Annotated in this window: 82 protein-coding genes, 1 other RNA gene and 12 pseudogenes (2 of these 95 running past the window's edge); 71 read left to right on the top strand and 24 right to left on the bottom strand. The window is 28.0% G+C overall.

What is annotated here, in order from left to right; all coding sequences use genetic code 11:
- The 12 genes and pseudogenes from cme to JJC02_15645 all read right to left on the bottom strand — a co-directional run.
- Positions 1 to 565, bottom strand: partial view of a multidrug efflux MFS transporter Cme gene (gene cme, locus JJC02_15700; GenBank protein UDN56442.1) — the 5' end (the start) only. It extends 686 nt beyond the left edge of the window; only the first 565 of its 1251 coding nucleotides appear in the window; its start codon is at positions 563 to 565; its stop codon lies off the left edge, out of view.
- Between the two features lie 85 nt (positions 566 to 650).
- Entirely contained in the window at positions 651 to 1397 is a 747-nt protein-coding gene (locus JJC02_15695) for a MerR family transcriptional regulator (protein UDN54300.1), read from the bottom strand.
- Positions 1398 to 1491: 94 nt separating this feature from the next.
- Positions 1492 to 2319, bottom strand: a pseudogene (locus JJC02_15690) (serine hydrolase).
- The gene (locus JJC02_15685; protein UDN54299.1) at positions 2319 to 4742 is read right to left on the bottom strand and encodes an excinuclease ABC subunit UvrA; all 2424 of its coding nucleotides are present in this window, start codon (positions 4740 to 4742) and stop codon (positions 2319 to 2321) included. The pseudogene JJC02_15690 and the gene JJC02_15685 overlap by 1 nt, the downstream one beginning before the upstream one ends.
- A gap of 85 nt (positions 4743 to 4827) precedes the next feature.
- Positions 4828 to 5748: an AraC family transcriptional regulator gene (locus JJC02_15680; protein UDN54298.1), complete on the bottom strand. Its 921-nt coding sequence runs from the start codon at positions 5746 to 5748 to the stop codon at positions 4828 to 4830.
- Between the two features lie 59 nt (positions 5749 to 5807).
- A complete protein-coding gene (locus tag JJC02_15675) occupies positions 5808 to 6428 on the bottom strand; it encodes a response regulator transcription factor (protein UDN54297.1) in 621 nt (206 codons plus the stop codon).
- Positions 6400 to 7983, bottom strand: coding sequence for an ATP-binding protein (locus tag JJC02_15670; GenBank protein ID UDN54296.1), 1584 nt, complete (start codon positions 7981 to 7983; stop codon positions 6400 to 6402). Before JJC02_15670 ends, JJC02_15675 begins: the two co-directional genes overlap by 29 nt.
- 387 nt (positions 7984 to 8370) lie before the next feature.
- Positions 8371 to 8841 (bottom strand): hypothetical protein, encoded by a 471-nt coding sequence (locus JJC02_15665; GenBank protein UDN54295.1) that lies wholly within the window; start codon positions 8839 to 8841, stop codon positions 8371 to 8373.
- A gap of 384 nt (positions 8842 to 9225) precedes the next feature.
- Positions 9226 to 9432, bottom strand: coding sequence for a hypothetical protein (locus JJC02_15660; protein UDN54294.1), 207 nt, complete (start codon positions 9430 to 9432; stop codon positions 9226 to 9228).
- A gap of 408 nt (positions 9433 to 9840) precedes the next feature.
- A complete protein-coding gene (locus JJC02_15655; GenBank protein UDN54293.1) occupies positions 9841 to 11871 on the bottom strand; it encodes an ABC transporter permease in 2031 nt (676 codons plus the stop codon).
- A 12-nt stretch (positions 11872 to 11883) separates the two neighbouring features.
- Complete coding sequence (locus JJC02_15650) at positions 11884 to 12633, bottom strand: ABC transporter ATP-binding protein (protein ID UDN54292.1); 750 nt, start codon at positions 12631 to 12633, stop codon at positions 11884 to 11886.
- 209 nt (positions 12634 to 12842) lie between these two features.
- Positions 12843 to 14504, bottom strand: coding sequence for a cell wall-binding protein Cwp21 (locus JJC02_15645; GenBank protein ID UDN54291.1), 1662 nt, complete (start codon positions 14502 to 14504; stop codon positions 12843 to 12845).
- A gap of 683 nt (positions 14505 to 15187) precedes the next feature.
- Here JJC02_15645 and JJC02_15640 point away from each other — a divergent pair.
- The 5 genes from JJC02_15640 to JJC02_15620 all read left to right on the top strand — a co-directional run bounded on the left by JJC02_15640 (position 15188) and on the right by JJC02_15620 (position 21199).
- Positions 15188 to 17743 (top strand): ABC transporter permease, encoded by a 2556-nt coding sequence (locus JJC02_15640; protein UDN54290.1) that lies wholly within the window; start codon positions 15188 to 15190, stop codon positions 17741 to 17743.
- A 17-nt stretch (positions 17744 to 17760) separates the two neighbouring features.
- Positions 17761 to 18429 carry an ABC transporter ATP-binding protein gene (locus JJC02_15635; protein UDN54289.1) on the top strand — a complete coding sequence of 223 codons (669 nt, stop codon included), beginning with the start codon at positions 17761 to 17763 and terminating at the stop codon, positions 18427 to 18429.
- A 482-nt stretch (positions 18430 to 18911) separates the two neighbouring features.
- Positions 18912 to 20033 (top strand): aldo/keto reductase, encoded by a 1122-nt coding sequence (locus JJC02_15630; GenBank protein ID UDN54288.1) that lies wholly within the window; start codon positions 18912 to 18914, stop codon positions 20031 to 20033.
- A gap of 220 nt (positions 20034 to 20253) precedes the next feature.
- Positions 20254 to 20667, top strand: a complete 414-nt coding sequence (locus JJC02_15625; protein UDN54287.1) for a MerR family transcriptional regulator — start codon at positions 20254 to 20256, stop codon at positions 20665 to 20667.
- Positions 20660 to 21199: a flavodoxin family protein gene (locus JJC02_15620; GenBank protein ID UDN54286.1), complete on the top strand. Its 540-nt coding sequence runs from the start codon at positions 20660 to 20662 to the stop codon at positions 21197 to 21199. Before JJC02_15625 ends, JJC02_15620 begins: the two co-directional genes overlap by 8 nt.
- A 200-nt stretch (positions 21200 to 21399) precedes the next feature.
- On the opposite strand, the gene JJC02_15615 is transcribed toward JJC02_15620, so the two are convergent.
- Positions 21400 to 21885 carry a hypothetical protein gene (locus JJC02_15615; protein UDN54285.1) on the bottom strand — a complete coding sequence of 162 codons (486 nt, stop codon included), beginning with the start codon at positions 21883 to 21885 and terminating at the stop codon, positions 21400 to 21402.
- 835 nt (positions 21886 to 22720) lie between these two features.
- On the opposite strand from JJC02_15615, the gene JJC02_15610 reads away from it, so the two are divergent.
- From JJC02_15610 to secG, 23 genes and pseudogenes are all read left to right on the top strand, one after another.
- Positions 22721 to 23098 (top strand): RidA family protein, encoded by a 378-nt coding sequence (locus JJC02_15610; GenBank protein UDN54284.1) that lies wholly within the window; start codon positions 22721 to 22723, stop codon positions 23096 to 23098.
- Between the two features lie 402 nt (positions 23099 to 23500).
- Positions 23501 to 25303, top strand: coding sequence for a sigma 54-interacting transcriptional regulator (locus tag JJC02_15605; protein ID UDN54283.1), 1803 nt, complete (start codon positions 23501 to 23503; stop codon positions 25301 to 25303).
- A gap of 487 nt (positions 25304 to 25790) precedes the next feature.
- Positions 25791 to 26450 carry a hypothetical protein gene (locus JJC02_15600; protein ID UDN54282.1) on the top strand — a complete coding sequence of 220 codons (660 nt, stop codon included), beginning with the start codon at positions 25791 to 25793 and terminating at the stop codon, positions 26448 to 26450.
- A gap of 83 nt (positions 26451 to 26533) precedes the next feature.
- Positions 26534 to 26914: a DUF3139 domain-containing protein gene (locus JJC02_15595; GenBank protein ID UDN54281.1), complete on the top strand. Its 381-nt coding sequence runs from the start codon at positions 26534 to 26536 to the stop codon at positions 26912 to 26914.
- Positions 26915 to 27662: 748 nt separating this feature from the next.
- A complete protein-coding gene (gene dpaL, locus JJC02_15590; protein ID UDN54280.1) occupies positions 27663 to 28877 on the top strand; it encodes a diaminopropionate ammonia-lyase in 1215 nt (404 codons plus the stop codon).
- A gap of 203 nt (positions 28878 to 29080) precedes the next feature.
- Positions 29081 to 30268 carry a YgeY family selenium metabolism-linked hydrolase gene (locus JJC02_15585; protein UDN54279.1) on the top strand — a complete coding sequence of 396 codons (1188 nt, stop codon included), beginning with the start codon at positions 29081 to 29083 and terminating at the stop codon, positions 30266 to 30268.
- Positions 30269 to 30283: 15 nt separating this feature from the next.
- A complete protein-coding gene (locus tag JJC02_15580) occupies positions 30284 to 31867 on the top strand; it encodes a D-aminoacylase (protein UDN54278.1) in 1584 nt (527 codons plus the stop codon).
- A 27-nt stretch (positions 31868 to 31894) separates the two neighbouring features.
- A complete protein-coding gene (gene ssnA / locus JJC02_15575; protein ID UDN54277.1) occupies positions 31895 to 33223 on the top strand; it encodes a putative aminohydrolase SsnA in 1329 nt (442 codons plus the stop codon).
- A 649-nt stretch (positions 33224 to 33872) separates the two neighbouring features.
- Positions 33873 to 33962: pseudogene (locus JJC02_15570) on the top strand (transposase).
- A gap of 10 nt (positions 33963 to 33972) precedes the next feature.
- Positions 33973 to 35091, top strand: coding sequence for a transposase (locus JJC02_15565; GenBank protein ID UDN54276.1), 1119 nt, complete (start codon positions 33973 to 33975; stop codon positions 35089 to 35091).
- A gap of 252 nt (positions 35092 to 35343) precedes the next feature.
- Entirely contained in the window at positions 35344 to 36696 is a 1353-nt protein-coding gene (locus tag JJC02_15560) for a purine permease (GenBank protein UDN54275.1), read from the top strand.
- A 191-nt stretch (positions 36697 to 36887) separates the two neighbouring features.
- Positions 36888 to 37997: a 4Fe-4S binding protein gene (locus tag JJC02_15555; protein UDN54274.1), complete on the top strand. Its 1110-nt coding sequence runs from the start codon at positions 36888 to 36890 to the stop codon at positions 37995 to 37997.
- A gap of 232 nt (positions 37998 to 38229) precedes the next feature.
- Positions 38230 to 39621, top strand: coding sequence for a dihydropyrimidinase (gene hydA, locus JJC02_15550; GenBank protein UDN54273.1), 1392 nt, complete (start codon positions 38230 to 38232; stop codon positions 39619 to 39621).
- The gene (xdh, locus tag JJC02_15545) at positions 39615 to 42176 is read left to right on the top strand and encodes a selenium-dependent xanthine dehydrogenase (protein UDN54272.1); all 2562 of its coding nucleotides are present in this window, start codon (positions 39615 to 39617) and stop codon (positions 42174 to 42176) included. Before hydA ends, xdh begins: the two co-directional genes overlap by 7 nt.
- A gap of 151 nt (positions 42177 to 42327) precedes the next feature.
- Entirely contained in the window at positions 42328 to 43674 is a 1347-nt protein-coding gene (gene rpoN, locus JJC02_15540) for an RNA polymerase factor sigma-54 (protein ID UDN54271.1), read from the top strand.
- Between the two features lie 725 nt (positions 43675 to 44399).
- Positions 44400 to 45422: a transcriptional regulator gene (locus JJC02_15535; protein ID UDN54270.1), complete on the top strand. Its 1023-nt coding sequence runs from the start codon at positions 44400 to 44402 to the stop codon at positions 45420 to 45422.
- A gap of 59 nt (positions 45423 to 45481) precedes the next feature.
- Positions 45482 to 46489, top strand: a complete 1008-nt coding sequence (gene gap, locus JJC02_15530) for a type I glyceraldehyde-3-phosphate dehydrogenase (GenBank protein ID UDN54269.1) — start codon at positions 45482 to 45484, stop codon at positions 46487 to 46489.
- Positions 46490 to 46710: 221 nt separating this feature from the next.
- On the top strand, positions 46711 to 47913 hold the full coding sequence (locus tag JJC02_15525; protein UDN54268.1) for a phosphoglycerate kinase: 1203 nt from the start codon (positions 46711 to 46713) through the stop codon (positions 47911 to 47913).
- Positions 47914 to 47938: 25 nt separating this feature from the next.
- A complete protein-coding gene (locus JJC02_15520; protein ID UDN54267.1) occupies positions 47939 to 48682 on the top strand; it encodes a triose-phosphate isomerase in 744 nt (247 codons plus the stop codon).
- Positions 48683 to 48690: 8 nt separating this feature from the next.
- The gene (locus tag JJC02_15515) at positions 48691 to 50223 is read left to right on the top strand and encodes a 2,3-bisphosphoglycerate-independent phosphoglycerate mutase (protein UDN54266.1); all 1533 of its coding nucleotides are present in this window, start codon (positions 48691 to 48693) and stop codon (positions 50221 to 50223) included.
- Positions 50224 to 50780: 557 nt separating this feature from the next.
- Positions 50781 to 52073 carry a phosphopyruvate hydratase gene (eno, locus tag JJC02_15510; protein UDN54265.1) on the top strand — a complete coding sequence of 431 codons (1293 nt, stop codon included), beginning with the start codon at positions 50781 to 50783 and terminating at the stop codon, positions 52071 to 52073.
- A 175-nt stretch (positions 52074 to 52248) separates the two neighbouring features.
- A complete protein-coding gene (locus JJC02_15505; protein ID UDN54264.1) occupies positions 52249 to 53211 on the top strand; it encodes a hypothetical protein in 963 nt (320 codons plus the stop codon).
- A gap of 130 nt (positions 53212 to 53341) precedes the next feature.
- Positions 53342 to 53566, top strand: coding sequence for a preprotein translocase subunit SecG (gene secG, locus JJC02_15500; protein UDN54263.1), 225 nt, complete (start codon positions 53342 to 53344; stop codon positions 53564 to 53566).
- A 423-nt stretch (positions 53567 to 53989) separates the two neighbouring features.
- Here secG and JJC02_15495 read toward each other — a convergent pair whose 3' ends face one another.
- From JJC02_15495 to JJC02_15480, 4 genes and pseudogenes are all read right to left on the bottom strand, one after another.
- Positions 53990 to 54928 (bottom strand): AEC family transporter, encoded by a 939-nt coding sequence (locus JJC02_15495; GenBank protein UDN54262.1) that lies wholly within the window; start codon positions 54926 to 54928, stop codon positions 53990 to 53992.
- A pseudogene (locus tag JJC02_15490) lies at positions 54916 to 55306 on the bottom strand (VOC family protein). The gene JJC02_15495 and the pseudogene JJC02_15490 overlap by 13 nt, the downstream one beginning before the upstream one ends.
- 385 nt (positions 55307 to 55691) lie before the next feature.
- Positions 55692 to 56189, bottom strand: coding sequence for a YbhB/YbcL family Raf kinase inhibitor-like protein (locus JJC02_15485; GenBank protein UDN54261.1), 498 nt, complete (start codon positions 56187 to 56189; stop codon positions 55692 to 55694).
- Between the two features lie 204 nt (positions 56190 to 56393).
- On the bottom strand, positions 56394 to 57008 hold the full coding sequence (locus tag JJC02_15480) for a DNA alkylation repair protein (GenBank protein ID UDN54260.1): 615 nt from the start codon (positions 57006 to 57008) through the stop codon (positions 56394 to 56396).
- A gap of 595 nt (positions 57009 to 57603) precedes the next feature.
- On the opposite strand from JJC02_15480, the gene rnr reads away from it, so the two are divergent.
- From rnr to JJC02_15465, 3 genes and pseudogenes are all read left to right on the top strand, one after another.
- Positions 57604 to 59739 carry a ribonuclease R gene (gene rnr / locus JJC02_15475; GenBank protein UDN54259.1) on the top strand — a complete coding sequence of 712 codons (2136 nt, stop codon included), beginning with the start codon at positions 57604 to 57606 and terminating at the stop codon, positions 59737 to 59739.
- Positions 59740 to 60374: 635 nt separating this feature from the next.
- Positions 60375 to 61018 (top strand): annotated as a pseudogene (locus JJC02_15470) (ABC transporter permease).
- 393 nt (positions 61019 to 61411) lie between these two features.
- Positions 61412 to 62644, top strand: coding sequence for an IS256 family transposase (locus JJC02_15465; protein ID UDN54258.1), 1233 nt, complete (start codon positions 61412 to 61414; stop codon positions 62642 to 62644).
- Positions 62645 to 62911: 267 nt separating this feature from the next.
- On the opposite strand, the gene JJC02_15460 is transcribed toward JJC02_15465, so the two are convergent.
- On the bottom strand, positions 62912 to 63739 hold the full coding sequence (locus JJC02_15460) for an AIM24 family protein (protein UDN54257.1): 828 nt from the start codon (positions 63737 to 63739) through the stop codon (positions 62912 to 62914).
- Positions 63740 to 64211: 472 nt separating this feature from the next.
- Here JJC02_15460 and smpB point away from each other — a divergent pair, with 472 nt between their 5' ends.
- The 4 genes from smpB to JJC02_15440 all read left to right on the top strand — a co-directional run bounded on the left by smpB (position 64212) and on the right by JJC02_15440 (position 69194).
- Positions 64212 to 64667: an SsrA-binding protein SmpB gene (gene smpB, locus JJC02_15455; protein UDN56441.1), complete on the top strand. Its 456-nt coding sequence runs from the start codon at positions 64212 to 64214 to the stop codon at positions 64665 to 64667.
- Positions 64668 to 64824: 157 nt separating this feature from the next.
- Positions 64825 to 65174, top strand: a transfer-messenger RNA (tmRNA) gene (ssrA, locus tag JJC02_15450).
- Positions 65175 to 65518: 344 nt separating this feature from the next.
- Complete coding sequence (locus tag JJC02_15445) at positions 65519 to 66427, top strand: hypothetical protein (GenBank protein ID UDN54256.1); 909 nt, start codon at positions 65519 to 65521, stop codon at positions 66425 to 66427.
- 187 nt (positions 66428 to 66614) lie between these two features.
- Positions 66615 to 69194 (top strand): hypothetical protein, encoded by a 2580-nt coding sequence (locus JJC02_15440; GenBank protein ID UDN54255.1) that lies wholly within the window; start codon positions 66615 to 66617, stop codon positions 69192 to 69194.
- A gap of 160 nt (positions 69195 to 69354) precedes the next feature.
- Here the strand turns inward: JJC02_15440 and JJC02_15435 are convergent, their stop codons facing one another.
- The 4 genes from JJC02_15435 to JJC02_15420 all read right to left on the bottom strand — a co-directional run bounded on the left by JJC02_15435 (position 69355) and on the right by JJC02_15420 (position 72859).
- Positions 69355 to 70521 (bottom strand): site-specific integrase, encoded by a 1167-nt coding sequence (locus tag JJC02_15435; GenBank protein UDN54254.1) that lies wholly within the window; start codon positions 70519 to 70521, stop codon positions 69355 to 69357.
- A complete protein-coding gene (locus JJC02_15430; GenBank protein ID UDN54253.1) occupies positions 70511 to 71263 on the bottom strand; it encodes a Fic family protein in 753 nt (250 codons plus the stop codon). The genes JJC02_15435 and JJC02_15430 overlap by 11 nt, the downstream gene beginning before the upstream one ends.
- Before the next feature lie 91 nt (positions 71264 to 71354).
- Positions 71355 to 71846: a helix-turn-helix domain-containing protein gene (locus JJC02_15425; GenBank protein ID UDN54252.1), complete on the bottom strand. Its 492-nt coding sequence runs from the start codon at positions 71844 to 71846 to the stop codon at positions 71355 to 71357.
- 248 nt (positions 71847 to 72094) lie between these two features.
- Complete coding sequence (locus JJC02_15420) at positions 72095 to 72859, bottom strand: helix-turn-helix transcriptional regulator (protein ID UDN54251.1); 765 nt, start codon at positions 72857 to 72859, stop codon at positions 72095 to 72097.
- Positions 72860 to 73005: 146 nt separating this feature from the next.
- On the opposite strand from JJC02_15420, the gene JJC02_15415 reads away from it, so the two are divergent.
- The 21 genes and pseudogenes from JJC02_15415 (at position 73006) to JJC02_15315 (ending at position 89885) form a co-directional block, all read left to right on the top strand.
- On the top strand, positions 73006 to 73206 hold the full coding sequence (locus JJC02_15415) for a helix-turn-helix transcriptional regulator (GenBank protein ID UDN54250.1): 201 nt from the start codon (positions 73006 to 73008) through the stop codon (positions 73204 to 73206).
- A 3-nt stretch (positions 73207 to 73209) separates the two neighbouring features.
- Complete coding sequence (locus JJC02_15410) at positions 73210 to 73524, top strand: hypothetical protein (protein UDN54249.1); 315 nt, start codon at positions 73210 to 73212, stop codon at positions 73522 to 73524.
- A 21-nt stretch (positions 73525 to 73545) separates the two neighbouring features.
- Complete coding sequence (locus JJC02_15405) at positions 73546 to 74289, top strand: hypothetical protein (GenBank protein UDN54248.1); 744 nt, start codon at positions 73546 to 73548, stop codon at positions 74287 to 74289.
- 12 nt (positions 74290 to 74301) lie between these two features.
- The gene (locus tag JJC02_15400; protein ID UDN56440.1) at positions 74302 to 75636 is read left to right on the top strand and encodes an AAA family ATPase; all 1335 of its coding nucleotides are present in this window, start codon (positions 74302 to 74304) and stop codon (positions 75634 to 75636) included.
- A 275-nt stretch (positions 75637 to 75911) separates the two neighbouring features.
- The gene (locus JJC02_15395) at positions 75912 to 76100 is read left to right on the top strand and encodes a hypothetical protein (protein UDN56459.1); all 189 of its coding nucleotides are present in this window, start codon (positions 75912 to 75914) and stop codon (positions 76098 to 76100) included.
- 297 nt (positions 76101 to 76397) lie between these two features.
- Positions 76398 to 77729, top strand: a complete 1332-nt coding sequence (locus JJC02_15390) for a hypothetical protein (protein ID UDN54247.1) — start codon at positions 76398 to 76400, stop codon at positions 77727 to 77729.
- Positions 77730 to 77749: 20 nt separating this feature from the next.
- Positions 77750 to 79534 carry an ATP-binding protein gene (locus JJC02_15385; GenBank protein UDN54246.1) on the top strand — a complete coding sequence of 595 codons (1785 nt, stop codon included), beginning with the start codon at positions 77750 to 77752 and terminating at the stop codon, positions 79532 to 79534.
- A gap of 338 nt (positions 79535 to 79872) precedes the next feature.
- Positions 79873 to 80154 (top strand): annotated as a pseudogene (locus tag JJC02_15380) (hypothetical protein).
- Between the two features lie 156 nt (positions 80155 to 80310).
- Positions 80311 to 80667, top strand: a pseudogene (locus tag JJC02_15375) (hypothetical protein).
- A gap of 157 nt (positions 80668 to 80824) precedes the next feature.
- A complete protein-coding gene (locus JJC02_15370; GenBank protein ID UDN54245.1) occupies positions 80825 to 81307 on the top strand; it encodes a hypothetical protein in 483 nt (160 codons plus the stop codon).
- An 8-nt stretch (positions 81308 to 81315) separates the two neighbouring features.
- Positions 81316 to 81468 (top strand): hypothetical protein, encoded by a 153-nt coding sequence (locus tag JJC02_15365; protein ID UDN54244.1) that lies wholly within the window; start codon positions 81316 to 81318, stop codon positions 81466 to 81468.
- A gap of 222 nt (positions 81469 to 81690) precedes the next feature.
- Positions 81691 to 82442, top strand: a pseudogene (locus JJC02_15360) (recombinase family protein).
- Between the two features lie 201 nt (positions 82443 to 82643).
- A complete protein-coding gene (locus tag JJC02_15355) occupies positions 82644 to 83573 on the top strand; it encodes a DUF1837 domain-containing protein (GenBank protein UDN54243.1) in 930 nt (309 codons plus the stop codon).
- A gap of 8 nt (positions 83574 to 83581) precedes the next feature.
- The gene (locus JJC02_15350) at positions 83582 to 86095 is read left to right on the top strand and encodes a DEAD/DEAH box helicase (GenBank protein UDN54242.1); all 2514 of its coding nucleotides are present in this window, start codon (positions 83582 to 83584) and stop codon (positions 86093 to 86095) included.
- 354 nt (positions 86096 to 86449) lie between these two features.
- Positions 86450 to 86665, top strand: a complete 216-nt coding sequence (locus JJC02_15345) for a DUF3791 domain-containing protein (protein UDN54241.1) — start codon at positions 86450 to 86452, stop codon at positions 86663 to 86665.
- The gene (locus JJC02_15340; protein ID UDN54240.1) at positions 86665 to 86787 is read left to right on the top strand and encodes a DUF3990 domain-containing protein; all 123 of its coding nucleotides are present in this window, start codon (positions 86665 to 86667) and stop codon (positions 86785 to 86787) included. Before JJC02_15345 ends, JJC02_15340 begins: the two co-directional genes overlap by 1 nt.
- A 66-nt stretch (positions 86788 to 86853) precedes the next feature.
- Positions 86854 to 87054 (top strand): DUF3990 domain-containing protein, encoded by a 201-nt coding sequence (locus JJC02_15335; protein ID UDN56439.1) that lies wholly within the window; start codon positions 86854 to 86856, stop codon positions 87052 to 87054.
- A 40-nt stretch (positions 87055 to 87094) separates the two neighbouring features.
- Positions 87095 to 87496 (top strand): annotated as a pseudogene (gene tnpA, locus JJC02_15330) (IS200/IS605 family transposase).
- A 17-nt stretch (positions 87497 to 87513) separates the two neighbouring features.
- Positions 87514 to 88949 (top strand): annotated as a pseudogene (locus tag JJC02_15325) (transposase).
- 344 nt (positions 88950 to 89293) lie between these two features.
- Positions 89294 to 89520, top strand: a pseudogene (locus JJC02_15320) (hypothetical protein).
- A gap of 95 nt (positions 89521 to 89615) precedes the next feature.
- Complete coding sequence (locus JJC02_15315; protein ID UDN56438.1) at positions 89616 to 89885, top strand: transposase; 270 nt, start codon at positions 89616 to 89618, stop codon at positions 89883 to 89885.
- A gap of 39 nt (positions 89886 to 89924) precedes the next feature.
- Here the strand turns inward: JJC02_15315 and JJC02_15310 are convergent.
- Both JJC02_15310 and srtB read right to left on the bottom strand, forming a co-directional pair.
- Positions 89925 to 90867, bottom strand: a pseudogene (locus JJC02_15310) (IS256 family transposase).
- Between the two features lie 166 nt (positions 90868 to 91033).
- Positions 91034 to 91741, bottom strand: a complete 708-nt coding sequence (gene srtB / locus JJC02_15305; protein ID UDN54239.1) for a class B sortase — start codon at positions 91739 to 91741, stop codon at positions 91034 to 91036.
- A gap of 179 nt (positions 91742 to 91920) precedes the next feature.
- Between srtB and JJC02_15300 the strand changes: the two genes are divergently transcribed.
- The 15 genes and pseudogenes from JJC02_15300 to JJC02_15230 all read left to right on the top strand — a co-directional run.
- The gene (locus JJC02_15300) at positions 91921 to 95460 is read left to right on the top strand and encodes a sortase B protein-sorting domain-containing protein (GenBank protein UDN54238.1); all 3540 of its coding nucleotides are present in this window, start codon (positions 91921 to 91923) and stop codon (positions 95458 to 95460) included.
- Positions 95461 to 95955: 495 nt separating this feature from the next.
- A pseudogene (locus JJC02_15295) lies at positions 95956 to 96306 on the top strand (hypothetical protein).
- Between the two features lie 869 nt (positions 96307 to 97175).
- Positions 97176 to 98138, top strand: a complete 963-nt coding sequence (locus JJC02_15290) for a YafY family transcriptional regulator (GenBank protein ID UDN54237.1) — start codon at positions 97176 to 97178, stop codon at positions 98136 to 98138.
- 78 nt (positions 98139 to 98216) lie between these two features.
- Positions 98217 to 98846, top strand: a complete 630-nt coding sequence (locus JJC02_15285) for a glutamine amidotransferase (protein ID UDN54236.1) — start codon at positions 98217 to 98219, stop codon at positions 98844 to 98846.
- An 832-nt stretch (positions 98847 to 99678) separates the two neighbouring features.
- The gene (locus JJC02_15280) at positions 99679 to 100095 is read left to right on the top strand and encodes a hypothetical protein (GenBank protein UDN54235.1); all 417 of its coding nucleotides are present in this window, start codon (positions 99679 to 99681) and stop codon (positions 100093 to 100095) included.
- Positions 100096 to 100308, top strand: coding sequence for a helix-turn-helix transcriptional regulator (locus tag JJC02_15275; protein ID UDN54234.1), 213 nt, complete (start codon positions 100096 to 100098; stop codon positions 100306 to 100308).
- A 694-nt stretch (positions 100309 to 101002) separates the two neighbouring features.
- A complete protein-coding gene (locus tag JJC02_15270; GenBank protein ID UDN54233.1) occupies positions 101003 to 101836 on the top strand; it encodes a PRD domain-containing protein in 834 nt (277 codons plus the stop codon).
- Between the two features lie 125 nt (positions 101837 to 101961).
- Positions 101962 to 103803 carry a PTS glucose transporter subunit IIA gene (locus JJC02_15265; protein ID UDN54232.1) on the top strand — a complete coding sequence of 614 codons (1842 nt, stop codon included), beginning with the start codon at positions 101962 to 101964 and terminating at the stop codon, positions 103801 to 103803.
- A gap of 22 nt (positions 103804 to 103825) precedes the next feature.
- Positions 103826 to 105259 carry a 6-phospho-beta-glucosidase gene (locus JJC02_15260; GenBank protein ID UDN54231.1) on the top strand — a complete coding sequence of 478 codons (1434 nt, stop codon included), beginning with the start codon at positions 103826 to 103828 and terminating at the stop codon, positions 105257 to 105259.
- Positions 105260 to 105821: 562 nt separating this feature from the next.
- The gene (locus JJC02_15255) at positions 105822 to 106865 is read left to right on the top strand and encodes an extracellular solute-binding protein (protein ID UDN54230.1); all 1044 of its coding nucleotides are present in this window, start codon (positions 105822 to 105824) and stop codon (positions 106863 to 106865) included.
- 475 nt (positions 106866 to 107340) lie between these two features.
- Positions 107341 to 108333 (top strand): ABC transporter ATP-binding protein, encoded by a 993-nt coding sequence (locus JJC02_15250; GenBank protein ID UDN54229.1) that lies wholly within the window; start codon positions 107341 to 107343, stop codon positions 108331 to 108333.
- 1 nt (position 108334) lies between these two features.
- A complete protein-coding gene (locus tag JJC02_15245) occupies positions 108335 to 110029 on the top strand; it encodes an iron ABC transporter permease (protein UDN54228.1) in 1695 nt (564 codons plus the stop codon).
- Between the two features lie 737 nt (positions 110030 to 110766).
- Entirely contained in the window at positions 110767 to 111657 is an 891-nt protein-coding gene (locus JJC02_15240; protein ID UDN54227.1) for a ketose-bisphosphate aldolase, read from the top strand.
- 24 nt (positions 111658 to 111681) lie between these two features.
- Positions 111682 to 113577 carry a PTS sugar transporter subunit IIA gene (locus tag JJC02_15235; GenBank protein UDN54226.1) on the top strand — a complete coding sequence of 632 codons (1896 nt, stop codon included), beginning with the start codon at positions 111682 to 111684 and terminating at the stop codon, positions 113575 to 113577.
- A gap of 221 nt (positions 113578 to 113798) precedes the next feature.
- Positions 113799 to 115343, top strand: partial view of a transcription antiterminator gene (locus JJC02_15230; protein UDN54225.1) — the 5' portion only. It continues 363 nt past the right edge of the window; the window shows 1545 of its 1908 coding nt (coding positions 1-1545); the start codon lies at positions 113799 to 113801; its stop codon lies off the right edge, out of view.

Here is a 115343-nt window from a genome sequence, read left to right as displayed (position 1 = left end):
TAGCAATAATTGCAGTAAATACATCGATTAAAAGAACTTGATTTATTTTATTACCAAAGCCAAGGATTGCCGCAGCCACAATAGGAACTATAAATTGTACTATAGACTGTAGGCTACCATTTATACCATTAAAACGCATTAAATGTTCTTCTGGTACAAGTTGAGGAATCATTGCATTTACAGCAGGTGTTTGTACACCACTTCCTAGTGAACGTATAACAGATATTACTGCTATGGCTATTAGTTCGCTTGTTGTTCCGTTTGATGACATCATAAATAGAATTAGAACTAATGTAGATATAGCAATTATTGCATCTGATATAATTATGAGTAATTTTCGATTGTAGTAATCTGCCCATACACCAGCAAAAAAAGAAATTATCATTTGAGGTATAAAGGAACATACAGTTAAAACTGTTACCCAGACACCTGATGATGTTTGAAGTGTGACATACCATATCATTGCCATCTGTACAAGTGATGAGCCAAATAAAGAAATATATTGGCTTGCTAAAAAAATAATGACTTTTTTCTTCCATGTAGAATGAGTATTTTTATTTTCCATCCTATTCCTCCTTTGATTTGTGTGTTGAATTTTTCTCGCTCTTAAGGATAACACACAAATCAAAGTCTGGAGTTAGGGTGGAGGGTTAGGAAAATTGTTTTTTCATAGTTTGAAGATGAGATTTCATGGTTTTTGCGTTATGTTCAGCTTCTTTCAATGAAGTTATCAATTTGTCACATACTGAGATAATTTCATCATCATCATTTGGAGTGTCAAGGACAGTTTTAATATTAGTATCAGGGTTAAAAGATAAAGCATTTAGCATTCGTAAAATCGCTGAAAGAGAATAGTTTGCTAAACGAAGTGAATTGATAATTTTAAGTCGTTTTATATCTTCGTCAGTATATACACGATAACCATTCTGTTTTCTTTTTACTTTTAGCAAACCATTCATTTCCCAGTTTCTTAAAGTATCTATTGTAACATTTAAGTGTTCAGCAGTTTCTTTTCTAGTTAAAAAGAGTTTATCTGTTTCCTGAGTATTTCCATTTAAAATCTGTGTAACAATGGCAAGTGCTTCTTCAGCATTAGATTTTTCTATTTCTAATTGTTGCAAGTAGTGATTTACAAGACAAATAGCCTTGTCAAAATCTTTATTTGCTGATGTTTTGATAATCTCAAGAGCATTTTTTCTCAACCCTCTTTGTAGAACCTCAATTTTTAAGGCTGTACGGGCAAATCTAAATTGTTCTATATGAAAATCATTAAAGATACGATAACCATTAGTATTACGCTTGGGCTTAGGTATTAAGTTGAGTTCCTCATATAAACGTACAGTATTAGGATGTACACCAATTAAATCTGCTACCTCTGATGTCGTGTAAGTTTCCATTAGTATTCAACTCCTTTTAGATATATAGTACTAGTCATAATAACACCAAACAAAAGTCTGGTGTTATAGTGGAGGGTTTGGTTATCTAAGAGTAATTACTATTCATTTTAACTGATTCTTCAATCCACGATTTAGATATAATATGTTTATTATTCCAAATACCATCATTTAAATACAGAAAACCAAATCGCAACATATCTCTAGCACTCAATGTAAGTCCCCAGCCACCTATAGAATAGCCCTGTCTATCTTTCGCCCAACCCTTAAGATTTTTTCCAAAGAAATCTTCAAAACCAAAATCTTTCATATCATAATCTAGTATAACTTTCATACCAATAGGTTTAAATAAGTACTCATTAGCAAATTCACGAGCAGATTTTCCAGTAGTTTTTGTTATAATAGCTGAAAGTAGGTGCGTTCCAGCTGAAGAATATTTGAAAGTACCAATTTCACCTTTTTGACCAAGCTGATTCAAGGTATATTTTATCCAATCTTTTTGTTTGCAAAGTCTCTCTAAAGACTCAGTCATATTTTTAAAAGGGTATGGTGCAGTCATTGTAAGTAGGTGACGTATAGTTACTGCTTTTTTACATATTTCAGAAGGACTACAAGTATATTCAGGGAAAAAATCAACAACCTTTTGGTCAACATCTTTTATATATCCTTTATCTATTACAATACCTATTAAGGCTGATATAATACTTTTTGTAACTGATGCAACATGGAAAGTATCATCGGCACTATATCCATTATAGTACTTTTCAAAGACAATTTTCCCATTTTTTGCGATAATTATTCCATTTATATTGCCATATTGTGAGATTATTAAAGGTTCGAGTTGTGAAAGCTTTTCTAAACTCATGCCAACACTTGAAGGGTCTACTTTTTCAAAAATTAAGTTTGAGCAGTTGTTTTTATTCATTATAGATACCTTCCTGTTATAGACTTTGGATTTTCTTTTAGAGCTTTTGGAGAGCCTTCTGCAATTATATAACCTCCTTTGTCACCACCTTCTGGACCAAGCTCAACAATCCAGTCGCAAACATTTAAAACATCTATATCATGTTCAACAACAATTACAGAGTTTCCATTTGCTACCAACTCATCCAACAGTTGAATTAGTTTGGCAGTATCATACAGACTTAGACCAGTAGTTGGCTCATCCAATACATAAAGGATATTACCATTTCGTTTTTTACCAATTTCCTTTGCAAGCTTGACCCTTTGAGATTCACCTCCACTTAAAGTCGGTGTAGGTTGACCCAATTTTATATATCCCATACCTATTTGTTCCAGTACATTTAAGTGTGAAACAATATTTGGCATATCTTCAAAGAAATTTACAGCTTCAGAGACACTCATATTTAAAACATCATGGATATTTTTATTTTTATATTTAATAGATAAAGATTCATCATTAAATCTTTTTCCATGACATTCACTGCATATATGGTCTATACTTAGGTTATTTCCCAACCAGACTTTTTCATATCCGCTACCACTACATTTAGGACAAGCACCTTTAGAGTTAAATGAAAAGTGACCAGATGTAAATCCTCGCTCTAATGATTTTAGCTGACCTGCAAATAGTGTACGTATCTTATCCCATATACCAATATAAGAAGCAGGAGTTGAGTTCATATTTTTGCCAATAGGAGACTGAGATATCTCTGAATATCCAGAAATATATTTAGTACCAATCAATCTATCTGCAATAGTATCAACAACTGCATAATCATCGTCTTCATCACCTATTTCACTCTCTGTAGAATTTGTTTGATTATTGCTAGTGTAGTTATTAAACTGACTTCTAAGAAGAGGAAGTAAAGTGTCTGATATAAGTGAACTCTTGCCACTACCTGATTTACCAGATATTCCAACCATAGCACCTAAAGGTAATGATACTGTTACATTTTTAAGGTTATTTGTATTTGCATTTTGAATAGTTATACAAGGTATTTTATCAGTATGTGTAATATTTTTAGTAGTTGTTCTATTAGGCATTGAATATTTTCCAGATAGATATTGTCCAGTAAGTGATTTTTCAGATTGAAGTAGACCTTCTAAATCTCCTTGATATACTAATTGACCACCTTCAATACCAGCCTTTGGACCAATATCAATAATATGTTCTGCCATCTCAATTGTGTTTTTATCATGTTCAACTACTATAACTGTATTGCCTAAGTCTTTAAGTTTCTTTATGGATTTTAAGATGTCTATTTTTTCTGATTCATGTAATCCAGCAGTTGGCTCATCAAGCACATAAATTAATGAATCCATCTCTGAATCCAGATGTGAATTTAAAAATAGTCTTTGCATTTCACCACCACTCAAAGTTGACATTTCTCTGTATAAGGATAGATGACCTAATCGTGATTCTATTAGATGTCTAGTTTTGGCTAAAATATCATTTACAAGGTTTGTACCAAATGTATTTAAATTACCTTGGTTTAATAAGATTTTAAGGAACTCATCAATTTCTAAAATCGTCATTTTCCCAAGTTCTCCAATATGTTTTCCGTTTAAGAGTACTCCACGTGCTTCTTCACCAATTTTGAAACCATTGCAATCAGAACAAGCAGTCATAGTATAAACTCCATTCAAATCTTCCCCTCTTTTGTAACAGTTGTGATATAGCTTTGATAAACAAGAACTTTTTTTGCCATTTTCATAATGACCATAGAGTACTTCATTTTTTACTTCTTCAGGTAATTGTAAGAATTGCATCTCTAAATAATCGTTGAATTTTTTAGAGAATACTCTCAAATATCCTGGTGTAATTTTTGCCCTATCTAAGACTTGTTTTAGAGTATCGCGTTTATCGAGAATTAACTTTTCAATATTAATCTCAAAATATGCCCCATGTCCAGAACATTTCATACACATTCCATCTGAAGAATTGTATGAGAAATAACTTGGTCTCAATCGCTCTTCTTCATTCCCACAATTATTGCAAATTAGATTATTCTCTACAGGTGTATTACACATTGTACACATTATTTGCCCTTCTACTGAGTACAGTAGTGTAAGCATATTGAGAATATTGGTTCTTGTGCCAACTGTCGAACGAGGATTACTCTGGCGAATAATATTTTGTTGAACAGCTATAGTAGGAGCTAAACCTTGAATATTATCGAACTTATCCTCATTATCAATACCTGCAAGTATGCCTAAAGATTGCAGGTATTGTTTACGTCCTTCCTCAAATACAATATCAAACATAAGGCTAGATTTACCTGAGCCACTGACACCTGTTGCAACAACAAGTTTATCTTTGGGAATAGAAACATCTATATTTTTAAGATTGTGTATCTTTGCTCCATTAATTTTTATTTCTTTCATTGGTTCACCTCATTTTATCAATTTTATCAAACCGTAAAATAGGAATATGTTAATCCTTAATACAAGAATAGCTTAGATGAGGTTGTTAAAAAGGTTCTATAGGTAAATATATATCGACCAAGTGTCTATTTTGATGGTGATTATGTGGGTTGTTAAGATATACTTCAAAAGGGAAGGAGGCACGTAACTTATAATTACCATTCGATAGCCATTCATTATACATAAAATCCCACGCATCACTATATTCAGATTTTGAAATATCAAAATGTCCCACAAGATATTTTCCAGAAGGTATTATCATATTGCCGAGGTTGTCATTCTCTTTGACAACAATGTTATCTGGAATGGTCATACAAATACTAGTCCTCAATTGATGCTCCTGTGTAAATTGTGGATTATCATGATAAATGGGTAATATTTTTGTGTTTTCAAGTCCAATTAGATTCTGTTCACTTGCATATTTGAATAACCGTTCTAAAAGTTTTGGGAAAGTACTAGTTAGATTACCATATGAACCAGTATATCTAGTGTAAATAGTATTCATATTATCAAGTTCTAGAATTTCAATTTCACCTTTAACCTCTCTAGTATTCTTACATTTAGGTTTTGATATGCTTCTATTGTACTGAGAAATTTTATATGGTTCTTTGCAATTCTTGCTATAATTATTTCTATATTTTATAGGGCTTATTTTATAATAATTTTTAAATGCTCTAGAAAAAACTGCAGAATCAGTAAAGCCAAAGTAATGTGCAATATCAGTAATTGTCATATCAGTACGATGAATAAGAAAAGAAGTTGCGTTCTCTAACTTTAGTCTATTTACATACTGAGACAAAGTTTCTTTTTCTATAGTTTTGAAAATTCTATGAAAATGAAACTTTGAAAAACCTGCTATATTGGAAAGCTCATCAAGGGAAAGAGGTTCATGTAAATGTTCTTCTATATAGTCTTGTACTTTGCAAATACGATTTATATATTCTTTTTTACTTTTAGAGTTTGTCATAACTATTCCTCCTCATTGTGTAAAATATGTATATTAACTAATTAAATGAACACTATTTTTTAATATACTGGAGAAATATAGCCCATTTGAATTGCTTTTGTAATAGCTTCAACTGATGAAGAGACATCGAGTTTGTCATATATGTGCTGTAAATGATTTGATAATGTTCTTTCACTTATGTACAATTCATCAGCAATCACTTTTCTTTTTTTTCCACTACAGACAAGCTGTAATATTTTTTTCTCCATACTTGTCAAATCTTCAATAATTAGTTCATTATTTTCAGATGGGAAACAAGTTCGACCTTGATAGACTTTCAATAATGAATCAATTAAATCATCTGGACTGATATTCTTATTAAGGAATCCACAGATACCTATTTTTTTAGCTTCATATTTATAAACTGGTAGGTCATATCCAGTTAACATTATTATTTTAATAGTAGGGTTAGTTTCTAATAGATTATAAGCTATCTCTAATCCATCATATTCACTTAAGTCTCTAAGATTTATATCCATCAATACAATATCTATTTTTTTATTTATAATTATTTCTGATAAATTATGAACATCTTGTGTAGAATAAAATTGTTCGATTTCTTCGTATTCTTCTAATGCAATGGACAAGCTCTTAGCAAAAAGCATGTGGTCATCAACTAACAAAATATTTATATGAACCATCTCCTTTCATAGGAACTGTAATTTGTACGCAAACTCCATGAGGTATATTATCAGAAATATTTATTGTTCCTTCTAGGTTTTCTACTTGTTCTTTAATTAAGATAACGCCTTTATGGCTTGTTGTATCTAAAGGCATTTTAGATATATCTAAATGAGCTTTAAAGGATGTATTTGCCACACCATTATCACTAACAGATAATTTTATTATATCTTTTTCTAGTGATAAAGTTATCCATGCGTGGCTACCATTTGAGTGCTTATATACATTTGTCAATAATTCTTTAATTAGACGGTATATCAATATATCATACGGCTCAACCAAGAATAGAGTATCAGAGCACTTAAATGCAACCAGAATATTTCTTTGTGGAAATGATAAAGAAACACTTTCAATTAAATTCTGATAATTTTCTTTTACTGTCAAATTTTTTAAGATTACGGGATGATAGTCTTGCATTTGCTTTCTTATACGTGTATTTAAGTTGTTAAGTGTTCCATATATAATATCTTGTACTTCTGGACGATATGACTTACTTGTCATATTTTTTATTGAAAGCAAATCCTGTAATACCTCGTCATGTAAAAAATTAGAAAAATCTGTTTTTAGTTGTTCCTCTTGTTGTAATCTTTCTAATGCAAAAGTATACTTACTATTTTTAGGTATTTGATTTTTTTCATGTTTTAAGTTAAATTCCAAAATAATATTACAAAGAAAAATAAGCATAAATAAAACATTTATAGCTATTAATATTATAGAAAAATTACTACTACTAAATAGTACTATCAAACTAACTACTAAAATACTTGTAAAAAGAAAAATAGCCCTTTGTTTTAAGTTAAAAACTGTTGAAATAGGAAAACTATCATTTTCTTTAAGTACAATTCCATGAATACTCATAGAAAATATCAATACAATTAGATAGATTCCAAAATTACCAATATGATTTGATATTCTTAATGTGAAAAAATAATAAGTAAAGAATCCTATAATTGTTGTAAATACAGAAAACGATATAGGTTTTTTTTCACTTCTTATAACAAAAACGACCCTTTTCCAATGATAAAAAATAATATAGAAAAAGCTTATTATACTAACAACAAACTGAATTCCATACATACAAGCATATATTTTTTCAGAGATAAATGCTCCTATAATTGCAGCAGTACAGGTGATGAGAAATAAAATATCTGTTATCTTACGAAACTTGTATCCACTACCTTGAAACAAAAATAAAAATATAAATTTAATAGAGACATACGCTATAATTGTGCTTAAAATTTTAAAAATAATAGTGCCTATTGGTGTGGCTACAAATGATAAGAGCAAATACCAACTATCTAGTGCCAGTAATCCACAAAACAATGAGATAATGTTATTTTCTCGGACATTACAAGAGGTTATATATGTAATATCTATAAGTAATAATGTTGAAATTATTAAGGGAATAATGCTTTGGATACTCATATAAGTTTCAATACTTGTAGATACTCCCATGAAGAGGATTGATAGAATGTAGTTTCCTAAAAATAGTATTTTTAAATTAAAATTTTGCAATTTTCTACACCTCCTTATGGATTTATAGTTTTGTACTATATCAATTTTATGGCTATATCAAACTTATGAATCTATAGTTTTGTATTATATCAAGTACTTATAAATAAAGTATATCAAATGGTCATGCATTTAAGTTTGACGATTTGGTAAATATTATTTTTTTATACAAAATTTTATATAGAAATGCCGATTATCTACATAAACACTGGATTTAGCAGCAGTTTTACAATTAGTAAATATTTATTTTACCACGAATTTACCACGAATGAGTGAGCTTTGATACGACTTAATTATTAAAACAATGATAGGCACTTTTATTTAGGAGTTCTTTTTCTTTGTAAAGGAAAAGCAGTCAATCTATTGACTAACTGCTTGATAAACTGTAATTTACCAAATACAATCATAACGTAGCTTATTCCAACGATAAGCCACACTATTACTATGTAAAATTATTTCACATTCTAAATGATACGGCGATTTGTCGAAACATGCCCAACATTTGAATAGAAAAGATTGATAGTTTTTATATTGAGTAATAAACTCTATCCTAAATTTTCCATTATTAATAGCAGTTATAAAATTTATCGGTTCCCAATTTTCACGGATTGTTTTTACTTTTCCATTTCCCTTAAAAACATAAATCTCAATGCCATCAATTTCTTCATCTATAATTTGAAAATCTACTTGAGAAGAATTTGTGCGAACAGTAGTATTTGACTTGTTTTGAGAATGTTTTTTTATTATCCAAAAACCATCAGGAAAAACGAAGGATAAGATACCATTATCAAAATCCATTTTTTCTACAAAGCAATCATGAAGGCTAATACAACAATCATCTAAGTCACAATACTGGTACATTTCTATCCTCCTACAAGTTTTAATTTTTCTTTCTATCTATAAACTGGGAGTTATTCGCCCCAGTCTAATATCGCAACCATCAAGTTTTTCCCACTCGAACATGTCTTTGAAATCACTATAGCAATCTTCGCAAATGTAGCACGACAAATCAACCGGAATAAATCACCATAAGGGTTGTCCTGTACAGAGTCTGAACAAAATTCGCAACATTTTAGCTGTAGTGCTTGTTTTCAAATTTCTTCTCCGTCAGTCGGATTTATATATGCCTTTTTTAAATATTTAACATGATTCAATAATCGCCAGTCATCCTTTTCAATCACAATAACATCACCCTTACAACTTACAATTTTTATTTCTCTTAATCACTACTGTAAACTGGAATTATTAATCACATTTATTAAAAATAACTGTTTGCTCTTTCATAGATATTTTTCCAACTTGATAACCATATTCCGTAAGTTCCTTTTTGTATTTCAAAAAAGAATGGTCTATAGCTATCCCTGTAATTTCAGCAATTTCAGCGAAAGTTAATTTGAAAGACTGGTTTCCATTTTCCTGTATATATTTCCATAAAGTATCATATTTGCTCATCTCATACCACTCCTCTACAAATTCGGTTTTATATGACTATTATACTACTTTCTATAACGTATAGCAAAGGTAAAAAGCCCTATCAAGAGCCTTTCACAAAAGGTGGTGCGAAGCACTCTTAATCGGGCTTTTTATTTTACTATATCTTCTTAAAAGCGGATAAAGGTTACTTTATCTCATCTAAATCTTTAAATCCCTCAATCGTTTCTTCAAACAGGTCAAGACTGTATAAATCGTCATAGATGTTCATCATTTCCTGAAACTTCTGTTGCTGTACCACTTTCCAAAGGTAAGACATGAGTATTTATAAGAAGAAATGTGAAGTATATACCGAAAGTAAAATGTTCGTAACCCCTATAGAATAAGGCTTTACGAGAGTATAAGAATATATAAAAAGATAATTAGAATCTATATTAAGCTTAATACAATTTTACAACAGGATTTAATAGTAAGTATATAATATATTAAATATACTACAGCAGTTAAGAAAATCGCAATAATCACAGGTATATATTGTGAAAATGAGTTTCCAAGTAAATTCTGCATCAAAGCAGTCTTATAAACCAATGTGGCAAATACACAGTTCAATATCCCAAGTAAAAACGGAATATTAAAAAATGGCAATACTTGTTTTTTAATAATTTTTTTTATTTGTATATTAGTATAACCCATTTTTTGTAAAATATCATAATCGGATTTTGAATCTGAAATTGCTGATATATTGTTAAAGTATAAAATACTTCCAGCAGCAATAAAGAATAATACCACAAGAAATCCGATTAGTAGAAATGTAGAACTATTGATTGATAATAAATCATTTATCCTGTGAGAATATCCCTGTAAATAAGGGCTTCCATTTAAATAATCTGAAATATTACTATATAAATTTTCATTATTTTTAATTGATTTACCATTAATACTTAAAATGCTTGTTACTGGTAATTTATTTTGTGCTATTTGTTCATATATACTATCACTAACAATAAGTGTTCCAACGCTATTTCCAAAAGAAATAGCATTGTTTAATGATGTTTCTCTTACAGTTACAGGTGTTTCTTTACTATTGATGAGTAGTTGATAAATCGTTCCATTTTCACTACTTTCATCATTATTTGGTTGATATTTCATCAAAATACATTCATTATCACTTAAAGGGTTAAGTTGTTCTAGTAGTTTTGTTCGATTTTGTGCCTTTAGTAAAGTATAATAATCAGAAAAAGATATACATTCAAATCCTGCTTCTCTTGGAATAACTTCTTTAGACGAACTATTATTAGATAAATCATTCTTAGATGTACCAATTTCATATTCAAGTGGAAGGTCTTTTGATGAAGATTTTACCTTATAAATATTTGTCTGTGTAAAAATAATATCGTCTGTATTAGACGTGTATTGACTGACAATTTGTTTTACATCGTCGATTTGTTCATTTTTTTCTACTCTAAATTCTATTTCTGAAGGTGTAATACGTGAAACGGATGCAATAGGGTAGTATAAAGAAAGTGCCATAACACTTGAAACTGTCAAAGTAGCAGCAGAGAGTAATGTAAGCATAATTAGAGTTTTAGAATTTGAACGGATACGATAGATAAAGTTTGGAATAGTTATTATCTTCGTACCTGTGTAGAAAGCTCGTTTATTTTTTTTACTCTTTTGCATAATGTATGGAAGAAAGGAATTGATAAAGAGAACTGTACCAATCACAATGAGAATCATAGTTATCAAGCCCATTTGATAAAATCCAATACTTATCCATACTGACTTAGTTCCACGAAGAATATCTAGTGATAAACAATACCCACTTAAAATCATAATAAATCCCATAAAGGCTGGAATTTTTCTGAACTTCAATTTTTTTTCTGCGCTTTTTTCATATCTTATCAACTTTATAAGTGAAGTCTTATAAAGAAATTTAACATTTGATATAGCTAAAACTAAAACAACTAATGCTATAAAAATGATTGTTTTGCTTATTGCATTTATATTAAAAAACGGTATCTGTGAATTGTCGATTGATAAATTAAGTAGTACTGTAATGCCAAAGACAATACCCTTATGTACCAATGCTCCTAATACCAATCCAATAATAAAAGCTCCACTACAAATTAACATGTTTTCAAAGGTAAGTAGTGATAAGATTGTAAACTTACGATAGCCAAGTAAAGCATATATGCCCAATTCTTTTGTACGACGTCTCAAGAAGAAGCGATTTGAGTATGCCATATAAAAGATGACAAATGCCATCAAAAATATAGAAATAACATTACACATAGATTCAACTCTACCATCAGTTGAAATCTTTTCTAACATTACTTTATTAACCGAAAATGAAGTAAATGCGAAAAATACGGTAATCACAAAGGAGACTGAAAGCAGATATAGAGAATAGAATGAAAAGTTCTTTTTAAGATTTTTTATTGCCATGTAAAAAATGTTCATTAAATTATCCTCCTATCGTTTAGTATCTAATTTTGCAATTTCTTGAATAATCAATTCATAAAATGTATGTCTATTGTTCTGCTGTTTGTATAACTCCTTAATAATATGACCATCTTTAAAAATCAAAATTCGATTTGCAAAACTAGCTGCATAGGCATCATGTGTTACCATTAAAATTGTTGTTTTCAATTCCTCATTTGCTTCTTGTAGTGAGTAGAGTAGTTCAGTGGCTGAGTTGGAATCTAAAGCACCTGTTGGTTCGTCTGCAAATAGAATGCTAGGTTGTTTTACTATTGCTCTAACTGCTGAAGCTCTCTGTCTTTGCCCACCAGATAGTTCATTTGGGTATTTGTTTAATTGAGAAGCTATGCCAAATCGTTCAGCTAGACTCCTTACCATGTTTTCTATCTTATCTGGGGGTAGTTTTTGAAGTGTAAGAGGTACTGAAATATTCTCAAAAATTGTAAGGCTATCTAGTAAAAAATACTCTTGGAAGATAAAACCTAAATTATCACTACGAAAATCAGCAGCACTAGTATCGCTAAGCGATTTCAAATTTATATTGTTTATTAAAACATCTCCACTTGTTGGTTTATCAATTGTAGATAATACGTTAAGAAGAGTTGTTTTTCCAGAGCCAGAAGCTCCCATTATTCCTATAAATTCTCCTTCTGATACATTAAAGGACACCTTATCCAAACTAGGTTGTTGACCTTTATTATAAATTTTAGTTATGTTATTTACTTTTAATATTGTATTCATTGTATATGTCCCCTTTCATCTTAATACAGTCAAATTATATATTAACTTTATTGTTCTTTCATGAGTAAATCACGCAATAATTCTGTGTAAGTTAATTTTATTACAATTTAATGGGGGGACTAATTAAAAAACAAAATAAAAGAAAAGCCATAGATACGGAAAATTCCAGTATTTATGGCTTTGGGATAATTAATAAAATATATATTTTATTAATTATCTATTTCAAATTCTAATATTTTACCAGTAATTGCACTAATTGTTATTTCATACTCAGTTTTTCCTTTTATTATTTCACCTTCATATTCTTTGTCATCTTCATCATATTCAAATTTTACTATTTTTCCACCAGGTACTTTATCTAACATTATTGATTTAGCTTTTTCAGCACCAATAATAGAATTGTTGTCATTAGTATTAGAGTTATTGTTGTGATTATTATCATTATCATCAAAGTCATCGTCAGAATCCTTGTCCATATCAATATCTATAATTCTTCCATCAAATGCACTTATCTCTAATTCATAGGTTTTCTTATTTTTTGCTACCTTAGCTTCATATTCATTATCTTCAGCATCATATTTACAATAGATTAAATTACCATTAGGAACAGCATCTAATGCTATAGACTTAGCTTTATCCAATGATATATTTTTTGTACCTAAATTATTATCATTTAAGTCATCATCTTTTTCAATTTCTATTATTTTACCAGAGTAGGCATCAATTTCTATCTCATATAGGACATTATCTTTTATAACTTTGCAGTCGTATTTATTATCATCTTCATCATAGTAACAAACTAAAATATTACTTCCTGGAAGAGCTTGCTTTAATATTTTTTTAGCTTGTATTAAAGATATTTTTTTAGTTCTATTTCTTATGTTGACATTTTTTAGTTTTAAAATATCTTCAAACGCTTTTTGATTATATCCTCCTCCTACCTGTGTTATTTCATTTATGTCTTTGTTTTTAATAAATTCTTTTTGACTATTTACAAGGCTACCATTAGATATCATTATAGGAGAATTTTCTTTAGCAGCTAGTACTCCTATTGATAATGAATCGACTAGTGCATTTTCTTGATTAATACCATCTTTGGCTACAAATATATTATTTATTTTTTTGTCCTTATAAAATTGTTCTATAATTTTTGCATTAGTATTGTTTCTATCCGAACCACTAATTCTTTCTTTATTTGGATATTTTTTTACTGTATTATCTGACAAAACCTTACTTCCTCCAACTATGTAAGATTTTTTTATAGACCTATTATTTAAGAAATTTATACTGTTATTATTACTATTTTCGTCTGATACTAATATTATAGGCATATTGTGTATTGCTGCTGGAGAAGCTATGCTAACTGCATCAGATAATCCCTTTAAGCCATTAACAACAGCAACATTTTCTACTTTTTTTATTTTATCTATTTCTTTAAGTACATTTGTAGACATTTCATATATATTATTTCCTACTATTTTATTTATTTTTATGTTAAGTGACTTTATTTCATTTTCTACTTTGGAAGAAATACTATTTCCGCTATCTACTATGTATACATTGTCTACATTAAGTCTTTTAAGTTCAGCTTTAGTCGAACTTTCGATACTATTACTGTTTACTAAAAGAATAGGTGCATTCTTTAGTTTAGCAAATGGATTTGCACAAAGAGCACTTTGAATAGAGTTACCATTAACGATAATAGCTGTTTTTGATTGAACCCATCCCAATTTGCTTACTTCTACAGCTGTTTCATATCTTGTTTCACCTATTAATCTTTCTTGTTTTGTAGTATTGTCTGCAAAAATTGCTGAAGAGCTAGAAAAAAATATCATACCCGATATTAATATAGCTAAATTTTTCTTATTCATATTTTTACCTCACAATCTTTAAAATTTTGTTATTTAGTGTTACTTAGTAAAGTATAATCTTAAAGTCAAGTTACTATTAGATGTAACATCTTAAAATTAACAGATAAGATTATTTAATATAAATTTTTTATTTTTACATTCAATATTATACCATAATTTAATGGGAAAAAGTTTTTACAGGAGTTTATATTGGGAAAATAGATGTGTTATAAAATAAATTATATTTTATGAGTGTAGGTTTTATGTATTTTTATTAGTTATTTTAGAGTGTATAGACTTCAAAGATATTTATAAAAAATAAAAAAGCTATTAAATTTATTCTCATATTTAGACTTGAAGGTTGGTGAAAGTAATTAAAAGATATTACCCTAAAGTAGAAGCTATATAAAATTATACTAAATCTATATATACTATTGGATCAAAATACTGACAATTGGGTCGATTAAGCTACTAGTTGGGTCATATATATTGATACTAAAAAATAAGGATGCTATCTTTGTAATAAAAAAAGTTAACATCTTTATTTTTTAGAAGATATGTGTAAGAGATATGTGCTTAACTTTTAAACTAACAATAAAGTATATAAATAAAAATAAGAAATAATCAATAGTAATATTATTGTACAAAGTATTTAATAATAGAATTTTTTGATAATAACTTAATCTTAAAAAGGAGGGGGATTTATGGGAATATACTTAAAGATGTCACTTGCATATTTAAGAAAAAATAGGATTAGAACTTCACTTTTGATACTAGGTGTTGTATTAGGTGTAATCTTGATATTTGGATTGAATGTTATAAAAGATTCTCAAAATAAAAATGATTTAAATGCGGTACAAAAACTTTATGGTGGATATCATGTGGAATGTACTGATTTAAACCCAGAGAGTATTGAAAAGTTAAAAAGTGATGAGAATGTATCAAAAATTACTACAGTACAAAATTTAGGTAGTGTTACAGATAAAAAAGGAAATTCTGTATTACTAAAATCAATAAACAAAGATTACTTAACAGGAAAATCTAGTAAATTGATAAAAGGTAGATTTCCTGAAAGTAGTAACGAAATAGTAATAGAAAAAAAAGCTATAGAAGCAATGAATATACCTGATACATTAAATTCTACTATAAATCTTACAGTAAAAAAGGAATATAAAGATTCAAATGGAAGTAATCAAATTTATACTATAGATGAAGAATTTAAACTTGTAGGAGTTATAGAAAAACCAAAGGGATATTATGACTATGTTTATGAACTTGAAGCATTTACTTACGAAAATGATGAAAATAATAACATAATACCACAAGATACAATTAGTTATAATAGTACATTAAGTTTAAAGACTGGTTGGAAAAATATTAGGGGACAAGCTGAAAATATTATGAGAAGGAATAATATAGGAAGGTATAGTTGCATACCAAATTCTCCACTTATGGTAAAAACAATGGATATAGAAGAAAATATTAATCCAGATGTTTTTAAAAGAGAAGTTTTAATTATAATTACAGCATCAATTTTCATATTTAATATTTTTAATATCACATTAAATGAAACAATAAGAGAAATGGGTTTACTTAGGTTAACAGGTTCAAGCAAGAAAAATGTTAGATGTATAATAATATATCAAGCATTAATCATAATGGTTGTAGGTATAATTGGGGGATTAATATTAGGTGTAACATTTTCATATATAGGGATTAATAGCCACAATATAGAACTATATAAACAGGCATCAATAAATCCAAAATTATATGTAAGTAATGCAAATATCATGAAAGCTATAATAATAGGTGTATTTTCTGTAATTATTTCTTGTATTATACCTATTTGGAAAATAGGTATAATATCACCTATTGAAGCTATAAAGAAAGTAGATAAGGTTAAAAAATATAGAGAAAGTTATAAATTAAATAAACTTTTAAGTAGAATATTTGGATTTTATGGGTTTATGGGACTTAAAAATATAGGAAGAAATAAAGGTAGAGCGTTTATCTCGATGATATCAATTGCACTAGGAGGATATATATTTATAACTACATTTTCAAGTATGCAAGAAGAGGTAAGTAATAAAATTGAGGATATATACAATAAATATGATATAACAATGGAATTTGTTGCAGAAATTTCAGATGTAGATAATTTAAAATATACAGATAATGATGTGAATAAAATACAAAATATAGATGGTGTAAAAAGTATAAATAAGATTCAAGTAGAAAGCGGAATCTTCGAGTTTAAAAAGAATGAGATAAATAAAGAATTTATAAAGCACAATGGGATACGAGAAAATGATACAATGGAATATGAAATGAATTTAAAATTCTATGAAAATAATTATATAAATGGGACATTAAAAAATTTTGTACAAGAGGGGATTTTAAATGATATAGGGAAAATGACAAATGGATATCCAAATGTGGCAGTATATAATTATTATTATGACGAAGTTGATGATCATACATATGAAAATGTTTTTAAAGATGTGAAAGTAGGGAATATAATAACAATAAAAGTCCCGATTACAGAGAATAATAAAACTTTATATAAAGAAAATAAAGTAAGAGTATGTGCAACCTTAAATCCTGACTGGGCATTTAAAGGAGATGGTGGTCCTGGTCGTAAATTTGAGGTTATCACATCTAATAATCATGCTAAATACCTTACTGGGGAACAGAAATACACTGAATTAGGCATAAACTTAGAAGACTCATATGATGAAACTGTAAATAAAGAAGTGAAAAAAATTTCTAACAGTATACATTTATCTAAATTTGATAGTAGATTGAGTTTTAAAGAGATGGGAAAGACAGCAAATGTAAATTATATTAAATCACAGATATCAATAATATTATTAGTTTTAATAATAGCAGGAGTTAATATTTTTTGTACAATAAGAACTAGTCTCATTATGAGAAGAAAAGAAATTTCAACACTTAGAGCAATAGGGTTAAGTGTAAAAAATATGAAAAAAATGGTTATTTATGAAGCATTAGCATATACAATATTAAGTTTTGTAATTTCTTTGATTCCATCTATAATAAGCTTAATTAAATTTGTAAACTGGAAAAATAATGCTTATATAAACTTTGGAATAGAACATTTTATGTCTTTTACATTTCCACTTAAGGAATCAATAATATTTTTTATTATATCAATAACTGTATGTTTAATTGCAGTAATAACAAGTAATAGAGATTTTAAAAAGATGAATATTATTGAAGGAATAAAAGATGCTGATTAATTTTGGGGGTCGAATTTATGAAAACTTTAAAAACTCTAGACTTAAGAAAAATATATGGTAAGGGTGATAGCGAAGTTAAAGCTATTGACGGGATTAATTTAGAAATACAACCTAATAAATTTACAGCTATAGTTGGTCAAAGCGGTTCTGGAAAGAGTACACTACTTCATTGTATGGCAGGGCTTGATAAACCTACTTCAGGTAAAGTACTTATGGATAATTTAGATTTATATACTTTAAATGACGATAAACTGTCTAAGATAAGAAGTAAAGAATTTGGGTTTATATTTCAAAGTTTTAATTTAATACCAGTTATAAATGTTTATGAAAATATAATACTGCCTATTTCACTTAGTGGTGAAAAGATAGATAAGGAATATATAGAAGATTTAATAATTAAATTGGGTCTTAAGTCGCAAATCAAGAAATTTCCCAATGAATTATCAGGTGGACAACAGCAAAGGGTTGCAATTGCTAGAGCACTTGCAAATAAGCCTTCAGTAATATTAGCGGATGAACCGACTGGAAATTTAGATAGTAAAACAACTAGGGAAGTAATGGATGTATTAAAGTTTTGTGTTAATGAATATAAACAGACATTAGTTATGATAACTCATAATAATGAAATAGCTGAGAGTGCTGATAATATTATAACTATTAATGATGGTAAAATTATATCCAATTAATGACATACATCTAAATCTATACTATGAAAAATGAATATTTTTCACTTAAGAATAGTTGTTATATTCTATGTTATATGTGAATTAGTTGCTAAAAATATAGCCTAAAAATAAAGAGAATGTCTTTAAAATCTAAATAAATGGATTTTAAGGGCATTTTTACTATATATATTTAATTTAGAATGCTATATATAAGAAATAAAAGCGTGTATTAATTGAAATTAGTAACGTTCAATTGATATACTAATCTTACAAGGTTAAAATATTACAAATAGCTTATTCTTTAAACTCTAACAAAAATATATGAGGGACTATGAACTAGATAATTAATGAATAATAGATAAATCTTTAGAATATTTAGCTAAAAAATAAAAAAACTATTGACTTAAAGTTAACTCTAAGTAGTAAAGTATAATTATAGAAAATTTATAAGTATTTAGAAGCACAAGTTAAAATAGAGAATACTTAAAGGGGGAAGTAAGAAAATGGAAGCAAAAAAATTAGGTTTTGGATTAATGCGTTTACCAGTAAAAGATGAAAATGATGTTACAACTATTGATATGGAATATTTAAATAAAATGGTTGATACTTTTTTAGAGAGAGGGTTTACATATTTTGATACAGCTTATGTATACCATATGGGAAAAAGTGAGATAGCGTTGAGAGAATCTTTAGTAAAGAGACACAAAAGAGATAGTTTTACTGTAGCTACAAAACTACCATTAATGGTTTTAAAGAAAAAAGAAGAACAAGAGACTATTTTTAATGAACAGTTAGAAAAGTGTGGTGTAGATTATTTTGATTATTATCTTTTACACAATATAGGTGTATCACATTATGAGGTAGCCAAAAAATTTGATAGCTTTAAGTTTATTGAAGAAAAGAAAAAAGAAGGAAAAATAAAGAATATTGGCTTTTCTTTTCATGATAGTGCAGAATTATTAGATAAAGTCTTGACTGAGCATCCAGAAGTAGACTTTGTCCAATTACAGATTAACTATTTAGACTGGGATAATGAAAGTATACAATCTAGAAAATGCTATGAGATAGCAGAGAAGCACAATAAACCTGTAATTGTTATGGAGCCAGTAAAAGGAGGCACACTTGCAAAGATACCAGAAAAGGCAGAGAAGTTATTGAGTGACTATAATCCAGATATGTCAATACCATCTTGGGCAATCCGTTTTGCAGCAAGTAAAGACAATGTTATGATGGTATTAAGTGGAATGTCAAATATGGAACAATTGTTAGATAATACAGGATATATGCAAAATTTTAAACCATTCATAAAAGAAGAATATGATGTTATAGACGAAGCTGTAGAAATTATCAATGAATCAATTGCAGTTCCATGTACTGCATGTCAGTATTGTGTAGAAGGATGTCCAAAAAATATTGCTATTCCAAACTATTTTGCATTGTATAATTCAGAAAAACAAGCTATTAATGCTGGATTTTCAACACAGATGGTTTACTATAATAACTATACTAAGACTTATGGTAAAGCATCAGATTGTATTGGATGTAAACAATGTGAGGAAAGTTGCCCACAACATATTAAAATTATAGATGCCTTAAAGAATGTGGCAGAAATTTTTGAAAAATAATTAGTAGCTGTAAATAAGCAGGATAAATAATTTTGAAAAATAATTATATGTAGATAAATAAGGTAAATGGTTTTGATAGCTTACTAACTGTAGATAAATAGAGTCAATAATTTTGATAAGTTACTAACTATAGATAGACAAAATAAGTACTTTCGATAGAATATATTTAAATTATTTAATGATATTTTAATCTATACAATATCAAGAGAGGTATATATGTATGACGATTTCAGAAGTTAGCAAAAAATACGAACTTTCAGCAGATACTTTACGATATTATGAACGAATTGGTCTGATACCGCCTGTAGGTAGAAATAAAAGTGGAATTAGGTCTTTTACAGAAAAAGATTGTGAGTGGGTTAATTTTATAAAATGTATGAGAAGAGCAGGTCTTTCTATTGAGACATTGATTGAATATGTGGCTATGTTTCAACAAGGAAATAGTACTATCCAAGCGAGAAAAGAACTTTTGATAGAACAGCGAAATCAACTAGTGAAAAGAATGGAAGAAATGCAAAAAACTTTGGAACGATTAAATTTTAAGATTGATAGATACGAAGAAGGTCTTATTGAAAAAGAAAAGACATTAGGCAAGAGTATAAATAAAAAATTGGAGGAAGTATCTTATGAGTAAAAATGTATTAATAGTGTCCGCTAGTCCTAGAAAAGGCGGTAATTCTGATTTATTGTGTGACCAATTTATGCAAGGAGTGTTAGAATCTAAAAATCAAGTAGAGAAAATATTTTTAAAAGATAAAGATGTTAACTATTGTACTGGATGTGGTGCTTGTTATGAAAAAGGAGCAAGTTGTCCACAGAAGGATGATATGGGAGAAATTCTTGAAAAAATGATTGAAGCAGACGTGATTGTTTTGGCAACTCCAGTTTATTTTTATACTATGAATGCACAAATGAAAACTATGATTGATAGAACTTGTTCTAGATATACTGAAATTTGTGATAAAGATTTCTATTTTATTGTCGCAGCAGCAGACAATAATGTGGATGATATGGAAAGAACAATAGAAGGTTTTAGAGGGTTTACATCATGTTTAAATGGCTCTAAGGAAAAAGGTATAGTATATGGTGTAGGAGCTTGGCACATAGGTGATATTAAGGGAAGTGAGTCAATGAAACAGGCATATGAAATGGGCAAGTTGGTATAGTGTGTTTGTATATAATAAAGGGTTTGTCTCAAAATAGAGATAAGCCTTTTTTTCATTGTTGAAATGATGAAAATATATTTGATTTCATACAAAAAAGTGTCTCGAGAACTAAAAAGTTCATTTTGAGACACTACTTTTATTTTACAATATTTATTTAAATATCTAGTATCACTCATATATTTCAACAGTTACCCTAAAAACTATATAGATTCCTGCATAATATTATTTTCTTTAGTAATTAATTTTTCTAAGTTTTTCCAATCGCTTTCTTCCATATTTGCAAAATAATGACCACTTCCTATACAAGTCAAGTAAGACTTTCCATCTAATTTAAATGAAGAACCACCAATACACTTTGAATTACATTTTTTACAAGTACGAGTTTTAGTGATACTTTCCTTAATAGTTTTAGAACATTCTTCTACAGCATCTTTATATGTATTTAGATGAAAAAGATTTGCTTTAACTCTCCATTTTTTTTCGTTACATTCTATAGTAAATAGGCTACGTTTTGGTTTCTTAGTGGAATATACTATCTTGTAAGAACGAGCACCTGTCTTTGGTTCAATTTTGCAATCTAATGATTTACCAAGCTCATGTAAATCACAAGCAATATTATAATCTTTACCACTTAATATCTTTAACATTTCCTCTGTTGTTTCTGCTGTTAATTCACTTTTACCCATATTAAAAAATCCCCCTAATAAAAAATAATTAATATAAGTATATTAAATAAATTTATTAAAATCAATAAAATAACTACAATCTTACATTATTGGACATAGAATGAGATCTAATACTTTATTATAAAAGAGACTTAATAGTATGAAAATTCATTCAGACATGATACAATTCTATAAAAGATTTAAAAAATAGGAAAGGAGAAAGTTGCTGAGAGGTAATCAACATAATAATTTACTGATAGATTATAAATTTATTATGAGAAGAATAATGCTATGAAGTAAGGTTATTAAAAGAGGGATTTGTGAGTTCTCAGCAATGGTGATGGATATTGATGATTTTTTGGTTACTATTATATTTAGCTATTATATTTTCAATAGGCTCTATGATAACTAGAGTAAATAAGGTTTGGGTAAAGTTTTTACTATTTATAGTGGTTGGATTGTCAACTATAGTTCTTTCATACATAATAACTTGATAATTTAGGATTAAAAAACTAGTTTTAACGTATAAATTCTCAAAACAAGAATTCTCAAGTTGGTAAATTTCTAGATATGAGAAAAAAATTGACATTACGGAAAAATAATTTTGAAGCGTTTTTTTATAAAAATATTTAGATGTGGCTAGTTTGAATGACTTCACAAAATTTTATATATAGGTAAAGTTTGGCATGTTAATTGCTTTAATAAAAGTTAACATGGACACAAATAAATATAATCATCTAAGTATTGATTATTTGAAGTTTTAGATTTGAAATTTAATCTAAAGGTTCATATTGATATTGGTGTTTAGGAAATTTTATTTTCCTGTAAATATAACTTAATAATAGGAGGTGAAGTCATGTCAAAAGTAGTAATAGCTACAGAGAAAGCTCCAGGAGCAATTGGACCATATTCTCAAGCGATTCAAGTTGGAAATATAGTTTCTACATCAGGTCAACTTCCAATAGATATGAAGACTGGTGAGTTAGTATCTGACCCAAAAGAAGCAACAAAAGCTTCTTTAGATAATGTAAAAGCAATATTAGAACAAGCTGGTACAAGTATGGATAAAATATTTAAGACTACAGTATTTGTAAAAGATTTAAAGGATTTTAATGATATTAATGAAGTGTATGCTACATATTTTAAAGAAAATCCACCAGCAAGATCATGTGTACAAGTTGCTCAATTACCAAAAGATGCAGTTTTAGAAATTGAAGCAATGGCAGTACTATAAGTATTATAACAATAAAACCAATAACAAAACTAATGAAAATTAAAAACTAATAAAAAAAAGTCTACAATTAAAAAAGTTTATATTAAAAAGTCTATATAAAAATCTATCTAAATATTTAACTATTGAGCTTTTCTCATGTAATGTATATTTTTGTGTCAAAAATATATTTGTTATACGAGGAAAGCTTTTTTGTATTTTATTATTGCATTGTGATTTATTTTATTATCTGTATATTACAATTAAGGTAATAATTATATGAAACAAACTTTTTACAATTAAGATTATGTGTTTTAATGCAAATATATAAATAAGTAATGTTTTATATATATTTTTAAAATTGACTATATGTTAAAATATAGCTAAACTGATAATTTGGTAAATTAAATTCTAATGGGGGAGACTATGTTAAGTAAATTAAAAGAATTTCAACAAGAAATGATAAAATACACTGAAACAGTAGCTAGTGTGTTAGATGTAGATATTGAAATAGTTGATGATAGATTAATAAGAATTAGTGGCACAGGTCTATATAAATCAAAGATAAATGAAAGCGTTGTTACAGAGGGCTTTATTTATGATAAAGTTATACAGACAGGTCAGGAATTAGTCGTATTAGATATATGCGACAATCAGCTTTGTATAGAATGTTCCCATTACATGAAATGCTTAAATAAAGTAATAATAGCAGTTCCAATAAAGTATAATAATCGAACTATAGGAGTAATTGGTGCTATTAGTACAGATAAAACTAAAAAAATAGAAATAAGTGAAAAAATAGATAATTATTTAAAATTTGTCAATCATATATGTGATTTAATTTCTATGAAGATAGAAGAACATGAAGCGTCAAAAAATAGTAGTAGAAAAATGGATATGATGATAGAAATAATTGAAAATGTTGAAAAAGGCGTTATAATACTGGACATAAATAGCAAAATATCTTACATAAACAATATTGCTTTAAAAAAATTGGATATTGAGAAAGAGATAAGAGAAAATATAGTAAATATAGTATCTGTTGAATCCTCCTCAAATGGACATGAACTATTAGAAATTGATATTGATAACAAGATTTATAATATAAATGCCAAAATAATTCCTGTATATCCATATATAAATCAATATGACAAAATAATAATATTTGATAAGACATATATCAATCATAAAGGACATGGAAAAGTTAATAGTGGATGGGGAAATAGTGATATAGATTCTATAATTGGAAATTCAGAAGCAATGGTAAAAGTAAAAGAGAGAACTAAGAAATTAGCGAAATCAAATTCAACTGTTCTTATAACTGGAGAAAGTGGGACTGGTAAAGAGTTAATTGCTAGAGCCATACATGCTGAAGGTAGTAGGTGGAATAAGCCATTTATTGCTATAAACTGTGCCGCTATCCCAGAAAACCTACTTGAAAGTGAATTATTTGGCTATATAAAGGGAGCATTTAGTGGAGCTAATAGTGGAGGTAAAGTAGGTAAATTTGAACTTGCAAATGAAGGTGTTATATTTCTTGATGAAATGGGCGATTTATCAATGCCTCTACAAGCAAAGTTACTTAGAGTTTTACAAGAGCGAAAATTTGCGAGAATTGGGTCAAATAAACTTATAGATTTAGATATAAGAGTGATTGCTGCTACAAATAAAAATTTATTGAAATTAGTAAATGAGGGTAAGTTTAGAGATGATTTATACTATAGATTAAATGTAATTCCTATAAATTTGCCACCTCTTAGGGAAAGAAAAGATGATATTGAAGCAATAATGATGAAGTTTGCTTCTAAATATTCTTTAGAATTAGGTATTCAATTGAATAAAATAGAAGAAAATGTAATGAATATGTTGATTAACTATAATTGGCCGGGAAATATAAGAGAACTGGAAAATGCAGTTGAATATATGATGAATTTAGTTGGAGATGATGGAATAATATACAAAGATATGCTTCCGTTAGATATCTTGAACTATTATAATATTAATGGAAATGTATGTAAGAGTACAAATGTAACATTTGAAGATGATATAGTTGAAGGGATAGTAGAAAATCAAGAAAAGATACTTTCAATTAAAGAATTAGAGTTTACTTATATAAATAAGTTGTTGAATAAATACGGAAGAGATACAAAGACGAAGAAGAAAATAGCAAAAGACTTGGGTATAGGTTTGGCTACATTATATAGAAAATTGGAAGAAGATCAACAATAATTTAAATAAAGAAGAAATTTTTTTAATTTCTTGGCATACAATATGCTGAAGTTTATATCTAAGTTACTATTGGTTTTATTAATACTTATATGTTTTATTATACTAAAAGGTATATTAACTTGTAAGAAAGAAGATAAAAAAGTTCTATCATAATATAAATAATTATATTTGTTATAGATAGTCTTAAAAATAATAGTGAAGATGTTAAAAGATGAAATAAGGAAACTTTGGACTAAACATATACATACCATTAAACTAAAATAATGACAGTTGGGTCGATTGAACTACTAGTTGGGTCATATATATTGATACTAAAAAATAAGGATGATATCTTTTTAATAACAGAAGATATCATCCTTATTTTTTATAGTATAAGAATTTATAAGTTTTCTGATATTTATCAGAATGATTAGTCATAAACGAAGGTGCTATGGTAAGTAATTAATAAATACTTGATAAGTAGAGATATAATGGAGGAAGAAAGTATATGAAAGTAAAAAAATCTATATTAGCTATGATATTAGTTTTGAGTATAAGTGTATGTTTAATGGCAGGATGTATGCCTAATTCATCAAAAAACTTAATTGAAACTGAAACTAAAGCAACTGAAGAATACGAACCTAAACTATTTGAAGATTATTCGAAACAAATTAACACCATAGAAGGAGTTTATAAGGTTAGACAAGATATATCTAAAAAGTTTTCAAAAGCTATAACAGATAGTGGTCTTACAGTTGCGAATTCATTTTCAGATGGTAGTTTTGTAGTATCTATAGGAGGCTTCGAAAATCCTCCTACAAAATCTATTCAAAGTTTAAATTACTCTATGTCCGAAGACTATAAAAAAGGTAAGGCAACACTATATATTCTGTGTGCTAAAGAATATCCAGAAAATATGGAATTGTTTGAAAATGATAAATATGTTAAAGCCATATACAATATATTTAAGTCATTAACTAATACTAAATTAACAGAGACAGAGTTCTTTGATGTAGTTAAAAAAACATTTAATAAAAAGGATGGTATTGTAGAACTTCCTTATAAGAATTATATACCGATTAAAGTTGTTCAAGTTAATAAATCTGGAAAATACATTAAAACTTTACAATTAAGTTGTAACTATGATTTTGATATTCCAAAGTCTTAGTGTATTAGAAAATTTATAACATAGTTAAAGTTCATTATAATGAATTTAAATATGATAACTTTTATTAAAATAAGGAGGTTTATATGAAAAAATATCGAGTTGTTTTACTAGTATTAATTATAGGATTTACGGGATTTTTTGTATATGATAAATACTTTAAACCTTGGAATGAAGCTGAAAAACGTATTAATAAATACATGGTAGAACAGGGCGTTTCAAAAGATAATATAAGTAAAATTATAAAAGAAAAAGCAAAAAAGGCAAGTTACGAGGGTATCCTTTATAAGGTATTTTATAAGGATGATTCTCAATATGAATATCAATATTTTTATAGTGATGATTATTATGCTTTACGCGTAAACAAGGTTTTATTACAAATATATGACTCAAGTGATGGTCATGAACTGACGGATGTTAAGAAACTTAAGAATTTAAAATATCCTCCAATTTACTTGGATAAATAAGCTATAAAAGAAAAAGGAGTTTTATGATAATATACTCCTTTTTTATTTTTAAATTAATTTGCTGGTATTAACTTTGAGTTGTCTATTTTTACTTCAAATAACACATTATTTTATTATTTGTGTATTATAATTAAGCTAATTGCGATATAAAAAGAATTTTTTATAATTAAGATTATGTATTTTTATGAAAATATACAAATAAGTAATGTTATATATATTTTAAAAAAATTTGACTATATGTTAAAATATAGCTAAAATGATAATTTTTCTATGCAAAAGAAGCATTTAGTGGAACTAGTATTAAATGAAAAAGGATATTTAAACACTCTTCCAGCTATTCAAAGTATATCCGGTAAATTTGAACTTGCAAATAAAGACGTTATATTCATTGACAAAATGAAATAGCAATTATAGAAAATAAAAGTAGTAAGATATATGACAAAATAGTAGACATATAAAGAATAAGAGCATAACAAAGCAAAAATTAAAATAAAGAAACGATTTCTCGAATTGATAATTCTCGTATTGATAAAAATTTCCCAATATGAGAATTTTTTCTTTTATAAATCTTACTTTTCATATTTAATATTTATAAATTTTAAAGAAATCTTATAAATATATGTAATTCCAACATAAAAAAATTGTTTTTAGAATAAATAATATTGGCATAGTAATTGCTTTACTATTAAAACACAAAGATAAAACATTAAAATGACACCGAAAAATTTGAAAGGGGAATATAAAATAAATGAGAGAAATAAAATGGAAATTAAATAACTTACCTAAATCAGAGGAAAAAGAAAAAGGGATTGAATTTTTAAAAGATGAAGAAATTGCAAAGGCTAAAGCTTTCCATGAGAGCTTTCCACAATATGAAAAAACTCCTTTAGTTAAATTAGATAACTTAGCAAAATCACTAGGAGTAAGCGGAATATATGTTAAAGATGAGTCTTATAGATTTGGATTAAACGCATTTAAAGTTTTAGGGGGTTCTTACTCTATGGGTAGATACCTAGCTCAAAGATTAGATACAGATATATCGGAGTTAGGATATGATAAATTAACTTCAAAAGAAATAAAAGAAAAGTTAGGAGAAATAACTTTCTTTACAGCTACAGATGGAAATCACGGTAGAGGAGTTGCTTGGACAGCCAATAAATTAGGTCAAAAATCTGTTGTATTAATGCCAAAAGGTTCTTCTGAATTTAGATTAAATAAAATCAAAGGAGAAGGAGCAGATGCTAGTATAACAGACTTAAACTATGATGATGCAGTAAGATTAGCTAATGATTATGCAGAAGCTGATGACCATGGAGTAATGGTTCAAGATACAGCATGGGACGGATATGAAGAAATACCAGCATGGATAATGCAAGGATATGGAACTATGGCTAAAGAAGCTATAGAGCAATTAAAAGAACATGGAGTAGATAGACCAACACACGTATTTGTGCAAGCAGGAGTTGGTTCACTTGCTGGTGCAGTCCAAGGGTATATTGCTTCAATATATGATGAATGCCCAATAACAGTAGTAGTAGAGGCTGATGAAGCTGACTGTTACTATAAATCAGCAGAAGCAGGAGATGGAAAGCCAAGATTTGTTGGAGGAGATATGCCAACTATAATGGCAGGGCTTGCTTGTGGAGAGCCAAATACTATAGGGTTTGAAGTGTTAAAAAATTATTCATCAGCATTCGTTTCAGCACCAGACTGGGTGTCTGCTAAAGGTATGAGAATACTAGGAAATCCTTTAAGAGGAGATGAGAAAGTAATATCTGGAGAATCTGGAGCAGTTACAACTGGAGCATTAGTTTCAATTCTTGAAAGTGAAGATTTAAAAGATTTAAGAGAAGCTTTAAAACTAGATGAGAACTCTAAAGTATTATTAATAAGTACAGAAGGAGACACTGACCCTGACAAATATAGAGATATAGTTTGGAATGGTGAGTGCCAAAGTAAATAAAAGACTTAAGTAAAATAAAAACTTAATAAGTAAAATAAAAACTTAAGCAAATGAAAAACTCAAAATAAAAACTAAATAAAATTAAAATAAAGTCTAAATAAAAGTTTAATAAATAAAATATAAAGAAGTAAAAAATCAATAGATTAAGTGAAATATCAAAGTAAAACGTCAACAAATTAAAAATTATATGGGGGAATATCAAAATGTTAAATGAAATAAGAAAAAAACAATTAACTGAAGTATGCCAAGATTTAATAAGAAATGCTAGTTATTCAGGTCAAGAAGAAAATGTAGTAAAAGCAATAGAAGAGAATTTTGCTTTGCTAGGTTTTGATAGCTGGTCGAGAGATAAATATGGAAATATAGTAGGATGTATAAAAGGAAACAAACCAGGTAAAAAAATATTATTTGATGGACATATAGACACAGTTCCAGTTCCAGATGCAAGTAAATGGAGCGTTCCTCCTTTTGAAGGAAGAATAGTAGATGGTAAAATATATGGTAGAGGAACTTCTGATATGAAGGGTCAAGTAAGTGCTATGATGGCGGCTGTTTCATACTTTGCAGAAGATACTAACAAAGATTTTGAAGGTGAATTATACGTAGCAGGTGTTGTTCACGAAGAAATATTTGAAGGAGTTTCAGCTAGAGAAATAAGTAAGGCTGTTCAACCTGATTATGTTGTAATAGGTGAATCTTCAGAATTAAATTTAAAAATTGGTCAAAGAGGTAGAGGAGAAATAGTAGTAGAGACTTTTGGTAAACCAGCTCACTCTGCTAATCCAGAAAAAGGTGTAAATGCAGTTTACAAAATGGCTAATGTAATCCAAAAGATACAACAATTAGTACCTCCAACTCATCCAGTTTTAGGTGATGGAATACTAGTTTTAACAGATATAAAATCTTCTCCATATCCAGGAGCTTCAGTAGTGCCAGATTACTGTAAAGCTACTTTTGATAGAAGATTATTAGTTGGAGAAACAAGAGAAGGAGTATTAGCTCCAATACAAGCATTGTTAGATGAAATGATGAAAGAAGATAAAGAATTAAATGCAAAAGTTTCTTATGCAGTTGAAAAAGCTGATTGTTACACAGGAAATACTATAGAGAGTGAAAGATTCTTCCCAGGTTGGTTATATGATGAAGAAGATGAATTTGTTCAAGCAGCATATAAAGGATTAAAAGAAGCTGGAATAGATTCAGAAATAACTCAATACTCATTCTGTACAAATGGAAGCCACTATGCAGGTGAGGCTGGAATAAGAACTATAGGATTTGGTCCTTCTAAAGAAAATCTTGCTCATACAATAGATGAGTATATAGAATTAGACCAATTGTTTAAAGGTGCAGAAGGATACTATGGTATATTAAAATCAGTTTATAAAAAATAATTAGGAGATGGTTTTGTGAGAACTTTAATAAAACATGGGCTTATAGTAGATGGAAGTAAAACACCAGCATATGAAGGAGATATTTTAATAGAAGATGAGAAAATATTAAAAATATCACAGGATTTAAATGAAGAAGTTGACAAAGTTATAGATGCAAAAGGTAGAGTTATATGTCCAGGTTTCATAGATACTCATAGCCATTCAGACCTAGTTATTTTAGTCAATCCATATAATGAGGTAAAGATTAGACAGGGAATTACAACAGAAGTGTTGGGCCAAGATGGTATATCTATGGCCCCTCTACCTCAAGAACATATATCTTCTTGGAGAAAAAATTTAGCAGGCCTAGATGGTGAAAGTGATGAAATTGATTGGAAATATGAAACTACAGAGAATTATCTAAAAATGATGGATGACAATGGGGTAGGTTTAAATGAAACTTATTTAGTACCTCATGGAAACGTTAGAATGGAAGCAATGGGACTTGAAGATAGACCTGCTACTAAAGAAGAAATTCAAAAAATGTGTGAAATCACAGAGAGAGAGCTAAAAGCAGGAGCTATAGGATTGTCTACTGGACTTATATATATACCTTGTGCATACTCATTGACTGAAGAAATTATAGAGATGTGTAAGGTTGTAGCAAAATATGATGGAGTATTTGTAGTTCACCAAAGAAGTGAAGCAGATACAATTTTAACATCAATGGAAGAAATCATAGAAATTGGAAAACAATCAGGAGTAAAAGTTCATTTTTCACACTTTAAGGTTTGTGGTAAATCAAATTGGAAGTATATACCTCAAGTTATAGAGCTTTTAGAAAAAGCAGAAAAGGAAGGTATAAGAGTATCTTTTGACCAATATCCATATGCAGCAGGAAGTACAATGCTTGGAGTAGTTTTACCTCCTTGGGCACATTCTGGGGGAACTGATAAATTAATAGAAAGATTAAGTGATGAAAACGAAAGAGCAAAAATGAAAAAAGACATAGCAAATGGAATAGAAGGTTGGGATAATTTTATAGAGTTTGCTGGAATAGACCAAATATTTGTAACAAGCGTAAAAACAGAAAAGAATAAAGATACAATTGGTAAGAGCTTACTAGAAATTGGAAAAATGAGAGGAAAAGACCCATTAGATGCAACGTTTGATTTACTAAAGGAAGAAGAAAATGCAGTTGGAATGGTAGATTTCTATGGATTAGAAGAACATATAATAGGATTCATGAAAAGAGATGAGCAAAATGTATGTACAGATGGTCTTTTAGCAGGGAAACCACACCCAAGAGCTTATGGTTCTTTCCCTAAAATACTAGGAAGATATGTTAGAGAGTTAAATGTACTAACAATCGAAGAAGCTGTTTATAAAATGACTAAAAAGGCAGCTACAAGCTTTAGTATAAAAGATAGAGGCGAATTAAAAGAAGGATATTTTGCAGATATAGTTATATTTGACAAGGATACAGTTAGTGGTTGTGATGATTTTATCAACTCTATGCAGTACCCTACAGGTATAGATTACGTAATTATAAATGGAAATTGTGTTGTTGAAGAAGGAAAATACAATAAAATTAAAGCAGGAAAAGTACTTAAAAATTAAATCTTAGCTTTAAGGAGGAATAAATTTATGATTTTAGTGGGGAATGGGAGGCTAATAAGCCAAGATTCTTTAAATCCCTATATGGAAGATGGATGTGTAGTAATAAATGATAATCTAATTGAAGATATAGGTACTACAGAAGAAATGAAAGCTAAATATCCAGTACATGAATTTATAGATGCAGGCAAGAAAATAATCATGCCGGGTCTAATAAATTCACATATGCATATATACAGCTCATTTGCTAGAGGAATGGCAGTTCCAGGAAAACCTTCTGAGAACTTTTTAGAGATACTAAACAATTTATGGTGGAGACTTGACAAACAGCTTACACTGGAAGATACAAAATACAGTGCATATGCAACGTATATAGAATGTATAAAAAATGGTGTAACAACAGTTTATGACCATCATGCAAGTCCAAATGCAATTGAAGGTAGTTTGTTTACAATATCAGATGTTGCAAAGGATTTGGGAATTAGAACGTGTCTTTGTTATGAAGTGTCTGATAGAGATGGTGGAAATACAATCCAACAAGGTATCAATGAAAACGTAAACTTTATAAAATACGCTCAAAAAGATGATACAGACATGATAAAAGGAATGTTTGGTCTTCATGCTGCATTTACATTATCTGATGATACATTAAATAAGTGTGCTTTAGAAATGGCTGGTCTTGATACAGGTTATCATGTACATGTTGCTGAAGGTATAGATGATTTACAATACAATTTAGACAAATATGGAAAGAGAGTTCTAGAAAGATTCAATGATTTTGGGGTATTAAAGGAAAAGACTATAGCAGTTCATTGTATATATATAAGTACAGATGAAATCAGTCTTTTAAATAAAACAAACACATTTGTAGTTCATAATCCAGAATCTAATATGGGAAATGCAGTTGGATGTTCTCCTGCAATAGAGCTATTAAAAAGAGATGTTACAGTAGGACTAGGAACTGATGGATATACTAGCGATATGTTTGAATCATTAAAAGTTGCTAATATAATCCATAAACATCACTTGAGTGATCCAAGAGTTGGATTTGGAGAGTCACAAACAATGCTATTTGATAACAATAGAAAAATAGCCAAAGCTTACTATAAAAATGACCTAGGAGTACTTAAAAAAGGTGCTTATGCAGACGTAATAGTGGTTGATTATATACCACATACTCCATTGACAGAAAATACAATAGGGGGACACACTATCTTTGGAATGAGTGGAAGAAGTGTAGATACGACTATTATAAATGGAAAAGTACTTATGAAAGATAGAAAGTTAATAAACATAGATGAAGAAAGTATTCTAGCAAAAAGTAGAGAATTAAGTCAAAATCTATGGAATAGAATTTAAATAATTGATTAAAAAATAGCTACGCACACTCGTGACTTTAGTCATGAGTTAGTAGCTAAAATAGTCAGCATATAGGGAAACTTATATGTAGAGATAGGATAGAACCTATCCAATACTACTTGAATTGCTAAAAACCCCTAAAGTTAACCAAACTAAAACATAAGGATGAAATAAACCTAAGTGTGAAAGTTACGAAAGTAGAAAAAATTGGTTAGATGGTATAAGGTTAAACCCTAAGTACTTTAAAATGGGCAATCAGCAGGTAAACTCCGAATAGGAGAAACTTCAACGACTATTCCTCTTGAGGGAAGTACACTACAAGTTATCGGTAGTGGAAGTGTGTAGACCTTAACGGATAATGCCGAAGGATAAGATATAGTCTGTGCTTGCATGAAAGTGTAAGAAGTTCATAAGAGAACTTCATAGGTAGTAGCGAACTTATGTGAACGACAACCTCAAAAATGATAAAAGTAAAGACTTACGGTTCTTATATAGGTTATTTAAAAATAAATATAAAAAACCTTCAAAATACTTGTTTTAAGTAATTGAATATTTTAATCTTATGATAGGTGATGAAAAGTAGAAGTTACTCATAGTAGAGGATATGCATATAGTATGTCAAATATAGACATCCAGTATTATGGGGAGGCATCTTTGGAATCCTAGTTATTTCGTTGCTACTGTATCAGAAAATACAGAAGAACAGATAAGAAAATATATTAATAATCAGAAAAAGTAAGTAAAGTGAGGTGGTAGTAGTGGAAAAAGCTTATAAGTTTAGAATATATCCAAATAAAAAACAGCAAGAGTTAATTAACAAAACTTTTGGATGTTGTAGATTTGTATATAATAAGTATCTTGCTAAAAGAATAGAAGTTTATAAAAACGATAAAGAAACTTTTACTTATAAACAGTGTAGTTCTGATTTGACCAACTTAAAAAAAGAATTAAAGTGGCTTAAAGAACCTGACAAATTTTCACTACAAAACGCCTTAAAAGATTTAGATAATGCATATAAAAAATTCTTTAAAGAAAAAGTAAGATTTCCTAAATTTAAATCAAAGAAAATTAATAGATTTTCATATAAAACTAACTTTACAAATGGAAACATTATGTATTGTGGTCAACATATAAAACTACCTAAACTTGGTATGGTTAAGATAAGGGATAAACAAGTACCTCAAGGTAGAATACTTAATGCCACTATATCTAAAGAGCCAAGTGGTAGATATTATGTATCATTATGCTGTACTGATGTAGATATTGAAGCATTTGAAAATACTAATAATCAGATAGGTTTAGATTTAGGAATTAAAGAATTTTGTATCTCAAGTTGTGGAGAATTTATAGAAAATCCTAAGTATCTTAAGAAGTCATTAAACAAACTTGCTAAATTACAAAGAGAATTATCGAGAAAAACAATCGGTAGTTTAAATAGAAATAAAGCAAGATTAAAAGTTGCAAGACTTCAAGAACATATAGCTAATCAAAGAAATGATTTTCTACAAAAACTATCTACTAAACTAATAAAAGATAACGATATTATTTGCATAGAAGATTTACAAGTAAAGAATATGATTAGAAATCGTAAACTATCTCGCTTAATTTCTGATGTGTCATGGTCAGAATTTATTCGTCAATTAGAATACAAGGCTAATTGGTATGGTAGACAAATTGTAAAGGTAGGTAAATTCTTTGCAAGTTCACAAATATGCAATAAATGTGGGTATAAAAACGAGGAAGTTAAGGATTTAAATATAAGAGAATGGATTTGTCCTAGTTGTAATGAAACTCACGATAGAGATATAAATGCAAGTATAAATATATTAAAAGAAGGATTAAGACTAATAACAATTCAAAATAAATAACGTATGTAAGAACCGTAGGAACTATGGGGATGGCCTGTGGAGAATTAGTAAGACATATTTTAGTATGCAAAATTCTATGAAGCAGGAACCCTGTGACTTTAGTCATGGGAGGTTCAGATTAATATACAAGTAAGAAACAAGAATTTAGATGTTAAAAACAGAGCTTAAACAAAAATAGGAATTTAAATGAAGTATATAAATAAAAAATATACGGAATAGAATATTAAATTAAATATAGAAGGGAGACCCAAAATGTCTCAAGATAAAAGCCCTAAAATAGCTCCAGTAGATGAAAGGTTACCTGTATCTAAATCTTGGGTATTTTCACTACAGCACGTTTTGGCAATGTGTGCAGGAGCAGTAGCAGTTCCTATGATGATAGGAAGTGCTGCACGACTAGATCATGCTAGTATTGTTTTTTTAATAAATGCTTGCTTGTTTATGGCAGGTATAGGAACACTCATACAAAGTGTTGGTATAGGAAATATTGTAGGAGCTAAAATACCAGTAATAGAAGGAACTAGTTTTGCCGCTGTAGCAGGTATGACAGCAATAGCCTCATCATATAGTGATTCACAAGTTGCAATACAGACAGTATTTGGCTCTGTATTAGTAGCTGGATTGTTTTGTATACTACTTGCTCCAGTATTTGAAAAACTAATAAGATTTTTCCCTAGTGTAGTTACTGGAACAGTTGTTATGGTAATAGGTATTTCACTATTTCCAGTTGGGATAAAGTGGATAACTGACAATAAATTGGAAGCAGTTGAACCAAACTCATTAGCATTAGCTTTAGCAGTATTGGCAATAACTTTACTTTCATTTAAATTCTTAAAAGGAATTTGGAATAGTACAGCTATATTGGTAGGTATAGTACTTGGTACACTACTTTCCATGGCAGTTGGAATGGCAGATTTTAGTGCAGTAAATGGAGTTGGTTGGCTTAACTTAAATGTACCTTTAAAATTTGGAATGCCTAGATTTGAACCATCTGCAATACTATCATTGTGTTTGATTATGTTAGTACTTATGACAGAATCAGTTGGTAATATGATAGCTATTCATGAAATGGTGGACAAAGAAGTAACAGGTAAAAATATTAAAAGAGGTCTATTTGGAGATGGAATATCTACAGCATTATCTGGAATATTCAATTCATTTCCAATAACTCCATTCGGTCAAAATACAGGAATAGTAGGTCTTACAGGTATAAAGTCAAGATTTATAGCAGTTTATGCAGGGGTCATATTGCTAGTACTTGGATTCTTACCAAAATTTGCAGCAATAATAGGAGCAATACCTAAGCCTGTTCTTGGAGGCGTAGGATTTGCAATGTTTGGAATGGTAATGGTTGGAGGAGTAAAAACTTTAAGCAAAGTGAAATTTGATGGAACTAAAAATGGGGTTATAGTAGCAGTTAGTGTTGGTTTATCTATGATACCACTAACAAATCCTGATTTCTATCATAATTTCCCAACTTGGGTACAAACAATATTCCATAGTGGAATAACAACAGGTAGTTTATCAGCAGTGATTTTAAATATATTCTTCAATGAACTAGGTTCTAAAAAAGAAAAAAATAATAAAGCTGAAGAAGCAAAGTAAAAATAAAACAAGTAAAAATCTATATTGATTTAAAGTCATTAAACATTAATAAAAATAATTCAGAGATATTAATAATTCAACAAAACTATCATATATTTTAAATAATATAAAAAAGTAAATAAATAACGAACACAAATAAAAGAATACAATCTAAATATTAAAAATATTTAATTTAAGGGAGAGATAATAATATGGCTAATTTAAAAGTTAATTTATATGGAATGGAATTCTTAAACCCAATTATGACAGCGGCAGGTCCTGGAGCAAAAGATGGTGCTCTCTGTCAAGAGGCAGCAAAAGGTGGAGCAGGAGCTATATGTACAAAAACTATATCTGTATTACCAGCAGATGTACCAAGACCATGTATGGCAAAGACTAATAGTGGTTTCTTAAATACAGAATTATGGTCAGAGCTTCCAAAAGAGCAATGGATAGAAGAAGAATACAAAAAAGTAAAAGAAACAGGTCTTCCAGTAATAGTAAGTATGGGATATTCAGCAGAGCAAATAGCTGAAGTTGCTCCTTTAGTAAAACCTTATGCTGATGCAGTTGAATTATCTACTCATTATGTAGGTACAGATGTTGCTCCAATAGTAAATGCTTTAAAAGCTGCAAAAGCTGTTTTAGACGTACCAGTATTTATGAAGATGAGTCCTCATACTGATATTCAAACTATTGCAAAAGCTGTTGAAGAAGCGGGAGCAGATGGGCTTGTAATGATAAACTCATTTGGACCATGTATGGCAATAGATGTAAATACGGGATACCCTATAATGGGAAGTAAAGCTGGATATGGATGGTTATCAGGTGCACCAATAAGACCTTTAGCAATAAGATGTATATATGAAGCTTCTCAAGTTGTAAATATACCAATAATAGGTGTTGGTGGAATCACTTGTGGAAAAGACGTGGCTGAAATGATGATGGCTGGAGCAAGTGCTGTTCAAGTATGTACAGAAGCAATCCTTAAAGGGCCTTCTATCTATGGAAAAATTGCTAAAGAATTAAATGAGTTTTTAGATGAAAATGGATATGCTGATGTTAATGAAATAAAAGGACTAACTCATAAGAAAATGGTAGCTAGAGGATTTAGAACTCATTCAGTAGCTCCAGTTGTGGATGATAATAAGTGTATCAAATGTAAGCAATGTGTAACAAGCTGTGTATACGAAGCTTTAGAAGTTACAGATAAATTAAATATAGATTCAGACAAGTGTTTTGGATGTGGATTATGTGTAACTAGATGTCCAAAGGGAGCTTTAAGCATTTGCTACAATCAAGTTGAAGCTGTAAATGAATAATATTGTACAGAATTTTAATAACTAACTTTAATAATTAACTTAGAGTAATATGAACTGAAACGATAGATATATGAAGTTAACAGATAAACTATAGTAATAATCTGATGTAAATCGACATATAAAACTAACCTAGTGTAGTTTAGAATATATTATAAGTACTCTAGCAAAATTACTTTAAGTTAATTGCTTTAGATAAAATAAATTGATACGTTATAAGTAAGGTGGAGTCTATATGGGAATTGTTTTAAAAGGTGGTAAAGTAGTAACAAGTGAAAAAACTTACTGTGCAGATGTAAGAATAGAAGATGAAAAAATAGTAGATATAGGTCTTGATATATCAAAAGAAAATGATGAAATAGTCGATGTTAGTGATTCTTATGTTATACCAGGAGGTATAGATACACACACTCACTTTGACTTAGATACAGGGGTTACTAAGACAGCAGATAATTTTGAGACAGGAACAAAATCTGCTATAGTTGGAGGAACTACTACTATATTGGATTTTGCTACACAGACTAAGGGATGCTCTTTAAAAGAAGGATTAGAAGAATGGCATGAAAAAGCTAAGGATAAATCCTACTCAGATTATGGTTTTCATATGGCTATAACAGACTGGAATGACTCAGTTTGTAATGAAATGGAAGATATGGTTAAAGAAGGAGTATCTTCATTTAAATTGTATATGGCGTATAAAGGAAGCCTTCAAGTTGATGATAGTGTAATATTTGAAGCCATGAAAAAAGCAGAGGAGATAGGTGGAATTATTGGATTCCATTGTGAAAATGGGGATATAATATGTGAACTTGTGGATAAAGCAAAGGCAGAAAATAATTTATCTCCAAAATATCATCAATTAACTAGACCAGCCATACTGGAGGCAGAAGCTACTTCAAGACTTATGAAGATAGCTGAAGTTGCAAACTCTAAGGTATATGTTGTTCATCTAAGTTGCAAAGAATCTTTGGATGAGGTTCTAAAAGCTAAGCAAAGGGGTGTGGATGTAATAGTTGAAACTTGTCCTCAATACCTTCTATTAAATGATGAATTATATGATTTAGATGGATTTGAAAGTGCTAAGTATGTAATGTCACCACCTTTAAGAAATAAAGAAAATAATGAAATATTATGGAATGCTATTTCGGATAACCAAATAGATACTATAGGAACAGACCATTGCTCTTTTAATTATAGAGGACAAAAGGAACTTGGAATAAACGATTTCAGTAAGATACCAAATGGTTCTCCAGGTGTAGAACACAGGATGAGTCTTTTATACACATATGGAGTCTGTAAAAATAAAATATCTATCAATAAGATGGTAGAAGTAACATCAACTAATGCAGCAAAGTTATTTGGAATGTATCCTAATAAAGGAACTATAGAAATAGGTAGTGATGCAGATATATTAGTTTTAAATCCAAATAAAAAATCTAAAATAGAAGCAAAAAAACAATTGCAAAATGTAGATTATACACCTTATGAAGGATATGAAGTGGATTGTCAAATAGAACATGTTTATTTAAGAGGAAAAGAAGTAGTTAGAGAGGGAGAATTAATCTGTAATACTCCAAGTGGAAGATATATAAATAGGCGTCTAACAAAGGGGGCTAGAGAATGGTAGAATTTATATTAAATGGAAAGAAAGCTGTTGCAAAAGAAGGCAAAAAACTTTTAGACTTCCTTAGAGAAGATATGAACATAACTTCAGTTAAAAATGGATGTTCAGAAGGTGCTTGTGGAACATGTATGGTTATAATAGATGGTAAAGCGACAAAAGCATGTGTATTTAAAACTGATAAATTAGCTGGAAAAAACATAACAACTATAGAGGGATTATCAGAAAGAGAAAGAGATGTTTTTGCATATTCTTTTGCTAGCCAAGGAGCTGTACAATGTGGATTTTGTATTCCAGGTATGGTAATTAGCTCAAAAGCACTTATAGACGTTAATAATAATCCTACTGAAGATGATATAAAGAAAGCTTTAAAAGGTAATATATGTAGATGTACAGGGTATGTAAAAATAATTAAAGCTGTCGATTTAGCAGCAAAGATTTTTAGAGAAGAGATAGATGTACCAAAAGTAAACTGTAAAGGTCTAGTAGGTGAAAATCTTCCTAGAGTTGATGCAGTAGGTAAAGCACTTGGATATTCTGAATATGTAGATGATATGAGAATTGAGGGTATGATTTATGGTTCAGCAGTTAGAGCTAAGTATCCTAGAGCTTTAGTTAAAAAAATAGATATAGAAGAAGCAAAAGCTTATCCAGGAGTTGTTGCAGTTCTAACAGCTAAAGATATTCCAGGAACTATAAAAGTAGGTCATTTAAAGAAGGATTGGGACACTTTAATACCAGAAGGTGAGATAACTAGATACTTAGGAGATGGAATAGTTTTAGTAGCAGCAGAAACTAGAGAAGCATTAGAAGAAGCAAAAAAGCTAGTTAAGATAGATTATGAGGAATTAACACCATTAAGTACTACAGCAGATGCACTTAGAGAAGATGCTCCAAAAATACATGAGACAGGTAATATACTTGTTAAGGAACATTTAGTAAGAGGAAACGCTGAAGAAAAGATAGAAAATTCAAAATATGTTGTGACTAAGAGATATACTACACCTGCTACAGAACACGCATTTTTAGAGCCTGAATGTGCAGTAGCTGGTCCTTATGGAGAAGATGGAGTGATAATCTATTCAACAGACCAAGGGGTGTTTGCTACTCAACATGAATGTGCAGATATGTTAGGGTTACCACATGAGAAGGTAAGAGTTATAAACAAAATGGTAGGGGGAGGATTTGGTGGAAAAGAAGACATGAGTGTTCAACACCATGCAGCCTTACTTGCATACCATACTAAGAGATTTGTAAAAGTACAGTTAACAAGAAAAGAAAGCATTATTGTTCATCCAAAGCGACATGCTACAGAAATGGAATTTACGACAGCATGTGATGAAAATGGATATTTAACAGGTATGAAAGCAACAATAATATCTGATACAGGTGCATATGCCTCTCTTGGAGGACCAGTACTACAAAGATTGTGTACTCATGCAGCAGGGCCATACAACTATCAAGATATTGATATAACAGGAACAGCAGTATATACTAATAATCCTCCTGGAGGAGCGTTTAGAGGTTTTGGGGTTACACAGAGTTGTTTTGCAACAGAATGTAATCTAAATTTACTTGCTGAAATGGTTGGAATATCACCTTGGGAGATAAGATATAAAAATGCAATAAGACCTGGTCAAGTTTTACCAAATGGTCAATTTGCAGATGAAGGAACAGCAATGGCAGAGACACTAGAAGCTGTGAAAGAAGAATATGAAAAGCATCCACGTGCAGGTATAGCTTGTGCTATGAAAAATAGTGGTGTTGGAGTTGGTATACCTGATGTTGGAAGATGTAGATTGGTGATAAAAGATGGCAAGGTTCACATAAGAACAAGTGCTTCTTGTATAGGTCAAGGGCTTGGCACTGTTATGACTCAAGTAGTTTGTGAAACTGCTAACCTACTTCCTGAAAATATAGTGCATGAAGTTCCAGATACTCATTTAACACCAGACTCTGGTAATACTACGGCTTCAAGACAGACAGTATTTACAGGAGAAGCTACTAAGGTTGCATCAAATAAATTAAAAGAAGCTTTAGACTCTGGCAAAACTCTACATGATTTAGAGGGAGAAGAGTTTTACGGAGAATATGAAAGCGTTACAGATAAAATGGGCTGTGATAAAGAAAATCCAGTAAGTCACGTTGCTTATGGATATGCAACACAAGTTGTAATGCTAGATGAAAATGGAAAATTGGAAAAAGTAGTAGCAGCGCACGACGTTGGAAGAGCTATAAATCCAATCAGTTTAGAGGGGCAAATAGAAGGTGGAGTAGTTATGGGTCTTGGATATGCTCTAACTGAGGATTACCCAGTAGTGAAATCTGTTCCTACAGCTAAGTTTGGTACATTAGGTTTATTTAAGTCTACAGATATACCAGAAATACAAGCTGTAATAGTTGAAAAGAACAAAGATTTATTGGCTTACGGAGCAAAAGGTGTAGGAGAAATTTGTACAGTTCCTACTGCACCAGCAGTACAAAATGCTTATTATGTATTTGATAAAGAATTTAGAACTGAACTACCACTACAAAATACTCCATATAGTAAAAAAAAGTAACAAAAAAAAGAAATATTAAATAAAAAAATAGATTAAATTGTAAATAAAAAAAACCCTTTTGCATAAGGTATATTTTAAATGATAGAATATACATATACAGGAGGGTTTTTCTTTTATAAAATAAGTTTAATAAAATTGAGAGGTGAGCAAAATGAATTTTAATAATAGTCTAGAATTAACTCAATCTCAGAAGCTAATAATGACTACACAACTAAAGCAATCATTATCAATATTAAATATGAGTAAGTTAGAATTAGAAGAAGAGATTAAAAGAGAAGCAGAGAATAACCCATTAGTTGAAGTTGAGAAAAGTGGGGAGATAAATTGGGAAGAATATATAAAAGACATGGATAGGTCAAGACGTTTAGATAGAACAGAGATAAGTTATAATCCTGATAATGAAGTTAATCTAGAAAATTTAGTTAAATATTCGTCAAATTTATATGAGGATTTAAAATTTCAGATAAGCCTATATAAACTTACAGATAAAGAATTGGAAGTCTGTGAGTATATAATTGATAGTTTAGATGAGGATGGATATTTAAGAACTGAGGAAAAAGTAATTGTTGATACCTTAAAGATAGATGAAGAGCTTTTTGAAAAATGTTTGATTAGTGTTCAGCAGTTAGAACCTAGTGGAGTAGGGGCAAGAAGTCTTTCAGAATGTTTGATGATTCAAATGGCTAGTTTGGGAATATATAATGAAATTTTAGAGGAAATCGTTACAAAAGACTTAAATCTAATTGCAAATAATAAATACAAAGAGATAAGTAAAAAGTACAATATGTCACTACAAAAATGCGTTGAACTAATAAATATAATTAAGACATTAGACCCCAAGCCAGGAAGAACTTGTTCAGTAGAAAAAAGTGTGTACATTCAACCTGATGTAACTGTAGAAAAAATTGATGATGAATTTATTGTATATTTAAATGAAAAAGATTCTTATCAGATAAGAATCAATAATTATTATAAAGACATATTAAAAAATTCACAGTCTGATGAAAGTGCAAAAGAATTTATAAAAGAAAGACTAAATTCAGCAACAGGACTTATGAAAAATATAGAGAGTAGGAAAACTACAGTACTTAAGATTGCAGAAGAAATAGTAAAAGCTCAAGATGAATTCTTGAGAAAAGGGACAAAATATATAAAACCTTTGAAAATGAAGGACATAGCAGAAAAATTAGAATTCCATGAATCTACTATAAGTAGAGGTGTAAATGGTAAATATATGCTAACACCTTTTGGAGTATATGAATTTAGATACTTTTTTAGTAGTGCTATTGAAACTGAGAATAATGAAATGGCATCTAGTACAAGCATAAAAAAAATTATAAAGGAAACAATAAAAGACGAAAATAAAAAGAAACCTTTAAGTGATGACCATATATCTAAGTTACTAAAAGAAAAAGGAATTAATGTTGCAAGAAGGACAGTTGCCAAATATCGTGAAGAATTAGGAATCCCATCTTCAAGTAAGAGAAAAGAATACTAATAAGTAAAAGACAAATATCAGTATTGTAAGGGGAAAAGGCTAATTAAAAGATGAATGTGAATTGGGCTAAAAATTTTATGAAATAAAATAATAAGATATTGAAAAGTATTAAAATGCTAGAAGATATTAAAAAATTAAAGAACATTAAAACATTAAGATACTAAAGAACATTAAAATATTGAAGAATATTAGACCTGTAAAGAACATTAAAACTTGGAAAGTATCAAAATACTAAAGAGAATTTAAATACTGGGTAACATTAAAATATTGTAAAATGCTAAAAAACTAGAAGACATAATTAAATAAATGCTTGCAAAGAATAATTAAATATTAGAAGAAGAATGTTTGGATAAATAAACTATTATTAAATTTAATAATTACAAAAGGAAAACACATAGGATATAAATAAAAATCTTAGATAGAAGTATACTTAGCTGGAAATAAAAGTAAGTAGAAGTAAAAGTAACTACAAATAGAATTAGTTATAGTAAAAAATATTAGAATAAAAATATAAAAAAATATATATAAAAAGCCTTATATAAAAAGAAAAAATACTGTAATTTGAAAATGGTGGAGAAATATTCTATAAAATAAAAAAATAAAAAAGTTTTTGAAAAACTATTGAAATCTATACGCAAATCCTATAAAATAAAATTATCTTGTGGGACTTAAATAAACACTAGGGACGAAAAAAGTCCCGAAAGGAAAGCAATAAGGAGTATGTTATGAAGAACTTATTAGAAATTCAAAAGAAATTGATTCCACAGGCAATTGAACTTATGGAAAGAAGATACTCTATTTTAAGACAAATATCTTTAAGTGAACCAATAGGTAGAAGAACCTTATCAAATGTATTAGAAATTAGTGAAAGAATAATCAGGTCAGAAACAGAGTTTTTAAAAGAACAAGGACTTATAGACGTAGCTGTATCTGGGATGACTATCACCAAAGAAGGTTCTGATTTGTTAGATAAACTTAAGGACATCATGAGTGACATCATGGGATTGTCTAAGTTACAAGATAGAGTTAGAGAAAAGCTTGGAATAAAAAAGGTAATACTAGTTCCTGGAAGCTGTGATGAAAATGGAAGTTTACTAAAAGATGTAACTAGATATGGATGCGAGTATTTCTTAGGTATTTTAAAAGATGGAGATATCGTTTCAATAACAGGTGGAAGCACTATGTTGGAGTTTTCAAACGTTATTAAAACTGATAAGAGATACCCAAATACTACAATAGTTCCAGCTAGAGGAAGTATGGGAACTGATGTAGAGATGCAGTCTAATAGTATAGTTGCTTCAATAAGTAAGAAGTTACATTCTAATTGCAAACTTTTACATATACCAGATGAGTTGGATGAGAGTGCAATGAAAACTCTTAGTCTAGTGCCAGAGATTAAAACAACTTTGGAGTATATTAAAAGAACGGACATTTTAGTTTTTAGTATAGGTAGAGCAGATGTCATGGCAAAGAGAAGAAAACTTCCAGAAGACAAGGTTGATGAGATATTATCTAAAAATGCAGTTGGAGAAGCATTTGGATACTATTTCAACAAAGATGGAGAAATAGTTTACAAATTAAATACTGTTGGAATTGATTTAGAGACAGTTAAACAAGTAAAAGAAACTATTGCAATCTTTGCAGGGACTGAAAAAGTAGAAGCCTTATTAGCCATATCAAATATGCATAAAAACATGGTTCTTGTAACAGATGAAGAAAGTGCTTATAAGATATTGTCATTATTATAAAAGTCAAGAACTAGCACAGAGCTAGAAAACATACATTTACTTTATAGGAGGTAGCGAAAATGGTTAAAGTAGCTATAAATGGATTTGGAAGAATAGGAAGATTAGCATTAAGAAAAATGATGGAGCAACAAGATAAGTTTGAAGTTGTTGCAATAAACGACTTAACAGACGCTAAAATGTTAGCTCATTTATTTAAATATGATACAGCTCAAGGAAGATTTAACGGAGAAATAGAAGTTAAAGAAGGTGCTTTTGTAGTAAACGGAAAAGAAATAAAAGTAACAGCAGAAAGAAATCCTGCTGACCTACCATGGGCTGAATTAGGAGTGGATATAGTATTAGAATGTACAGGATTCTTTACATCTAAAGATAAAGCTGAAGCTCATATACAAGCAGGAGCTAAGAAAGTTGTTATATCTGCACCAGCTACTGGAGATTTAAAAACAATAGTATTCAACACAAACAGTGATATATTAGATGGTTCTGAGACAGTTATATCAGGAGCTTCTTGTACTACTAACTGTTTAGCTCCAATGGCAAAAGTATTAAATGACAAATACGGTATAGAAAAAGGATTAATGACTACTATACATGCATATACTAATGACCAAAATACTTTAGATGGTCCTCATCCAAAAGGTGATTTAAGAAGAGCTAGAGCTGCTGCTGGAAACATAGTTCCAAACACTACAGGAGCTGCAAAAGCAATTGGTTTAGTAATACCTTCATTAAAAGGAAAACTAGATGGGGCAGCACAAAGAGTACCAGTTGTAACTGGTTCAATAACTGAATTAGTTTGTACATTAGGAAAAAATGTTACAGTTGAAGAAATAAATGCAGCTATGAAAGAAGCTTCAAACGAATCTTTCGGATATACTGAAGAAATGTTAGTATCTTCTGACATAATCGGAATAAGCTACGGTTCATTATTTGACGCTACTCAAACAAAAGTTATGGAAGTAGATGGAAAACAATTAGTTAAAGTTGTTTCTTGGTATGATAATGAAATGTCTTATACTTCTCAATTAATAAGAACTTTAGGATACTTTGCACAATTAGCAAAATAGTCAGCTTTGAGAAAATAGAAAAGTAGATTGACAAAGTCCGAGTTTGTAGTTTAATACTACGGACTCAGGACTTTTTTTAAGAAAAAATATATAAAATACACCTAAATAATGTTACATACTATATATAAAAATATGATAATATGATATATTTAATAGGGTAAAAGTATGTACTATATTATACTTGGCAATAAAAAATTACTTTATTAAAAGGAGAGATATTTATGTCAATGCTTAACAAAAAAACTATAGAAGATATTGATGTGTGCGGAAAAAAAGTATTAGTAAGATGTGACTTTAATGTTCCATTACAAGATGGTGTAATTACTGATGAAAATAGATTGAACGGAGCTTTACCAACTATTCAATATTTAATTTCTAAAGGAGCAAAAGTTATATTATGCTCTCACTTAGGAAAGCCAAAAGGAGAAGCTAAGCCAGAATTATCTTTAGCACCAGTAGCAAAGAGATTATCTGAAATGCTAGGTAAAGAAGTTGTATTTGCAGCAGACGACAATGTTGTAGGAGAAAATGCAAAGAAAGCTACTGAAAAAATGGAAAACGGAGATGTAGTATTATTAGAAAATACTAGATATAGAAAAGAAGAAACTAAAAACGAGGAAAACTTCTCTAAAGAATTAGCTTCACTTGCTGAAATATTCGTAAATGACGCATTTGGAACTGCTCATAGAGCTCACTGTTCAACAGTTGGGGCAGGAGAGTTCTTACAAGAGAGAGTTTGTGGATACTTAATTCAAAAAGAATTAAAATTCTTAGGAGAAGCTGTTGCGAACCCTGTAAGACCATTTACAGCTATACTTGGAGGAGCTAAAGTTTCTGATAAATTAGCTGTTATAAATGAATTATTAGAAAAAGTTGATAACCTAATAATAGGTGGAGGAATGGCTTATACATTCTTAAAAGCTCAAGGATATGAAGTAGGAACTTCTTTACTTGAAATAGATAAGGTAGAATATGCAAAAGAAATGATGGAGAAAGCTAAAAATAAAGGGGTTAATTTACTATTACCAGTAGACGTTGTTATGGCGGACCACTTTGCACCAGATGCAACTCCAATAGTAACAGAAGATGCTAATGTAAAAGAAGACTATATGGGGCTAGATATGGGACCTAAGACTATAGCGAACTTTGTAAAAACTATAAAAGAATCAAAAACTGTAGTATGGAATGGACCAATGGGAGTGTTTGAATTTGAAAACTTTGCAAATGGTACATTATCAGTAGCTAGAGCTATGGCAGAGTTAACTGATGCAACTACTGTAATTGGTGGTGGAGATAGTGCAGCAGCAGTTAATCAATTAGGATTTGGTGATAAGATGACCCACGTATCAACAGGTGGAGGAGCATCACTAGAATTCTTAGAAGGTAAAGAATTACCAGGTATTGCAGCATTAGATAATAAATAAACTAATATATAGAGGAGATTGTAAAATGAGAAAACCTATAATTGCAGGAAACTGGAAAATGCATAAAACAATAAAAGAAGCTTTAGAATTTGTAAATGAGGTTAAAGATAAAATAAACTCTGATAAAGTAGAAGCTGTTATATGTGCCCCATTTACTTTATTAAAGGATTTAAAAGAAGCTACTAAGGGTACAAATATAAAGATAGGTGCTCAAAATATGCACTTTGAAGAAAAAGGAGCATTTACAGGAGAAGTTTCACCTCTTATGTTAAAAGAAATAGATATGGACTATGTTGTAATAGGACATTCAGAAAGAAGACAATACTTCAATGAAACTGATGAAACTGTAAATAAAAAAGTTTTAAAAGCTTTAGAAGTAGAAATAGACCCAATACTATGTGTTGGAGAAACTTTAGAGCAAAGAGAAGCTGGAAAAACTAAAGATGTTTGTAAAGTTCAAGTTGAAAAAGCTTTAGAAAATGTTCTTAAAGATGATTTAGCAAAAGTAGTTGTTGCATATGAGCCAATCTGGGCTATTGGAACTGGTAAAACTGCAACTGCTGAAGATGCTAATGACGTTATATCTTATATAAGAGAAGTTATAAGAGGATTATATGGAGAATTAGCTAATGAAGTTAGAATACAATACGGTGGAAGTGTTAAACCTTCAAATGTAGCCGAAATAATGGGTCAAAGTGATATAGATGGAGCTTTAGTAGGTGGAGCTAGTTTAGCTAGTAATGACTACCTAGACCTTGTTAATTTCTAAGGAGTGAAATGATGAAAAAACCAGTTGCTTTAATTATTATGGACGGATTTGGATACAATAAGGGTGTTAAGGGAAATGCAATTGCTGAGTCCAAAACTCCTAATTTAGATAGAATAAAAAAAGAGTATCCAAACACATTGATAAATGCTAGTGGTCTTGATGTTGGTCTACCTGATGGTCAAATGGGAAATTCAGAAGTTGGTCACACTAATATAGGTGCAGGTAGAATTGTATATCAAGATTTAACTAGAATAACAAAATCTATAAAAGATGGTGACTTTTTTACTAATAAAGTTTTATGTGAAGCTATGGATAATGCAAAAGAACATTCTCTTCATGTAATGGGACTTTTGTCTGATGGAGGAGTACATTCACATATAGACCATCTTAAGGCTATAATCAAAATGGCAAAAGATAAAGGTGTGGAAAAGGTGTATGTTCATGCATTTACTGATGGTAGAGATACTGACCCTCAAAGTGCGTTAGAATATGCCAAAGAAGTACAAGCTAGTATGGATGAAATTGGGGTAGGAGAATTTGCTACAGTTTCTGGTAGATACTATGCTATGGATAGAGATAAGAGATGGGAAAGAGTAGAGCTTGCATACAATGCTATGGTAAGAGGTATTGGTGAAAAAGCAACTTCTATTGAAGAGGCTATTCAAAACTCTTATGACAATGGAAAAAATGATGAGTTTATAATGCCAACAGTTATTATGAAAGATGATAAAGCAGTTGGAAGTATAAAGGAAAATGATTCAATTATATTCTTTAACTTTAGACCAGATAGAGCTAGACAAATAACTAGAGCTTTAGTTTGTGAAGAGTTTGATGGATTTAAAAGAGAAGATATTAAAAACTTCTTTGTATGTTTAACAGAGTACGATATAACTATAGAGAATGTGCATATAGCATTTGGACCTCAATCTTTAAGCAACACTCTAGGTGAGTATCTAGCTAATAATGGAAAAACTCAACTTAGAGCTGCTGAGACTGAAAAGTATGCACATGTAACTTTCTTCTTTAATGGTGGAGTAGAAGAACCAAATAAAGGAGAAGAAAGATTATTGATACCTTCTCCAAAGGTTGCAACTTATGATTTAAAGCCAGAAATGTCAGCATATGAATTGACAGATAAAGCTTTAGAGAAATTAGGAGAAGATAAGTTTGACTTTATAGTGTTAAACTTTGCAAATCCTGATATGGTAGGTCACACAGGAAGTATAGAAGCTGCTGTAAAGGCTGTTGAAACTGTAGATACTTGTGTAGGAAAATTAATAGATAAGATAGTAGAGTTAGGTGGAAGTGCAATAATAACTGCTGACCACGGAAATGCTGAATATATGTTAGACCAAGAAACAGGAAAAACTGTAACAGCTCACTCTATTAATCCAGTACCATTTATTGTAGTTGGTCAAGAATTTGAAAGTGCAAAGCTATTGGATGGAGGAAGATTGTCTGATATAGCACCAACTGTTTTGGATATGATGAAGTTAGAAAAACCAGAAGAAATGACTGGTCATTCACTTATCTCAAAATAGTTGATTCTAATATGTAGAGAATATGATATAAACTACAATATAAATTTAAAAATAATACAGTTTAGGTTTATTTTGTAAGGGCTAGACTTTATAACATAAGACTTATATTTTGTGAGGTCTGGATATTGTAAAGTGTAGATTCAAGTATATTTTATAAAGTTTACAAGATAGACAATTTATAAAATAAAAAATTATAATATAGATAATGATGCAAATGATAACAATATAAATAATAATTAATATATATTATATAAGCAAAAATTTTAGAATCATTAGTTGTACATTTTATGTTTAATGTTTTAAATCTAGTTATAATATTCATGTATTTAAGATTGTTTTTGGATTTTAGACCAGTTTTTTAATACTATATAAGTTAAAATATTATAAAAAATAAAATAAAAATAGGAACTTTTACAAATTTACCCATCAAATAAATTTGTACCTAATTTTCAAAAAAGGCTTTATGTACTATAATATAAAAAGTAGATTAAAATAGTAGACGGATGTTTACAGCAAATGAAAATTTAACTAATAGAAAATCGAAGGGAGATATACAAATGTCAGTTATTGAATTAGTATATGCTAGAGAAGTATTAGACTCAAGAGGAAATCCAACTGTAGAAGTTGAAGTAGTGTTAGAAGATGGAGCAATGGGAAGAGCAATAGTTCCATCAGGAGCATCTACAGGAGCTTTTGAAGCTGTTGAATTAAGAGATGGAGATAAAGACAGATACTTAGGAAAAGGTGTAGAAACAGCTGTTGCCAACGTAAATGAAATAATAGCACCAGAAATAGAAGGCATGGATGCATTTGACCAACCAGCTATAGATGCAATGATGATAGAATTAGATGGAACTCCAAACAAAGGTAAATTAGGAGCTAATGCTATATTAGGTGTTTCAATGGCAGTAGCTAGAGCAGCTGCTGATGAAATAGGTTTACCATTATTCCAATACTTAGGTGGAGTAAATGCTAAACAATTACCAGTACCAATGATGAACATATTAAACGGTGGAGAGCATGCTGATAATAACGTTGATGTTCAAGAGTTCATGATATTACCAGTAGGAGCTTGTTGTTTTAAAGAAGGTTTAAGAATGGGAGCAGAGGTATTCCATTCATTAAAGAAAGTTTTAGGAGAAAAAGGATTAGCTTGTGGTGTAGGTGACGAAGGTGGATTCGCTCCAAACTTAGGTTCAAATAGAGAGGCTTTAGAATTAATAGTTGAAGCTATAACAAAAGCTGGATACAAGCCAGGTGAAGACGTTATGTTAGGACTTGACGTTGCTGCTACAGAAATGTACAACAAAGATACTAAAAAATATGTTTTAGCAGGAGAAGGAAAAGAGTTAACTGCTGCTGAAATGGTTGCTTTATATGAAGATTGGTCAAACAACTTCCCAATAATAACTATAGAAGATGGTTTAGATGAAGAAGATTGGGATGGATGGAAGTTATTAACTGAAAAATTAGGAAACAAATTACAATTAGTTGGTGATGACTTATTTGTTACTAATACAGAGAGATTAGAAAAAGGAATTGAAAATGGAGTAGCTAACTCTATATTAGTTAAAGTTAACCAAATAGGTACAATAACTGAAACTTTAGATGCTATAGAAATGGCTAAGAGAGCAGGATATACTGCTGTTATATCTCATAGATCAGGAGAAACTGAAGATTCTACTATAGCAGATTTAGCTGTTGCAGTAAACGCTGGTCAAATAAAAACTGGTGCTCCATCAAGAACTGATAGAGTTGCTAAGTACAACCAATTATTAAGAATAGAAGAAATGGTTGGAGAGCAAGCTAGATACTGTGGATTAAAATCTTTCTATAATTTAAAAAAATAGTTATTGAAGATTAAAAAGATATAATATAAAAGATTTAGATTTCTTATAAAGGATAAGTTTTAGTTGATTTTTCAACTTACTTATCCTTTTTTATATTTATAGTTTACATATCTATGTTTAAAAAGTATTATATAAAGTATTAGGTGAGTAAAAACTTGAAAGGAAGATGATTGCGTTGAAAAAATATATAAAGAGTATGTTTGTGCTTTCTTGTATCGCTTTAACCTTATTTACAGGTTGTAGCCAAAATGAAAATAATAATGGTTCTGATACTGATATTGATAAAAAACAACTATTAGAAGTTGCCGATTCTAATGGTGATGTGATAAGACAAACGACAGACAATGATATTATTACTGATTATGTTCTAAATAAGGAAATCGATGAATGGACTTATGCCAAAGAAATACCTGTAAATCATGAAAAATTATATACATTTGCTAGTTATGAATTAATAACTGAGCCTGTTTTTTTAGATGAAACAGATTCTAATATTTCTTACAGTTTGGAGACTCTATATAAAAGCGATGAAAATTTTTATGTTGAGGTCAACTCAGAAGGTGAAACAACTTATAATAAAATTCCTAATTCTGCAGGGAATTATTTAATTACGTTTGCTAAGCATAAGTCTGATATACAAGATAAACAAAAAATTTTTTCTACGTGGGGAAATACCACATCAAACTCTGATAAAAATCTAACTACTGTATTAGGTAAGAAGATACTTTCAAAGTTACGGGAGGATGAAGAACAAAATATTGATAAAGATTATGAGGAAAATTATACTCCTGAAACAATCAATGTAAAAAAAGTAGAAATAGAATATTTAGATGATAGTGTCAGTATAACTGATTCTAAAAAAATAGCTGATTTTTATAATAACTTAAAAGAAAATAACTGGGATAAGGTAAATGAGCCATTATCTGAAAAAAATAAAATATGTGTAATAAGAGCATATCAGCCGAATAGAAAAAGTAGAGATAAAGAATTAGTTGTAAATGAGGAAATAATTATATATCATAGTGATGATGAATACTGGGCAGTATCAAAGAGTAATTCTGGAAATGATGAAATGAAAATGTATTATAAAATACCTAATAGTATTATTGAATATCTTAGCGATATGATTAAATTTTAACTGAAAGATAAAATTACAAGATATCAGTTTTGTTTGTTATTTATGGTTTAATGGTCTTGAAATGACTATGTTATTGTGATACACTAAAGAGTAATGAAATTTAAGTAATAAATAGATAGGAGGGGCAATAATGAGCAACATTTTAATGGGTGTGCAAGTAGTACTAGGGCTTTTACTAGTAATTAGCATAATGCCTCAAGATTCAAAGAATGCTTTGCCTTCAGAGTTTGGTGGAGAAGGAAGTCAAGCTTACTTTAAACCAAAAGGTAAACAAGCATTTCTTGCTAGAATTACAAAGATAACAGCAGTATTATTTTTTATAAATGCATTGGCATTACTTATAGTTAAGAAGTAATGATATTGTTGAATAACTGGCCATTATTTGATTAGTGCATTTGGAAAATATTTAAAAATTAAATTTAGTTTTTAATGAAAGTATGTAAAGTAAAAAATAAAACAGGACTAACAATTTTATATTGTTAGTCCTATTTTATTTTAAAGATTAAGTTAGATACTTTGATTATTTACATTTATGTGTATATCTATCAAACCAGACAATTAGTTTATTACAATTTGGACAAGTATTTTCAGTTAAGTTTTATAGTGTGGCTAGTATATTGCAAATATAAATAGTGATTTTATAGTATCTTATAAAATAATCTTCATTAGGGCTTATATCATAAATATGGTGTAGAAATAAAAGCATACAACTATAAAATATCATATAAGTAAATCTGAATATTTAATAAGTAAATACAAATATTTAGATAAGATTAGTTTAAATAAGATTATTCTGTTTTAAAATAAATATTATTAGAAATACTGTAATTATAGAAAATGCAGAAGTAAATACTACAATTTGACCAGCTAGTTCACTATCAGAATCCATCTGTTGTGCCATTGTAAATGAAGAAACTGCAGTTGGAGCAGACAACATTATCATAAGTGAGGCTAATTCTACATTTCTAAATCCAAGAAAAATACTAATTGGCAAGAATATAGTAGGTACTAGTACAAGTTTTCCACATACTCCCAATATAATGGGTCTTATATGTCCCTTTATAGAAGAAAAACTAAAGGACCCCCCTAAAATTATAAGAGATAAAGGTGTTGCGATTTTAGATATATCGCCAATTGTCTTATGTAAAAATGTAGGAATATTTACATCTAAAATTAACATAATAAGACCTATTGCAGAAGCTATTATAAGTGGATTTGTTATAATACCTTTAATCATATGTTTTATATTTACTCTGCCTCCTCTAAAAATTTCAAGTATTACGACAGACAACACATTGAACATAGGTACAATGACTGCAATTAATAAAGATGTAACTCCAATGCTCTTATCACCAAATAGTGAGATTGTGACAGGAATACCAAATATAACGAAATTACTACGAAATATACCTTGTATTAATGCACCTCTCAATTTATTATCTTTTTCAATTTTAGGGATAATAAAAACTAAGATTAAGAAGGTTGAAAAAATGATTATAACAGCCACGGCCATAAGTTTAAAATTAAGAGAGCCATTTAAATCTGTGTTATATATGTTAAAAAATAATAATAATGGCAAAAAAGATTTGAAACAAACATTATTCATTTTATTTAAAGTATGTTCATCAAATAAACCTAATTTTTTTAGAACATATCCAAGTGACATTGTGAGAAACAAGGGAAGAACAACATTTACTGATAGAATTAAATTTTCCAAAGTCTATTCTCCATAACTCGATAATTCAATTAAATTTCTATCAGGGTTTCTTAAATAAATGGATTTCATTTTACCAAAAACTCCTATACGTTCTACAATTCCTTGTTCAATTTGAATACCATTTTGTTTTAAGTATTTTTTTGTCTCATCAATATTCTTGTTTATTTCAAAACATAAATCAGCACTACCTGTTTGTATGTTTTTGCTATATGGTGAAAGTTCATTACCTTTTATGTGGACATTTATCTTAAAATCTCCAGTATAAAGCTCATATTTTTTATTCATTTCTTTAGATGTAAAACCAAGCTTTTTATAAAAACTTATACAATTTTCTATATTATTAGTAGTAATAATTACATGGTCTATTTTTTTTATCATAACAACTCCTTAAGATTTTACATATTGATAAACTCAACATAAATTTATTTAATTTTATAAACTGATATGATTTATATTGATTATCTAATTTTATATTGATTATCTAATTTTATATTGATTGTTGAATTTCATTTAGAGCATTAAATTTTATGTAGATTGTTGAATTTTGTATTGATTGTTGAATTTCATTTAGAGTATTAAGTTTTATGCAGATTGTTGAATTTTATATTGATTGTTGAATTTCATTTAGAGTATTAAATTTTATGTAGATTTCAAAATTTAATATAATCTGTTAATTAAAATATAAAAAATACTCTAATAACAATTAAGCTAATCATTAATCAAATGTAGATATTTAATTAATGATTAGCTACAGTCAATCTAATTAATTAGAATAACTTCCTTTTAATGTAAATGTGTCTAAAACATGTCCATCCATAGCTTTGAAAAATTCATTCATATAGAATCCTTTTTCAAGGTCAAGAATAGTATCAAGTGCAAATACATGTATCTCATAGACATGAGGTCTGTCTGGAGGAGCCATACCACCATATACACTAGCTTCTAATCTATCAAGACCTCCTAACTTACCATGCCAACTAGTAGTTCCTTGAACAAAATCAGTAGCTGTTATACTTTCATTTTCACCTAACTCATCTCTTGTTATATTTGTAGCTAACCAATGTATCCATGCAAATCCACATACAGGAACAGAGTCTTTGTCTTCTAAAAACACAGCAAAGGATACTGTATTCTTTGGTGCATCTTCAAACTTTAGAGGTAGTGAGTATGTAGGCATACCACCTTCATTGAATTGAGTTCCTCTTTTACCATATTTATCTTCTATAATACCATTTACTATACCAGTACTAGTTACTCTCATAATAATTTACCTCCTAAATATATAATAAGTTAATAGAGTATATCTATAATTTAATTATATACTAGTTGAAAATAATGGTAAATTACTTACTTTTTTATGGGTATTCATTTACCTTAAAATAACATTTTCCTTAAGGATATCTCTCATACCATTATCTAGCATAAAGTTAATTCTCTCGAAGTTTCAAATAAGGTCACCTCCAATTTATTTTGCTAATATACGTTTTGAAGCAAGCTTATATACAAACTCAATTTTTTTATTTGAAATATCCCATGAATCTAATTCTTTTTTTATTAAATCCGGATATTTTTTACTTATATCCCTAAGAGCATTACCTATAGACTTTCTCAAGTATTCGCTATCATCTTCTTTTAAACTAGAAAGTAGTGATATAGCAATATCAGGATTAGATTTAAAATAGTCTCTACTGGTCCAAATTCTAAGACCTTCTGTCACAGCTCTTTTTATGTTTGGACTATCAGAATTAAGCCATTCTTTTATAACAGGAAGTGCCTTTTCATATCCTACTTCACTGCAATAATAATCAAATGATTTAGCTAGTATTTCTTGTACTCTCCAGTTTTCATCTTTACTCACATTATCTTTTAAAAACAATAAAGCTTCAGAAATAGTTATTGATATAAAACCAAGTATAAACACTGCCAATTCTCTTACTTGATAATATTCTGATCTATATAAGTAGATTGATAGATAATAACATTTTTTTGAGTCATTATTTTTTACAATCTTTTTAGCAATCTTTTCAATTTCTTTAAAGCCGTTTTCTATAGTAATAATTTTAGCAATTACTTCTTCCAATTTTATCTCCTCCAATAAGTAGATTAGTTTAAATTTCGTATATTTATTTGTAAAAAAGAGTTTGTTTAATTTAGATAAAATAAAGACTTGTCAAAAAACGTTTGCAAGTCTTTAGTACTAGCATAAATAAAAAATAATAAAAAATCAACCTCATTTAACATATAAATTTACTTTTATTATTAGTTTTATATTATAAAGTTGTGTTTAAAAAATTAATTGAGTTATATAAATTTTACATGATTTGAGTATACTAATAGAATAAATTATTATATAGTAATACTTATATGAGATGAATATTTTACCAATCCTATATGATAGTGTATAATTAGGTGATAAAGAAGATGATAAATAGTAATTTAAACAATTATAACAACATTTATACAGATAATTTATGATTAAAAACCATCATAATTTGTTTGGAATTGATTTAATACAATTTACATTAAGTCGAAAATATAAATAAATAATTTAGTTTGTAAAAATAATAAAAAGAATATAGAAATCCGTGTGACAAGGAATAAAGAAGCTTTGTTTCAAGAAATATAAAGGATAATATAAACAATAATATAATGAAAAGTAAAAATAGGAGGAAAAAATGATACCAGGACTTAAAGAAAGTTTGTTAGGATTAATAAATGAAAGTGCGTATAATCCTTTAAAAAAAGAAGAATTAGCAGAAATATTTGATATACATTCATCAGAAATGCCAATGTTTTATAATTTTTTAAATGAATTAGAAGAAGATGGCTATATCTGCTTTACTAAGAAAGGGAAAATAATATCTCCAAATCAAATGGGATACTTTGTTGGGAAATTTGTATCACACAAAAAAGGGTTTGGATTTGTGGAATCTGATGTTGAATATACACAGGATTTATTTATCTCAAGTGACAACATAAATGGTGCTATGCATAACGATAGAGTTATGGCAGAAATAGTAGTACCTGCAACTGAAGAAAAGAGAGCTGAAGGAAGAATAGTAAAAGTCATAAAGAGAGAAATAACTAGAATAGTAGGTACTTTTCAATCAAGTAAAACTTTTGGATTTGTAACACCAGATAACAAGAAATTTACTAAGGATATATATATCCCTAAAAAACATTTTAGTGGAGCAGTAGATAATGATAAGGTAGTATGTGAAATTACAGTATGGCCACAAGAGGATAGAAAACCAGAAGGTAAAATTATAGAGATACTAGGTCAAAAAGGTGAAAGAGGCGTAGAAATAGACTCTATAATAAGAGAACATGGTCTTCCAGAAGAATTTCCAAAGAAAGTATTACAAGAAGCTGAAGCTGTAGCTGTTGAGATTCCTCAAGAAGAGATAAAAAGAAGAAGAGATTTAAGAGACTTAAATATATTTACTATAGATGGAGATGACGCAAAAGATTTAGATGATGCCATATCAATAGAAGTACTATCTAATGGAAATTTCAAATTAGGAGTTCACATAGCTGACGTTACACATTATGTAAGAGAAAAAAATAAACTGGATAAAGAGGCTTTAAAAAGAGCTACATCAGTTTATTTAGTAGATAAAGTAATTCCAATGTTGCCAAAGACTCTTTCAAATGGAGTATGTAGTTTAAATCCATTTGAAGATAAGTTAACACTTTCTATATTTATGGAAATAGACCATAAAGGGAATGTGGTTAAACATGAAATATGTGAATCTATAATAAATTCAAAAGCTAGAATGACTTATACAGAAGTATCTGACATATTGGAGAAGGATGACGAAAAACTTAAAAAGACTTTTGAACATGTTGTTGAAGAGTTTAAGAATGCTGAAACTTTAGCTAGAATTCTTATGTCAAGAAGGGAAAAAAGAGGAGCTATAGATTTCAATTTCCCAGAAGCAAAGATAATTTTAAATGGAAAAGGTGAAGTTGTAGACATAAAGCCATATGAAAGAAGAATATCTAATAAAATAATAGAAGAATTTATGCTTATAAGTAATGAGACAATTGCTGAACATTTTTATTGGATGGGAGTACCATTTGTATATAGAATACATGAGACCCCATCTTTGGAAAAAATGGAAGAATTAAGTAAATTTATATCTACATTTGGATATATAATAAAGGGTGATAAGGAAGAAGTTCATCCAAAAGTACTACAAGGAATAATAGAGAATATAAAGGGCAAAAAAGAAGAAGGTGCTATAAGTACTATAATGCTTCGCTCTTTAAAACAAGCTAAGTATTCACCAGAATGTAGTGGACACTTTGGATTAGCAGCTAAATTCTACTGCCATTTTACTTCACCAATAAGAAGATATCCTGACCTTCAAATTCATAGAATAATAAAAGAATCTTTAAATAATAAGATAAGTGGAAAGAGACAGGAACAGCTTACTACTATAGTTGATTATGCATCTGTTCAGTCATCTGAAAAAGAAAGAAAAGCAGAGTTAGCTGAAAGGGATGTACATGATTTCTATAAGGCTCTTTATATGAAGGATAAAGTTGGTCAAGAGTTTGAAGGTGTTGTATCTAGTGTAACTTCATTTGGAATATTTGTTGAGTTGGAGAATACTATAGAAGGATTGATAAGACTTGCAAATATGAATGATGATTACTATATTTATGATGAGAGTTCTTATAGTGTTTTAGGAGAAAGAACTAAGAAGTCATATAAGATAGGTGATTTGGTTAAGATAAAAGTTGAGAATGTAAATGTAGACTTTAAAGAAATTGATTTTGAAATAGTTGAAAAGATAGAAGAATAAGTAAAACATCTAAAACAGATATGAGAAGTTATAGTATTTATGGTATAACTAAATTTATAATACTCAATGAAAATAAACAGTTGAAGAATATTTAATGGAAATAGATAATCTAAAAATACTTAATTAAAATAGATAGTCTAAAAATATTTAATGAAAAACAGATATCTAAAAGATAGATTTTTATTACAAAATAAGTGTATCATTTAAAATTTAAGATACACTTATTTTTTTGTTTTACATAAATTTTGTTTTATTTAGTTTATAGTAATGTATTACTTTATATAAATTTAGTGTTAAAATTATACCAAATACTACTTAGGAGGAATGGAATTATGGGTATGATATTATATTAGAATAATTGAAGAAAATGTTTTGAAATTACAACAAGCAGAAGGAAACCTATAAGATTTTGTTTTTGAAGATGTACATAAAAATAATACTATTAATATTGATAAAGCATGAACATGGCATGCTATTCACTTTACTTTAACTGGTTGTCCATTTGGAGGAGATGATGATACCATATTTTATATCATGTAAATCGATTATGTTTTTGAAACTTATTTATAGTACTCAATAATTTTTTTAGCTATATACTATATTTTTGTATGAGCAAAAAAGAAGGGCGAATCTTGATGTTGGGTCAAAGTTTTCAAAGCTGTTTAATTTTAATAAGAGAAAACTTTAAATTAAGCACTTTAATTAATTTGACATGTTCAATTATATTGTTATGTTTGATTACTCTAATACAAGGAGTAGCTAATTTAGACAGAATTTCAGCAGCTATATGTTTAGAAAATTATGTTGCAATAGTAGGAATAATAATGTTGGTGCCTATATTTTCACTAGAATAATTAAAGAAAATTGATGAGATAGTAGCATCAAAATCATTATCTCAAGTTATTGTACAATTAATTAGAATACTGATGTCAATTATAAGTATCACTGTTTTAATCATAGGTTTTGTAAATGTTTTAATATATTTAGGTGGAGATTTTCCAGTAACTGAGTATATTGTTGGAAGTTTCGAATCAATTATGTTTGTAGGAAGCTTAGGAATGTTTTTCTCTAACTTATTTAACAATAAAATCATGAGATATATGATATCTATAGGATATTAGTTTTAAATATGATGACTAAAGACAAGAATGTTGGAAATTTCTTTATAATGTATATGATTCAAGAGCATTTTGATGAAAAATATTGGTTGATATCTGGAAGTGTAGTATTGATAATCATATCTCTATTGATAAAACCAATAAAAAGGAAGATTAGGTGATAAAATGAGAGCTTTAGATAAAATAAGGATAGTATAAATGCAAAAACACATTTATAATAGATGAGTTTATTTTTATATGTATAAATTATAAGTTGATATTTATGTATGTGGGGCTGTAAGTAGATGTATATATCTATTAGTATAAAAATACATATATATACTGAATTTTATTAAAAGCTCTCAAATTTATATTTTATAGTGATTTCACAATAATAGTTTAATAAAACCTATAGTAATTTTATAAATTTCATAGTGATTTTACAATAATAGTTTAATAATTCTAGGGGCTGTAAGTAGATTTGTGTAAAAACAAATTTACCTATAGTCTTTTTGGTATACAAAATTGGTAAATTTGGAATAATATTCATATAAAAAATTTTGGAGGTTTTGAAAATGAAAGATATAATTGTTCCAGATGTTGATTATCAAACAGAAGTTAAAAAATGCAAGACAATGGAAGATGTGGTTGGGAAAAATGGCCTTATGCAAAAATTATTCAAAGATGTTATTCAGCAACTATTAGATGCAGAAATGGAGGAGCATTTAGGTAGAAATAAATATAAAAGAAAAGATATGTGTGATAAAAATTATCGAAATGGATATAGTTCTAAAAATGTAAGTAGCAGTTTTGGAGAGGTAAATTTAGATATACCAAGAGATAGAAATGCTGAGTTTGAGCCGAAGGTTGTAAAAAAATATGAAACGGTTTGCAATGAACTAGATAAAAAAATAATTGGTCTCTATGCATGTGGCATGAGTGTAAGAGATATTCAATCAGAAATGGAAGAGCTGTATGGAATAGATGTATCACCATCAATGATATCTAAAATAACCGACAAGGTTGTGGAGGCTGCCGCCGAATGGCAAAGTAGAACTTTAGAATCAGTTTATCCAATTGTATATATGGATGCTATGCATTTTAAGGTAAGAGATGATAATAAAATAGTTTCTAAAGCTGCATATATATGTATGGCTTTAGATATGACTGGAAAAAAAGATATTCTAGGTATTTGGATAGGTGAAGCTGAAGGTGCTAAGTTTTGGTTATCAGTCTGCAATGACCTTAGAAATAGAGGACTTGAAGACATATTGATTGCCTGTATGGATGGTCTAAAAGGACTTCCAGAAGCAATAAAAACGGTATATCCAGATGTAAGTATACAAACCTGTATAGTTCATCAAATTAGAAATAGTTTTAAATATATAGCATCAAAAGACCAAAAAGAATTTATGAAAGATTTAAAATCAGTTTACAAGGCATTTAATGAAGAAACAGCACTCTTGAACTTGGATTCCTTGAAGGAAAAATGGTATCAAAAATATTCAGTAGTAATAGATTCTTGGTATAATAATTGGAGTAATTTATCAACATTCTTTGCATACCCAGAAGATATTAGAAGAATTATATATACTACAAATGCACTGGAAGGTTTTAATAGGCAACTTAGAAAATATACTAAAGTCAGAACAGTATTTCCTACAGATGAGTCACTTAGAAAATCATTATACCTATCGACTATGAAAATTATTGAGAAATGGAACTCTCCAAATCAAAATTGGTCAGCTACATTAGGTCAACTTACAATAATGTTTGGAGATAGAATTCCTAAAAATTATATAATATAATTTTTTTGAAAAATGGTACATTTAGTGTATAAAAACCTAAATTTAACATACAATAAATGTGTATAAAATACCATTATTAGTATTTCCTGATAATAAAAAAATATTACTAGAATTGAAAGTTTCCAGTAATATTTAATAGCAAAAATATATATTTACACAAATCTATATACATTCTCAAATTCTATAGTAATTTTACAATAATAGTCCAATAAAGCCTATAATAATTTTATAAATTTCATAATGATTTAATAAATATTTATAAAATTACTATTTTTGTTTAGAAACTTTGTTATTCATATTATCATTAGTAGGCATTGAACCAAAGCTTAATTTTTCATACATTACTTGAGTTGGAGCTAGCCAAACTGTACCGTTACCAGTGAATGTATTTAAGAAACCTTCACCATTTAAAGCAGAACCAATTAAAGACTTGTCTGATTTTGTAACAGAGAAATTAACTCCAGATGTTCTTGCTATTGCAAAGTTACCATCTACCTTTAATTCTTCCCCATTCTTCAATTCATATTCTACAATTTCGCTTTGAGGTACAACACATTCTAGAACAATTACACCAGTACCACTTAATTCTATTTGGAAGAAACCTTCACCACCAAGTAAAGCAGATGAGAAGTTCTTTTGTGTAAATGCTTTTACTTCTATTGTATCAGAGCAACAATAGAATAATCCTTTATCAACAATTATAGAATCATTATCAAGACTCATAAATAAATAATGTCTAAAAGAAGGTTCTAAGTAAACTTCGCCAGTACCTTTATATACAGGTTTCATCATCGATTCATTAGTAAGTGCTCCTGATATTCCTTTTTTGAAAAGACCTCCAACGCCACCAATTTTAGTTTCAGAAGAGATACTCCCTTTATAATAATATAATGCACCAGCTTCTGTTTTTATTGACGAATTATTTAACTTTATCTTAATTTGTCTAGCTCTTAGGCCAGCTTCTCTAGCAAAATATAATCCCATTGCCATCATTGGGCTAGAAGCACCTTCAAGCTTTTCAAATTCTAATATCTCAAATTCACTTTTCCCATCTGATGCATTTTCTAAAATTCTTACTTTTTTGCTTAAATCCATACAAATTTCTCCCTACTATGTTAAGATTTATCTCTAAAATATTACAAGATATAATTATATATTACATTTTTTTTGGAAAAATGGCTACTTTATCGTCAAATTTTTAAGAAATTTTCAAGATAGCTGTAGTTGAAATATGATAGTTTAAGGATGCATGACTATTTAAGTGGATGTTTTGAGTATTATTTATTATTTGTGGGTATTATATTTTATGGGTATGTTAAAATTATTTAAAGATAAAAGATAAAAGATAAAATTTAGCTTGATATTGAATGTATCTAATATGGTTTGTTATTTATTTTGCCTAATTATTTATCATATTGTTTAAGAAATTTAATATATTAGTGTAATCTTGACTAAAATCCCTAAATATGTTATTATACAGCTTAGTCAAATGATTTAATTGCATGAAAAATTTAGCAGATTCTTAATATCGATTGAAGAAATTTCTAGCAAAGAAGGTGAGATTTATATGGCTGGTAAGAAAATATTAGCAACAAATAAAAGAGCAAGACATGAATATTTTATAGAAGAGACTTATGAATGTGGAATTGAATTAAAAGGAACAGAAGTAAAATCAATAAGACAAGGTAAAGTTAACTTAAGTGATGGATATGCATCTGTAGATAATAGTGAAGTATTTTTGAAACAAGTTCATATAAGTCCATATGAGCAAGGAAATATATTCAATGTTGATTCTTTAAGAGTTAGAAAATTATTGCTTCATAAGCATGAGATAAGAAAACTTATTGGAGCAACCACTATAAAGGGGTATTCACTTATACCACTTAGTTTATATTTAAAAAATGGTAAAGTTAAAGTAGAAATTGCTTTAGCAAAAGGTAAGAAGTTATATGATAAGCGTCAAGATATGGCTAAGAAAGATGCACAAAGACGTATAGAAAGAGAAATGACAGGGAAGTATTAAATTAGATAAAATTGTATTTTTTAGAATAAAATTCTTTATTATCTAGAACATAACATTGATTTTTATTCTTAAAAGTATTATATTATATATACATTAAAAATTTAATAAAAATGGTGATAAAGTTTGCGAAGAGTCTATTGGACTATAAACTAATCAAGGGGGCGTAAAGGTTTCGACGTGGGTTTGGAACTTGAGGCTGCATGTCGTGTTACTCTGGGTCACGTAAAAACTGGGGAACTTTAAAATAAACGCAGACGATAATTTCGCGATAGCAGCCTAGTTGCTGCTCGTCCCTCTTAGTCCTCCTGCCGACTAAGACTGGACGTCATTATGCAGGGAACTACTTTAAGGGTGTCTCGACTTAAAGTAGATTAATTGGGACTGGCTAAGCATAAAGCCTGCCACTTGGCGTTATGTGAGGCGAGATACTAGTGAAGTTGGCTAAGCATGTAGATGCAGCGAGGAAAAGACTTACGGACAGGGGTTCGACTCCCCTCGTCTCCACCAATTTTGAAAAAAGAATGATGAAATACTTGGAAATACTAGTCTTTATTGACTAGTGTTTTTTAATTTGGTTATGAAATCCACCAACCGTACCCCAACCACAGAAAAAGAGGTTTTTTTGAAGATATATTATTAAGTTTTATAGAAATAAAGATAGTTTAGAAAAGATGTAATTTATTTGTGAAGATATATTTTTTTATTTAAAATTCTAAGGTTGTATTTTGAACAAATAATAATAAATTTTATGTGTATACCAAATACTTCATTAAAATGGTAAAATATACCTAAATAGTATTACTAAGAGAATCATTTTATTATCAAATATCTAATTTATAAGGAGGTCTTATGTGAGTAAAATAGAGGAAGCATATAGTTTAGAATTTGAAGATGTAATAGATGCTGAAAAGGCATATGAGTTATTTTGGAATGGTTATATCAAAGATAAAAGAGCATTTGAATGTACAGATTCTAATTGCAGTGCTCAAATAACATGTGTAAATATTGATAAAAAAAAATCTGAGATGAAGAGAATACCATACTTTAAATACTATGGTGAACATAGTAAAGAATGTGAGATGATTAAAGCGTTTAAAGAAGTAAAAGATAGTAAAGCTATAAATAGACAGAATAAACCTATGAAGTATATAAATAATAAAGTGGATATACTTATGTTTAATAGACCAAAAACAGATAATTATGTTAAGAAATCTAATGATGGTGTTAAGAAGAAAAATAAAAAAGAAGTAAAAGAAAACTTAAAAAAGCAATATATTGAGAATGGTTCTAGAAGCTCAAGTTTTTATTCAATTAAACCTTTAATCTCTAAGTTTGAAAAGTATAAATCTGAGAGCTTATTAGATTCTTTTTTTATTAATATAAATAATTTTAAAATTAGTTATAAAAGTATGTTTATAAACATTGCTGATATAAATTATGAGAATATTGAGTCATATAATAGAATCTATTTTGGTATTGGAAAAATTTTTAAATCAAAAAATAATAAAAATGAATTTGTAATTTTTTTAAAAAAAAGTTTTAAAGACGAAGAAATGCAGACTATAATTTGCATAAAAAAAGAAACTATAGATAGATATTATAGAAGTGAGAAAATAAGGAATGAGCTAGAAGGCTTAGTTTCTGACAATGAAAAACAAATTATATTTTATATATATAGTAGACCTATAAAGAAATATAAAACAATATATTTAAATATTTCAAATATGGATTTTATAGATTATAGAATAATAAGAGAATGAAAATTAATTAAGTTATAAGTAGTGCTACTATTAACTTAATAGATGAGAATATATACAATTTCTTTATGGAGTATTAATTAGAAAGATATTGTAGCATGATTATGTTTAAAAAGTAAAATACATGTGTTACAAAACTATTAAAAATAATTTTATGTTTCATGTAATATATTTTGCAAAAGGGGGAGAAATGAAAAAATATTTATTTGATTTTAAAAATGTATATAATGTAACAGGAATTATTAGGTGGTCAATTATTGTAAATATTATTTTATTAGTAGTTGATAAAAATAATATATTATCTAAAGTAATTAGTTTTGGTTTTAACAAAGAGATATACATACTTATGGGAATTTTCATTTTAGTAAGCTTATTTGATTTTGGTTTATTAAATTCATTAAAAATAAAAATAGTTAATGATATTGATATGATATTAATTTTTTCGATAATCATACTTTTTACATTTTCGGTTATATCTTTATTAACATTTAAGGAAGTTACATATAGAGTTTATGTATCAATTATATTTATTTTTATATTGGCTGTTCTATTAATATACAGAATTACTTCTTTTAATAAATTAATTAAAGCTTTAGATAAAAAATCTAATATTTATAGCTTAAAAGACTTGTATGATGGATGTATAACTGAAAATAATGAATTTATATTAGTTAGTGAAGAATATGTGGATTATGATTTATTAGATCGAGATAGATTTATTAATAATTTATATAATATTATAACTAATTGTAATCCACAGAGAAAATTTATCATAAGTTTAGAAGGACCCTGGGGAAGTGGAAAAACTACAGTTCTAAATATTGTAAAAAATAAGATTAAAGAAAATAATTTAGACACAATTATAATAGATGATTTTGATCCCTGGTCTTTTGATGATAATAGTAGTATGTTTAGAGGAATGTTTGATATCCTTCTAAAAAAATCAGGGATAAAATTTAGTGCAACTCAATCAAAAAAAATTATAGATAGTTTGTATGGAGTATTATTTACAGATGAGGATAGAAAAAAAATTAGAGCATTAGGATTGTATAATGAAGAGAGCTTTTCTGAAATAAATAAAATTAAAAAAATGATTAATAATTATCTTCAATTAAGCAATAAAAAGGTTGTTTTTATTATTGATAATATTGATAGAATAGAAAAGGAAAATATTACGCTGCTTTTTAAATTGGTTAATAATATACTTGATTTTGATTATGTAACATATATACTTGCATTTGATGGTGAAAATATGAAAAATATTATGCAAGATGAATTGAAAATAGATTATGATTATCTAAAAAAAATAGTTCAACTTCAAGTGAAATTACCAAATATACAATCTGATGTAAAGATAAATATTATCGACAGATGTATTAAGAATATACTTATTTTATATGGAGAAAAAGAAGAAAATTTAAATGAATATGATATTTTAATCAATAAACTTGGAGTTATTATTAAGGATATTAGAGATTTAAAAAGATTTATTAACTCTGTAGTTAGTTTTAATTATAGAAGCAATAAATATTTAAATATTATAGAAATTTTTATAATAGAATTGATAAAAATGTATAATAATAATTTATATAATTCTATCTATAATAATAGTCAATTTTTTATATCACATGATAAAATATGGCTAAATTCAATTTCTTCATTAATTAATAAACAACAGTTTAATAAAGAAGGTAAAGTATATTTTGATAACTTATTCTCCGATGAAAATAATAAAGAGTATCAGAGTATATTATCAGAGATATTTCCTTATGTTAAAAAGTATAAATGTGGAGAAGATTTAGAATGTACTGTAAATGCAATTATTTCTAACCATGAAGAATATAAGTCTATTGAAAAGAAAAAAAGTATTTGTAGTGCGAAATTCTTTGATTTATATTTTGCTCAAACGGATAATGATTTTATATATATAAGTAATGCTATTGATATTTTTATTGAATTAATTAATAATAGTGATAATAAAATTAATATTATGGATAATTTATATTTATTAATTAGAAAATTTCCAAAAGAAACTCACAAAACTGTTTTTGAAACTATGCAATATTATATAGGAGATATTAAAGTTGAAAATTTACATTATCTAGCATATGCACTATTTTCGAATATATATGAGATTGAAGATGCAAGAGAATTTATGGGGTTAAGTGGCAGAAGTAGAGCTAGTATGATTATATCTGATATATTGCTATTAATGCCTGACATTCACTTTAATAAATATATAGAAGATATGGAAAATGAATATTCAAAGTTAATAATAATAGATAGTATAAATTATTGGATGAAATGCAATAAATATGTAAAAAGTGATATTGAAAAAGAGAGATTAATAAAATTTAATGAAAAATTTATATATATTGGAAAAAATATATATGATAATAATATAAATATATATAAAGAATTTTATAATAAAGATGGTGTATGGGCATTATATCGTGCCTTAAAAGATATTGACAGAGATATTAAGGTTTACATTAAAAATATAATAGATTCAGAGACTATAATTAGACTTATATATGATATTACAATTATGTCTATAGGTACATTTGGCTATAGATATAAAATAAGTACAGAAAATCTGAATACATTGATTACAGTTAATGAAATAGATGACCTTATTCATAATAGGACTTCTAATACTAAGGATGAAGAATTTGTTCTAGAGGTATATAAATACTTTAGAGAAGATATTAGAGATGATTGGGATGAAGCAAGTTTATTATGTAGTAATGAAATTAGTTTAAACTTGTAATTGATTATTTAATTAGTTTTAAATATTTACAAATAAAATTTATAGATATAAAAGATACTAGCTTATAAAACTAGTATCTTTTACTTTATTATTTATATAATAAATATATCAATTACAGAATAGTATTTAGTCAAAAAAGGAGCCAATAGATTTATAGCTTCTAAAATGAAAATATTTTATCCAATTTTTCTACAGCTTCAACTTTCTTATCTTCCATAACTTGAGTATATATATTTAAAGTTATTGATATATCATAATGACCCATTAAAACTTGTACAGTTTTAGGAGGGACATCATTCTCAAAAAGTCTAGTTGCATAAGTTTTCCTAAGACCATGAAATTTTATGGGCTCTATACTTAAGTTGTTTAATATAGACTTTAGATTCCTTAGAGGTCTTTTATCATCTATAGGAATACCTAATTCATTACAAAATACATAATTATCATTTCTATATAATTCTCCAGCCTTTAATATATCTCTATTTTGATTTACTTTATGTTCTTTCAATTTATTTAAGACATCCTTTGGAATAGGCACAGTTCTGTAAGAATTTGATGTCTTTGGCTCTTGTTCTAATACTTTAAGCTCTCTATTTCCAGTTTTATCTATAAAATATGTTCTTTGAAGAGTTCTTTTAACTGTTAAATTAGACTTTTTAAAATCAATATCAAACCATTTAAGTCCTAATAATTCTCCTAATCTAAGTCCAGTACCAAGAGCAAGTAAAAATAATACCTCTAATTTATGACCCTCTATAGCTTTTATAAAACTCTTTTGTTGTTCAAGAGTCAATATTTCAAGTTTATTTTCCTTTTTTTCAACTGGTATATTTACCATAGTGCAATAATTACGTTGTATAAGACCTTGTTTTTCAGCTTCTGATAAGCAGGTTTTCAGTTTAGTGTTTATTTGTCTTATAGTAGGTATGTTTTTATTGGAATCAAGCAATCTATTGTAATATTTTTGAATGTGAGATACTCTTAAGTTCTTTAACTTAACATTGCCTAAATCAGTATCTTTAATATAATTACGATAGATGCTTTCATATCTTTCAAATGACTTGGGTTTTAAATCTTTTATTCTATATTCAAACAACCAATTGTAAAACCAATGTTCTAAAGTTATTTTATCATCTGAAATATCAGAACTTAAATAAGATTGTTTTTTATAAGCATCTAATTTATCTTTAACTTCTTTTTGAGTCTTACCATAAAATTCTTTTCTTATTGGTTTCCCATCTTCATTGTAACCAATCATTATACGGGAACGCCAACCATCTTTATATTTTCCGATAGAGCCTTCTCCATTAGCTCTTTTAGTTGCCATTTTTAAACAGCTCCTTATATGATTTATAATTATACCCATCAAAGAATGTAATACATTTTTCTAATAAGAATTTTATAACTTCATCAGCTTCTAGTGTTTCATAGAAGTTTAGCATTAATGTGTTGTACTCTTGTTTATGTTTAGCTGGTATTGATAGAACTCCTATATCATTACTTATAAGTATTAGGTTTGAAGTAAGTCTAGCAGTTCTTTTGTTACCATCATAGAAGAATTGACAATAGGACAACCATAAATTTATTATTATAGACTTTTCTAAGGGGTTTGTTATTTTATCTATGATATTTATGTCACTTATGAATAAGTCATTTAATAAAGTGGCTTCTATGCACTCATATTGAGTAGTACCAGCTATACCTATATTACCATTTCTGAAATCTCCAACAATTAGAGCTTCATCTTTTGCAACTATTTTATGTATAGAGCAAATTGTATCTTTATTTAAAGATAAGTTTTCTTTGTTACTTAATTTTATTATATAATCCCATGATGATTTTATATTTAGTATTTGATTTTGGTCACTTAATTTATGTCCACCTACTGTTATACCATCAAGTAATGTTTGTACTTCTGGGAATGTAAATGGGTTATTTTCTAGGTTACCCATATCATACACAAATTCACTTATCATTCTTCTAATGTATGTTAAAGTATATTTTTTATCTCCATGAGGTAGGTTAGTAGGGAATTTATATATGTATTTTGGTATATATGATTTATTCATGATTTTAGCTCCTTTCATATCTAATTTTTATTTATTAACTATGAATGTATAAAAGTTAATAGGTAAACCCATATTTTGAAAATGTGTAATATTAATATTCTTCATCCTCATCTTCAATAAGACTATTAGAGTTTTCTTGTATAAAATTTTCAACAAGACCATTTATCACCCAATTTAGATTTTTGGAGAAGTCTTTGAAGTCAGAGAAGTTTAGGTTAATTGGTTTTATTGTATCTGCATTATCTGTAATTTCAAACTTTTTTTTATAGTCTGTTTTTATATCATAACCATAATTTTCTAATATGTGAACTACTAAATCCAACTCTTTATCAAATACTTTTAAATTAATATTATTATTTGTTAAAGTATCTAAATCATTTTCTTCAACAATGAGTTTATTTATGGCAGTTGATAAAGCGGTAGATATTTTTCTTATCATATCTAGACTAGGTATTCTTTGATTTTGCTCATATTTAGCTATAGCATGAACTGAACAACCAATCTTGTTGGCTAGCTCACCCCTTGACATATTTATCGATTTCCTATATTGTTTAATCTTTTCTCCGATTGTATTATTCATCATAATTTCACCTTAAATATATCATCAAACAATGATTGTACTTAAACATGTAAAGGAGTTATTTTCTAGATTATCCATATAATATACTAAATCACTCATAATTCTTTTAATGTATGTTAGAGTATATCTTTTATCTCCATGAAATAAATTAGTAGGGTATTTATATGTGTATTTTAGCATCTATGATTTATTTATAATTTTAACTCCATTTGTAGTTCTTTATCATTGCTTTAGATAGTATTGATATTATTTTATATTTTAGTTAGTAGTTTTTTTATTTCTTTAAGTGTATTTTCAAGCTTTTCATTTTTTTCCTTTAATTCGTTATTTTCTTGTAATAATTTAAAGTAATCATTATTTTTAATAGTAATATTTTCTTTTTGAGATATTAATTTTTTTAGTCGAATATTACTTCCATTATCTGTTGAGTCACTAAAGTAATCATAAATTATTTCTATATTTTCTTCTGATAGACCAATATCTAATAATTCATCAATTGATTGTTTTGTAAGAACATCATTTTTAATAATTTCTTTTATATCATCAGGATGTAATGAAAAATCTAATTCAGTATTAGATATACAATCTGAAAGTATCCAATTATAAACTTGATTTTCATTTAGTTCTAATTTTTCACCAAGTTTATAATATTGGTCTTTATCAGACCAAGCACCTAGCAATAAACTTGAGGTAATCCTAATATCATTATCTTCCATAAGATTTGAAATAGCATTTAAAAATTCATCAAAAGAATAGTATTCTTCTGGGAATAAAGACTGTAAAAAGTATAAAATATCTTCATTAGTCATTACTTCATTTTCAATATCAAAATAAAAGATAGTCTTTTCAATTTTCAAAGCTTTAGCGAGTTTTGATAAGGTATCTATACTAGGTATTCTTTTATCATTTTCATAATTTATTAGAGCATTTCTTGAGATGCCACTAATTTCAGCAAGTTGAATCTGTGTTAGTTCTTTTTGTTTTCTTATCTTTTTTAAGTTTTTTCCAATTTGCAATATTATCACCTCGTATAAAGTATATCCCAAAAGTACACAAATGAGAACAGAAAAATAATATATTCTTATTGACGGTACACATATATCGACATTATAATTAAAATGTAAAGTTTACGAATGTAAACTAGAGAAAAGGAGGAAAAAGTATGGAAATCAATTTAAAAATATTTAGGATTAAAAAAGGTTTAAAGCAACAAGAACTGGCAGATAGAGTTGGTATATCAAGATATTATTTGTCAAATCTGGAAACAGGTAAGGCTAATAATCCAAGCAATGATTTGATGATTAAACTATCTAGAGCTTTAGATACAACAGTAGAAGAATTATTTTTTAGTAAGGAGGAGTAAAATATGAAAGAGAATAATAATTTAGAAGTTTTAAAGACATTACAAGCTACTTTAAATATTATTGTAAAGAATGAAGAAGAAGCACAAGAAAAAAAGCAAGGATATAAAATTATTGAAAATGCGAAAAGAAATAAAGCTGAACTTATAACATGTAAAGAAGCATCTAAGCTTTATCCTATAGGAGAATCAAAATTTAGGCAGTTATGTCACTCTAAAAATAAAGGTTTCCCTTGTATATGGATAAATAATCGAGTATACATAATAAAAAACAAATTGGATGATTGGTTTATTGAAAATGCAAATGGTATCAAGTTATAGTATTAAAGTAGGTGTTTGCAATTGAGCAATAAAGGGTGGATAAAGCTTTATAGGGAGTTGTTGGATAAATCAATTTGGAAAGATATTAAACCAGAAAGAAAAGTAATATTAATAACTCTATTACTTATGGCTAGTCATAAAGAAAATCATGTTTTTATAGATAATAAAAAGATAAAAATAAAGTCTGGACAATTTATTTCTTCATATAGCAAAATAGCTGAAAGATGTGGTAAAGGAGTTAGTTATCAAATGGTTAGAAGTTGTTTGTTGTTTTTTAAAAATGCTGGTTTTCTAACATACGAAACAACAAACAAATATATAGTCATAACTATTGAAAACTGGGAGCTTTACCAAGAGAACATAGAAAATCAACAACCTAATCAACAGACGATTAACAATCAATCAACAACAATCAAGAATATAAAGAATGAAAATAATATTATATATAGTGAAATCATAAGTAAATTTAATTCAACTTGTATCGAACTTTCAAAGGTCAAGAAACTAACAGATACAAGAAAGAGGAGAATAAATTCAAGAATAAGAGAATATGATAAAGAAACTGTATTAGAGGTTATAAATATAGTTAGTAAGACAAGTTTTCTAAATGGAAACAATAATACAGGATGGAAAGCAAACTTTGATTGGATAATGAATCCAAGTAATTTTACTAAGATACTAGAAGGAAATTATCATAGCAAGGAAACTGACCTAAATAAAGATGAAAAGGTATATAATCCAGATGGCTCACAATTAAAGTGGTAAGGAGATTATATTATAAACAATTCAAACAACTTAATTAAAAATACAGAAGCAGAGCAATCTATATTAGGAAGCATTTTATTAGACTCAACAATAGTAGAAGAGTTAGAGCAAATGTTAAATGAAGACATGTTTTATCATGAGGAACATAAATACATATTTAATGCTATAAAAGAAATAAACAAGAGAAATGAAGTAATAGATATAATAACTCTTACAGAAGAATTAAAGAGAAAAGGTCATTTGAATAATATTGGAGGTATAAGCTATATCACTAGTTTGTCAACAATAGTTCCAACAGTATCAAATTTCACGAGTTATGTCAGTATAGTTATTGAAAAATATAAAAATAGAAATATAATTGATAAATTCAATAAATTCAGTCTTGGCGAAATAGATGATAATACTCTTATATATCAGTTAGAAAATGATATAAATAAAGCTAATCAAAAACTAATAAAAAAGGATTCAAGTATAACAGCAATATCAGAGAGAGCTTTCGAATATATAAATGATGAAATAAATGAAGGTATTAAGACTGGAATAAAGTTCTTAGATGAGACTATAGGAGGTTTATATGGGGGTGAACTAACTACAATAGCAGCTAAAAGTGGAAGGGGGAAAACGGCACTAGCTTTACAAATACTTAGAAATGTAATATTTCAAGGTAAGAAAGTACTTTTTATAAGTGGAGAAATGAGCGATATACAGATTTTGTTTAGAAATATAGCATCACTGACTGGAATATCAGTTGTAAAAATGAAAAATAGAAACTTAGATGATGAAGAAATAGTCAAATATATACAAGCTTTAAGCATAATAAATCAAGAAAATAATCTTTATATAAATGACTCTGTAAACACAGTATCAGGAATAAAGAGAGAAATAAAGAATATTAAGCCCAGTTTAGTAATAATTGATTATTTGCAAATTTTGGATTATGAAGGTAAAGAAGTAGGAGAAGCTAAATTCGCTGACTTATCAAGGCAAATAAAAAAGATTACTTTAGATTTTAATATACCAGTTATTCAGCTTGCTCAATTAAATGATGAATTGAAGGGTGAAAGACCTAAAGGGGATAGAGTAATGAGAAACTCAAAGCAGATATATATGGATTCTAATTCAGTTATATATATTCATAGACCTACAGAAAAAGAGGCTCTTAATTATTGTAAGACAATAGGAATTGAAGATATAAGAGAGCTGAGACGAAGAGAAAAAGGTTTTGGTGCTAATTTAAGTGAGATTATTGTTGCTAAAAATAGAGATGGTGAATCAGGATTTAGGCCATATTGGTATATAGGAAATTTATTTTCTTTTGAAGAATGTAAGAAGATACAAGAGATATAAAAAAGAAGTATGATTTATTAAATAATAGATAAATTATGTTTCAAGTAGTTTTGAATGGTAAATATATAAAACTTAATTAGATGTAATAGAGATTTAAAATATATTGAGTTTAGATTTAAATGCTTATTAGAAAAAGGTAGTTGCCATATAAATGAACTGAACCCTACTTAGTAGACAGTTTTAAGGGTCTTTAAAATAAAGTGTGTATTCTTCTAAAAAATGGTGATAATTAAAATATTAAATATCACTATATAAAAGGAAGGTGCACACTTTTTATGTTTAACAAAAACGAAATATTAAAAAAACTTATTGAAGAATACGATGTTAAAACAACTACAGACATTCAAGACATGTTAAAGGATTTATTTGCAAGTACAATTCATCAAATGTTAGAAGCGGAGCTTGCAAATATTTATAAATTAGAACTAATAGATATGAAAAATCAACTTAAAAAAATTTTATAACTGCAATAGATGTTTAAAATTAATAGTGGGTATTATTCTAGTGAATCATCTCCACCATTGAAGTCCACGAATACTCGTATCCAATGGATATGAGTATTTTTAATATGTCCAGAAAATCAATTGAGAATTATATAATATTTTTATATTGTAGAGATTAAAGCCACAATTATAAAATTAAAAAATGTAGAAAAAATTATTAAATAGAAAAAATGATGGAAAATAATAGTATTAAGATATAAAATCTTATAAAATGTAGTTAGAACGGAATTAATTATGTATATATAAATTGGAGGTTTAATGAGTAGAGTTGCAGATTATACAATAAAGGGATTCCTGTATCAATTTAATCTAACATTGCTAGAGATACTAAATTCAAGAGACGATGAAACTATAACTGTAGAAGGTATTGTTGAGGATATAGATATAAAATCCAAAGATATAATAACAGCGATACAATGTAAGTACCATGAGACAAAAGGTAAGTATACATTATCGGATATTTATAAGCCAATATTACAGATGATGGAGCATTATTCTAGAAATCAGGTCGAAAACATTAGGTATATACTTCATGCTTATTTTAGTGAAGAAGAACCAAGAATAAAATCGCTTAATAAAGATGATATTGAAACGATACTTAATACAGATAATAAGGATTTTGTAGTTAAATATATTTCTAAAATTATTGAAGCCAAAGATGATGAAATAAAAGAATTAGTAAATAAAAGTAGTAAAACTACGGATGATAAAAATAAAATATTTGATTATTATAAAGCAAATTTAGGTACATTAACTAAGAAGATAAGTTTGGAAGCTTTTCTAGACAGGTTTGAAATGCGATTAGGTGATAGTTTTGAAGATATATGTAATCAATCAAAAGAAAAACTCAAAGAATCTAATCTATCACAACAAGATGTAGAAGACTTATTTTATCCTAATTCTATACAGCAGATAGCAGATTTGAGTATTTTACACAATGAAGAAGATAGAATTGTAAAAAAAATAAATTTTATAAATAATATAAAAGACAAAAAAAAGACGGCTATAACTAGATGGACTTTAGAATTGGAATTGTATAAATCATTTATGAAAAGAAGAAGAAATCAGATAAACTCTAAATTACAAAATAATAATAAAACAGTATATTTCATATTAGATGCAGATAAAATAGAAGGTTTTGAAGATGATTTAATAAATTTTATTTATGATTATAATGGTAAATATAATTATAAAATAAAATTACACAAAACACCTATGTTTTGTTTAGATAGTTTAGATAAGTCTTCTACTGATATATATAGATTGGAAGAACGATTGTATAAAAAGAAAATATCTTATGAAAATGGAAGAAGAGGGAATACCTTTTTTAAAGATGCACTTATGAGAGACGCAAAATTAGTTCCTGGCAAAGGCCAAATATCAGACTGGACAGAATTTGAAATAAGATTTGTTGAATATAGTGATGATGTAGTATCCACTATAAACTCAAATAAACCGGATATTTTATTTATAGTGGGAGAAAAAGAATATAAGGATTTGGATTTTCAGGATATAGAGGTAGAAAGAATAACAATAAGAGATTTTAATGAACTTAAATACTTACTTAAGCTAGTTGAATCTCTAGATTAAAAAATTAAGGGGGAGCATTTATGGAATCATGTGATAAGATCGGAAAAGTAATTGAAAGTACACCTAATTTAATAAGTGTAATAATAGATGAAGATAATATACTTGAAGATAATAAAGATGTATTGCAAATAGGTAAATATATAAAGATAAGGGAAGGAAATAGTAATTTTTTAATAGGGACAATTCAAAATATAAAACTAACAGAAGGAAATGATAAAAGTAGTAAATATATAGTGCAAATCCAACCTATAGGAGCATTGAATGATGAAGGTGAATTTTCTCAAGGAGGGCTTAGACTTCCATCACCCACAGAAGAGGCCTACCTAATGAAAGATGAAGAATTACAAAATATATTTAGTAAGAATGAACAATTCTCTTTCAAGTTTGGAGTATTAAGCCAAAATAAAGGTATAAATATGTACATAGATGGAAATAAATTTTTTGGTAAGCATATTGGTATTGTAGGATCTACTGGTTCAGGAAAGTCATGTACAGTCGCAAAGATATTGCAAGATGTTGTAGGAATTAATAATAATTGTAATATGTATAAAACAGAACAAAAAAACTCGCATATAATAATATTTGATATACATGATGAGTATAAAAAAGCATTTACACTTTCAAAAGATCAAGCGTTTAATCTTAATGTGCTTAATGTAGATACATTAAAATTACCTTATTGGCTAATGAATTCAGAAGAATTAGAAGCTTTGTTTATAGAAAGTGGGGAAAAGAATTCACATAATCAAATATCTCAGTTTAAAAACGCTGTTATAAAAAATAAAATAAAGCATAATCCAAGTTTAGATCAATCTAGAATAACTTATGATACTCCTATATATTTTGATATAAATGAAGTGTATAACTATATATATAATATGAATAATGAAGTTATAAATAAAAAGGCTAATGAAGAACATCTACCTCAATTGCAATGTGGGACTTTAATTTCAGATAGAATTGAGTATTTTGATAGTAAAAAAAGTTTTATACAATCTAGTACAGCAGCAGCGACTAAAGCATCAAATGGACCTTTTAATGGAGAATTTGAAAGATTTATTTCAAGATTAGAAACTAAATTAAGTGATAAGAGATTAGATTTTTTACTTAAACCTTATAAAGATAGTTCTAATGGAGAAATGTATAAATCAAATGATTTTAAGGAAATTTTAAAGCAGTTTTTAGGTTATCTAAATTCATCAAATATTACTATTATTGATTTGAGTGGCATACCTTTTGAGGTATTAAGTATAACAATCAGTTTGATTTCAAGATTAGTATTTGATTTTGCATTTCATTATTCTAAAATAAAACATTCAATGGAATCTAAAAATGATATACCATTTATGATTGTATATGAAGAGGCTCATAATTATATACCAAAGCAAGGTGGAAGTGAATATAAAGCTGCTAAAAAGTCTATTGAGCGTATCGCAAAAGAGGGACGAAAGTATGGATTAAGTTTAATGGTTGTGAGCCAAAGACCATCAGAAGTATCAGATACAATATTCTCTCAATGTAATAATTTTGTTGCATTAAGATTAACAAATGTAAATGATCAAAGCTATGTAAAGCATATACTTCCTAATAATACAAGTTCTATAGCCGATGTTTTACCTACATTGTCATGTGGAGAATGTTTGATAGTTGGAGATTCTATACCATTGCCATCTATAGTAAAATTAGAAAAACCTAACCCAGAGCCAGAGTCAGAAAGTATCGCATTCCATAAGGAGTGGAGTAAAGAATGGAGCAATGTAAATTTCGAAGATGTAATTAATAGATGGAGAAAAGAAGAACTATAAATTTAATTGAAGTAATGTCTAATAATTAAAGATATTCTGTCTAAGGCTATGTATAAAGTTTTACTAATTTGAATTAAGCTAATACCATAGACTTTGTGATTATAGTTATATTATTTTATAAGAAATATTATTGAAATCTATAAAAACTCATATTCATTTGGATATGAGTTTTTATAGTTTGAAAGTAAGAGATATAAAAACTAGAAACTTCTACAGATAATATAATTTTGGATTGAGTAATAAATTAAAAAATTAATGGGATATTTCATATGAAAGACATAGAAAAAGTCAGAATTTTAATATTTGCATAAGAGTCAGCAGATTGCATACATATTACAATAAATGATGTTTTTTGAGTAGTATTTACAGAGGAAGAAATGATTATAATAGATCAGTATGAAGAGATGTCTAAGAATGATAAGAGTATTATGGATATAGCTAAGGCAAATAGTTATGAAGATTTGGTTAACACTTTTGGAAAGAGTTATTTTAAGAGAGGTATAGTTAAGGCTAAGAATATGAATGATAGATTGGTTAAGGAGATATTAACCAATGACAATCTTCAAAATTATATGATTCATTATTTAGCTGAAAAAATATATGCAGAAGCAAATAGGTAAGGTGTATTAAATCATATTATAAATATATATTATATTCTTGATCTATATTAAATGTATATCCTACTAGATAGAAATATAAAAACTAATACATTGAGATGTTGGTATAAGTACTAACATCTCTTTTCTAATGCAAAAAATTATAAGGAGGAAGTTAAGATGATTAACTTATGGAAAAAAGAAGATTTAAACTTATTATCAAAATATCCAAAAGAAGTAGTTGAAAATGTGAATAATGTTATAAATATTCTTGTTGAAAACTATGGATATAAAAGAAAATTAACAGGTGATGGTGGATATGTATATGTAATTGGGGATATTGAATAAGTAGAATATTTCAAATCAAATATATTAAAGGGGTTAGTAGAAGAGTTTTGTGATGAAGTATATGAATATGAAATCAATACATACAGTTCAACATTATACTTACTATTTAGTGACTATAGTATTACTGTAATATCTAAAAATAAAGAAACTGAATACTTAATTAAATGGGGATGTAGCACTATAAAATAGTGCTACACCATTTTTTGTGCAAAAAAATAAATCCTAAGTTCAAAATAGCCTAGGATTCTTGTATAATAATTGCATGCAAAAACAAAATACTATACAAATTGATTATACTACTTATGGTGATAATTATCAATTTAAATTACCACTAAATATTGATTGAATGATTCCAAAAGATACTCTATTTATTGATGTCACAAAAATAGAGTCTTCTGCCAATAGATATACTTTTGTTTGGAAAAAAGCTATAAATAAAAATATGGCTAAAATGATGAGTAATATATCTGACTTCATGTTAAAATGTGAGATTGATTTTGGTATTAAGATAATTTATAAAGATGAAATCAAAATTTATCGTTTGAAAAAACTTTTAAAGAAACTAAAAAAAATATCAAAAGAATCAAATATAACATTTGTTCATAGAAAAGGAAAGAAAAAAACTATGATTCAAAAATCTATAGAGCAATTAAATAATTATATTGATAGATTGAAAAAATATACTAAAGACCTTCATATAATAGGTGAACGAAATAGTTATTCTAAAACAGATAATGACGCGACTTTTATGAGAATGAAAGAAGAACATATGAAGAATGGACAATTGAAACCAGCATATAATATACAATTTGATGTAGATTCAAAGTAAAACAAAATATGAAATTTAGAAGATTTTTAAGCAAAGGTAAAGAAAATGTTTTATCAGAATGTATTATTGTAGCGATAGCTCATAATATTTCTAGACTACATAATAAAATAGTAAAAAATAAACGTAGAGTATATCTTCATCATTTAAAAAAAGTATTCTAAATTTATTATTTATAATCAAATATTATCTGAAAAAATGGTATTTTTATACCTTTATTTGCCATGTATAATTTTACTTAGAACATAAACTTTATATAAAATAATTAAAAATACACCTATTAAGATAAGTAAAAAGAGCTCTCACAGAACAAATTTAATTTGCTCATGCGACAGCCACTTTAATATAGGATAAAATCAGGATGTCTAAACTTTGGAGGAGATAATATTACAACAAAAAAAGCAGTAATATAGGCACGCTTTAATTCGGATAATCAAAAAGATGGATCGATAGATGCCTATTCAGAGCAATTAATGAATATGCAGATAAGAACGATATAAAGATAGTTAATCAATTTATAGATAGAGCAAAATCAGCAACATCAGATAAGAGACCAGAATTTCAAAATATGATTAAATTCTGCGAAGCAGATACAACAGATATATCAATGGTAATAGTACATAAGCTAGATAGATTTTCTAGAGATAAGTATGACTCAGCAAAGTATAAGCATAAGTTAAAAAGTAAAGGGATAAGGGTAATTAGTGTATTAGAAAAGCTATATGGATTTCCAGAATCAATTATATTAGAATATGTAATTAAAGGTATGGCAGAATATTACTCTAAAAATTTAGCTCGTAAGATAATGAAGGGTTTAAAAGAATCAGCAATTAAGAACCAGATACATTTGGAAGGTACGCCACCTTTAGGATATAAAATTTCAACTGATAAAATGTATATTATAAATGAAGAAGAAGTTCAAGCAGTAAAACTTATATTTGATAGATATATAAATGGATATTCATATAGTAAGATAATTGATGAACTAAATTATTTAGGGTATAAGACTAAAATAGGCAACAAGTTTGGGAAGAATAGCTTGCATGGAATATTAAATAATGAGAAGTATACAGGGGTATATGTATTTAATAAGACACAGCGAAAAGGTGTAGATGGAAAAGGAAGTAATCGTATATAAAGACCACGTTGAAGTTGCATTCAATATGGTTTTTTCTTTTGTTAACAATGAAATTAATCATGACTTACATATTACGATAGAAAGAGAAAAATAAAGTATTAAAAAGTATATTTGGATTATTAGGGTTAATAAAATGTATCATATTGGAAAATCAGCAAGATGATGATAAAATATAACTACGTAAAAAGAGAGGATGATTGAATGGGGGAACCAAAACTATATGTAGATGATAGCTTTTTGCACATTTTTGATAAGTTATTAAGCTTAAATGATCCTAGTTTTTGTAATATAAATTTATTTTCTATAAAGATTAAAAATAAAGATTTTGATTATAATTTACTAAGTGAAGACTTGACTAATAGACTAATAACATTCTGTACAAGTTCTAAATCATATAATGAAATGAAAGAACAAAATAAGATAGGAGCATTAAGTAAACTATCGAGAAAATCATTTCGAGAGTATGTAAAGGTTAAAAGGCCTCAAGGTGATTATATAAATACTAGAACAAAAGATGGAGAGATAGGAGAATTAATACTATATGCATTTTTAGAATCACATTTAAATGCACCTAAGATATTAACTAAAATGAGACTGAAAACATCTACAAATGATGCAGTGAAGAGATCTGATGGGATACACTTATTAAAAGTAGATGATGGATACTTTGAATTGATATATGGAGAGTCAAAATTAAATGAAAGCCTAAATACAGGAATACAAGAAGCGTTTAAATCTATACATGAATTTAAAAATAGAGAAGACAACAATATAGATGATGAGTTTTTATTTTTAGTTAATAATATTGAATCAGAATTATTAAATGATGAATATGAATATGTAAAAAATATATTAATACCTAGTAAGGATAATATAGAACATGATGTATCTTTTGGAATTTTTGTAGGATTTGATATTAAAATACCTGATTCTCTTCAAGAGAAAAGGCAAAGAGAATTTAGAGATCAATTTAAAGAACATATAAAAGATAAAATAATAAAAAAAGTCACTAGTATTAGAGCAAAAATAGATGAATTGAATCTAGATGAGCACAATTTTTATATATATTTTGTACCTTTTATAGATTTAAATAAAGTAAAAGTAGAGATTTTAGACTCAATTTTAGAATAGGGGGACAAATGTTAGAACGATTAGCTAAAGATGCATACAATAGTGAATACCTTTGGGAGTTATATAAAAAGTTAACTAATTTATTCTTAAAAAGTATTTTTAGTGGAGAAGAATATGAAGTTACACAAAAAGAGCTTGTAGATTCGCTTAGATTTTCTGATATATTTTCAAACTCACATGAAGAAAATATGAGAAACCTATCGTATAGAATAGTTAGTCTATTATATGATAGATATAAAAATAATGACATATATATAACTTATTCTAATGCAATATTGAAAAAGCTAAATAACTTTCCAGCGTTAAAAAATACGCCAGATAGAGAACTACCAATTGAAAGAGAATTAGAATTTTTTATAAATAAAGAAAGACTTAAATCTCCAATAGAAAACGAATATTTTCTACCGATACAATATAATATTTATAAAAATATGGTAAATAAACAATCATTAAGTTTCTCAGGTCCGACATCTATGGGAAAATCATTTGTAATAAAGCAATTCATACTAGGTGAAATTTTAAAAGGAACATTAAAGAACTTCTGTATAATAGTTCCAACTAGAGCATTAATAAAACAATATGTAATAGATTTAAACAAAGATTTAAAAAAAATAAATGGTAATAAATATAAGGTAGTTACTAATTCTAACATATTAGAATATCTAACACCAAGTGAGGATAAATATATATTTGTATTAACACCAGAGCGATTAAATATATTACTATTTAATCGCAATAAAGTTAATATAGATTATTTAATTGTAGATGAAGCTCATAAAGTATTTGATAATGATACTAGAGCATTGACCTATTATAGTAGCATAGATACATGTATGTCTATAAATAAAAATATAAGTGTATTCTTTTCATCACCATTAATAAAAAATCCAGAGATATTTAAGTATTCATATAAAAAAATTAACTTTAAGAATTATAGAACGGATGAATCACCTGTGACACAGAACTTATTCTATGTAGATATGAATGAAAAAAAAGTAGATGTGATAGATAACTTATATAAAGATATTGATATAAGTACAGTAATTGATACTGGGAATATAAATTGCTTATATCATCATATAGGTAGAGGTTATAATAATATAATTTATTTAAGTAGTAAAGCTAAATCAATAGAATATGCTATGGATTTTTATAGATATGTATGTTTGAATAATATAGATACTCTATCACATGAAGAAAGTAAAGAAATAGAAAATGCATGTGAGATGATAAAAGAAAATATACATAAAGACTATGACTTAATAAAATTTCTAAGAAGGGGTATAGCTTATCACTTTGGAAAACTACCGAGCATAGTTAGAGAAAGTATAGAAGATTTATTTAAGAGAGGTACTATAAAGTACTTATTCTGTACTAATACTTTACTTGAAGGAGTTAATTTACCAGCTAAAAATATATTTATTATGGCAAATTATATAGGTAATTCTAAGATGAAAGGATTAGATTTTTGGAATCTTGCAGGACGGGCAGGTAGATTAGGGTATGAATATTATGGAAATGTATTTTGTATAAATGATTATAATAGGCAACATGCTTGGAGGGATAAAGGTATACTTTATAATAAAGAAAAAATAGAAATAAATGATAATCTAGATAATGTTTTAAAGAAAAATAAAGAAAAAATAGAAAAAAATATTCAAAGTAATGAGTTGAGTTTAGATTTCTCTAAGGATGATAACTATAATAACTATTTATCTAATATAATTAAGATTGATAATATGGTAGATAAAGGAAGTGCTATTTTAGAAAAGGCTAAGTTAAATAATTTAGAGCTTAAACATGAGGATATTGATAAAGATATAAATTATGATATAGTTAACTCAGCAAAAAGTATAGACTATAAAATACAGATGAGTTTGTATAAAGAAGATAACTTAAAACCACTTTCTAGTAATATAAATTATAAAAACTGTTATGAGACTCTAATGTTAATGCATGATAAGTATAGATGGGATATTAAAGAGAAACGTCTTAAAAATAAAAAAACATTAGCATATATAGCTACACTTATGAATTTATGGATGAATGGTATGCCATTAAATATAATAATTAATTCTAGTATAGAACACAAAAGTAAAAATAATTCTAATATAGAAATTGATCATAATCATTATAAGAGATTCAATAAAGATGATATAAAGCATATAAATATTTTAATAAATAGTATTATAACTGATTTAGAAGATATACTGAGATATGATTTAGAAAAGTACTTTAATCATTATTATAGTATACTAATCGATAAATATGGGATAGATTTATGTGGAAGTAACTGGTCTTTATACTTAGAATTTGGAACAAGGGATCCTAAGAATATAATATTACAGAACGCAGGATTTTCAAGATATGCAAGTAGCCTTTTAATAAAGGATTATAATAAATACTTGATGTTTAAAGGGAATATATTTGAAGGTATAAAAAAAGACATACTTAGTCATGAAACAAAGAATAGATTATCTTTATTTAATGAAATAAAGAACTCAAGCTATATAATAGTATAATTATAATTTAAGAGATACTATTAAAAATAGTGGGTATGATTTCTACGAATCTTCTCCACTAATTTTGAAAAAAGAATGATGAAATACTTGGGAATACTAGTCTTTATTGACTAGTATTTTTTATTTTAGTGCTGAAATCCACCAACCGTACCTCAACCACAGAAAAAGAGGTTTTTTGGGGGGATATTGAGGTGCATTTAAGGTGTATAAAAAGCCTTTATTTATTATGATATTAGGTAACATAGAATTTTAATATCTACTTTATGATATAATATTTTTATAAATGTAAAACAGTTTAAGTTGTTAATTAATAAAAATATATATTAATAAGTTTGATAGGAGTTGAGGTTTGTAATGGATGAAAGAAAATTAGAATTTTCTATTTTTTGCATTGAAGCTTTAGCAGAAAAATTGAATATAGATTCAGAAGAAGTTTATAAACTTCTTAAACATGATACTGATATTTTAGATAACTATATAATACCTTGCTATGAAGCACTACATTCTCAAAGTAAAAGTTATATAGTGGAAGATTTAATACAAGTGCTTAAAGAAAAGGGAGTGATGTAATGATTGTATATCATGGTTCATACTGTGTGGTGAAAACGCCTAATATTATCTTCTCAAGAGATTCTTTAGATTTTGGAAAAGGATTCTATTTAACTAGTATAAAAACACAGGCAATTAACTAGACAGAACGTTTTAAGAAAAGGGGGGAAAAAAGCATATTTAAATAGCTATTCTTTAGATATTGATGAATTAAAAAAAGCTGTAATGTAAAAATATTCGATAGTTATAATTTAGAATGGCTTGACTTTATATTAGAATGTAGAAATATGAGTGATGTATATATGAAATATGATGTTATAATAGGTGGCATTGCTGATGATAAAATTTACAACATAGTGCGGAAAGCCCACTCATTTAGGTGTGGGATGGATAGCACAAATAGTGTATAAAAGGTATTGACACATACACATATAATGTTAATATAAATATATGGAAAATAAATATAGAAGAACTCAAACAACTGTTAGTCTAATTAATTATCATTTTGTATTCTGTCCTAGATATAGAAGAAAAGTATTTAATATAGAAGGTTTAGAAGATAGATTTAAAACATTGGTTAAAAATAAGTGTAAGGAGATGGATATTGAAATTATTGCAATAGAATGTGATAAAGACCATACACATATGTTTTTAAATAGTCTTCCAACTTTAAGTCCTTCTGATATAATGCAAAATATAAAAGGTTATACAAGTAAAATATTAAGAGAAGAATTTATTGAATTATCAAGAATGCCTAGTTTATAGACTAGAAGTTATTTTGTATCTACAGCAGAAAATGTATGCAGTGAAACTATTAAAAAATATGTAGAAAATCAGAAAACAAGATATTAGAAAGTGAGGTGAATATTATGTCAAATTATATATTAACATTACAATTAAAGACAGAAAAGTTTCAAGAAGATATTATATGTAATACTTTTGATAAGTATAGAAAAGTATATAATTCATGTTTATCAGAACTATTTAAAAGATATAACCACATGATAGAATCTAAGGAGTATCAAGCAAATTGTAAATATAAGGGTAAAGATAGAAATAAAATATTTAATGATATTACTAAGAAATATAATTTGACAGAGTATTCACTTCATAATTTTGTTAAACCTATTTGTAAATATTATAAATTACATTCTGCTATATCTCAGAAAATAGCCACAAGATGTTTTAATGCTTTTAGTAAGTATATATATCATCAAGCTAAACAGGTTAATTATATTAGATATAATGAATTAACATCAATAGAAGGAAAACAAAATTCAACTGGAATTAGTTATAAAGATGGTGCTATTAAATTTAATAAGATGGCTATTCCAGTAATAATAAAGAATAACGACAACTATGCTCAAAGAGCAATCCAAGATAAAATAAAATATTGTAGAATACTTAAAAAAGAAATTAAGGGTAAAATTAAATGGTATGTACAATTAGTCTTAGAAGGAGTTCCACCTAAAAAAACAACCACTCAAGGAAAAATAAAAGGGCAAATTGGTTTGGGTAATGTAGGTATAGATATTGGAACTCAAACTATAGCCATATCTAGTAAATATGATGTTAAGCCATTGGAGTTAGCCCCTAATGTTAATAATATAGATAGGCAATTAAAATTAATTCAACGTAGAATGGATAGAAGTAAACGTGCAACTAATCCTAATAAATTCAATGATAATGATACTATAAAACAAGGAAATAGAGATAAGTGGATATTTAGTAATCACTATATTAAATTAAAAACACTAAGAAAAGAGCTATATAGAAAGCAAACTGAAATAAGCAAGACCATTATGTGTTAATTAACAAATTATTAAATTTAGGTAATAAGTTTTATGTTGAAACGATGAGTTATAAAAGACTTCAAGCTAGAGTAAAGAATACTACTATTAATGAAAAGACTGGTAGAATCAATAAGAAGAAACGTTTTGGAAAATCATTAGCAAATAAAGCACCATCAATGTTTTTGACTATGTTAGACAATAAGTTAAAATATAATGGTGAAAAATTATATAAGATAAATACTGCTAAATGTAGAGCTAGTCAATATAATCACTTTTCAGATGAGTACAATAAGAAGGAATTAAAAGAGAGATGGAATAAGGGTGTGGATATTCAAAGAGATTGCTATTCTGCATTTTTAATAATGAATGTTAATGAAGATTTAAAATCAATCAACAGAGAATTGTGTATTGAGACATATGATAACTTTAAAATATTACATGACAAAGAAATAAATAGGTTAAAGAAATTAAAATTAAATGGTTATAAATTAATATCTAGTATGGGGATATAAAAACTATATAGGTTGAGAAACGAGCCTAATATTAATGTTAATGGTGTCAACAGATACTTTGTTAATAAAAGTCTTAGGGAATATGATTAGTGATAATATGTTGTAGGTTATGATTTATTGTAACTGAGAGTATTATAGAAATTCATGTAGTACCTAAGAACCCCATGCCTTTAGGCGTGGGAGTTTCAGAATACAATAGAACTGTATCAAGACAATCTTATTGAAAAAGATGAAGCTTTAAAAAGATTAAAATACTATAAACCAAATGAACAAATATGTATGACCAATCAAAATGTAATAGATAAATATTTAAAGTTTAGATGTGAAGAGGAGGTATAGTGCTTATGGAAGCAAATAAAACATTATTACAAATACTTAAAAAATAATATTAGAATTTTCTAAACAGACAGGAAAAAGCTTGGAAGAAAGTATGGATTATTTATATACTTCTGAAACATATAAACTTATAAGTGAGGGCATATCAGATATGCATTGTAAGGGTCATATATACTTAGCTCAAGAGTTAATGCTAGAAAATGGATTAATGTATCATAAAGGCTATCCAAGATAAACGGTAATGTAAAATAATTTGTGCTTCAAGGTTAATAAAAATCTTCTTTATGGCAATGATTTAAATATAATCAAATGTCATAAAGGAGATTTTTTATAAATACTTTAAGAAAACAATTAGTCAAAGAAATTATATCAGACGGAGAATTTGCAAAATCTGGAGATATAAGTAGCTATCTAAGAGATATATTCAAAGATATATTACAAGAGATGCTAGAAAAAGAAGCCTCATCGGCTTTAGATAAAATAGATGAAAAATGGGGTAAACAGTATCCTTCGGCAATTAAAATTTGGAGAAATAACTGTGATGCTATAGCACCATTCTTCAGTTTTCCTAAAGAAATAAGGACTATATATAATTGTTAGCTGTCTTAAAGTACACTCCCCATTTTGGTTTGGAGAAGTTCATTTCTCCATAATTTTCATTGTAGATACATACAGTGACTTTCTTAGTGATTCATCTGTTGAAAATACAGTTCTTACCTTAGTATATGTTCTTAACTGTCTATTAAATCCTTCAAGAGCATTTGTAGTATAAATAATTTTTCTAATTTCATGTGAATACTCAAAATACGTATTTAGATTACTCCAGTTATTATACACTTAAGAGGATTTCTAATTTGATGAAACTATACAAGTTTAATATTTACATTTGGATATACAGTTTTAATTGCTTCAAGCAAGCACTTTAGAGCATCCATACATACAATTAAAATATCTTTATACCTCTATTTTTCAAATCATTACAGACTGATAGCCAAAATTTTGCACTTTCTGATTCACTAATCCAAATACCTAATATATCTTTTTTTCTTTTCATATCTAAAGCCATACATATATATGCTTCCTTTGAAACTATTTTATTATCGTCTCTCACTTTGAAATGCATAGCATCCATATATACAATTGGATATATTTTATCAAGTTCTCTGCTTTACCATTCGGCGGCAGCCTCTACAACCTTATCTGTTATCTTAGATGTCATTGCAGGAGATACGTCAATACCATATAATTCTTTCATTTCAGATTTAATATCTCTTACACTCATACCACATGCATAAAGACCTATTATTTTTTTATCTAATTCATTATATACAGTTTCATACCTTTTAACAACCTTCAGTTTAAATTGTGATTTTCTATCTCTTGGTATATCTATACCAACTTCGCCAAAACTACTTTCAATAGTCTTAGAACTATATCCATTCTTATAGTTTAGATTAGTTTCGTTACTTCTTTCATGCCTTTCTCTTTCTAGATATTCTTGCACTTCTGCTTCTAGTAATTGTTGTATAACATTTTTGAATAACTTTTGCATTAATTCATATTTACCAACTACATCCTCCATAGTTTTACACTTTCTTACTTCAGCTTGGTAATCTAAATCTAGAATAATTATTTCTCTTTGAACTTTCATTTTTTTACTTCCGAAAGTTTAATATGGATATTATTCCAAACTTACCAATTTTATATTCAAAAAAACTGTAGGTAAGTTTTTATTTACACAAACCTATTCACAGTCTTTTTTTTGAAATTAATTTAGCATGAACTATAGTACGAGCATCTTTAAATTCATAGTTACAAGTATATAAAGTTATAATTTTATCTGAAATATCTACCTTTATATCAGATTTGTGTACTGATCTTTCGGTTATATAATTCAAATAATCTTTAAACTCATCATTACTATTAAAATGTATATTTAAATAATCTCTGTTAATTAAGTCAGCAGTATATACTGAAAAAATTTCATAAGTATAAGTTTGTCCTTTATATTCTATTTCTACTAAGTTATTTTCTTTGAAAAATGCTTCATCAGTATAGTTTTCTAGCTGACCAAACATAGTTTTATTTTTCATATAATGACCATAGACTATTAAACTCTTATCATTTTCAAAATTATTTCTATAATCCATGAAAATACTACCTGAAGGAAGAGAATTTTTATAAAAATCATGAGTTAGGTAGAAATCATTATTATATCCTTGTACTACAGGATAGTCTATATTTGTATTGTTTATTTTAAGCCAGAATCTATAATCACTATTTTTATCATAAAGTTCTTGATGTTTACTATTATTATTGCTAGTGTTTTCTCTGAGTTCAGTATATACTTCATCAGCCTTTTTATATTCAGATAATTTTATGTAAATCGAAAGGCTAGAGAAAATTAGTGTAATAATGCAAATAATGTTTATTAATATTTTTACTAGTTTTTTCAATTAATCACCCCCTATATTATTATATAAAAAATTAAATAAATTTTGTATAATTAAAATTTTTATTGTAGTTATTTAGCAAATAATAAATAATTATAATAGATAAAGTTGAAAAGGCAGAATATTCATTGACAAATATAAGTTGTAAGTGTATATTAAAAATTATTAGGGGGAGGTATTTTATGCAGCAAAAAGGTAAAAAGAAAGCACTATCAATGATTTTAAGTATATCGATAGGATTTGGCTCAGTTGCACCATTTAATGTATCAAATGCTTTCGCAGAGACTATAGAAGAAAGTACTAATGCAGGAAGTGCAGAAGAAGATGCTAATGCAGGAAGTGCAGGAGAAGATGCTAATGCAGGAAGTGCAGGAGAAGATACTAATGCAGGAAGTGCAGAAGAAGATGCTAGTGCAGGAGAAGATGCTAGTGCAGGAGAAGATGCTAATGCAGGAAGTGCAGAAGAAGATGCTAATGAAGGAAGTGCAGGAGAAGATACTAATGCAGGAAGTGCAGAAGAAGATGCTAATGAAGGAAGTGCAGGAGAAGATGCAGAAGAAGATACTAATACAGGAAATGCAGAAGAAGATGCTAATGCAGAAGAGGATGTTAACGCAGAGGAAGATGTTAACGCACAAGAGGATAATTCTACAGGAGACTTTAAAATTAGTGGTGGAGAAATAAATGTTGATTTTAAATTTGAAAGCGGTGTTTTAACTATTCTTAGTGGAGAACAAATGGTAATTCAAAATAATGATCCAAATAAGGCAACAGAACATAGGATTGTTATACCTAAAGATGTAAAAGCAGAACTAATATTTAATGGAGTAAATATTAAAACAAAATCTAATAGTCCATTTACTTTAACACCAGAAAAAGGTGGTGGTGCATATGCACATATTATATTACAAGATGGTAGCAAAAACATACTAAAGTCAGGTGATCAACTTTATCCAGGTATAAGAGCAGGAAAAAGTACCACTCTAATTATTGATGATTCTATTGTAAATAGAGACATTGAAGGAGAGTTTATAGTTCCTGAAAATGGGAAAATTCCTAGAGATGTAACTCTAGAAAATGGGGACAAGCTAAAAAAAGGAGATCGCCTTACACTACTAGATAGTAAAAATAGTGGGCGTTTAACAGCTGTCGGAAATTATTATGCTGCAGCTATTGGTGGTGGAGATACTGAAAATGGAGGAAATATTATCATTAATGGTGGTATTATAAATGCTACAGCTATGGAAGGGGCTAATACTGGATATGGAGCTGGAATAGGGGGAGGTGGTATCGGTGATGGTGGAGATATCACAATCAATGGTGGTACTATAACTGCTAGAGGCGCATACCATGGAGCTGGAATTGGTGGCTCGTACTATATATCAGGAGGTTATACATTAAGTCCATCAGTAGTAGATCGTAATAAAGGTGGTGGTTATAGTGGAAATATTACAATTAATGGTGGACTTTCCTATTCATATGGAGGGGCACATGGTAGTGCATTTGGAGATGGATGCGTTAATCCAGGAACAAATAGAGGATATCGTATAATTGTAACTGGAGGAACGGTTTTACCTTATATGACAGGAGTAGGAGATTGGATTTTTGACCTAAGTGCTACAACAGGAGATGTTATAGTAACAGGTGGTTCATTAAAAGCAACAACATTCAAAAGTAATGGTGGAACAGTTGCATACGGTGACTTAGAAAAGAAAACAAAAGTTTTTATGAGCAAAGTATCTTTAAAGTATTTAGGGCAAGATAAAGTTAATACTAAACTAGTCGATGATTTTACAATGCAAATTAATGGAAAAGATTATCCTTATGGAGCGCCTAGTTATACAGATGCTCAAGGGGTTCTTTACTTATGGTTCTCTGATAAATTTACTGGTTCTGAAGTATCTGTTAAGTTAGTTATTATAGATAAAGATACTGGAGAAGCTCTAAAATCAGATACTTTTTATATTAAAGATATAGGTCCAACTACTCCATTTTTAAAGCAGTATGAAGAATTTATTATTGATGAGATAAATACTCCACCAGGTTCGATTAATAAAAGATACGATGGATTACCATTTGGAAAAGACCAAGAAAAAGCATTTTTAGATTGGATATTAAAAGATGGTATTCCAGTAACTAATCCTAAAGGTGGAAAACTCACAGATGGAACATCTATGATTATTAGTTCTCAACGTTTAAATGAGGAAACGATGGAACCAGATACAAATTTAGGAAGTGCTGACCTTACAGAACAAGCTGATGTTGGAAAATATCAATTAATCATTACATCGACACAGTATGCTAGTATAGCTCCTTTTAATGAGTCTTATTGGGGGCATAGATCACATTATAATTATGCAGAAATTACTCCTGCTGATACAGAAACTTCATTAGTTGTAGAAACGCCTAAAGTCAAAACTGATATTTTTAAACCAGTAGATACGTTTACATTAAATGCCACTGTTTCACCTGATAAGAAAGAAGGGCCAGATTGTGCCTCTCCAAAAGGTTATGTACAATTCTATATTAATGGAAAGGAATATAAAGATCCAGTAGAATTAAAAACTCATGATAAGGTTAGTGAGAGTCATAATTATAGTACTGCATCTATTGAATGGAGACCTTTAGATAGTAATCATCATATTCTTAATACTGAACAAACTATTACTGTAAAATATATTGGAGATGATATAAATTACACTAAAGATAGTAAAGATGAAAAGAAGTTAAAGTTAGATATTACAAATGTAGATATAGATGGAGATGGTATTCCGGATATCAACATAGATACTGATGGGAATGGAAAGCCAGATATCAATATAGATACAAATGGTGATTGGAAGCCAGATATTAACATAGATACTGATAATACAGGTGAATGGAAACCTAGTACAGAAGGTGGAAATGGAGATGGTATTTGGAAACCTGATACAAATATAGATACTGATGGAGATGGAAAACCTGATACAGATTATAATCGCCCAGCAATAGATACAGATAAAGATGGAGTAGATGATTATTGGAAGCCAGATAAAGATGTAAATACTGGTTCAGGAGGTTATGATACAGGTAATCCAAATATAAATGAGGATAGTAAACCAGATAAAGACCCAGATAAAGATAATAATAGTAAGCCAGATAAAGATGATAATAGTAAGCCAGATAAAGATAATAATAGTAAGCCAGATAAAGACCCAGATAAAGATGGGGATAGTAAACCAGATGGAGATGGAAAACCGAATATAGATATAGATAAAGATGGGGATGGAAAACCGGATATAAATATAGATACAGATGGGGATGGAAAACCAGATATAAATATAGATATAGATGGAGATGGAAAGCCAGATATAAATATAGATACAGATGGAGATGGAAAGCCGGATATAAATATAGATACAGATGGAGATGGAAAACCAGATATAAATATAGATATAGATGGAGATGGAAAACCGGATATAGATATAGATATAGATGGAGATGGAAAACCGGATATAGATATAGATATAGATATAGATGGAGACGGAAAACCGGATATAGATATAGATGGAGATGGAAAACCAGATGTAAATATAGATACATATGAAAGTTTAGATAGTAATGTAGGTCAAAATGTACAAACAGGAGATCAAAGCAATATAATGCTATATTTAGCATTAATGTTCATTAGCTTATTTTATTTGATTAAAGATCCAATAAATAAATACTTAAGACGTAAATAACATTTATTGTGTATATATTTATTTTATTGGATAAACTATAGTGGCTATAGATAGATTTGTGTAAATAAAAATCTATTTATAGTCATTTTTGTATTCAACTTTAAAGTTTTGAAATAATTTTCATATAGAAAAGAGAGTTTTTTGTAAAAAGAGATTAATGGAATTGATATCATTAATTCAATTCTAGTAACTATATTTAGAAGATGATTTTAAGATATGTATAGTTGTTTTTATTAGAATGATAATTTGTAAATACAAGTGCAATACTCAATATTATGTTGAGTCTGGAAATATGATTTTGTATTCTTCAGATAAAAATTTGAATTTAAAATGATAATTGGTACTAATTTATGGAGGTTATGTTAAAAAATCATAGCCTTTATTAGGTAATTTTTTCAGTTTTATAAAAAACAATACCCATCTGATATAAAAAATAGATTTTTTTAAATTCATATCCTTTATACTATTAAACCATTAAAGATGATAGTCTTCCTCATAATATATTTATGGAAGAAAGAAGATTTAAACTTATTGTAATAATATCCAAATGAGGTAGCTGAAAAAGTGAATAATATTGTCGGTGTTCCTGATGAAAACTATAGATATAACAGAAAATTAACAGATTATAGTGGATATGTGTGTATAGTTGAGTTGAAGGTAAGGAAGAAGTACAGTTTTTTAAAGAGTATTTTAAATCAAATAGATTAAAAAGATTATTAGAAGAATTTAGTAGGGAATGTATAAAGGTGAAGTAAATATCTACAGTTCAACACTATACTTGTTATCTAGTGAATGTAGTATAACTGAATATCTAGAAATAAAGAAACTGAACATTTGCTTAAATAATCATATACAATATATCAATGTATATGATTATTTTCAATTCAGAAAGATGTAGGAAAAAGGTGAATTAATAATAAGAAAACATCTTTTAAAAGAGTAGATATAGTTTTTTAAAATTAACAAAAAAAGTAGTACTTTATATGAAACTAGAAAAAAAGTAATTCTTATGATATTTATAGATTAGTAAGGAGCTTTTTAGTAGATAGTGATAGAGAAAAGTTTGTAGTAGTATGTTTAGGGACAAAGAGTTAACCAGTTAGTATAGAAGTTGGAAGTATAGGGACTATAAACTCAGTGCTAATATATCCAAGAGATGTATTAACTAATGTTTCTAAAGTAATATACTTCCACGACTATCTGTCGTGTAACATTAATTTTAGCAAGAAGATGGAGTTATAACTAACAAGCCACAAAATGTAAATAAATACTAGGTATTTAATTAGTATATTATATTGTTGTTGAGGATGATAATAAATATTTTAGTTTTAAAGAAAAATTTAAAATATAAGCATTTTAGCTTAAATAAATTAGGCTAAGACTTTTTCTATATTCTAAACAAATTAAAACAAAGAAGTTTTAATTTGAGACCGAAAGGTTTTTAAAAACTAATATATATCTTAAACTAAATATTATTTGTAAAATCTTTGAAAAAGAAAATTGATATATGACAAGAAGTGTAGCTGAAAATATATCAGCTAGATATACTACTATGAAATCTAATAGATAACTTAACTATAAAAAAAGACTCTCTATAAATACTTGAAATAGACCTTAGTAGAAATTATTATCACTTTACTAATATTTTTTTGTAAAAAATTAATCAAAAAGTTATATAATAACTTTATATAACAAATAGAAAGAGGTGAAACTACATGGCTAAAATTGACAATATGATGTCTATACTGTGGATGTTAAACTCTGACAAAAAAATTACAGCAAAACAGATAGCTGAAAAATTAGAAATAAATATAAGAACAGTGTACCGATATATTGATGTACTTTCTGCGAGTGGAGTACCTATAATTTCAGATACAGGTCATAATGGTGGGTATAGCCTTTTAAATAATTTTACTAAAGCACCTCTTTTTTTTGATATAGAAGAGCAAAAATCTCTACTTCATGCAGCTCTATTTGCTAAAAAAGAAGGATACTTCTTAGACGAAGCATTAGATAAAGCGATATTAAAGTTAAAAATGTATTCAAATCAAAAACAAGAAGATATTTTAACAAACCAATTAATAGCCCTTGAAGTAATAAAACCAATTGGGAAAGTATCTATAGAATCAGTACTTAAAAAATTGGAGAATAGTATATTAAAGGAGCTATCTGTAGAAATCAACTATCATGCAGGTCGTAAAGTAAAATCAAAATATAGAATTATAAATCCATATGGAATTGTTCATTGGAATAATAATTGGTACGTAGTTGCCTTTTGTAATATGAGAAATGAGATTCGTAGTTTCAGAGTGGATAGGATTAGTGAAATCATAGAAACATCAAATACATTTAACAGACCAACAGAATTTTCAGCAAGTGAATTTTTTATAAAAGGGATTATGCCTGAAATAAAAGATGAACAAAGTATAATTCAATTAGTTGTAGAAGGGAGTATAGATTCTTTAGATAGTTTAAGCCAACATTGGTTTTTAGGACACTACTTGAAAGAAAGAACACCTAATAAAATAATATTTATGCTTGAAGAGGAAGTAATATGCAAGTACATACCAAACATACTTTTACCTTATAGAAAGACAATACAAGTAATTGAACCACTAAGCCTTAAGAAGAAAATAATTGAAGATTTACTAGAATTAATTGATTATTATCAAATTTAATAACTTAACTGACTGAATATGTCAGTTAAGTTATTTTACAATTAGATATATAAATTAATTACATAAGGAGTAAAAAAGATGAAAAATAGAAAAGTATATATGTATGTATTTGATACTATGTCAGATTGGGAAGTGGCATATTTAACTGCTGAATTAAATACAGGAAGATATTTTAAAAAAGGATTAAAACCACTAAAAGTAATTACTGTAGGAATTGATAAAAATCCTATTATAACAATGGGTGGGTTAAAAGTTTTACCTGAAATTACAGTTGATGAGTTTAATATGGAAAGTAAAGATTTATTAATTTTGCCAGGGGGAAATACTTGGTTATCTATGAATCATGAGATAATATTAGAAAAAGCTAAAGAAGCTTTAATACAAGATTCTATAGTTACAGCCATATGTGGAGCTACGTTAGGCCTAGCTAAAAAAGGGCTATTAGATTTTAGAAATCATACAAGTAATGACTTAGAGTTTCTTAAAATGGTAATACCAAATTACTCTGGAGAAAAATATTATAAAACGGAATCTGTAGTTAGTGATGGAAATTTAGTTACAGCTTCAGGAATTGCTCCGTTGGAATTTACATTTCAAGTATTGAAAATTTTAGAGGTTTTTGAATCAGAAGCATTAAATTCATGGTTAAATCTTTACAAAACTCACGACTCAAAATATTTTTTTGAACTAATGAATTGTAACAAATAAATTTAAAATTTATTTTTCAATTTAATGTAGTATAGCATTGTGATATAAAGGACAAAAAACTACAATCTGGTGGAATAGAGTAGTGGTTTCTAATATAGATTTCTTTTTAGTGAACTTAAATTTTATTTGAATTTAAATTCTAAACTACTTTCTCTATAGCCAATATATAAGTATTAAAAAATTATCGTATATATAATTAGTACTTACAGCAACACAAATAGAGCTAATAACTCCTATAATAAAATTTATCATTAGTTACATATAGAATAAACCTCCTTTCTGATTACTATAGGAACTAGGATTGTATGAAGTTACCACTCATAGATTGCAGTTTTTCTGTTGTATCATAGCATAGAATAATAAATTCATTTAAAATTTTATTTTAAATTTAGAATTTGCATATAGATAAATTGTGGGTATTATTCCGACGATTCGTCTTCAATAATTTTAAAAAAAGAATGATAAAATACTTGAAAAGACTAGTCTTTATTGACTAGTCTTTTTTATTTCAGTGATAAAATCTATCAACTATACTTCAATTACAGAAAATGAGGTTTTGAGGGTATATTGGGATGTATTTAAGTTGTATAATTATAAATTTCAATGTTATATGCTCATTAGAATAATAGTTAGTAAATGATATAATTGAGATAATAGATGCAATAAACTAATTTAGTACTGTATTGTAATGTTTATTATAAAATCTTTTATAAACTACATTTATAAAGATGTTATTGAATATTTTCAATATTCTATCGCAATTTATTTGGAAAAGTTATATATTTATAACATAAGGTGTTATAAATATATAACTTTTAAGGAGTGATTTTATATGTGTAAATCAGAAACTGGTGTAAGAGCAAAGCTTATCCTGGAGTTGCTTGTAATAACTTATTTTTTTATAGCTGTATTAGCCACTAAGTATATTTTTAAAGGTTCAAGCACTGCTTCTCTTCCAGGGCTGAGTTGGCTAATAATTTTCGGATGTTATTCAATTTATAATAAAAAATACAATGATTTAGTTGACGAATCATCTGAATTTATACTATCAAAGGTTAATAAAATTGCAATAAAAATAATGATATATTCTATAGTAATAATATCTATTTTCTTTGCAACACCTTATACAAGTAATATAAATATATCAAACGTGGATACAGGTATAATCCTCATTGCAGTTTTATTTATACAGTCTTTATCTAAATTAGTGTTGTATATATACTTTGATAAAAGGGGGATATGTAACTAAATGGCAATATTGATGAAAACAAAAATTAAAGAATACAGAGAAAAACTCCTTATGACACAAAATGAACTTGCTAAATTAGTTGGGGTAAGACGTGAGACTATTGTACACTTAGAAAATGGAAAATATAATCCTTCTTTGAAGTTAGCTATGGATATCGCTAAAGTATTCAATACTACAGTAGAAAATTTGTTTGAATTTATTGAAGAAGAATAGTGGAAAGTTTATACATATAAACTTATAAGTGAGGTTGTATCAGATATGTATTGTAAGGGTAATTCCTTCAGGTTCATCAACTATCATAACTTTATAGAGGGGATAAGATATGTATTGTAAGGGGAATATATGCTTGGTTCGAGAATTAATGTTATAAAATGGATTAGTATACCAAAAGGGCTATTAAAGATAAACAGTTAAAAAGCTATATAATAAGTTAGGTAAGGTTAATAATCCAAACAATGATTTGATGATTAAACTGTTTAGAGCTTTAGATACAACAGTAAAAGATAAAATAAAATCAAAACTTAGGCAGTTATTGTAGTTACAAAAATAAAGGATTTCCTTATATATGGATAAATAGTCGAGTATATATAATAAAAAATATATGAGCTTAATTTTGTTATGAAATAACTTCAAAACTTATTTTAGCATGTTTAGATTATATAAATTATATGAAAAAAAGGTAGAATGAGTGAATATTTAGAAGAATAAGCTAGTAAAGATATACATGAAATTATATATTGACTAAGTACAACTATTAATTTATAATGATGATAAAGGTATCATACAGATAAATAAACGGATCGTTACTGAGATAGATGTAATCAGGCGTGACCTAAAAATTCTAGTAAATGCTTAAAGTGTTATTAGTCTTTTTTAGGTCTATTTTTGTTTACAGTGGAGGTAGTTTATGATTATAAAGAAAGTATTTAATAATAATGTTGTATTTGCTAGAGACAATTCAGGACAAGAAGTAATATTAATGGGAAAAGGAATTGGATTTAACAAATTTACTAAAGATTTAGTTGAAATAGATAAAATTGAAAAGAAATTTATATTCAATAATGAGGAATCATTAAGTGAATTACATTCACTGCTAGATAGGATACCTCTAAAAGATGTTGAGCTTGTAAGTGAAATTATTCAAATGGGAAGAGAAGAATTGGGCGATAATCTTAATGATAGCATATTAATTACACTATCGGAACATATAAGTTATATGTTAAAAAGAATGGATGAAGGATTAGTATTTCAAAGCCCACTTCAATGGGAAATAAGACAAATATATCCTAATGAATATGACTTTAGTAAGAAGGCTGTAGAATATTTAAGGAAAAAATTAGATAAAGATATTCCTGATTCTGAAATAGCATTTATTGCGATACATTTTGCAAATGCTTATTTAGAGACGAAAGATATGCAAGAAACTTTATTATTAACTAAGATAATTGATAACGTATTAGATATCATAAAGTATCATTATGGAATTGAAATAAATGAATATTCATTTGACTACACAAGGTTTATAAGTCATTTAAGATGTTTTATAAAAAGGCAATTAAGTGGTGAAAATACAAATGTAGACACATCATTATTAGATATAATAAAAATGAAATATAAAAGTGATTACAATTGTGCAAAAAAAGTAAAAAATTTCCTTGAAAAGACGTATAAATGGAAAATTAGCGAAAATGAATTGTTGTACTTAACATTGCATTTAAATAGATTATCAAATATAAAGTAAATAGTGTAGGATTGTTACTGTTTGGCAGGCATGACCTAAGTTAGTATAATTAGTTTTTAATATCTAATTGTATTGATTTAGGTCTATTTTTATACATAAAATTATGAAAATGGAGGATAGATTGTATGAAATTTGAAAGAGAGTCTAAAGAGATTATAAAATATGTAGGAGGAAAAGAAAATATTATTAGTTTAATTCATTGTGCAACTAGGCTACGTTTTAAGTTGAAAGATATTTCAAAAACTAACAAAGAAGAGTTGTTAAAAATGAAGGATGTACTGTCTGTAGTAAATAGTGGAGGACAATACCAAGTAGTAATTGGAAATAAAGTAACTGATTACTTTGAAACTATTACAAAAAAAGCAGTTTTACAAGGACAAAATACTGAAGAAAAGGGAGAAAAAGTTTCAATAGTTGCTAGAATATTTGAATCAATTTCAGGTGCATTTTCTCCATTAATACCTGCACTAGCTGGAGCCGGCATGATTAAGGCATTACTTACGATACTAACTACTATGAAATGGATGTCTGATGCAAGTAGCACTTATGCTATATTATCAGCAGCTGGAAATGCTGTATTTTACTTCTTACCAATATTCTTAGGTATTACTTTAGCTATAAAACTTGGTGCAAATCCATATGTTGGTGGAGTAATAGGAGCAGCTTTGTTAGAACCGAATTTTACAGCTTTAATTGGAGTAAAAGGTGGAGCTAACTTTTTTGGAATGCCAGTAACACCAATTGATTATTCTTTTGGTGTGTTTCCTATATTTGTTGCTATATTTATTTATTACTATGTTGATAAGCTTTTAAAGAAGATTATATTAAAAGATTTACAATTGTTCTTAGTACCGATGATATCATTATTAGTCATGGTTCCTTTAACTGTGATTTTATTTGGACCAATAGCAACTACTGTTGGTGATGTAATATCAAATATTTTTATGGGATTATTTAAATTTAACAGAGTAATTGCAGGAGCTGCAATAGGTATAGCTATGCCATTCTTAGCAGTATTAGGATTACACTGGGGATTTACACCAATTACTTTACAAAATTTGGCTACAATGGGTGGAGACCCAATAGAAGGTGCAGCTGTTGCAGCAGTATTTGCTCAAATAGGTATTGCAATAGGTTTATTTATGAAAGTTAGAAAATCTAGAAAAAATTCAGAGTTAAAAGTATTAGCAGGTTCAACAGCAGTTACAGGAATTTTAGCAGGAGTAACAGAACCTATAATTTATGGAATTATATTAAGATATAGAAGAATGATTCCAGTATTAGCTATTGCAGGAGGTATTGGTGGTGGTATATGTGGTGCATTTGGTGTTACTTGTAATGCATATGTATTTCATAATATATTCTCAATGCCAGTTTATACACCATTCCTAGGATATGTATTGGGAATAGGAACAGCATTAGTACTAGGAGCAGTACTATCATATTTCTTTGGATTAAGTAAAGAAGAATATGAAGAAGGTAATGAAGAAATTGTTTCTAATGAAGATGATGGTATAGAGGAAATATTATCTCCAATAGAAGGCTTGCAAATAGAGTTATCTGAAGTAGAAGATGAAGTATTTGCATCAGGAACTATAGGTAATGGTATGGCAATAATACCTTCAAAGGGAGAAGTCTCATCTCCTGTAAATGGAATAATAACAACTATTTTTCCTACAAAACATGCAATAGGAATTACCTCTGATAAAGGTGCAGAAATATTAATACATGTAGGTCTTAATACTACTATGTTAGATGGGAAGTATTATACTACTCACATGAGTGTAGGAGATAAAGTTAAAAAAGGAGATAAGATTGTTTCTTTCGATAAGGATAAAATAGAAGGCGAAGGGTATAGTGTTGTTACACCAATAATACTAACTAACACAAATGATTTAGCAGATGTAATAGTTGAAGAAAATAAACATATTAAAATTGGAACACCTGTAATAAAAGTTGTTTATTAATTATGCTGGAGGAGATATTTCTATGAAATCTAATCAAGAATTTTTATGGGGAGGGGCAGTTGCTGCCCATCAAGTTGAAGGTGGATATAATAAAGATGGAAAAGGAATAAGTATTGCAGATGTAATGACTGCAGGTACCCATACTGTTCCAAGAAAGATAACAGATGGAGTAATTGAGGGCTTAAATTATCCTAATCATGAAGCTATTAATTTTTATGAAAATTATAAAGAAGATATTAGATTATTTGCCGAAATGGGATATAAGTGTTTTAGGACAAGTATTGCTTGGACTAGAATTTTTCCAAAGGGAGATGAATCAACTCCAAATGAAGATGGACTGAAATTTTATGATGATTTATTTGATGAATTATTAAAATATAATATAGAACCAGTAATAACTTTAAGTCATTTTGAAATGCCTTATCATTTAGTGAAAAACTATGGTGGCTGGAGAAATAGAAAGTTAATAGACTTCTTTGTAAACTTCTGTGAAGTGGTAATGAATAGATACAAGGATAAAGTTAAGTACTGGATGACCTTCAATGAAATAAATAATCAAAGTATAACTACAAATCCTATTTATGCATTTACTAACTCCGGAATAATCTATGAAGAGCAGGAAGACAAAGAAGAAGTTATGTATCAAGCAGTTCATTATGAATTTGTAGCAAGTGCAAAGGTTGTGAAGATAGGTCATGAAATAAACCCTGAGTTTAAAATTGGATGTATGGTGGCAGCTATGCCAAGTTACCCTTATTCTTGCAATCCAGAGGATATGATTAAATTTGTAGAATCTAATAGAGAACAACTTATGTTTACTGATGTACATGTAAGAGGTCATTATCCAAGACATACACTAAAATTATGGGAAAGAAAAAATTATAATCTAGATATTACAGAGGAAGATAAAAAAATCTTAAAAGAAGGAACGGTTGACTTTATTGGATGTAGTTATTATTTAACTACTGTAGTAACAGCTGATAAAACTATGAAAACAACAGGTAATGACTCAGCAGGAAAAGCTGATGTAGTTGAAAATCCATACTTAAAAACTTCTGACTGGGGATGGAATATAGACCCTGTAGGTCTACGATTTTACCTTAACCAACTATATGATAAGTATGAGCTTCCTATATTTATTGTTGAAAATGGATTTGGAGCAGAGGATGTATTAAAATCAGATAATACTGTGGATGATGATTATAGAATAGAGTATTTGGCTAATCATATAAAGGAAATGAAAAATGCCATTGAAATTGATGGTGTTGATGTTATAGGATATACTGTTTGGGGATGTATAGATCCAGTGTCATTTACAACAGGAGAAATGAAAAAAAGATATGGATTTATATATGTAGATAAAAATAATGATGGAAGTGGGACTCTTAAAAGATATAAAAAGAAATCTTTTGACTGGTATAAAAATGTAATAAAATTTAATGGAGAAATTTTATAGGAAGATAAATTTTAATATTTATAAGACTATGTTAAAGAAACCATTAAAAATTAAATTAAAATCGTGGGTATAATTTTCGAGGAGAGTTTCCAACATTTAAATCCATTAAAAGATATTGGCTAAATAGTCAATATCTTTTTTATTAAAAAATGAATATAAATATAAAGAGGTAAAGTTAAAATTTAGGATATATATGATTTATATAGTATAATTTAATATATAGCATATTATACAAATTTATTTGATTTTTTAGGGAGAATTGATATATAAACTAGCTTAAAATTATAATTTTTCAAGCTGATTGCGAAGATAGTTTTTAGTAACTATTAATGGTGAAGAATGATACTACTAATATTTAAAATATGTTTTGAAGAAATAAAATACTAATATTGAAAATAGATTAATGTCAATATAAAAATTATATGTATAAAAATAAGTATAATTATAGAAAAATACAATAATAAAATAAGTAATTATAGAAAAATACAATTATATAGATTATTGTCGAATCGTTGACTATAAGAATAATAACATTTAAAATGAAGATGGGGGAGGTATTGATATGAAGAGAAAAATAGCAACTATTTTATTAACTGTAGTGATGTCATTATCACTGGTAGCTTGTAGCAATGATAACACATCAAAAAGTGACAAATTAGAGGATACATTAGTAGTATATACTACACATAGCGAGGATATGTTAGGAGCAATTTCTGAAGAATTTACAAAGGAAACAGGAGTTAATGTTGAATTCATAAATTTAAAGGGTGAACTAGCAGATCGTGTTAGAAGTGAAAAAGATAATCCACAAGCAGATATAATGTTTGGTGGAGATACGTCTACATATATGCAATTAAAAGAAGAAGGATTGTATGAAAAGACTGAACCAAGCTGGAATAATGAATTAGACAAGTCTTATAAAGATTCAGAAGGATATTGGTATGGAACTATAAAAACACCAGTAATTATGTTTTATAACACAAAATTATTATCAGCTGATAAAGCACCAAAAGATTGGAGCGATTTAACAAAAGAAGAATATAAAGATTCAATAGTTACTAGAGACTCATTATCGTCGTCTATGCGTTCTACTGTTAGTAACTTAATTAATTACTATTCAACTACTAAGAGTGAAGCTGAAGCTTGGAAGTATCTTGAAGATTTAAATAAAAATATAAAGAACTACTACAATAGTGGAAGTGTTATGTATTCAGCAATAGGTAAAGGTGAAGCTGCTATATCTGTTGCAGTGTTAAGTGATATAATAGAAAACAAAGAAAAAAATAATATGCCATTAGAAGTTGTGGATGCAGAGAGTGGTTCTGTAGTAATCACAGACTGTGTAGCAGCTCTAAAAAATGCACCACATCCAAAAGCAGCAGCTAAATTCGTAGATTTTGTTGGAAGTGCTAAGGTTCAAGCTATGGTTGCAAATGATTTTAATCGTATTCCGACATTAGATTCTGCACTTAAAGATTCACCAAAGTGGATGTCAAAAGAATATAAAGCTATGAATGTAGATTGGTCTGTAATTGGAAAAAATCAATCTAACTGGATTGAAAAGTGGGAAACCGATATAATAGATAACAATAAAACTATAAAATAGTCTAGTTAGATAATTTAATATTATATACAAAAATAGTGAGGATTTTCCTCGCTATTTTACGTATAAGGGAACTATGGCATATCATGATTTTTGTATAACTCGTGTAACCAAATGATACTAATACACCAATATTAAATAAAGTATATTTTGAGTGATTAATGAAGTAACCAATGATATGAAGTGATTCATAAATATAGTTGCTTAAGCGAAATGAAATTTTTATTATGCAGAACTTTTAATTATAGTAAAAATACAATTCATGTGGATGTGGCAGGTATAAGAGTTTTGATAAAGATTAAATGATGAAAAGAGCTTATATTAAAGTATAGATTATATATAGCAAAATTAGAGAAATAAAAAAGGTGATGAAATGGCAATAGAGTTTCTTAGATTTAAAACTAGATTTAAAATCTATGATGATTCATCATGTGTATATTTAAAAATTTATAAATATTAGATAATTTGTGAGGACGATATGAAGAATATAGAATTAAAAGAAATTAATCACTATTATGGAAAAGAAAAAGTATTACATGATGTTAATATATCCATTAAAGAAGGAGAGTTTTTTACTTTATTAGGACCTTCTGGATGTGGTAAAACAACTATTTTAAGAATAATTGGTGGATTTATAAAGCCTTCTTCTGGGAGTATTTATGTTGGTGATAAGAATATTACCAATCTAGAACCAGAAAATAGAAATATGGGAACTGTTTTTCAAAACTATGCACTGTTTCCAAATATGACTGTAGAAGAAAATATATCTTATGGGTTGAAAATAAAAAAGTTATCTAAAAAAATTATAATGGAAAAATGTGATACTTATTTAGAATTGGCAGGAATGAAAGAGTTTAGGAGAAAAAAGATTGATGAACTATCTGGTGGACAGCAACAAAGAGTGGCAGTAGCAAGAGCATTAGCTACTGAGCCTACTATGCTTTTATTAGATGAACCAATGTCTAATCTAGATGTAGCCTTAAGAGTCAAGATGAGAGAAGAAATAAGAGAGATACAACAAAAGATAGGTATTACCACTTTATTTATTACTCATGATCAACAAGAGGCCTTGGCTATTTCTGATAGAATAGCTGTAATGGATAAGGGCAAAGTTCTTCAAATTGGTATGCCAATGGAAGTTTACAAAAGCCCATTGAATGATTTCGTAGCAAACTTTGTAGGTACTTCAAACTGTATTGAAAAAGAGGATTATGTTAATTTTAATATTGAAAAAGAGACAAGGTCTTATATTTATAAAAGACCTGAAGAAATGATATTATTGCAAAATACCGACCAAAGTGGTTTTGTAAAAGTAAAAATAGAATCTAAGAATTTCTTAGGACCAATTTTAGAATATACAGTATCAAATAATGGGAAAAAATATCAAGTGACTGAACTTAATAGGCTGAATAATAGCAATAAATTAAACGTAGGGGATAGGGCATATTTAGGTGTGCTACAAGGTGAATAATATGATTAAAAAAAGAAACCATAGTAAATTTACATCTAAAAATATTATTTCTATTATTTTATACAGTATATTATTTTGGATTTTGATTGGATATATTATCGTTCCAATAACTAACACCTTTGCACAAGCATTTCAAGGTGAAGGTAGATATTCTTTTGAAGTTTTCAAAGAATATTTTTCAAATGCTAATAATTTAAGGGTAGTAAATAATACTATAATTTTGGGATTGGGTTCTGTACTTGTATGTGGAATTATGGGAATATCGCTTGCCTTATATATGACATTTGTTTGTGACAAACACAAAAAAATCATACATATTCTTTTATTAAGTCCAATGATGATTCCTGGAGTAATTATGGTAATTGCATGTATTCAGCTTTATGGAGAAACTGGTATAGTTACAAAATCTATAGAATTTTTACTCTCTTTTATCGACAAACCTTATGATTTTAGTGGATTAAAAGGAATTTTATTTGTGGTTGCCTATACTCAGTATGTGTATTTTTATTTAAATGTATATGTTGCCTTAAAATATGTGGATTACTCAACAGTTGAAGCTGCAAAAGGAATGGGAGCATCAAAGCTAAGAGTATTTTTTGATGTAATATGGCCTGTTATTACACCTGCTGTTATAAGCTCTACTATTATAACTTTTGCATCTGGGATTAGTTCTTTCTCAGCCCCAAATCTTATAGGTGGTGGTTTTAAAGTTTTAAGCACTCAGATTGTTAGGTCTAAGGCTAATAACCACATGGATATAGCCTCAGTTCAAGTAATTACTTTATTACTAATGGGGATTTCATTTATGATTTTATTGCAGTATTATGGCAAAAAATATGGAGTAGTATCATCTTTAAAATCTCAAAGTTATAAAGTTGATAATAGAAAAAAAGATTTATTTACATTTGTATGCAAGATTATTATTGAAATACAAATTATTATGATTATGCTTCCTATAATTACTATTGTATATTTATCTTTTGTAAGTACATATTCAATTATGACATCTATATTTCCTAGAGACTTTACACTGGAAAACTACCAGATGATTTTCCAAAAATCACGTGTATTACAGCCTATGTTAAACAGTTTGAAAATGTCTTTAATGGCAGTGGCATTAGGATTGATAATTACTGTACCAGTATCATATTTAGTAATTAAAAAGGATAATACATATAATCGACTAGCAAAATTTATTATAATGTTACCTTGGAGTATGCCTGCAAGTGCCATTGCAGTTAACCTAATTAATACATTTAATCAAAAAAGTATATTTGCTTTTAATGAGTCATTAATAGGTGGTTTTTATATTTTACCTATAGCATATACAATTTATGCTTTGCCATTATTATTTTCATCCAATGAGGTTGCTATGAAGTCAATAAATTTAGGGCTAGAAGAGTCATCAAGGAGTTTAGGGGCTGGAAGGATACAAACCTTTTATAATGTAATAATCCCAAATATGATGCCAGGAATAATTTCAGGAGCTATATTAGTATTCATTCGTACAATTGGAGAATATACAATGTCAGCCTTGCTTTATGGTGTTTACAATAGACCTATTTCAATTTCTATTGTAACTAATATGCAAGAATTTAAGATAGGAGTATCTATGGCTTATGGTGTATTAGTAATTGGTATATGTTATATGGCATTAGGAATAATTTTTAAATTAGATAGAAAAAGATTTGCATAAAATAATAAAGGATAATTCTTATAAATCATATCTACCATTGAAATCTACGAAAAGATATTGGCTAAATGGCTAATATCTTTTTAATTTTTTGACACCAATATAGTACTAACTATGGTACAAGTATCTTTAAATTTATAGCTATAGGTATATTAAATATACTATCATTAACCATTAATTTTCTAGTAAATGAAAGTAGGATATTTGATATGTTTATATCTTTTGATAAATTATTTAGTTTTGACCGATAACTCCAGAGTCAGTTCTTCGTCTTCCAAAGTCTAAGTATTGTTTTATTTAGCACCTTCTTGGGTTTTTATACAGATAATAAATAAGCTTAAGATGTTAAATGATTTTAAAAAATTTTATAATTTGCTATACCTTTGCTTTATGAATTATTATTGTGGATTATAATTTGTTAGGATGCAATAATTTAAAGGTCTAGAAGTATTACAGTTGTATTTATATAATTGTTTATTATAAAGAATTATGAAAGATAAGGTATGTTAAAACAGTTAAGAAGAGAAGCTGTCCCTAAGAAGTATAGTTAACTATGATGCAGACTTCTAAAAATTATTTATTGAAAAGGAACTTAGAGTGTATAATAAAAGTTCCTTTTTTAAAAGGAAAACTATTGTCATTTTCGAACATTTATTATCTTGATATTATTTAAATATAACAACAATGAGATAAATAACAAACAAATCAAAACTAAAATTAAAAATATCAGGAGGCACAATATGTTAATAAATATGAAGGAAATGTTAAAAGTTGCACAAGAAAATCAATTTGCAGTACCAGCATTTAATATAGGGAGTGGGCAAATACTTAAGGCAGTAGTACAGAGTGCCAATGAAAAAAAAGCACCAGTAATACTTGCGATACATCCAAATGAGTTAAGTTTCCTAGGAGATAGCTTTGTAGCTAGTTGTATAGAAGAAGCAAATAAGAGTAAAATACCTATGGTAATACACCTAGATCATGGAGCAAATAAAGAGCAAATATTAAGAGCTATAAGATGTGGGTTTACATCAGTAATGATTGATGGGTCACATTTACCATATGAAGAAAATGTAGCTATATCTAGGGAAGTAGTAGAAATAGCAAAAGGATTAAATGTATCTGTGGAAGGAGAACTTGGCACAATAGGTACAACTGGAACATCAGGAGAAGGCGGTTCTGATGAAATAATATATACAAATCCACAATTAGCTAGGGATTTTGTTGAAAAAACAGGAGTAGACACACTAGCTATTGCAATTGGTACGGCGCATGGTATATATCCAAAAGAGTTTAAACCAGAACTTAGATTAGATTTATTAAAAGAAATAAAAGAAGTAGTAGATATACCTTTAGTCCTTCATGGAGGCTCATCAAATCCAGATGAAGAAATAGCACAAGCAGTTAAACTAGGAGTTTGTAAAGTAAATATTTCAAGTGATGTTAAATCAGCATATTATAAGAAGTATAGAGAAGTATTAGAACAAAATCCAAGTTTATATGAGCCAGATGCTATATATCCACAATGCATAGAAACTGCAAGGGAAGTTATAGAGTTTAAAATGAATTTATTTAATGACATAGATAAATTAAAATGCTTTTTAGAAAAAGAAGAATTAGTGATTGGATAATAAATTACGAGGAGGTGAGAATTTATGGTAGACCAAATATTACGTAGTGATTGTATTGTATTAGATAAACAAATGCAAACTAAGAAAGATGTAATTGATTACATGGTAAATCATTTGTATCGTGGAAATTATATAAATGATAAAGAAAAGTTTATAATTGATATTAATAAACGTGAAAAAGAATCACCAACTAACATGGGGAATTTAATAGCTATCCCTCATGCTAAGTCAAGTGCAGTAAAGCAACCTGTGATGATGTATTTAAGAACAGATAAGGATATTACGGATAATGATGGTCAAAAACTTAGGTCATTTTTTATGATAGCAATTCCAGAGTCAGGTTTAGACGAGCACCTTAAGATTATATCTAAACTAGCTACATATTTAATGGATGAAAATCTTATTAAGAACTTACTAAGTGCAGAAACTCCATATGAAATATTAGATATATTTAATTGTAAAGTTGTAGAATCAGGAGATTCAAGTAATAATCAAAATAAAGGTCTTATAGTTGGAATAACAGGATGTCCAACAGGCATAGCTCATACTTTTATGGCAAAAAAAGCGTTAGAGGAAGCAGGACAAGAACTTGGATATGAAGTTAAAATAGAAACACATGGAGCTATAGGCGTAGAAAATAAGTTAACTAAAGAGGATATAAAAAGAGCGGAGTACGTAATAATAGCTTGTGATAGGGAAATTCAAACAAGTAGATTTATAGGAAAGAAAGTATTACAAAAGAAAGTAGCAGATGCTAAGAATGTCTCATTAGCCAAAAATTTAATTGTAAATGCTGAAAATGGGATGGCTAAAGAAATTAAGCCAGGTGGAAAAACTTTAGAAGATTCAAAAGAAATACTTCAAGGAGCAGAGAAAAAAGGTATTTATAAGCACTTAATGAATGGTGTATCTGAAATGATTCCATTTGTAGTAATAGGTGGGATTGGTATAGCCATAGCATTTATGTTTGGTATATTTGCATCAGACCCAACTCATGAAACATACAACCCTATAGCTGGATTCTTTGGACAACTTGGAGGCGACTCAGCATTTAAGTTATTCATACCAATACTTGCTGGTTTTATAGCTAAATCAATTGCTGGAAGACAAGGTTTTGCTCCTGCTATGATAGCTGGTTTCATGGCAGTTATTGGAGGTTCAGGATTTCTAGGGGGTATGGTAGCAGGATTTGCAACAGGATATATAGCTTTAGGAGTAATGAAGATAACAGAAAACTTACCGGGTGTATTAAAGGGAGTAAATGCCGTGCTGATATGTCCACTGTTGATTGCATTCACTAGTGGAGCTATAATGTTCTTCATAGTTAATACGCCAGCATCATGGTTAAATGAAGCTTTACAGTCTTGGTTACAAAGTATGTCTGGAACTAATAAAATATTATTAGGTGCAATATTAGCAGGAATGATGGCATCAGATATGGGAGGTCCTATTAATAAAACAGCTTCAGCATTTGGATTAGCCATGTTCTCTAGTAATGTATTTGAACCATCAGCAGCATTAATGGTAGGTGGAATGGTACCTCCATTAGCAATAGCATTAGCTATGTTAATATTCAAAAATAAGTTTACTAAAGAAGAAAGAAAGTCAGCACTGCCAACTGCTATAATGGGTGCATCTTTCATAACAGAAGGAGCAATACCATTTGCAGCTGCAGACCCGTTAAGAATGATTCCAGCAAATATAATTGGTTCTTGTATAGGTGGAGCAATATGTATGAGTTTAGATATAACCTTGATGGCACCACATGGAGGAATATTTGTAATACCATTTGCATGTAGTTCACCAATTGCGTATATAGCTTGCATATTAGTTGGAACAGTAATAACAACATTAATTATAGGGATAACAAAGCCTACTATAAAGGGTGAAAGTAGTGAATTTGAAGTACTTAGTGCTTAAATTATAAATAAGATTGAAAATAAGGATATTGAGAAGTAGCCAGCTACATCTCAATATCCTTATTTTTTATTTTGAAATTATATTCTATATTATATGAATTTTGTAAAGTGTATCATAAATTCTTTTATGATACAGAAGTATCTTAGTATTCTTACATAAGTATGAAATATGCTAAAATAGTACTTAATAGAAATATCAAAAAATAGGTAGGGGGCATAAGTATGCTTGTATCAAGACAAATTGAATTTCTTAAATTGATATTAAATGAAAATGAATATAAGCCTATAAAATACTTTAAAGATAAATTAAATGTATCAGATAAAACATTACAAAAAGATTTGAAGATGATTGAGATATATTTAGAGACTTTTAATATAAAAATTGATATAAAAAGAGGTTGTGGAATATTAATAGAAGCTTCAGCAAAGAACAATATAGACCTAATTAATAGTTTAAATATACAACCAAAGGGAAATAAATCTTTATCAGTAGAGCAAAGAAGGATGGAAATTTTAAAATATCTATTATTAAATTCAAGTAATGTAACTTCAATAAATCAGTTATCGGATAAGTATTATGTAAGTAAAACTTCGATAGTAAATGATTTTAAATATATAGAGGAATGGATAAAAGAATATAATTTAAAACTTAATAAAACATTAGAGGGAACTAAAATTATAGGTAAAGAAGTAGATATAAGGAAATCGATTGCTAAGATGGTGGATGATTTATTAGATGAAAATTATGAACAACATGATATATCTGAGTTAACAAGATTAGATTCTGCTACATTTAGTGCATTGATAAATTTATTTGATATTGATTCCATCATATTTGTAGAAACTATAATTACAGAATTGGAAAACAATTTAGGATATGTTATAAGTCAGCCCTACTATATAAATTTAATTACGCATATACTTATATGCTTAAAGAGAGTTAAAGAAGGTAATCAAATAGAGTTTCAGGAAGAAAAGGAAGTTTCCATATGTAATTTGGATGAGTTAGTATATCAAAAAGTTACTACACTTATAGATAAAATAGAAAATAGATATGGAGTAAAAATAACTAAAGATGAAATTAAATATATATATATTTATTTAGTATCATCTGGATTTAGTAGCGAAAGTAATAGGAGTTGTAATAATGAATCAGATATATTAAGTGACAGTGAAAAAGTATCATCTATAATGATAGAGAATATGTCACAGTTTTTAAATATAAGTCTTAGAGATGATGAACTACTACAAAAAAGTCTAGTATCTCATGTAAGGCACATGTTAAACAGATTAAGATATGATATCCAAATAAAAAATCCATTATTAGAAGAGATACAAGAGAGATTTTCAGAGGTATTGGGATTGTGCATGATGACTATAAACATTATGACAGAACATTATAATCTAAAGAATATTAGTATAGATGAAGTTTCGTATATTGCTACATATTTTCAAGCGGCTATAGAAAGAAATATGAGTAGTAAAAGAGTAATAGTAGTTTGCAATACAGGATATGGAACATCTCAGCTTCTTGCAGCTAGATTAAAAAGAGAATTTCCTGAGTGGACTATAGTTGATATAATTCCTATGCATCAGCTGAATAAGCGAAATTTAGATGATGTAGATTTTGTAATATCTACTGTAAATTTAGACTTGAGAGACAAATTACATATAGTTGTATCAGTACTATTAATGGAAAGTGATATCAATAATATAAAAAATACTTTACTTAATAAACCTAGGAAGAGTATGCACTTAGATACAAAT

It is taken from the genome of Clostridioides sp. ES-S-0054-01 (genome assembly GCA_021561035.1).
In the GTDB taxonomy this organism is placed as follows: domain Bacteria; phylum Bacillota; class Clostridia; order Peptostreptococcales; family Peptostreptococcaceae; genus Clostridioides.
Note: the sequence above shows the minus strand (reverse complement) of the source record. Positions and strands in the feature narration are given on the sequence as shown.

Coding starts and splice junctions, on each gene's coding strand:
- JJC02_15695 (UDN54300.1), bottom strand. CDS start 1,397: ATGGAAACTTACACGACATCAGAGGTAGCAGATTTAATTGGTGTACAT.
- JJC02_15685 (UDN54299.1), bottom strand. CDS start 4,742: ATGAAAGAAATAAAAATTAATGGAGCAAAGATACACAATCTTAAAAAT.
- JJC02_15680 (UDN54298.1), bottom strand. CDS start 5,748: ATGACAAACTCTAAAAGTAAAAAAGAATATATAAATCGTATTTGCAAA.
- JJC02_15675 (UDN54297.1), bottom strand. CDS start 6,428: ATGGTTCATATAAATATTTTGTTAGTTGATGACCACATGCTTTTTGCT.
- JJC02_15665 (UDN54295.1), bottom strand. CDS start 8,841: ATGTACCAGTATTGTGACTTAGATGATTGTTGTATTAGCCTTCATGAT.
- JJC02_15660 (UDN54294.1), bottom strand. CDS start 9,432: ATGAGCAAATATGATACTTTATGGAAATATATACAGGAAAATGGAAAC.
- JJC02_15655 (UDN54293.1), bottom strand. CDS start 11,871: ATGAACATTTTTTACATGGCAATAAAAAATCTTAAAAAGAACTTTTCA.
- JJC02_15650 (UDN54292.1), bottom strand. CDS start 12,633: ATGAATACAATATTAAAAGTAAATAACATAACTAAAATTTATAATAAA.
- JJC02_15645 (UDN54291.1), bottom strand. CDS start 14,504: ATGAATAAGAAAAATTTAGCTATATTAATATCGGGTATGATATTTTTT.
- JJC02_15640 (UDN54290.1), top strand. CDS start 15,188: ATGGGAATATACTTAAAGATGTCACTTGCATATTTAAGAAAAAATAGG.
- JJC02_15635 (UDN54289.1), top strand. CDS start 17,761: ATGAAAACTTTAAAAACTCTAGACTTAAGAAAAATATATGGTAAGGGT.
- JJC02_15630 (UDN54288.1), top strand. CDS start 18,912: ATGGAAGCAAAAAAATTAGGTTTTGGATTAATGCGTTTACCAGTAAAA.
- JJC02_15625 (UDN54287.1), top strand. CDS start 20,254: ATGACGATTTCAGAAGTTAGCAAAAAATACGAACTTTCAGCAGATACT.
- JJC02_15620 (UDN54286.1), top strand. CDS start 20,660: ATGAGTAAAAATGTATTAATAGTGTCCGCTAGTCCTAGAAAAGGCGGT.
- JJC02_15615 (UDN54285.1), bottom strand. CDS start 21,885: ATGGGTAAAAGTGAATTAACAGCAGAAACAACAGAGGAAATGTTAAAG.
- JJC02_15610 (UDN54284.1), top strand. CDS start 22,721: ATGTCAAAAGTAGTAATAGCTACAGAGAAAGCTCCAGGAGCAATTGGA.
- JJC02_15605 (UDN54283.1), top strand. CDS start 23,501: ATGTTAAGTAAATTAAAAGAATTTCAACAAGAAATGATAAAATACACT.
- JJC02_15600 (UDN54282.1), top strand. CDS start 25,791: ATGAAAGTAAAAAAATCTATATTAGCTATGATATTAGTTTTGAGTATA.
- JJC02_15595 (UDN54281.1), top strand. CDS start 26,534: ATGAAAAAATATCGAGTTGTTTTACTAGTATTAATTATAGGATTTACG.
- dpaL (UDN54280.1), top strand. CDS start 27,663: ATGAGAGAAATAAAATGGAAATTAAATAACTTACCTAAATCAGAGGAA.
- JJC02_15585 (UDN54279.1), top strand. CDS start 29,081: ATGTTAAATGAAATAAGAAAAAAACAATTAACTGAAGTATGCCAAGAT.
- ssnA (UDN54277.1), top strand. CDS start 31,895: ATGATTTTAGTGGGGAATGGGAGGCTAATAAGCCAAGATTCTTTAAAT.
- JJC02_15560 (UDN54275.1), top strand. CDS start 35,344: ATGTCTCAAGATAAAAGCCCTAAAATAGCTCCAGTAGATGAAAGGTTA.
- JJC02_15555 (UDN54274.1), top strand. CDS start 36,888: ATGGCTAATTTAAAAGTTAATTTATATGGAATGGAATTCTTAAACCCA.
- hydA (UDN54273.1), top strand. CDS start 38,230: ATGGGAATTGTTTTAAAAGGTGGTAAAGTAGTAACAAGTGAAAAAACT.
- xdh (UDN54272.1), top strand. CDS start 39,615: ATGGTAGAATTTATATTAAATGGAAAGAAAGCTGTTGCAAAAGAAGGC.
- rpoN (UDN54271.1), top strand. CDS start 42,328: ATGAATTTTAATAATAGTCTAGAATTAACTCAATCTCAGAAGCTAATA.
- JJC02_15535 (UDN54270.1), top strand. CDS start 44,400: ATGAAGAACTTATTAGAAATTCAAAAGAAATTGATTCCACAGGCAATT.
- gap (UDN54269.1), top strand. CDS start 45,482: ATGGTTAAAGTAGCTATAAATGGATTTGGAAGAATAGGAAGATTAGCA.
- JJC02_15525 (UDN54268.1), top strand. CDS start 46,711: ATGTCAATGCTTAACAAAAAAACTATAGAAGATATTGATGTGTGCGGA.
- JJC02_15520 (UDN54267.1), top strand. CDS start 47,939: ATGAGAAAACCTATAATTGCAGGAAACTGGAAAATGCATAAAACAATA.
- JJC02_15515 (UDN54266.1), top strand. CDS start 48,691: ATGATGAAAAAACCAGTTGCTTTAATTATTATGGACGGATTTGGATAC.
- eno (UDN54265.1), top strand. CDS start 50,781: ATGTCAGTTATTGAATTAGTATATGCTAGAGAAGTATTAGACTCAAGA.
- secG (UDN54263.1), top strand. CDS start 53,342: ATGAGCAACATTTTAATGGGTGTGCAAGTAGTACTAGGGCTTTTACTA.
- JJC02_15485 (UDN54261.1), bottom strand. CDS start 56,189: ATGAGAGTAACTAGTACTGGTATAGTAAATGGTATTATAGAAGATAAA.
- rnr (UDN54259.1), top strand. CDS start 57,604: ATGATACCAGGACTTAAAGAAAGTTTGTTAGGATTAATAAATGAAAGT.
- JJC02_15465 (UDN54258.1), top strand. CDS start 61,412: ATGAAAGATATAATTGTTCCAGATGTTGATTATCAAACAGAAGTTAAA.
- JJC02_15460 (UDN54257.1), bottom strand. CDS start 63,739: ATGGATTTAAGCAAAAAAGTAAGAATTTTAGAAAATGCATCAGATGGG.
- smpB (UDN56441.1), top strand. CDS start 64,212: ATGGCTGGTAAGAAAATATTAGCAACAAATAAAAGAGCAAGACATGAA.
- JJC02_15440 (UDN54255.1), top strand. CDS start 66,615: ATGAAAAAATATTTATTTGATTTTAAAAATGTATATAATGTAACAGGA.
- JJC02_15435 (UDN54254.1), bottom strand. CDS start 70,521: ATGGCAACTAAAAGAGCTAATGGAGAAGGCTCTATCGGAAAATATAAA.
- JJC02_15430 (UDN54253.1), bottom strand. CDS start 71,263: ATGAATAAATCATATATACCAAAATACATATATAAATTCCCTACTAAC.
- JJC02_15425 (UDN54252.1), bottom strand. CDS start 71,846: ATGATGAATAATACAATCGGAGAAAAGATTAAACAATATAGGAAATCG.
- JJC02_15415 (UDN54250.1), top strand. CDS start 73,006: ATGGAAATCAATTTAAAAATATTTAGGATTAAAAAAGGTTTAAAGCAA.
- JJC02_15410 (UDN54249.1), top strand. CDS start 73,210: ATGAAAGAGAATAATAATTTAGAAGTTTTAAAGACATTACAAGCTACT.
- JJC02_15395 (UDN56459.1), top strand. CDS start 75,912: ATGTTTAACAAAAACGAAATATTAAAAAAACTTATTGAAGAATACGAT.
- JJC02_15390 (UDN54247.1), top strand. CDS start 76,398: ATGAGTAGAGTTGCAGATTATACAATAAAGGGATTCCTGTATCAATTT.
- JJC02_15385 (UDN54246.1), top strand. CDS start 77,750: ATGGAATCATGTGATAAGATCGGAAAAGTAATTGAAAGTACACCTAAT.
- JJC02_15370 (UDN54245.1), top strand. CDS start 80,825: ATGATTCCAAAAGATACTCTATTTATTGATGTCACAAAAATAGAGTCT.
- JJC02_15365 (UDN54244.1), top strand. CDS start 81,316: ATGAAATTTAGAAGATTTTTAAGCAAAGGTAAAGAAAATGTTTTATCA.
- JJC02_15355 (UDN54243.1), top strand. CDS start 82,644: ATGGGGGAACCAAAACTATATGTAGATGATAGCTTTTTGCACATTTTT.
- JJC02_15350 (UDN54242.1), top strand. CDS start 83,582: ATGTTAGAACGATTAGCTAAAGATGCATACAATAGTGAATACCTTTGG.
- JJC02_15345 (UDN54241.1), top strand. CDS start 86,450: ATGGATGAAAGAAAATTAGAATTTTCTATTTTTTGCATTGAAGCTTTA.
- JJC02_15340 (UDN54240.1), top strand. CDS start 86,665: ATGATTGTATATCATGGTTCATACTGTGTGGTGAAAACGCCTAATATT.
- JJC02_15300 (UDN54238.1), top strand. CDS start 91,921: ATGCAGCAAAAAGGTAAAAAGAAAGCACTATCAATGATTTTAAGTATA.
- JJC02_15290 (UDN54237.1), top strand. CDS start 97,176: ATGGCTAAAATTGACAATATGATGTCTATACTGTGGATGTTAAACTCT.
- JJC02_15285 (UDN54236.1), top strand. CDS start 98,217: ATGAAAAATAGAAAAGTATATATGTATGTATTTGATACTATGTCAGAT.
- JJC02_15280 (UDN54235.1), top strand. CDS start 99,679: ATGTGTAAATCAGAAACTGGTGTAAGAGCAAAGCTTATCCTGGAGTTG.
- JJC02_15275 (UDN54234.1), top strand. CDS start 100,096: ATGGCAATATTGATGAAAACAAAAATTAAAGAATACAGAGAAAAACTC.
- JJC02_15270 (UDN54233.1), top strand. CDS start 101,003: ATGATTATAAAGAAAGTATTTAATAATAATGTTGTATTTGCTAGAGAC.
- JJC02_15265 (UDN54232.1), top strand. CDS start 101,962: ATGAAATTTGAAAGAGAGTCTAAAGAGATTATAAAATATGTAGGAGGA.
- JJC02_15260 (UDN54231.1), top strand. CDS start 103,826: ATGAAATCTAATCAAGAATTTTTATGGGGAGGGGCAGTTGCTGCCCAT.
- JJC02_15255 (UDN54230.1), top strand. CDS start 105,822: ATGAAGAGAAAAATAGCAACTATTTTATTAACTGTAGTGATGTCATTA.
- JJC02_15250 (UDN54229.1), top strand. CDS start 107,341: ATGAAGAATATAGAATTAAAAGAAATTAATCACTATTATGGAAAAGAA.
- JJC02_15245 (UDN54228.1), top strand. CDS start 108,335: ATGATTAAAAAAAGAAACCATAGTAAATTTACATCTAAAAATATTATT.
- JJC02_15240 (UDN54227.1), top strand. CDS start 110,767: ATGTTAATAAATATGAAGGAAATGTTAAAAGTTGCACAAGAAAATCAA.
- JJC02_15235 (UDN54226.1), top strand. CDS start 111,682: ATGGTAGACCAAATATTACGTAGTGATTGTATTGTATTAGATAAACAA.